This is a genomic window from Haloarcula onubensis, from assembly GCF_031624605.1.
GTDB lineage: Archaea > Halobacteriota > Halobacteria > Halobacteriales > Haloarculaceae > Haloarcula > Haloarcula onubensis.
The window spans coordinates 332,317-441,046 of the sequence record NZ_JAMQOS010000001.1 but is presented as its reverse complement, the minus strand read 5'-3'; the positions used below and the strand labels follow the sequence as shown (position 1 = coordinate 441,046).

General features: G+C 67.3%; 116 protein-coding genes, 1 tRNA gene and 1 pseudogene (1 of these 118 cut by a window edge). 60 read left to right on the top strand and 58 right to left on the bottom strand.

What is annotated here, in order from left to right; genetic code table 11:
* The first annotated feature begins 889 nt into the window (after positions 1–889).
* The 3 genes from NDI86_RS02290 to NDI86_RS02280 all read left to right on the top strand — a co-directional run bounded on the left by NDI86_RS02290 (position 890) and on the right by NDI86_RS02280 (position 4,406).
* Positions 890–1,906, top strand: coding sequence for a tyrosine-type recombinase/integrase (locus NDI86_RS02290; protein WP_310898773.1), 1,017 nt, complete (start codon positions 890–892; stop codon positions 1,904–1,906).
* Positions 1,907–2,124: 218 nt separating this feature from the next.
* Positions 2,125–2,970 carry a hypothetical protein gene (locus tag NDI86_RS02285; protein WP_310898772.1) on the top strand — a complete coding sequence of 282 codons (846 nt, stop codon included), beginning with the start codon at positions 2,125–2,127 and terminating at the stop codon, positions 2,968–2,970.
* A 62-nt stretch (positions 2,971–3,032) separates the two neighbouring features.
* A complete protein-coding gene (locus NDI86_RS02280) occupies positions 3,033–4,406 on the top strand; it encodes an Eco57I restriction-modification methylase domain-containing protein (protein ID WP_310898771.1) in 1,374 nt (457 codons plus the stop codon).
* A 122-nt stretch (positions 4,407–4,528) separates the two neighbouring features.
* Here NDI86_RS02280 and NDI86_RS02275 read toward each other — a convergent pair whose 3' ends face one another.
* The 3 genes from NDI86_RS02275 to NDI86_RS02265 all read right to left on the bottom strand — a co-directional run bounded on the left by NDI86_RS02275 (position 4,529) and on the right by NDI86_RS02265 (position 6,820).
* On the bottom strand, positions 4,529–5,047 hold the full coding sequence (locus NDI86_RS02275; RefSeq protein ID WP_310898770.1) for an HNH endonuclease family protein: 519 nt from the start codon (positions 5,045–5,047) through the stop codon (positions 4,529–4,531).
* Complete coding sequence (locus tag NDI86_RS02270) at positions 5,044–6,474, bottom strand: hypothetical protein (protein WP_310898769.1); 1,431 nt, start codon at positions 6,472–6,474, stop codon at positions 5,044–5,046. The genes NDI86_RS02275 and NDI86_RS02270 overlap by 4 nt, the downstream gene beginning before the upstream one ends.
* An 88-nt stretch (positions 6,475–6,562) precedes the next feature.
* On the bottom strand, positions 6,563–6,820 hold the full coding sequence (locus NDI86_RS02265; protein WP_310898768.1) for a hypothetical protein: 258 nt from the start codon (positions 6,818–6,820) through the stop codon (positions 6,563–6,565).
* A gap of 554 nt (positions 6,821–7,374) precedes the next feature.
* Here NDI86_RS02265 and NDI86_RS02260 point away from each other — a divergent pair.
* The 3 genes from NDI86_RS02260 to NDI86_RS02250 all read left to right on the top strand — a co-directional run bounded on the left by NDI86_RS02260 (position 7,375) and on the right by NDI86_RS02250 (position 8,783).
* Complete coding sequence (locus tag NDI86_RS02260; RefSeq protein ID WP_310898767.1) at positions 7,375–7,800, top strand: hypothetical protein; 426 nt, start codon at positions 7,375–7,377, stop codon at positions 7,798–7,800.
* Positions 7,793–7,990 (top strand): hypothetical protein, encoded by a 198-nt coding sequence (locus NDI86_RS02255; RefSeq protein WP_310898766.1) that lies wholly within the window; start codon positions 7,793–7,795, stop codon positions 7,988–7,990. The genes NDI86_RS02260 and NDI86_RS02255 overlap by 8 nt, the downstream gene beginning before the upstream one ends.
* A gap of 151 nt (positions 7,991–8,141) precedes the next feature.
* Complete coding sequence (locus tag NDI86_RS02250) at positions 8,142–8,783, top strand: hypothetical protein (RefSeq protein ID WP_310898765.1); 642 nt, start codon at positions 8,142–8,144, stop codon at positions 8,781–8,783.
* Between the two features lie 405 nt (positions 8,784–9,188).
* On the opposite strand, the gene NDI86_RS02245 is transcribed toward NDI86_RS02250, so the two are convergent.
* Positions 9,189–9,262: transfer RNA gene (locus tag NDI86_RS02245), tRNA-Tyr, on the bottom strand.
* Between the two features lie 123 nt (positions 9,263–9,385).
* On the opposite strand from NDI86_RS02245, the gene NDI86_RS02240 reads away from it, so the two are divergent.
* The 4 genes from NDI86_RS02240 (at position 9,386) to ftsZ (ending at position 11,982) form a co-directional block, all read left to right on the top strand.
* Positions 9,386–9,601 carry a hypothetical protein gene (locus NDI86_RS02240; protein WP_310898764.1) on the top strand — a complete coding sequence of 72 codons (216 nt, stop codon included), beginning with the start codon at positions 9,386–9,388 and terminating at the stop codon, positions 9,599–9,601.
* 152 nt (positions 9,602–9,753) lie between these two features.
* Entirely contained in the window at positions 9,754–10,374 is a 621-nt protein-coding gene (locus NDI86_RS02235) for a double zinc ribbon domain-containing protein (protein WP_310899639.1), read from the top strand.
* Positions 10,375–10,588: 214 nt separating this feature from the next.
* Positions 10,589–10,768: a ribbon-helix-helix domain-containing protein gene (locus NDI86_RS02230; RefSeq protein ID WP_310898763.1), complete on the top strand. Its 180-nt coding sequence runs from the start codon at positions 10,589–10,591 to the stop codon at positions 10,766–10,768.
* Positions 10,769–10,770: 2 nt separating this feature from the next.
* Positions 10,771–11,982 carry a cell division protein FtsZ gene (gene ftsZ / locus NDI86_RS02225; RefSeq protein WP_310898762.1) on the top strand — a complete coding sequence of 404 codons (1,212 nt, stop codon included), beginning with the start codon at positions 10,771–10,773 and terminating at the stop codon, positions 11,980–11,982.
* Between the two features lie 235 nt (positions 11,983–12,217).
* On the opposite strand, the gene ncsA is transcribed toward ftsZ, so the two are convergent.
* Genes ncsA through NDI86_RS02200 form a run of 5 tightly spaced genes read right to left on the bottom strand, consistent with a single transcriptional unit; the run spans position 12,218 to position 17,638 of the window.
* On the bottom strand, positions 12,218–13,204 hold the full coding sequence (gene ncsA / locus NDI86_RS02220; RefSeq protein WP_310898761.1) for a tRNA 2-thiolation protein NcsA: 987 nt from the start codon (positions 13,202–13,204) through the stop codon (positions 12,218–12,220).
* Between the two features lie 45 nt (positions 13,205–13,249).
* A complete protein-coding gene (locus NDI86_RS02215; protein WP_310898760.1) occupies positions 13,250–13,852 on the bottom strand; it encodes a DUF7344 domain-containing protein in 603 nt (200 codons plus the stop codon).
* Positions 13,853–13,912: 60 nt separating this feature from the next.
* Positions 13,913–15,736 carry a bacterio-opsin activator domain-containing protein gene (locus NDI86_RS02210; protein WP_310898759.1) on the bottom strand — a complete coding sequence of 608 codons (1,824 nt, stop codon included), beginning with the start codon at positions 15,734–15,736 and terminating at the stop codon, positions 13,913–13,915.
* A gap of 60 nt (positions 15,737–15,796) precedes the next feature.
* Positions 15,797–16,561: an alpha/beta hydrolase gene (locus NDI86_RS02205; RefSeq protein WP_310898758.1), complete on the bottom strand. Its 765-nt coding sequence runs from the start codon at positions 16,559–16,561 to the stop codon at positions 15,797–15,799.
* A 51-nt stretch (positions 16,562–16,612) separates the two neighbouring features.
* Positions 16,613–17,638 carry a DUF2332 domain-containing protein gene (locus NDI86_RS02200; protein ID WP_310898757.1) on the bottom strand — a complete coding sequence of 342 codons (1,026 nt, stop codon included), beginning with the start codon at positions 17,636–17,638 and terminating at the stop codon, positions 16,613–16,615.
* Between the two features lie 117 nt (positions 17,639–17,755).
* Here NDI86_RS02200 and NDI86_RS02195 point away from each other — a divergent pair, with 117 nt between their 5' ends.
* From NDI86_RS02195 to NDI86_RS02185, 3 genes are all read left to right on the top strand, one after another.
* Positions 17,756–18,406 carry a DUF7095 family protein gene (locus NDI86_RS02195; RefSeq protein WP_417936244.1) on the top strand — a complete coding sequence of 217 codons (651 nt, stop codon included), beginning with the start codon at positions 17,756–17,758 and terminating at the stop codon, positions 18,404–18,406.
* 105 nt (positions 18,407–18,511) lie between these two features.
* On the top strand, positions 18,512–18,949 hold the full coding sequence (locus tag NDI86_RS02190) for a CopD family protein (protein WP_310898755.1): 438 nt from the start codon (positions 18,512–18,514) through the stop codon (positions 18,947–18,949).
* Positions 18,942–19,475 (top strand): DUF7965 family protein, encoded by a 534-nt coding sequence (locus NDI86_RS02185; RefSeq protein ID WP_310898754.1) that lies wholly within the window; start codon positions 18,942–18,944, stop codon positions 19,473–19,475. Before NDI86_RS02190 ends, NDI86_RS02185 begins: the two co-directional genes overlap by 8 nt.
* On the opposite strand, the gene NDI86_RS02180 is transcribed toward NDI86_RS02185, so the two are convergent.
* Both NDI86_RS02180 and NDI86_RS02175 read right to left on the bottom strand, forming a co-directional pair.
* The gene (locus NDI86_RS02180) at positions 19,456–20,199 is read right to left on the bottom strand and encodes a class I SAM-dependent methyltransferase (RefSeq protein WP_310899638.1); all 744 of its coding nucleotides are present in this window, start codon (positions 20,197–20,199) and stop codon (positions 19,456–19,458) included. The genes NDI86_RS02185 and NDI86_RS02180 overlap by 20 nt on opposite strands.
* A gap of 87 nt (positions 20,200–20,286) precedes the next feature.
* On the bottom strand, positions 20,287–21,042 hold the full coding sequence (locus NDI86_RS02175) for a TrmB family transcriptional regulator sugar-binding domain-containing protein (RefSeq protein ID WP_310898753.1): 756 nt from the start codon (positions 21,040–21,042) through the stop codon (positions 20,287–20,289).
* A gap of 71 nt (positions 21,043–21,113) precedes the next feature.
* Between NDI86_RS02175 and NDI86_RS02170 the strand changes: the two genes are divergently transcribed.
* A complete protein-coding gene (locus NDI86_RS02170) occupies positions 21,114–22,574 on the top strand; it encodes an ATP-binding response regulator (RefSeq protein ID WP_310898752.1) in 1,461 nt (486 codons plus the stop codon).
* On the opposite strand, the gene NDI86_RS02165 is transcribed toward NDI86_RS02170, so the two are convergent.
* The 3 genes from NDI86_RS02165 to NDI86_RS02155 form a co-directional block, all read right to left on the bottom strand.
* Positions 22,571–23,404: a deoxyribonuclease IV gene (locus NDI86_RS02165; protein ID WP_310898751.1), complete on the bottom strand. Its 834-nt coding sequence runs from the start codon at positions 23,402–23,404 to the stop codon at positions 22,571–22,573. The two genes, NDI86_RS02170 and NDI86_RS02165, sit on opposite strands and share 4 nt — an antisense overlap.
* Positions 23,405–23,473: 69 nt before the next feature.
* On the bottom strand, positions 23,474–24,268 hold the full coding sequence (locus tag NDI86_RS02160; RefSeq protein ID WP_310898750.1) for a lipoate--protein ligase family protein: 795 nt from the start codon (positions 24,266–24,268) through the stop codon (positions 23,474–23,476).
* Positions 24,269–24,321: 53 nt separating this feature from the next.
* The gene (locus NDI86_RS02155) at positions 24,322–24,996 is read right to left on the bottom strand and encodes a helix-turn-helix domain-containing protein (RefSeq protein WP_310898749.1); all 675 of its coding nucleotides are present in this window, start codon (positions 24,994–24,996) and stop codon (positions 24,322–24,324) included.
* Between the two features lie 83 nt (positions 24,997–25,079).
* Between NDI86_RS02155 and NDI86_RS02150 the strand changes: the two genes are divergently transcribed.
* Positions 25,080–26,720 (top strand): NADH-quinone oxidoreductase subunit D, encoded by a 1,641-nt coding sequence (locus tag NDI86_RS02150; RefSeq protein ID WP_310898748.1) that lies wholly within the window; start codon positions 25,080–25,082, stop codon positions 26,718–26,720.
* Between the two features lie 80 nt (positions 26,721–26,800).
* Here NDI86_RS02150 and NDI86_RS02145 read toward each other — a convergent pair whose 3' ends face one another.
* The 4 genes from NDI86_RS02145 to NDI86_RS02130 are packed head-to-tail and all read right to left on the bottom strand — an operon-like array spanning position 26,801 to position 30,750.
* Positions 26,801–27,340, bottom strand: a complete 540-nt coding sequence (locus NDI86_RS02145) for a hypothetical protein (protein WP_310898747.1) — start codon at positions 27,338–27,340, stop codon at positions 26,801–26,803.
* Entirely contained in the window at positions 27,340–29,028 is a 1,689-nt protein-coding gene (locus NDI86_RS02140; protein WP_310898746.1) for a b(o/a)3-type cytochrome-c oxidase subunit 1, read from the bottom strand. The genes NDI86_RS02145 and NDI86_RS02140 overlap by 1 nt, the downstream gene beginning before the upstream one ends.
* Complete coding sequence (locus tag NDI86_RS02135) at positions 29,028–29,561, bottom strand: cytochrome c oxidase subunit II (protein WP_310898745.1); 534 nt, start codon at positions 29,559–29,561, stop codon at positions 29,028–29,030. Before NDI86_RS02135 ends, NDI86_RS02140 begins: the two co-directional genes overlap by 1 nt.
* Before the next feature lie 4 nt (positions 29,562–29,565).
* On the bottom strand, positions 29,566–30,750 hold the full coding sequence (locus NDI86_RS02130; RefSeq protein ID WP_310898744.1) for a halocyanin domain-containing protein: 1,185 nt from the start codon (positions 30,748–30,750) through the stop codon (positions 29,566–29,568).
* A 157-nt stretch (positions 30,751–30,907) separates the two neighbouring features.
* Between NDI86_RS02130 and NDI86_RS02125 the strand changes: the two genes are divergently transcribed.
* From NDI86_RS02125 to NDI86_RS02075, 11 genes are all read left to right on the top strand, one after another.
* Positions 30,908–31,084: a DUF8131 family protein gene (locus NDI86_RS02125; RefSeq protein WP_310898743.1), complete on the top strand. Its 177-nt coding sequence runs from the start codon at positions 30,908–30,910 to the stop codon at positions 31,082–31,084.
* Position 31,085: 1 nt separating this feature from the next.
* Complete coding sequence (locus tag NDI86_RS02120; protein ID WP_310898742.1) at positions 31,086–31,856, top strand: sulfite exporter TauE/SafE family protein; 771 nt, start codon at positions 31,086–31,088, stop codon at positions 31,854–31,856.
* Positions 31,853–34,615: a heavy metal translocating P-type ATPase gene (locus tag NDI86_RS02115; RefSeq protein ID WP_310898741.1), complete on the top strand. Its 2,763-nt coding sequence runs from the start codon at positions 31,853–31,855 to the stop codon at positions 34,613–34,615. The genes NDI86_RS02120 and NDI86_RS02115 overlap by 4 nt, the downstream gene beginning before the upstream one ends.
* 109 nt (positions 34,616–34,724) lie before the next feature.
* Entirely contained in the window at positions 34,725–35,249 is a 525-nt protein-coding gene (gene msrA, locus NDI86_RS02110; protein WP_310898740.1) for a peptide-methionine (S)-S-oxide reductase MsrA, read from the top strand.
* Positions 35,246–35,659, top strand: coding sequence for an acyl-CoA thioesterase (locus tag NDI86_RS02105; RefSeq protein WP_310898739.1), 414 nt, complete (start codon positions 35,246–35,248; stop codon positions 35,657–35,659). Before msrA ends, NDI86_RS02105 begins: the two co-directional genes overlap by 4 nt.
* Positions 35,660–35,777: 118 nt before the next feature.
* On the top strand, positions 35,778–36,242 hold the full coding sequence (locus NDI86_RS02100) for an Lrp/AsnC family transcriptional regulator (RefSeq protein ID WP_310898738.1): 465 nt from the start codon (positions 35,778–35,780) through the stop codon (positions 36,240–36,242).
* A 231-nt stretch (positions 36,243–36,473) separates the two neighbouring features.
* Positions 36,474–37,952, top strand: a complete 1,479-nt coding sequence (locus tag NDI86_RS02095) for a proton-conducting transporter transmembrane domain-containing protein (protein WP_310899637.1) — start codon at positions 36,474–36,476, stop codon at positions 37,950–37,952.
* Positions 37,942–40,296 carry a DUF2309 domain-containing protein gene (locus NDI86_RS02090; RefSeq protein ID WP_310898737.1) on the top strand — a complete coding sequence of 785 codons (2,355 nt, stop codon included), beginning with the start codon at positions 37,942–37,944 and terminating at the stop codon, positions 40,294–40,296. Before NDI86_RS02095 ends, NDI86_RS02090 begins: the two co-directional genes overlap by 11 nt.
* Before the next feature lie 315 nt (positions 40,297–40,611).
* Positions 40,612–41,877 carry a putative manganese transporter gene (locus tag NDI86_RS02085; protein WP_310898736.1) on the top strand — a complete coding sequence of 422 codons (1,266 nt, stop codon included), beginning with the start codon at positions 40,612–40,614 and terminating at the stop codon, positions 41,875–41,877.
* A 267-nt stretch (positions 41,878–42,144) separates the two neighbouring features.
* On the top strand, positions 42,145–43,053 hold the full coding sequence (locus tag NDI86_RS02080; protein WP_310898735.1) for a serine/threonine-protein kinase RIO2: 909 nt from the start codon (positions 42,145–42,147) through the stop codon (positions 43,051–43,053).
* 206 nt (positions 43,054–43,259) lie between these two features.
* On the top strand, positions 43,260–43,694 hold the full coding sequence (locus NDI86_RS02075) for a cupredoxin domain-containing protein (protein ID WP_310898734.1): 435 nt from the start codon (positions 43,260–43,262) through the stop codon (positions 43,692–43,694).
* Here the strand turns inward: NDI86_RS02075 and NDI86_RS02070 are convergent.
* The 3 genes from NDI86_RS02070 to NDI86_RS02060 all read right to left on the bottom strand — a co-directional run bounded on the left by NDI86_RS02070 (position 43,691) and on the right by NDI86_RS02060 (position 46,590).
* Positions 43,691–44,605, bottom strand: coding sequence for an NAD-dependent epimerase/dehydratase family protein (locus NDI86_RS02070; protein WP_310898733.1), 915 nt, complete (start codon positions 44,603–44,605; stop codon positions 43,691–43,693). The two genes, NDI86_RS02075 and NDI86_RS02070, sit on opposite strands and share 4 nt — an antisense overlap.
* A gap of 100 nt (positions 44,606–44,705) precedes the next feature.
* Positions 44,706–45,704 carry a transcription initiation factor IIB gene (locus tag NDI86_RS02065; protein WP_310898732.1) on the bottom strand — a complete coding sequence of 333 codons (999 nt, stop codon included), beginning with the start codon at positions 45,702–45,704 and terminating at the stop codon, positions 44,706–44,708.
* 100 nt (positions 45,705–45,804) lie between these two features.
* The gene (locus tag NDI86_RS02060) at positions 45,805–46,590 is read right to left on the bottom strand and encodes a helix-turn-helix domain-containing protein (RefSeq protein ID WP_310898731.1); all 786 of its coding nucleotides are present in this window, start codon (positions 46,588–46,590) and stop codon (positions 45,805–45,807) included.
* Positions 46,591–46,683: 93 nt separating this feature from the next.
* On the opposite strand from NDI86_RS02060, the gene NDI86_RS02055 reads away from it, so the two are divergent.
* The gene (locus NDI86_RS02055; protein ID WP_310898730.1) at positions 46,684–47,022 is read left to right on the top strand and encodes a hypothetical protein; all 339 of its coding nucleotides are present in this window, start codon (positions 46,684–46,686) and stop codon (positions 47,020–47,022) included.
* Between the two features lie 9 nt (positions 47,023–47,031).
* Here the strand turns inward: NDI86_RS02055 and NDI86_RS02050 are convergent, their stop codons facing one another.
* Together NDI86_RS02050 and NDI86_RS02045 are read right to left on the bottom strand one after the other, a co-directional pair.
* A complete protein-coding gene (locus NDI86_RS02050) occupies positions 47,032–47,889 on the bottom strand; it encodes a DUF7537 family lipoprotein (RefSeq protein WP_310898729.1) in 858 nt (285 codons plus the stop codon).
* Positions 47,890–48,015: 126 nt separating this feature from the next.
* On the bottom strand, positions 48,016–48,975 hold the full coding sequence (locus NDI86_RS02045; RefSeq protein ID WP_310898728.1) for a C-terminal binding protein: 960 nt from the start codon (positions 48,973–48,975) through the stop codon (positions 48,016–48,018).
* A 232-nt stretch (positions 48,976–49,207) separates the two neighbouring features.
* Between NDI86_RS02045 and NDI86_RS02040 the strand changes: the two genes are divergently transcribed.
* Positions 49,208–49,798, top strand: a complete 591-nt coding sequence (locus NDI86_RS02040; RefSeq protein WP_310898727.1) for a 50S ribosomal protein L15e — start codon at positions 49,208–49,210, stop codon at positions 49,796–49,798.
* Positions 49,799–50,260: 462 nt separating this feature from the next.
* Here NDI86_RS02040 and NDI86_RS02035 read toward each other — a convergent pair whose 3' ends face one another.
* The 4 genes from NDI86_RS02035 to NDI86_RS02020 all read right to left on the bottom strand — a co-directional run bounded on the left by NDI86_RS02035 (position 50,261) and on the right by NDI86_RS02020 (position 54,879).
* The gene (locus tag NDI86_RS02035) at positions 50,261–51,292 is read right to left on the bottom strand and encodes a Brp/Blh family beta-carotene 15,15'-dioxygenase (RefSeq protein WP_310898726.1); all 1,032 of its coding nucleotides are present in this window, start codon (positions 51,290–51,292) and stop codon (positions 50,261–50,263) included.
* A gap of 2 nt (positions 51,293–51,294) precedes the next feature.
* Positions 51,295–52,071 (bottom strand): lycopene cyclase domain-containing protein, encoded by a 777-nt coding sequence (locus tag NDI86_RS02030; protein WP_310898725.1) that lies wholly within the window; start codon positions 52,069–52,071, stop codon positions 51,295–51,297.
* A gap of 13 nt (positions 52,072–52,084) precedes the next feature.
* On the bottom strand, positions 52,085–53,056 hold the full coding sequence (locus tag NDI86_RS02025; protein ID WP_310898724.1) for a phytoene/squalene synthase family protein: 972 nt from the start codon (positions 53,054–53,056) through the stop codon (positions 52,085–52,087).
* 245 nt (positions 53,057–53,301) lie between these two features.
* On the bottom strand, positions 53,302–54,879 hold the full coding sequence (locus tag NDI86_RS02020; RefSeq protein WP_310898723.1) for a bacterio-opsin activator domain-containing protein: 1,578 nt from the start codon (positions 54,877–54,879) through the stop codon (positions 53,302–53,304).
* Positions 54,880–55,095: 216 nt separating this feature from the next.
* Between NDI86_RS02020 and NDI86_RS02015 the strand changes: the two genes are divergently transcribed.
* Positions 55,096–55,380 carry a DUF7562 family protein gene (locus tag NDI86_RS02015; RefSeq protein ID WP_310898722.1) on the top strand — a complete coding sequence of 95 codons (285 nt, stop codon included), beginning with the start codon at positions 55,096–55,098 and terminating at the stop codon, positions 55,378–55,380.
* A 244-nt stretch (positions 55,381–55,624) separates the two neighbouring features.
* Here NDI86_RS02015 and NDI86_RS02010 read toward each other — a convergent pair whose 3' ends face one another.
* The gene (locus NDI86_RS02010) at positions 55,625–56,194 is read right to left on the bottom strand and encodes a hypothetical protein (protein WP_310898721.1); all 570 of its coding nucleotides are present in this window, start codon (positions 56,192–56,194) and stop codon (positions 55,625–55,627) included.
* Between the two features lie 145 nt (positions 56,195–56,339).
* On the opposite strand from NDI86_RS02010, the gene NDI86_RS02005 reads away from it, so the two are divergent.
* Entirely contained in the window at positions 56,340–57,653 is a 1,314-nt protein-coding gene (locus NDI86_RS02005; protein ID WP_310898720.1) for an RNB domain-containing ribonuclease, read from the top strand.
* A 19-nt stretch (positions 57,654–57,672) separates the two neighbouring features.
* On the opposite strand, the gene NDI86_RS02000 is transcribed toward NDI86_RS02005, so the two are convergent.
* The gene (locus NDI86_RS02000) at positions 57,673–58,017 is read right to left on the bottom strand and encodes a winged helix-turn-helix transcriptional regulator (RefSeq protein ID WP_310898719.1); all 345 of its coding nucleotides are present in this window, start codon (positions 58,015–58,017) and stop codon (positions 57,673–57,675) included.
* A gap of 104 nt (positions 58,018–58,121) precedes the next feature.
* Between NDI86_RS02000 and NDI86_RS01995 the strand changes: the two genes are divergently transcribed.
* Entirely contained in the window at positions 58,122–58,853 is a 732-nt protein-coding gene (locus tag NDI86_RS01995; protein WP_310898718.1) for an ABC transporter ATP-binding protein, read from the top strand.
* A complete protein-coding gene (locus tag NDI86_RS01990) occupies positions 58,850–60,463 on the top strand; it encodes a hypothetical protein (RefSeq protein ID WP_310898717.1) in 1,614 nt (537 codons plus the stop codon). The genes NDI86_RS01995 and NDI86_RS01990 overlap by 4 nt, the downstream gene beginning before the upstream one ends.
* Before the next feature lies 1 nt (position 60,464).
* On the opposite strand, the gene NDI86_RS01985 is transcribed toward NDI86_RS01990, so the two are convergent.
* Positions 60,465–61,079 (bottom strand): transcription antitermination protein, encoded by a 615-nt coding sequence (locus NDI86_RS01985; RefSeq protein ID WP_310898716.1) that lies wholly within the window; start codon positions 61,077–61,079, stop codon positions 60,465–60,467.
* A 70-nt stretch (positions 61,080–61,149) separates the two neighbouring features.
* On the opposite strand from NDI86_RS01985, the gene NDI86_RS01980 reads away from it, so the two are divergent.
* On the top strand, positions 61,150–62,322 hold the full coding sequence (locus NDI86_RS01980; RefSeq protein ID WP_310898715.1) for an MBL fold metallo-hydrolase: 1,173 nt from the start codon (positions 61,150–61,152) through the stop codon (positions 62,320–62,322).
* Here NDI86_RS01980 and NDI86_RS01975 read toward each other — a convergent pair.
* The 3 genes from NDI86_RS01975 to NDI86_RS01965 form a co-directional block, all read right to left on the bottom strand.
* Positions 62,319–62,612 carry a DUF6432 family protein gene (locus NDI86_RS01975; RefSeq protein WP_310898714.1) on the bottom strand — a complete coding sequence of 98 codons (294 nt, stop codon included), beginning with the start codon at positions 62,610–62,612 and terminating at the stop codon, positions 62,319–62,321. The genes NDI86_RS01980 and NDI86_RS01975 overlap by 4 nt on opposite strands.
* Before the next feature lie 69 nt (positions 62,613–62,681).
* A complete protein-coding gene (locus tag NDI86_RS01970; protein ID WP_310898713.1) occupies positions 62,682–63,323 on the bottom strand; it encodes a hypothetical protein in 642 nt (213 codons plus the stop codon).
* Between the two features lie 4 nt (positions 63,324–63,327).
* A complete protein-coding gene (locus NDI86_RS01965; RefSeq protein ID WP_310898712.1) occupies positions 63,328–64,272 on the bottom strand; it encodes a PKD domain-containing protein in 945 nt (314 codons plus the stop codon).
* Between the two features lie 144 nt (positions 64,273–64,416).
* Between NDI86_RS01965 and NDI86_RS01960 the strand changes: the two genes are divergently transcribed.
* The gene (locus NDI86_RS01960; protein WP_310898711.1) at positions 64,417–65,268 is read left to right on the top strand and encodes a DUF7093 family protein; all 852 of its coding nucleotides are present in this window, start codon (positions 64,417–64,419) and stop codon (positions 65,266–65,268) included.
* A 38-nt stretch (positions 65,269–65,306) separates the two neighbouring features.
* Positions 65,307–65,699, top strand: coding sequence for a DUF5611 family protein (locus NDI86_RS01955; RefSeq protein WP_310898710.1), 393 nt, complete (start codon positions 65,307–65,309; stop codon positions 65,697–65,699).
* Positions 65,700–65,930: 231 nt separating this feature from the next.
* Here the strand turns inward: NDI86_RS01955 and NDI86_RS01950 are convergent, their stop codons facing one another.
* From NDI86_RS01950 to NDI86_RS01935, 4 genes are all read right to left on the bottom strand, one after another.
* A complete protein-coding gene (locus NDI86_RS01950) occupies positions 65,931–66,704 on the bottom strand; it encodes an ABC transporter permease (RefSeq protein WP_310899636.1) in 774 nt (257 codons plus the stop codon).
* 122 nt (positions 66,705–66,826) lie between these two features.
* On the bottom strand, positions 66,827–67,771 hold the full coding sequence (locus NDI86_RS01945) for an ABC transporter ATP-binding protein (protein WP_310898709.1): 945 nt from the start codon (positions 67,769–67,771) through the stop codon (positions 66,827–66,829).
* 81 nt (positions 67,772–67,852) lie between these two features.
* On the bottom strand, positions 67,853–68,212 hold the full coding sequence (locus NDI86_RS01940) for a cell division protein SepF (protein WP_310898708.1): 360 nt from the start codon (positions 68,210–68,212) through the stop codon (positions 67,853–67,855).
* A gap of 91 nt (positions 68,213–68,303) precedes the next feature.
* Positions 68,304–68,786 (bottom strand): RNA-binding protein, encoded by a 483-nt coding sequence (locus NDI86_RS01935; RefSeq protein ID WP_310898707.1) that lies wholly within the window; start codon positions 68,784–68,786, stop codon positions 68,304–68,306.
* A gap of 91 nt (positions 68,787–68,877) precedes the next feature.
* Here NDI86_RS01935 and NDI86_RS01930 point away from each other — a divergent pair, with 91 nt between their 5' ends.
* A complete protein-coding gene (locus NDI86_RS01930; RefSeq protein WP_310898706.1) occupies positions 68,878–69,789 on the top strand; it encodes an ABC transporter substrate-binding protein in 912 nt (303 codons plus the stop codon).
* 19 nt (positions 69,790–69,808) lie between these two features.
* Here NDI86_RS01930 and NDI86_RS01925 read toward each other — a convergent pair whose 3' ends face one another.
* A complete protein-coding gene (locus NDI86_RS01925; protein WP_310898705.1) occupies positions 69,809–70,174 on the bottom strand; it encodes a DUF5658 family protein in 366 nt (121 codons plus the stop codon).
* Positions 70,175–70,249: 75 nt separating this feature from the next.
* A complete protein-coding gene (ubaA, locus tag NDI86_RS01920) occupies positions 70,250–71,056 on the bottom strand; it encodes an SAMP-activating enzyme E1 (RefSeq protein WP_310898704.1) in 807 nt (268 codons plus the stop codon).
* Between the two features lie 143 nt (positions 71,057–71,199).
* On the opposite strand from ubaA, the gene NDI86_RS01915 reads away from it, so the two are divergent.
* Positions 71,200–71,751 (top strand): DUF3592 domain-containing protein, encoded by a 552-nt coding sequence (locus NDI86_RS01915; RefSeq protein WP_310898703.1) that lies wholly within the window; start codon positions 71,200–71,202, stop codon positions 71,749–71,751.
* Between the two features lie 37 nt (positions 71,752–71,788).
* On the opposite strand, the gene NDI86_RS01910 is transcribed toward NDI86_RS01915, so the two are convergent.
* The 3 genes from NDI86_RS01910 to NDI86_RS01900 form a co-directional block, all read right to left on the bottom strand.
* Positions 71,789–72,775: a methyl-accepting chemotaxis protein gene (locus NDI86_RS01910; RefSeq protein WP_310898702.1), complete on the bottom strand. Its 987-nt coding sequence runs from the start codon at positions 72,773–72,775 to the stop codon at positions 71,789–71,791.
* Between the two features lie 82 nt (positions 72,776–72,857).
* Positions 72,858–74,408: a carboxypeptidase M32 gene (locus NDI86_RS01905; RefSeq protein WP_310898701.1), complete on the bottom strand. Its 1,551-nt coding sequence runs from the start codon at positions 74,406–74,408 to the stop codon at positions 72,858–72,860.
* A gap of 84 nt (positions 74,409–74,492) precedes the next feature.
* Positions 74,493–75,755, bottom strand: coding sequence for a PQQ-binding-like beta-propeller repeat protein (locus NDI86_RS01900; protein ID WP_310898700.1), 1,263 nt, complete (start codon positions 75,753–75,755; stop codon positions 74,493–74,495).
* A gap of 361 nt (positions 75,756–76,116) precedes the next feature.
* Here NDI86_RS01900 and NDI86_RS01895 point away from each other — a divergent pair, with 361 nt between their 5' ends.
* The gene (locus NDI86_RS01895) at positions 76,117–76,371 is read left to right on the top strand and encodes an Ig-like domain-containing protein (protein WP_310898699.1); all 255 of its coding nucleotides are present in this window, start codon (positions 76,117–76,119) and stop codon (positions 76,369–76,371) included.
* 17 nt (positions 76,372–76,388) lie between these two features.
* Here the strand turns inward: NDI86_RS01895 and NDI86_RS01890 are convergent, their stop codons facing one another.
* The 3 genes and pseudogenes from NDI86_RS01890 to NDI86_RS01880 form a co-directional block, all read right to left on the bottom strand.
* Complete coding sequence (locus NDI86_RS01890) at positions 76,389–77,684, bottom strand: endonuclease/exonuclease/phosphatase family protein (RefSeq protein ID WP_310898698.1); 1,296 nt, start codon at positions 77,682–77,684, stop codon at positions 76,389–76,391.
* Between the two features lie 118 nt (positions 77,685–77,802).
* Positions 77,803–78,933, bottom strand: coding sequence for a M20 family metallopeptidase (locus NDI86_RS01885; RefSeq protein ID WP_310898697.1), 1,131 nt, complete (start codon positions 78,931–78,933; stop codon positions 77,803–77,805).
* 36 nt (positions 78,934–78,969) lie between these two features.
* Positions 78,970–79,430, bottom strand: a pseudogene (locus tag NDI86_RS01880) (histidine kinase).
* 232 nt (positions 79,431–79,662) lie between these two features.
* Here NDI86_RS01880 and NDI86_RS01875 point away from each other — a divergent pair.
* The 3 genes from NDI86_RS01875 (at position 79,663) to NDI86_RS01865 (ending at position 82,878) form a co-directional block, all read left to right on the top strand.
* The gene (locus NDI86_RS01875; protein WP_310898696.1) at positions 79,663–80,376 is read left to right on the top strand and encodes a HoxN/HupN/NixA family nickel/cobalt transporter; all 714 of its coding nucleotides are present in this window, start codon (positions 79,663–79,665) and stop codon (positions 80,374–80,376) included.
* A gap of 59 nt (positions 80,377–80,435) precedes the next feature.
* Complete coding sequence (locus NDI86_RS01870) at positions 80,436–82,313, top strand: PINc/VapC family ATPase (RefSeq protein ID WP_310898695.1); 1,878 nt, start codon at positions 80,436–80,438, stop codon at positions 82,311–82,313.
* A 397-nt stretch (positions 82,314–82,710) separates the two neighbouring features.
* Positions 82,711–82,878 (top strand): hypothetical protein, encoded by a 168-nt coding sequence (locus NDI86_RS01865; RefSeq protein WP_310898694.1) that lies wholly within the window; start codon positions 82,711–82,713, stop codon positions 82,876–82,878.
* Between the two features lie 129 nt (positions 82,879–83,007).
* Here the strand turns inward: NDI86_RS01865 and NDI86_RS01860 are convergent, their stop codons facing one another.
* Positions 83,008–83,274 (bottom strand): ArsR family transcriptional regulator, encoded by a 267-nt coding sequence (locus NDI86_RS01860; RefSeq protein WP_310898693.1) that lies wholly within the window; start codon positions 83,272–83,274, stop codon positions 83,008–83,010.
* Positions 83,275–83,395: 121 nt separating this feature from the next.
* Here NDI86_RS01860 and NDI86_RS01855 point away from each other — a divergent pair, with 121 nt between their 5' ends.
* From NDI86_RS01855 to NDI86_RS01845, 3 genes are read left to right on the top strand one after another with little or no spacing between them, the layout of a single operon-like run.
* On the top strand, positions 83,396–83,692 hold the full coding sequence (locus NDI86_RS01855) for an EMC6-like membrane protein (RefSeq protein ID WP_310898692.1): 297 nt from the start codon (positions 83,396–83,398) through the stop codon (positions 83,690–83,692).
* A 1-nt stretch (position 83,693) separates the two neighbouring features.
* On the top strand, positions 83,694–85,532 hold the full coding sequence (locus tag NDI86_RS01850) for a ribosome biogenesis/translation initiation ATPase RLI (RefSeq protein ID WP_310898691.1): 1,839 nt from the start codon (positions 83,694–83,696) through the stop codon (positions 85,530–85,532).
* Positions 85,533–85,563: 31 nt separating this feature from the next.
* Entirely contained in the window at positions 85,564–85,938 is a 375-nt protein-coding gene (locus NDI86_RS01845; protein WP_310898690.1) for a hypothetical protein, read from the top strand.
* A 65-nt stretch (positions 85,939–86,003) separates the two neighbouring features.
* Here NDI86_RS01845 and NDI86_RS01840 read toward each other — a convergent pair whose 3' ends face one another.
* Positions 86,004–86,249: a hypothetical protein gene (locus NDI86_RS01840; RefSeq protein WP_310898689.1), complete on the bottom strand. Its 246-nt coding sequence runs from the start codon at positions 86,247–86,249 to the stop codon at positions 86,004–86,006.
* Positions 86,250–86,291: 42 nt separating this feature from the next.
* Positions 86,292–86,813, bottom strand: coding sequence for an archaemetzincin family Zn-dependent metalloprotease (locus NDI86_RS01835; RefSeq protein ID WP_310898688.1), 522 nt, complete (start codon positions 86,811–86,813; stop codon positions 86,292–86,294).
* 39 nt (positions 86,814–86,852) lie between these two features.
* On the opposite strand from NDI86_RS01835, the gene NDI86_RS01830 reads away from it, so the two are divergent.
* Positions 86,853–87,248: a UPF0146 family protein gene (locus tag NDI86_RS01830; RefSeq protein ID WP_310898687.1), complete on the top strand. Its 396-nt coding sequence runs from the start codon at positions 86,853–86,855 to the stop codon at positions 87,246–87,248.
* A gap of 34 nt (positions 87,249–87,282) precedes the next feature.
* Positions 87,283–88,143, top strand: coding sequence for a TIGR01548 family HAD-type hydrolase (locus NDI86_RS01825; RefSeq protein ID WP_310898686.1), 861 nt, complete (start codon positions 87,283–87,285; stop codon positions 88,141–88,143).
* A gap of 29 nt (positions 88,144–88,172) precedes the next feature.
* Here the strand turns inward: NDI86_RS01825 and NDI86_RS01820 are convergent, their stop codons facing one another.
* On the bottom strand, positions 88,173–88,937 hold the full coding sequence (locus tag NDI86_RS01820; RefSeq protein ID WP_310898685.1) for a hypothetical protein: 765 nt from the start codon (positions 88,935–88,937) through the stop codon (positions 88,173–88,175).
* A gap of 208 nt (positions 88,938–89,145) precedes the next feature.
* On the opposite strand from NDI86_RS01820, the gene npdG reads away from it, so the two are divergent.
* A complete protein-coding gene (gene npdG, locus NDI86_RS01815; protein ID WP_310898684.1) occupies positions 89,146–89,811 on the top strand; it encodes an NADPH-dependent F420 reductase in 666 nt (221 codons plus the stop codon).
* A gap of 444 nt (positions 89,812–90,255) precedes the next feature.
* A complete protein-coding gene (fer, locus tag NDI86_RS01810; RefSeq protein ID WP_310898683.1) occupies positions 90,256–90,933 on the top strand; it encodes a ferredoxin Fer in 678 nt (225 codons plus the stop codon).
* Between the two features lie 44 nt (positions 90,934–90,977).
* On the opposite strand, the gene NDI86_RS01805 is transcribed toward fer, so the two are convergent.
* Entirely contained in the window at positions 90,978–91,244 is a 267-nt protein-coding gene (locus NDI86_RS01805) for a thioredoxin family protein (RefSeq protein WP_262175185.1), read from the bottom strand.
* Positions 91,245–91,348: 104 nt separating this feature from the next.
* Between NDI86_RS01805 and NDI86_RS01800 the strand changes: the two genes are divergently transcribed.
* The 3 genes from NDI86_RS01800 (at position 91,349) to NDI86_RS01790 (ending at position 93,605) form a co-directional block, all read left to right on the top strand.
* Positions 91,349–91,519 carry a preprotein translocase subunit Sec61beta gene (locus NDI86_RS01800; protein ID WP_310898682.1) on the top strand — a complete coding sequence of 57 codons (171 nt, stop codon included), beginning with the start codon at positions 91,349–91,351 and terminating at the stop codon, positions 91,517–91,519.
* 311 nt (positions 91,520–91,830) lie between these two features.
* Positions 91,831–92,205: a DUF7532 family protein gene (locus NDI86_RS01795; RefSeq protein WP_310898681.1), complete on the top strand. Its 375-nt coding sequence runs from the start codon at positions 91,831–91,833 to the stop codon at positions 92,203–92,205.
* Entirely contained in the window at positions 92,202–93,605 is a 1,404-nt protein-coding gene (locus NDI86_RS01790; protein WP_310898680.1) for a ribonuclease FAU-1 family protein, read from the top strand. The genes NDI86_RS01795 and NDI86_RS01790 overlap by 4 nt, the downstream gene beginning before the upstream one ends.
* 72 nt (positions 93,606–93,677) lie before the next feature.
* Here the strand turns inward: NDI86_RS01790 and NDI86_RS01785 are convergent, their stop codons facing one another.
* From NDI86_RS01785 to NDI86_RS01775, 3 genes are all read right to left on the bottom strand, one after another.
* On the bottom strand, positions 93,678–94,280 hold the full coding sequence (locus NDI86_RS01785) for an FxLYD domain-containing protein (protein ID WP_310898679.1): 603 nt from the start codon (positions 94,278–94,280) through the stop codon (positions 93,678–93,680).
* A gap of 300 nt (positions 94,281–94,580) precedes the next feature.
* A complete protein-coding gene (locus NDI86_RS01780) occupies positions 94,581–95,963 on the bottom strand; it encodes an LVIVD repeat-containing protein (RefSeq protein ID WP_310898678.1) in 1,383 nt (460 codons plus the stop codon).
* Positions 95,964–96,020: 57 nt separating this feature from the next.
* Positions 96,021–96,605 carry an LURP-one-related/scramblase family protein gene (locus tag NDI86_RS01775; protein ID WP_310898677.1) on the bottom strand — a complete coding sequence of 195 codons (585 nt, stop codon included), beginning with the start codon at positions 96,603–96,605 and terminating at the stop codon, positions 96,021–96,023.
* A gap of 119 nt (positions 96,606–96,724) precedes the next feature.
* On the opposite strand from NDI86_RS01775, the gene uvrA reads away from it, so the two are divergent.
* Entirely contained in the window at positions 96,725–99,691 is a 2,967-nt protein-coding gene (gene uvrA / locus NDI86_RS01770) for an excinuclease ABC subunit UvrA (RefSeq protein ID WP_310898676.1), read from the top strand.
* Here the strand turns inward: uvrA and NDI86_RS01765 are convergent.
* A complete protein-coding gene (locus tag NDI86_RS01765; protein WP_310898675.1) occupies positions 99,688–100,263 on the bottom strand; it encodes a PIN domain-containing protein in 576 nt (191 codons plus the stop codon). The genes uvrA and NDI86_RS01765 overlap by 4 nt on opposite strands.
* Positions 100,260–100,556, bottom strand: coding sequence for a UPF0175 family protein (locus tag NDI86_RS01760; RefSeq protein WP_310898674.1), 297 nt, complete (start codon positions 100,554–100,556; stop codon positions 100,260–100,262). Before NDI86_RS01760 ends, NDI86_RS01765 begins: the two co-directional genes overlap by 4 nt.
* 90 nt (positions 100,557–100,646) lie before the next feature.
* Here NDI86_RS01760 and NDI86_RS01755 point away from each other — a divergent pair, with 90 nt between their 5' ends.
* The 5 genes from NDI86_RS01755 (at position 100,647) to NDI86_RS01735 (ending at position 105,733) form a co-directional block, all read left to right on the top strand.
* Positions 100,647–101,600, top strand: coding sequence for a WD40/YVTN/BNR-like repeat-containing protein (locus NDI86_RS01755; protein ID WP_310898673.1), 954 nt, complete (start codon positions 100,647–100,649; stop codon positions 101,598–101,600).
* Positions 101,601–101,674: 74 nt separating this feature from the next.
* Positions 101,675–102,655: an AAA family ATPase gene (locus NDI86_RS01750; protein WP_310898672.1), complete on the top strand. Its 981-nt coding sequence runs from the start codon at positions 101,675–101,677 to the stop codon at positions 102,653–102,655.
* A gap of 57 nt (positions 102,656–102,712) precedes the next feature.
* Positions 102,713–103,363: a DUF4129 domain-containing protein gene (locus NDI86_RS01745; protein ID WP_310898671.1), complete on the top strand. Its 651-nt coding sequence runs from the start codon at positions 102,713–102,715 to the stop codon at positions 103,361–103,363.
* The gene (locus NDI86_RS01740) at positions 103,360–105,255 is read left to right on the top strand and encodes a DUF58 domain-containing protein (RefSeq protein WP_310898670.1); all 1,896 of its coding nucleotides are present in this window, start codon (positions 103,360–103,362) and stop codon (positions 105,253–105,255) included. Before NDI86_RS01745 ends, NDI86_RS01740 begins: the two co-directional genes overlap by 4 nt.
* On the top strand, positions 105,242–105,733 hold the full coding sequence (locus NDI86_RS01735) for a DUF7519 family protein (protein ID WP_310898669.1): 492 nt from the start codon (positions 105,242–105,244) through the stop codon (positions 105,731–105,733). Before NDI86_RS01740 ends, NDI86_RS01735 begins: the two co-directional genes overlap by 14 nt.
* On the opposite strand, the gene NDI86_RS01730 is transcribed toward NDI86_RS01735, so the two are convergent.
* Entirely contained in the window at positions 105,730–106,116 is a 387-nt protein-coding gene (locus NDI86_RS01730; RefSeq protein ID WP_310898668.1) for a hypothetical protein, read from the bottom strand. The two genes, NDI86_RS01735 and NDI86_RS01730, sit on opposite strands and share 4 nt — an antisense overlap.
* Positions 106,117–106,211: 95 nt before the next feature.
* On the opposite strand from NDI86_RS01730, the gene NDI86_RS01725 reads away from it, so the two are divergent.
* The gene (locus NDI86_RS01725) at positions 106,212–106,649 is read left to right on the top strand and encodes a DUF5518 domain-containing protein (RefSeq protein ID WP_310898667.1); all 438 of its coding nucleotides are present in this window, start codon (positions 106,212–106,214) and stop codon (positions 106,647–106,649) included.
* A gap of 54 nt (positions 106,650–106,703) precedes the next feature.
* Entirely contained in the window at positions 106,704–107,789 is a 1,086-nt protein-coding gene (locus NDI86_RS01720) for a geranylgeranyl reductase family protein (protein ID WP_310898666.1), read from the top strand.
* 3 nt (positions 107,790–107,792) lie between these two features.
* Here the strand turns inward: NDI86_RS01720 and NDI86_RS01715 are convergent, their stop codons facing one another.
* Positions 107,793–108,059: a DUF8151 family protein gene (locus NDI86_RS01715; protein ID WP_310898665.1), complete on the bottom strand. Its 267-nt coding sequence runs from the start codon at positions 108,057–108,059 to the stop codon at positions 107,793–107,795.
* A gap of 54 nt (positions 108,060–108,113) precedes the next feature.
* Between NDI86_RS01715 and NDI86_RS01710 the strand changes: the two genes are divergently transcribed.
* A complete protein-coding gene (locus NDI86_RS01710; protein WP_310898664.1) occupies positions 108,114–108,341 on the top strand; it encodes a DUF7860 family protein in 228 nt (75 codons plus the stop codon).
* 38 nt (positions 108,342–108,379) lie between these two features.
* Here the strand turns inward: NDI86_RS01710 and NDI86_RS01705 are convergent, their stop codons facing one another.
* Positions 108,380–108,730 carry the end of a YhjD/YihY/BrkB family envelope integrity protein gene (locus tag NDI86_RS01705; RefSeq protein WP_310898663.1) on the bottom strand. The gene runs 420 nt beyond the window's last position, so the window shows 351 of its 771 coding nt (coding positions 421–771); its start codon lies off the right edge, out of view; it ends in the stop codon at positions 108,380–108,382.

The window sequence follows — 108,730 nt, the reverse complement described above, 5'->3', positions numbered from 1 at the left end:
TGGTACTGGAGGTCGAACGACTCCTCACATGCTAGACATATGTACGGGCGTCCCGTTGGCTCCCCGAGGTGGGAAACGCTGCGTGCTTTGTCAAAGACTCCCATCGACGACCACAACCAGTAATCGACCTATACTACCAAAAAGAGGGCTGATAGTTCATGTCATTTTACGCGGCGCCGTCCTGCGGTTTCTCTGTGGGGACTCGAAGCCGCTCGGGTGGCTGACCCCGCAAAGCGTTCGAACAGTCGAGCCACCGTTCTGCACACAGTAGACGGTCGGCGCCCGGTGATACGTCAGACATGTGTGATATATTCGAGAGGCGGTCACCCGCGTTCGACACACCACGGGTACCCGCGTGGCCGGGACACTCGTCTCGCGTAGCATCCTGTTACTGCCGGTACGATGTTCATACTGGGCGTTCCGGTGTACAGACCGCGGCCTCACCGCCCCGCTCGGTCCGACAGACACGGGCCACGGCTACAGCTGTCTCCGACCGTTGCTCGCGTATCGGCCGGCAGGACCCACGTGACGTGGCTCAGACGCGATGTCGAGACACTCGCTGTCGGCCACAGGTGTCTCCCGGGGCCGACTGACCGCCCTACCCGCGACCCGCGTCGGCGTGAGCGGCCCTCGCTCGACGACCGTCGAGAACGCCGCAGGACGTGTTCGCCCTCCCCGATTTGAACAGATGAGAGACGTTCCTGCTCGCTTCGCTCGCGGGCGTGCGACTCTCGTGTTCAAATCGTTTCGCGGGAAACTCGACAGACGCCGCTGGCTCACTACGTTCACAGTCGGCGTCAGAACGAGTCCGCCCTCCCCGATTTGAACGGGGGACAAGTCTCTGAAATAAAGGGACAATCCTCACGCTTTCTGGTGGTTCGAGGCAATCATGACGAAGGAACTCGAACCCCTCACGCCCTCGGAAGCCAAGGAGATGTTCTTGGCCGACCGGCGTGGACAAGTCTCAGAACGAACAGTACAGGCAGACGATTATCGGCTCCGGCATCTCATTCGCTGGGCCGAGGATAACGGACTCGACAATCTGAACGAACTCGATGGTCGGACTCTCCACAAGTTCCGGCTCTGGCGTAAGGAGGATGGGGACCTGAACAAGGTCAGTCTCCGGACGCAACTGAAATCGCTCCGAGTCTTCATCAAATGGTGCGAATCCATCGATGCAGTCGAGGAGGGGCTTCACGAGAAGATTCTCCTCCCGACGCCATCGAAGGAAGAGGAGCGCCGAGAGGAGACGCTTCGCTCCGGACAGGCCGAGAACGTGCTGGAATATCTCCGCCGATTTGAGTATGCCTCTCGCTCCCATACGCTGGTCGAACTTCTCTGGCATACTGGACTCCGAATCGGAGCGGTCTATTCGCTGGATATCGAGGATTTCGATTCCGAGGAGCAACGGCTCAGTCTCACCCATCGACCAGATACCGAGACTCCCCTCAAGAACAAATCTGAGGGGGAGCGGATGGTCGCTCTGAGCCAGTACCTCTGCGAAGTTCTCGAAGACTGGATTGACCACAATCGCCCGGAGGTCACCGATGAGAACGACCGAGAACCTCTCTTCGCTTCGGAGCAAGGCCGATTGACGATATCGACCATGCGCGAGCGAGTCTATACAGTCACTCGCCCCTGCTACTACGGAGACCATTGCCCGCATGACCGACGAGAACGGGACTGCGAGGCGACGAAGTACGGATATCGTAGCAAGTGCCCTTCGAGCGTCAGCCCCCACTCAATCCGGAGAGGGGCCATCACTCACTTCCTGACCGAGGACGTTCCCGAGAAGGTCGTCTCTGACCGAATGGATGTGGGGCAGGACGTTCTCGATAAGCACTACGACCGGAGAACTGAGGAGGTGAAAGTCGAGCAGAGACGCGGCTATCTCGACGGAATCTAACGCCTGAATCCTCCCTTTCTGATTGAGCATCGAACTCTGACCTTCTACCGAGGATGGATTTGCTCAGAGACGAGCGAGAAGCGGCCTCTCATCAATCCCCCTCAGGTTAGCAACAGGAAATATCACAGATAGATTCCCCACGCTCATAGTGGCGCTGAGAAGCCAAGAGAGAAGCCGAGTCCGGTAGAGATACAGTCCTTCAGTATGCAGTCAGTCGCATGGAATTTCCGAAGGCTTCTGAGGGTATTCTACCGGGAGTCTATGACTTGCTGGATGACCATATTGAACGGGTCGAGGAGGTACTTCGAAACCAGTTTGAAATCGAAGAGCGTGGAGATGCCGAGGTAATACTCTGGGGAGAGGCGTCTGAGCAGGACTTTCTGGAAGCAATGCACGAGGATGCATTAGTCATGGTACCCTTCTTTCAGAAAATCACCGGCCTTCCAACTAGGGAATTTGAGCGGGTATACGGAATTGATGGAGTTGACCGAATCAAAGGCTGGTCCCGGAAGGACCTCCGAAAGAGTGAACGTGGGCAGGAATTAGCAGATGCAGTTGACGACCTCCTACCTGCTGAGATGTATCTTGAGACTGCTCTATACTCATTCTATATGCTATGGGAGAATGACCAGCGCAGACATGAGCGGAGCGACTACGAAATCACGGTCAGAGAGTATCTTGAAGACCAAGGTATCTCCGTGAAGAAAGATGAGAGTATTCCGGGGCAACCTGACTTGGTAATCCCGAAATCATCGCCCTATAAGGTCATCGGAGAGGTCCGCGCACTCCATAGGAATGATTTCAGAAAGAGGAACAAGAACTTCGACAGCGAAGCGACTAAGGCAAAAGCAAACTGGCCTAATGCGAAGTTTGTCGTAGTGGCGAAGTTCCCTCAAAATCAGGTAGACAATAGCCGGGAAGAACTGCGAGGAGAAGTAGAGGCGATAAACTCGCAGATTGATGCAGTATTCTTCCCTGACGAGATGGATGATTTCATCGAACAACTGGAGGATTGGGACGTTAACCGAAGTGAGCCGACAGAACAAGCTGAATTATCTGAGTGACGGGCTCTCGTACTCGAGTGGTATATAGTTTTAAATATCATCGGTTGCTCATTCCTGAGTAGATGAAAGGGCACGTCCCGACCCCGCGAGAAATCACCGAGCGGATGGTTGAGGAACTGTTTGATGAGCATCCACCCGAAGAAGATGACCGAATTCTCTATCCGGGTGTCGGAGATGGCCCGTTTGTTTCGGCAGTAAAACGGTACTGCCTCAAACGTGACCTTCCCACTCCCGAAGGTACTGCTATCGAACTCGACCCTGAACTTCTTGCCAAAGCCCGTGAACAAAATGGAGATACGCCCGTCGATTTTCTTGAAGAGGATTTCCTCAATATATCCGAAGAGGACATTGGCCAATTTGACTACGTGATTGGTAATCCTCCATATGTACCCATCGAAGGACTGAGTGAGGAAGAGAAGGAGAGGTACAAAAATAATTTCAGAACCGCTGAGCAGAGATTCGACCTCTACATCCTGTTTTTCGAGCAGGCACTCAACCTACTAGCTGACCAGGGCCGACTGGTATTCATTACGCCCGAAAAATTCGAGTATACGCATACGACCAGCGAATTACGCCGCCTGATGGCATCTTACCATGTTGAGCGAATCGAACATGTGCGTGAAGATACCTTCGACGGTCATGTGACGTATCCGACTATAACCACGATACATGACCGAGATGCAGATGAAACTCGAATTATCCGACGCGATGGTACTGAGGATACCGTAGAATTGCCACGGGATGGGGCAAGTTGGGCATCCTATATCCGGTCAGGAGAGACAGACGCCTACGACTATGATAGCGGGGTCACTCTCGGGGACGTGACCAAGCGTATCTCTTGTGGGCTGGCTACTGGTCGGGATACTATCTTCGTTCAGAGCGAGGAGGAGGTACCAGAACAACTCGTAGAGGAGGGTTGGACCTATCCAACGACCTCGGGAAAACAACTCACGGTCAATGATGGACCAGATAGTAATGACCTCATCATTTGCCCCTATGACGAAAATGGTAATCTCACCACCGAGGATGAACTCGGAGTCTATGGTGACTGGGCTGAACTTCACCGAGATGAACTGGAATCCCGAAGTTGCGTCAAGAAAGGGAAAGTGTGGTACAGTTGGCACGAGAACCCACCGATGGACGACCTCTATGGAGTAGAGAAAATATTGTGCAAAGACGTATGTGACCCACCGGAATTTTGGGCCGACCGCGAAGGCGATATTGTCCCACGACATAGTGTCTATTACATTATTCCCGACGATGGAGTGGACCTCGAAGACCTCCTCGATTATCTGAATAGTCCGAAAGCAAGAGCGTGGATTGAAGAGAATGCACAGAAGGCCGCGAATGACTACTACCGGATGCAATCGAAGGTGCTTAGGAAGCTCCCTGTACCCGAGGAATTCGGGAAAACAAAGCAAACCAAGCTCATCTGATTCAGATATCCCTATTCGCTCCTCCTCGCCACTCAGAGGCGATTCGTCTTTGCTGGCAACGGGAATCATCGAATTTGTATAAGCGCCGTAGAGGATGGCGCTGAGAAGCAGGAGATAATCGGTTATGATTCGTCTCGGGGATTAAGCAATACAGGGAAGCCATCCTCTTCGGTCCATTCGTCGGTCATGTGAGCCGTGGTATGTTCTCCCCGGTCCATCACCTCGATATTCTCCGGTCGATTATCCCGCCGATGACCACTCCGATGATGGGCCACGGTTCCTTCCCTGAAAACCTCGTGAGGGTCAACCCCGTTAGCGATTGCGAGGAGTTGGTGGACGCTCACATCATTCCCAGTCTTAGAATCTCGCCAAATCTCATAGCCGTTCGAGATAGTGTATGGAACCCACGCGACTCTCCTCGCTTCTCGGGCGGCCTCAAGACAGCCCGCGGCGTGGGCCGCCTCAAGTCGATTCCTACGAGAGATATCGTGCTTGTCCATCCAGCGGAGGACAGCCCCATCTGAGCATCCTAATTCATCTCCAATATCCTTCGTTGAGAGTCCTTCCTCCCAGTACATTCGTCGGAGCGTTTCCTCATCTCGCCATGGTGCATCCGAATCTTGGTCGTTGGTCGTACTCATGATTGTATCACCTCACTCTCTGGAACTCCGGGACCCCACAGGTCATCTGGCTCATATATCGATTCTCGCCGCCCATCGCCATCCTCAGGGAGTTGTGGCCCCCACTCCGCGTGATATCCCTCCTCATCAAATTCGATTTTAAGCGCGTCATTCAGACTTCTATGGCGATGGCTCTCCTTGCCGGATTGCCGGACATGACTCCGGAGGGCATCAGGGGAGCCGATGACCGTTCGGGAGCATCCCTCGATGGGGCAGGTGAAAGTTTCCGGAGAGTCAGTCGTTTCGTCACTACCTTCGCGGGCTTTCCGGATTCGTTCGAGGTCTTGCTTCGCTTCGGGGGCGTCCATGCTCACACCGCCATCAGTCATTATCTTCGGCTCAGGCTCCTCCTCAGTCGGTTCAGGCTCAGTTTCGGGGACGTAGCTCTCGCCCTCGAACCAGACTTTCTCGGCTTCCGGAGGGTCATCGAGCGAAGCAGGGTAAATTCGATAATCTTCGCCCACCTTGATTTGCGCGAGCTTGACCATCCCCGCATCTCGGAGATTCTTGAGGGTCTTCTTGTATGTCTCCTCACCCCGAGAATCGATTTCCAATAGAACCTCTTCGACTACTTTTCGAGGGATGTAGCGATGAACCCCGGAATCGCTCTCCCTCTCGGAGTCCCCCACCGGGGTAATCTTATGTTGTGAAGGAGAAGTCCCATTATAGAGACTAGTGATTACTTCAGAGGATTCAGGGATATCTACCTCATAGAGTTGAGAGGCGTACTCTGGTTCCCATAGACCACATCCGATATCGATGATAGCCAGAGCAAGGTCATGGCAGATATCGGATGGTTCGTTCGTCCAGTTTTTCCAGTCGTCCGAATCGAAGTCGGAATTGTTCCGACGAACCCATCGAAGCCAGTCACCCATCTCGAACTCTTCGATGGCGTCTCTGAGTCGGTCCTGACGATATCTCTCCGGGGATGTGGAGAACTTCCGAGCTTCCTCATCGTTTTCGCAGTGATGATAGTAGTAGCTGTATGCGAGTTTAGCGGCCTCCTCGTCGGACTCTCCGGCGTATTTCATCGCCCCGAAGAGCATCCAAATCGCTTCGGAATCGATTTTGAACTCCTGAACCTCTCCGTCCTCGTCCTCTAATTTGTCGAGACTCCCGACTTCTCCATCCAGCACCGATTCGAGGTCGTTCTGCGCCAGAGCTTCACAGTTCGACTCGAAGTCTCGGAGATTCGCTTCGGTTTTTGCAATGACGTCTTCGGGAAAACTCGTTTCCTTCCCGTTGACCTCTCGTCGAACTGGCTCCTCCGCAAGATAGCGGATGAGACATCCACTAAGAACGTCCTCGGGGCTTCTCTCGGCGGAACTATTTTCTTCGTTCGAGTCAGATTTTCTCATGGAATTCGACCTCACTCGGATTCCGGTCATGTCGAAGGTCCTCCCCTTCGGCGTCGCCTTCGTTACCCAACGTTCGGGGGTCCTCGCCCCCGGATTCAATCTCTCTCATCGTTCTGACCTACTTAGCGAGGAAGTCGTCTAACGCCTCATCGACCAGCTCCTCGCACTCTTCCTCGAATTCGTCCCGGACTGATTCTGAGATTAGTTCGTTAAGCCGCTCTTCCTGTCCATCCGTGAACGCCTTATCTGAATCGAGGGAATTGACGGCTCGTTTCAGGAAGCGGGACCAAGTTTCTCCCTCGGGCTTGACTTCCTTGATTTCTCGATGCGTGTCTTTCTGTATGGGAACTGTCGTGACCTCTTCTTTGCTCGCCATGTATCCCTATACCGATTCAAGGGAAATATCAATTCTGTGTCGAAAAATCCGACACCGAGCTTACTTCCCCGGAGCCATCCCTCTCATATCCCGAGTTTCCTCTCGGAGGTAGTTCTCGCTAATCTCCGCCGCAGAGAGTGAATCTGAGGACTTGGGCAACGGAAAGGGCCATCTCTTCGACAAATCCATTTGAGCGCGTCTCTCGCTCCTCTCAGAGCATGGACTGTTTATCTCGCCCCGGAGTCGAAATTTCGGATATGCCCTGCGAGATATGGCCCTGTCCATCCTGTGAGAAGGTTTTCCTCGAAGAGGACTCCCTCCGGACTCATTCGACTCAGGTTCATGGTCAGCGGTTGTATCGAGGGGACGCCGACTCCGAGGAAATATCGTCCGATGATGGGCAGGCTCCATCTCCGAGGATGCAGAAGTACAGTCTCAGTGGGCAGGCTTCTTCGGATTGAAATAATCTCTATTCGAGGTTAGACGCCTTCTCACGCCCGATTGTGGCCATCTCCGGCGGAATCTTGTTTAAGTCGATTGCCATAATCCCGGATATGAGCAAAGCAATGCCCAGTGGTGCGATGAAGCAGGCCGCTCGTGAGGAGGTCAAGAAGGTACTACAGGAGCGATTCAACGAGGAGGTCGTCGCGGAACTCTTCGACTCTGACAAATCTCGGACGAACGACAGCCGAGGGTCGGGGCCAAATACCGTGACTGAAGAAGTCGAAATCCCGGTGTCTGGTTTCACCGAAAGCGATTCCCCTCACACCTCGACGGTCGAGCGAGAACGAGTCGAACCAGGTAGAGACCCACGGCTCAACGATGACATGAGCGCGGCTGAAATCTCTCGGGCGGCTCGCGAGGGTATGACCGTGGAGGAGGAACTCGAGATTCAGGGAGGTCGTCGGACGAACAGCAAAGACGCCAATCCCGAGGAAGTTCCCGTCGGTGGCTGGGACCACGGGGGCAACGATGAGTGAATCTCAGGAAGTGACGCCTGAGGACGCAGATACAGTCGTGAAGATGGAGAAGTCCGTCACCAATCCCGCGGTCTCGACCGAGGAAGTCGCCGAAGAACTCGGAGTCAGTACCGAAGAGGCGTTCGAGCTACTGGATGAGTCCCCACGCCCCTCAGGGAAGCCAGTCGGAGATACCCATATCTGGTGGTAGAGGAATCCCCCATGTTTCTGATGGAGAATAGTCGGGACGATTTGATTCGTAGATTCCCCGTAGCCATCCCCCTCCCGAAAGGTAGGGAAGGGATGCTCAACGCTCTAACGCCCTCCCTCACCCCTCACGTCTTACATCAACTCCATAGACCATGACCATCGAGCAAGAAGAGCAGTACCTCGGCAACGAGCCTGACGAGGTTCCGAGAATCGAGCCAGACGAGCAATGCAACGGGAAGAAAGTCGAACGCGACGACGAGAGTGAGGAGACAATCTTCGCTGGATACTGCAACGCCACCGCCGGGAAGGGAACGGACCATCTCGGTGAAGGGCGTTGTAAGTACCATGGAGGGGCTTCGACTGGAGCGCCCAACGGGAACCAGAACGCTCAGACTCACGCCCTGAACGCCGACCCCCATCACTACTTCCAGTCACTCCCGCGAGAGCAAAAGGAGTATGTCCGGGATGTCTCCGCTTCAATTCAGGACTGGATTCGAGCGCGTTCGGGAGACGTCGATTATCTGGATAGAGTGATGGCCCGGCGAATCGCCATCGAACTCCACATCGTCAGCAAGGCCAGCGACTACGTCGAGAACGTCTCCGGCCTGACCGAGACTATCTTCACCGAACACGGGAGCCACAAGAAGGAAGCCGCCCTCCTCGATGAGATTCGCAAACGCGACAAGACGATATTTAGGATGCTCAAGGAAGTCGGCGTTCTGGATGACCCGGAGAGTCAGAAAGCGGATGCGCTCGAATCGTGGAGAGCCTTCGTCGAGGATGGGAATTCCTGAGATTCACTGAGCGCGGCGAGAAAGCGATTCAATAGCGAGCAATCGTCTTCTGCTCGATAGTTCTCGAATCGCCTGAGAGGAGCGAAGGGGAGCGAGATGGAGAACTGGATAATGACTCCCATCTCGGAGAGGGAGTGAGCCATCAAACCCTGCGGGGGTCTCTCGTACCTGAGCCGTCGTCGCTGAATTCCCATATTCCGAGTTTCAGACGAACCCCGATTTTGGAACCACGACACGACTCTTCTACTACGCTAAGGTCTAAGCGCGTTCCCCTCTTCGGCCACGATGAACCACCAGATGGCTACGACCGGACTTGATGACCAAGTGAACCCCGAGGCGCTTTCGGAGCAGTATAGCGCCGAATCGGGGCGCTATCCTGTGAATCTGGAAAGCAGGGTTAGGAAGTCCGCCCTCCCCGATTTGAACGGGGGACAAGTCGATCTACAGTCGACTGCTCTACCAGTCTGAGCTAAGGGCGGTCTGCACCCGAAAATAGCCCGCGGTCTGGACTTAAGGATTGTTATTCGTGGAGGGTGCGGGGCCACCTGACATATGTGGAATCGCACACAATATGTAAATCACAGGTAATCGTAGGGAGTGGTGTGCTCGGAGACTGTGACTACTGTGGTGACCCGCTCACCAACGAACTTCAGTCGGTGACCTGTGACCACTGTGGGGAGGGGTTCCACGTGGAGTGTGCCCGCGACGCGGGCGAGTTCTCGGTCACAGTCGAATCGAAATTGCTCGGGTCGGACAACTACCGCATCGTGTGCCCGTTCTGTGAACTCTCCTGGACCACCAGCTACGACCCCCGCTGAGTAAGCAGCCAGTGAAATTCGATGGACACCCGACTGCACCGTAGTCGTGGGGTCGGTGTGTCCTCGTTTCAATCGCTGCGATAGCGGCTGACGGCCGTCAGACACAGCGGGAAGATTGAAATACCCGGGAGACAACCTGTATGACGAGTCGGATGAGCAAGATAACGTTCCGCGCCGACGACGACCTCGTCGACCGCCTCGAGGAGTTCGACGCCTCGAAGAGCCAGGTCATGCGCGAGGCGCTGCGTGCGTATCTCGACGGCGAGACGGAGACGGCGTCGGACGCGGACGAACCGGTCACCGACACGGAGAGCATCGACGCGCTCATCGCCGACCGGGTCGACGCGCTCATCGCCGACCGGCTGGGGCCCCAGACGCCGACCCGCCAGCCCCGGGACGTAAATGTAAACATCACGCTCGACGCCGACAGCGGGTCTGTAACCGAGGAACAGGCCGACGACACACGTGCGTCAGACACGGCGTCGGCGGGTGAGGCGACGGGTGTATCACACGACCACGAGGGGCGTAAGACAGCGCCCGAGGGCCGTGAAAACACGGACGCCGGGAGTCAGTCCGCGTGTGCCCAATGTGGCGAAAACCTGGCTTCCTCCCACGTTTACTGCCCGAACTGCGGGGAGAAAGCCTCCCGACGCGTGTTCTGTGACTGCGGTGACGAACTCCGGTCGGACTGGGGTTTCTGCCCCGGTTGCGGGCGACGGACCCCCGCAGCCGACGTCCTCGAACAATCCAGAAGTGGCGCAAACAGGGAGTAGGAGCGTCTTACCGGCGTAAACGCGCCTTTGTCATACACTCGGCGGAAGTTTTATTATCCCATAGTCTGTGGTACATCTTGCGTAAGACGGTCGTCTTACACAGTCGGGGTCGCGGTGGCGTACCAGCCGCCGTCGGTCGATTTCGCTGTGTATAACAGACAGGCGGGCCGTAAACACGGCCGGTTTGGATCGTCTTACCCAAAGGGAAAAAACCATGGAGCGTGTGACACTACGGATTCCGAAGCAGCAGATAGAAGAGGTCGAACAGATGGTCGAGACGGGGGAGTACCCCAACCGGAGTGAGGCTATCCGGTCGGCCGTCCGGGAGATGCTGTCCGAGCAGGAGGGCTCGGAACGTGCCTCCGAGAAGAAGCGGACCTGGGCGAGGGTGTGACGATGCAGGATATCGTCAACGAAGCCCTCGAACGCGACGAGCAGGAACAGCAGAAGCTGTCCGACGACGACGTCGACGGGTTCGGTGACCCCCGCATCGTCATCGTCGGCTGCGGCGGCGCCGGCAACAACACCGTCAATCGGCTCTACAACATCGGCGTCGAGGGCGCCGACACCGTGGCCATCAACACGGACAAACAGCACCTCAAGATGATAGAGGCCGACACGAAGATTCTGGTCGGCAAGTCCCTCACCAACGGTCTGGGCGCGGGCGGCGACCCCTCGATGGGCGAGCGCGCGACCGAGATGGCACAGGGGACTATCAAGGAAGTGCTGGGCGATGCGGACCTCGTCTTCGTCACCGCCGGGATGGGTGGCGGGACCGGGACCGGCGCCGCGCCGGTCGTCTCGAAGATAGCCAAAGAGCAGGGCGCCATCGTCGTCGGCATGGTGTCGACGCCGTTCAACGTCGAGCGCGCCCGCACGGTGAAAGCCGAAGAAGGCCTGGAGAAGCTCCGCAACGAGGCCGACTCCATCATCGTGCTGGACAACAACCGCCTGCTGGACTACGTCCCGAACCTGCCCATCGGCAAGGCCTTCTCGGTGATGGACCAGATCATCGCCGAGACGGTCAAGGGCATCTCGGAGACTATCACCCAGCCCAGCCTCATCAACCTCGACTACGCCGACATGACGAGCATCATGAACCAGGGCGGCGTCGCGGTGATGCTGGTCGGCGAGACCCAGGACAAGAACAAGACCCAGGAAGTGGTCAAGGACGCGATGAACCACCCCCTGCTGGACGTGGACTACCGCGGCGCGAGCGGCGGACTCGTCCACATCACCGGCGGCCCGGACCTCACGCTGAAGGAGGCCGAGGGCATCGCTCAGAACATCACCGAGCGACTGGAGGCCTCGGCGAACGTCATCTGGGGCGCCCGTATCCAGGAGGAGTACAAGGGCAAGGTCCGCGTCATGGCCATCATGACCGGCGTCCAGTCCGCACAGGTGCTTGGCCCGTCGACCCAGAAGCAGGCCAACAAGTCCCGCGAGGCGATTCAGGAGGTCGGCGACGACACCTCCTTCGACGCCTCCGAGAACTTCGAGAGCGCCGGCGGCGCCGGCGGCAACAGCGCCGGCTACGGCGAGACCGACGGCGGCCGCGACACCCGCGAGAAGAACAACGGACTCGACGTCATCAGGACGAACGAGTAACGTTCGACCTCGTTCTCCGTTACCCGAGGGACAGGACCCCCTCATTTTTCTGCGTACCGAGACGTGCGTGACTGCTACGCCAGCGAGTGACAACCGGCCAGAGGGGGACGGCCACGTGGCGTCGACGCCGCCACGTGTAACGACGGCGGCGCAGCCGACCTCGCTTGCGACACTCGGGAGCGACCCGGACGTTCCCGCTCGCTGTATGGTCTACAGCTAAAACAGAAACAACGACTCAAACTGCGTCGAGCGCGTCGAGCAGGTTGCACTTCCGACAGATGTCGCGGGCGGTCGGGGCGCCGCAGTTGTCGCATTCACCGAAGTCAGTGTCGCCGTCCTCGCCGCCGAAGGCGTCGGCGGCCAGCGCGGCGAGTTTCTCGTAGCCGGCCATGATGGAGTGGCGGGTCCCGGGATGGTTCTCCTCAAGGCCGAGCATGAGTTCCTGAATCTCACCGCGGTAGGCCTCCGAGGCGTGGGGACACTCCGTGATGTGGGCCGGGAGGTCACGGAAGCGAGCGTAGAGGGCTATCTCCTTCTCGGGCACGTCGCGCAGGGGTTTGGCCCTGGGGACGTGGTGGTCCTGTGTCTCGCGGGTCTTGTCAGCGTCGCCGCCCTCGAACGGGCCCAGCGAAGCGTCGAAGTGCTTGGCAATCTGGTCGACGTCGCCCTCGAGGAAGTTCATCAGCGCCGTCTCGGCCTCGTCGTCGAGATTGTGGCCGGTCAGGAGTTTGTCCGCGCCGAGCTGTTCGGCGTACCGGGAGAGGATGTCCCGGCGGAAGACGCCACAGTAGGCACAGGCGGCCATCCCCTCGGGGTCGTCCTCGACCACGTCGTCCATCTGCACCCCGAACTCGGACTCGTAGGAGACCACCTCGTGGCGGATGCCCAACTCGGCGGTCAGTTCTTCACAGGCGTCGAGGCTCTTGTCGCGGTACCCCTCGATGCCCTCGTGAATCGAGAGCGCGACGAGTTCGATTCGGGGGTCCCGCTCGAAGATGTCGTACAGGATGTGTGTGAGGACGACGCTGTCCTTGCCACCGGAGAGTCCGATGACCCACGTCTCGGGCTCGTCGGGCGTCGCCTCGTCGGGGACGAGGCCGTCTTCGCGCACCCGCCGGCGCAGGCGTTTCTCGACGGCCCGACAGAGGTGGTCCTCACAGAGATAGAGTCCCGAATAGGCCGCGTGCAACACCGCGTCGGACCCGCACTTGTCACACTCCATTACCACAGGGTACGTCCGGGCCGCCCTGAGAGTTTCGTCTCGCGCCTACAGCACCGTCTCGGTGTCGGCGGTACGCGTCGCGGTTCGCGACTCGTAGTCGTAGTTCAGCAGGCCGACAGCGGCCAGTTTCGGGAGGTCGACGTGGTGGAGAGTTATGGCGAGTTCGCGCGGCCGCTGGCCGGGCGTTCCGTCGGCACCAGCCAGCTGGTCGGTGAGCTGGGACAGCGACGCCGAGCCCACCTCGGCGACAAGCGAGACCAGCGAGTGGCGGTACGCACGCCCGAGCACTGCCGCGGCGGCCGGCCACGACGGGTCGGTCGGCTCCGCCAGGGACGGGAACTCGACCTCGAAACCGTCCAGAACCGTCGGCACGTACTCGACGAACCCGTCGGGGGACCGGGTGACTAATCCCACGTCGTTCAGACGCGGGAGGTAGCGGTGGTCGAGCTGCTGGTGGTACTGCCGCCGGTCCGTAGCCGTCACGGCCGAGCGTGCACAGTCGAGGTCCGACGCCGCGAGGGCGACGGCCAAGTCCCGGACGGTCGCAGGGCCGTCCTGGAGACAACTGAGAAGCTGCCGCGACCGCTGGTCGGCCAGCGCAGTGGACAGCTGGAAGCGGTCGTGCCGCGAACACTGGGCAGTCTTCATTACTGACAACACGTTCCAATTGATGGATACGTGTCCTGCCGGAAATATGTGACACGGCAGTTACTGGAAGACTGCGTCCAGCAGCTTCGCCTCGGCCTTGCGGAGGTGCTGGTGGAACGTAGAGGAGCTGACGCCGAGACTGTCTGCCACCTCCGGACCGGCGCTCTCGCGGGGCCAGTCGAAGTAGCCCATGAAGTACGCCGCCTCCAGCACCGCCCGCTGGCGGTCGGTCAGCGAGTCGGGGAGCCGCTGGAGGAGCTGGCCGAGCGACTTGGCGGGGCGAGTCATCTGTCGGCGCCGGAGCATCTCTACGTCCGGTTCGACGCTCGTGATGCGGTCGATGGCCCCCGAGACGTCCCGGTCGGCCGCGAGGTGGACGGTCATCGTGGTGCTAGCGTCGGTGATAGTCACGTTCGAGACGTAGCCGCCGAGGCTCGCGACGGTCGAGAGAATCGGCGGGTCGACCATCTCGACCGCGAGTTCGCACCCGTCGTTCGTCCGCCCGAGAACGGTTACCTCTTCGATGTACTGGAGTTGCCTCAGTTCGGCGAGTGACTCTATCCCCGCCCGGTCGACCTCCGTCGCCGTACAGTACACGAGGAAGGCCCCGTCGCCGAGCGACAGCGTGGTGTCGAAGTCGAAGGATGCCTCGAACGAGGCCGGGATGCCGACGCGGCCGTCGGTGTCGTCGATTCGGAAGGCGAGTTCGACGACCTCGTCGGAGAGCAGCGCCTGTTTGCGCTCGACGGCGGCGATGGCGTGGCCGACTATCTCGCCGATGCCTTCGAGCACCTCGCGCTCGGCCCGCCCGAAGGCGCCGACTCGTTCCGAGTAGATGCCCAGGGCGCCGTACAGCGTCTCCTCGAAGACGATGGGGATGGCGGCCATCGAGCGGTAGCCGTAGCGGTCGGCCAGGTCCAGCCAGTCCTCGAAGTACGGGTCCTCGTAGACGTCGCGCACGAGCTGCATCTCCTGTGTCCTGACCGCCCGGCCGGCCGGTCCTTTCCCGCCGGGCTCGGTGGGGTTCGACGTGAGTTCGGCGTCCTCCAGATAGCCCTCACAGCCGTGTTCCACGGACGGGACGAGAGAGAGCGTGACCGGGTCTATCGTGGCTATCCACGCGAATCGATAGGGCTCCGCGCCGCCCAGTTGCGCACACGTCGCCGCCTCTATCTCGCTCCGCGTCGACTGGTCGATGACGGCGTCGGTGAGCCGCCGGACGACGGCGTTGAGGCTGTTCAACACCTCCAGGTCCGCCCGCTGGCTCTCGAGGAGTCGCTCGTGTTGCTTCTGGGCGGTGATGTCTTGCAGGTAGCCACGGACCAACGCGTGGCCGGCCTCGGAGATGGCCTCCCCGGAGATGCGCACCCAGCGCACCTCGTCGGCCGCCGTAATCAGGCGAATCTCCACGTCGTACGGTGCCCCCGTCTCGACGCAGGCCTCGAACAGCCGACGCATCGTCGGTCGGTCCTCGGGGTGGTAGAACGACAGCGCCGCTTCGAGTTCCGGTTCGTAGTCGCTGTCGACGCCGTGTATCCGGCGGGCGCCGTCGGTCCAGAACACCTCGTCCTCGTCGATATCGTACTCCCAGGCCCCGACGTCGCCCAGGCGTTCGGCGTTGGTCAGTAGCTCCCTGAGACGGCGCTGGTCCGGCGGGTCGACCTCGACCGGCCGCCACCAGACGCGAGCGCCCGCGCCGACCTTCTTCGTGCGGAGCTCCCCCGTGTCGACGAGTTGCTGCAGGCGTTTGTGGGTCGCGCGGCGGCCACAGTCGAGTTCCGCGGCCACCTCCGGTGTCGTCCGGGGGGCCGTCGGCTCGTCGCTGTCGGTGAACACCGCCAGCGTCTCGGCGTAGATGTCTTCGAGCGCCGGCCGGTTCTCCATGTGATGTCAACGGTGCTGAACTACATAGTAGTTCCGCCGGCGGAACCGGCGAGGCGAGCGCTACGGAGCCGACGCCGACCCGGCGTCACGGAGTGGGGCGGGGCCCCGTTCGAGCGTGTCGAGGACGGTTTCGGTGAGGGTCGTCCGGGCGGGCGAGGAGAACAGTTCGTGGCCGCCGTCGTACAGCCGGACTCGGTCGGCGGGGAGCCGGCGTCCGACCGCCCGCGGGTCGACGATGGCGTCGGTGAGGGTACAGAACGCCACGGCCTCCTCGCGGGCCGGCGGGAGCCGTCGCTGTGTGCGGTCGACGGTCCCGAGGAAGGCTGGCGAGGCGGCCGTCGGGCTGTCCGCGAGTTGCCGGTCGGTGGCGAGCGACCCCAGCGCCTCGGCCTCGAGGTCGCTGAACGGGAGGAGCGGTCTCGCTATCGGGAGCGAGGTGAGCGACCGGAAGACGGCGTCGGGCACCGGGAAGTCGCTGCCCCACCACGGGCTGAGGTAGACGCGGTTGTTCAGAGCAGGCGCGTCGAGGTGGGCGACCGCCAGCCCGCCGGCGCTGTGACTCAGGACGTCGGCGCGGTCGAGGTCGGCCACGTAGGATTCGAGTGGGGCGACCCACTCGCGCTCGACGTCGGTGATGTGTGTCGGCAACTCGGCGACGTGGACGCGATAGCGCTCGGCGAGCCGGTCGACGAGCCACCCGACGTTCTCGTGGCGACAGCGGTTCCCCCAGCCTAGAACGAACAGACAGTCCCGCACGTCGTCGGTGCCGCCGTCGGAACTGGGTGCCCCCTGGCCCGCGCCGTCGTCGTAGATACGTATCCGCATAGCCGGACTTCGCCGGAACGCGGGAAAACTCCACGGCTCCGTGCTGTCCGGTCAGCCGTGCCAGTCGAGCCACGCGCCGTGGGGGGCGTGCGAGACGAGGCGGTCCCGGCGGACCTCGCCACCCTCGCGGCGGACCCAGTCGAGGTCGACCGACTCGCCGCCCGAGAGGTCGGGCGCGCCGGTGAACCAGTGGAGCGGTCGCTCGGCCATCCGGGCGGCGAGCGCGGCCTCGAGTTCGCGACAGACCGTGTCGGGGACCTGGTACAGGACGAGCGTGTTGACCACGCAGACCGGGGCGTCGTCGGGGATTGCGGCGAGTACTCCGGGGAGGTCCTCGAGGAGGTCCCCCTCGACGAGCCGCGGCGGCTCGTCGGCTGCCACCTGGAGCGCGCCGTCCAGCAGGTCGCGACGGTCGGTGTGGGCCGGCCAGACGAGCGCGCGGAGCCAGTCCGCGTCGTCCCGGTCAGTGGGGTCGAGCGGCTGGCGGTCGATGCCCACGCGCGAGTGGACCTCCGGCGGCGACTCGGGCAGCGGCGGGTCACCGCTGCGGACCTCGCTCTCGATGGTGACTGGCGAGTCGGGCGTGCCGACGGCCCGGCCGCCGTAGTCGTAGCGGTAGCGGTCGAAGCGGAGGTTCAGGCCGGCGCTCGGACCCAGTTCCACCAGCGCCAGGGGGCCGTCGGTCCGGGCTGCGACGTGAGCGATGGCGGGGTACAGCACGGCCGACCGGCGCACCGAGTTGGTCTGTGTCCGGCGCGTCCGCAGGATGGGGCCGAGCGCGTCGGCGTTGTCGAGACAGAACTCGCGAAAGGCCGGGTAACAGGAGTCGTCGAGGTCCCGCGGGTCCGCGGTCAGACTCGAGTAGTAGCGGGCCAGCCGGTGGTCGCCGTCGCGGGCGAGGCGACACTGCACCGCCGCGAGCAGGAGGTGTGGGGCCTGCCGGCCTTCGGGGGCTACCTCGGCCAGCGCCAGCACGTCGGGGTCGGCGGCGGCGCGCCGACAGAGGTGGGCGTACAGCGGGTCTGAGCCGTCGGCCCACGCCGCGAGTTCGCGGAACTGGTCGGCGAGTCCGTCCATACGACCGTCGACTGCCGTCGGAAGGAAAAGCGTGCTGTCGGTGTGGGCCTCGGTACCACACGTGAGCCGCGGAGAGTCAGCGTTTTGCCCGCCGACCCACTACGGCGGGCAATGAGTATGGACCGTGCGGCCGCCGTGTCCCGCGTCGAGGATATCGTCGAGACGGTCGGCTCCGAGACCATGCCGGTTCCGGTCCGGGAGGTGTGGGTGTACGGCGACGTGGCCCTGGGGCTCGACCCTATCGAGCGACTGGACGTCTACGTCACCAAGGACATCCTGTTCAAGGACGCTCCCGAGCGCAGCGAGGAGTTCACGAAGCGCCACGGCGTCGACGGTGTCGGCAAGACGGTCCGGGCCGAGTGGGCCGACGAACACCCCGACTATCTGCGGGCGAACGCCAGCGGCCACGCCGCCCCCGAGAAGTGTCTGGCCGCCCACCTCCTGCCCGACGACGCGGACGAGCCCATCCACCTGGAGGTGTGCAACGCCTCCTTCGACGACAACGTCACCCAGCGGCTGAAGGGCGCGATGGCCCGCGAGGACTACGAGCAGATTCTGGACCCCCGCGGCGCGTGTCTGTGGGTCGAAGGCCAGCGCTCCGAGGAGGCGTTCCGAAAGCTCCGCGAGGGCGAGTTCGTCCTGCCGACGCTGTCGGGCGCCCTGGAGATGCTGGGGATGGACGAAGAGGAGGCCGAGACGGCCGCCGACGCTGTTCGCGCGTATCGGGACCGACAGGAGGGGGCGACGGTTCGGGGCGACGTGGTGTAGGAGACACCGAGCGAAGCGAGGTGTCTCCGAACGAGCGAGCGGTGAGAGCCGTGAGTACAGCGAGGCCGACCCAGTCTTTTTGCAACGGCCGTCGTAGGAACACCGATGGCCTCCCTGGTCTCGCTCGCGGTCCGGACCATCCACGTCCTCGCGATAACGGTCGTCGTCGGCAGTACCGTCGCCCTCTGGTACGGCTACCGGAGCGGTGGGACAGCGGCCCTCACAGTCGCCCGGCAGTACGAGTGGTTCTTCTGGGGCGCGCTCGGCGCCGTCGCGCTCACCGGCGTCGGCAACCTCGGCGCGCTCGGCCCGCCCGGGCCGGCCACCGACTGGGGACGGCTCCTGCTGGTGAAACTCGGCGTCGTCCTCGCTCTCGCCGTCGGGTCGGCGGTCCGGACGCTCGTGGTCGTCCGCGCCGCCGACGGCGGGGGAAAGGGGTCCGTCACCCCGGGGCTGCGCGGGACGCTGGAGCGTGCCTACGGCCTGACGGCCGGGACGCTGGTCGTCCTCGTCGTCCTCGCGGAGGTGCTGGCGCATGGCTGAGTCGGACGGCGCCGACGAGCAGTCGGCGCAGTCGCGCTCCCTCTCGGTGTGGGCCTTCGCGGCGTTCGACACCGTGCTGTTCGTCCTCGTGGCACTCGTCCCGGTCCACGCGGCCGGCGCGCTCGCGGACCTGCTGTCGGGGCTGAGCACCCTGCTGGGATTCGCGCTGTTCGGGTACCTGTGGCTACTGGGCGGCCTCGCGGTTCGATGGGTGCTGTCCGGGGCGACGCTGGACGACGCGGTCACGACGCTGGCCCGCCGCGGCGCCGCCGCCGGCGGTGTCGCCGGCGTCGCCTTCCTGCTCGGCGTCCTCGTGGTCGCCGTGGGTCCGGGACTCGTCGCCGGGACCATCCAGCCGCTGTCGGTGCTCCTCGTCGGGGGTATCGGGAGCGCAGTCGCGGCGGTGGTCGGGAGCGTCGTCGGCCTCCTGCTGGGCGCGGCCGACCTCGCCGTCTACCGAGTGGCGGGCTACGCGCTCACTGGCACCGGCGACAGTTCGGCGGCCGCTACACCCGGCCGACGGTGACGAAGAAGGGAGTCGTCTCGCGGCGCTCGTAGTCGTCGGTCTGCATCTGGGCGACGACGTCCCGGCCCATCTCGCGCCAGGCCTCACGCAGGGCGTCGTACTCCTCGGCCGTGGTGTCGCCGGCCAGGATTGTCTCGCGGTCGGTCGCCAACCCCTCGCCGGTGGCCTTCCGGCGGGCGGCCCGCACGGCCCGCTCGCCGTAGGGTGGCTCGACGGTGAGCTCCTGGTCGTAGCGCCGAGTCGAGACCACGTCGAGGCCGGCCGCCTCGAAGACGTCGGTGGCGTCGGCGCCCAGTTCCACGTCCGTGTCGACCCCGTCGAGGAACAGGCCCCGAGCGCGCCGGGCCAGCCGCGGCTCGCTGTCGACGGTCGACCGGACCGTGACCGCGCCGTTGTTCGGTTCGACGGCCGCGACGCGCTCGCGCGCGACCCGGGCGAACTCCCGGACGGCGGCGACCGGGTCGGGGAGGTTGATGAGCAGGGCCTGACACACCACGAGGTCGAACGTGTCGTCCGCGAACGGGAGCCGCGTGGCGTCGCCCCTGACCGTCGGCCCCGGCACCGACGAGAGGAGGTCCGCGTCGGCGTCGAGCCCCACCACCTCGGCGTCGCTCTCCTCGCGGCAGATGCGGGTGAGTTCGCCGGTGCCACAGCCGACGTCGAGGACGCTGTCACACGCCGCCAGGTCGAGGTCCGCGAGCGCCTCGCGGGAGTCGGCCCACATCCCCGTGCGGGTGGCGTCGAGGTAGTCCGCTGAGAACCTGCGCACGGTGTCGGGTGGGTGCCGGACGGTAAAAATCGTGTCTACTCGCTACGCGTGCTCCAGCGTCACCGACTCGGCCGCGTAGTCCTCGACGTAGGCGCCGACGCCGCCGACCGTGACCCGCTCGCCGTCGACGCGCAACACCATCCCGTTCTCCGAGGGGAAGCGGTTGGTCATGGGATAAACCAGCCCCTGGCGCACGTCGAGGATGAGTCCGGTAAGCTCCGTCTCGGGGAGCGCCGTCTCGCCGCTCGCCGCTATCTTGCACGTCGTCTCTATCTTCGAGCCCTGCCGGAGATGCAGCGTCGCGCCGAGGACGCCGCCGCGGAAGGTCGGGTAGTGCCGGGGCAGGGCGGGCGGGTCGGCGACGTGAATCTCCCGACCCATCGACCAGTAGTTGCCGACGAACTCCCCGAACAGGCCGAGCGTGACGTGGCTGCTGTCGACGAACGTCGCGAGCGTGTCGTCCGAGGAGTCCGAGAGCACCCACGGCCAGCCAAGCAGCGTCAGCCACTGGTCGACCAGACAGGTCAGTGGTACCCGGCCTGGCAGGCGCCTGACGACCGTCGCCAGCCGGTCGATGTCCGCCGGGAGGTCGCCGTCGCCGTACAGCAACAGCAACACCGCCACGTCGTTGTCGATGGCCGTCTCCAGGCGGTCGCGCACGAGCGGGACCGCTTCGACCGGGACGGACAGTAACACTTCTCGGCGGGCCTCGGCTAGCAGCGCCCTGAGCCGACTTCGAATCCGGGTCGAACCGTCGACGGCCCGGATGCAGGGGTCGTGGAACTCGATGCCGGCCATTCATCACGGATAGTATTAATTCTCATGGCAATCGGGGACAGCTACAAACCCTTCCGTGACAGACGGTGTCTATGGAACGGCCAGACCGGGTCGCGCTGGTCGACAACGGGATAGCCGAGCCCGGCATCGAGTCGGCGCTGACCCGCGAAGCGTTCGACGTGCGCACAGTGCCGGATATCGAGCGTCTGGAGGCGCTGCTGGAGACGGTGACGATGGACTGTGTCGTCAGCACCTATCAGGTCCCGCGCCGGGACGGGCTGGAGTATATGGGCGGGCTGCACGCCTTGGAGACGGTCGCCACGCTGCAGCCAGACGTTCCCCGGATACTGTACACGGACATCGTCAACCAGGACATCGCCCGCGAGGCGGTGGCCCTGGGGCTGTTCGACTACATCCCGACGAACACGGAGGCGAGCCTCGACCGACTGGTGACGCGGGTCGTCGACGCGACCGCCAAGCACCGCGCCGAGCGCCGCGTCGACGAGCTCTCGCGAGTCAACGAGGTCATCCGCGAAGTGCTGACGGTGCTCGTCCGGGCCGAGAGCCACGAGCGGGTGTACGAGAGCGTGACGACCACCCTCGTCGCGACCGAGGCCTACGACGGCGCGCTGTTTGGCCGACTGGAGGGCGGTGGTGTCGAGCGACTGGCGACCGCAGGGACGGTCACGGACCCGGCGGTAGAACGGTGCCTCGAGAGCGGCGAGGCCGTGACCGCCGTCGACGGCGGGACCCGCCACAGCGTCGTCGTCCCCGTCACCGACGACGGCCTGGCGCTCGTCCTCTTCGCCGACCGCCCGGAGGCGTTCGGGTCGACAGAGCGAGACGTCCTCACACAGCTCGGCGGGGCGATTCGGTACAGTCTCGACGCCATCACGGCCTACGAGACCCTCGAACGGCGCGAGGCGACGCTGGCCGAGAAGACCGACCGCCTCTCCACGTTCGCCAGCGTCGTGGGTCACGACCTCCGGAACCCGCTGTCGGTCGCGATGGGGAACCTCGAACTCGCACGGGCGGGCGACCTTGACCGGCTCGACGACGTCGAGTCGGCCCTGGAGCGGATGGCCGAGATGATAGACGAGGTGCTCGCGCTCGCCCAGGAGGGCGAGCACAGCATCGCCACCGAGCCGGTCGACCTCGCCGCGACGGTCGAGGCGGCCTGGGGGACCGTCGACACCGGCGACGCGACGCTCGATGGCCCCGACGGCGGCGTCGTCACCGCCGACGCGGGCCAGCTCCAGCGTCTCTTCGAGAACCTCTTTCGCAACAGTGTCGAACACGGCGGTCCCGAGGTGACCGTCACGGTCGAGCGAACCGAGGACGGCGTCGCCGTCGCCGACGACGGCCCCGGCTTCGACCAGCCCGACCCCGCGTCGGCGTTCGAACTCGGCGTGACGGGGTCGGAGTCGGGGACGGGCCTCGGACTGGCCGTCGTCGAGAACGTCGCCGAGGCCCACGGCTGGTCGGTACGTGCCGGAGAGAGCGAGGTCGGCGGCGCGCGGTTCGAGCTATCGGGCGTCGCCTTCGAGGACTAGTTCTCGCGCAACTCGCGCACGCGCTCGATGTTCCACGCGAAGGACTTGCCGTCCTCCGTCGGGGTTTCGAGCACGAACGGCACGTCCGCGACGGCGTCGTGGTTGACGAACGCCGCCATACCCTCGACGCCGATCTCGCCCTCGCCGATGTGGGCGTGTTCGTCCTTGTTCGTCCCACAGGCGTGTTTCGAGTCGTTGAGGTGAACGCAGGCCAGGTCCTCGAACCCGACCACGTCGTCGAACTCCGCGAACGTCTCCGCGACCCCCTCGGGCGTCGAGAGGTCGTAGCCGGCCGCGAACATGTGGGCGGTGTCCAGACAGAACTCGACGTCGAGACTGGTGCGCTCGCGGACCGTCGCCAGGTGTTCGAACTGACCGCCGAGTTTCGTCCCGCTGCCGGCGTCGGACTCGATGAGTACCGTCACGCCGTCGGGGACGTCCAGTTCGTCCAGCACGCCCGCGGCGTTGTCGAGTCCCCCGTCGACGCCCGCGCCGGTGTGAGCGCCCAGGTGGACGTTGACGTACTCGACGTCGAGTTTGGCGGCCGCGTCGACCTCCTTTTGCATCGAGTCCAGGGACTTCTCGCGGAGGTCGTCTTTCGGCGTACAGAGGTTGACGAGATACGAGGAGTGGATGACCCACGGACCGACGCCGTTGTCCGCGCTCAGCTCGCGGAACTTCGCGGCCTCGTCGTCCTCGATGTTGGGGTCCTGCCAGACCTGCGGGGAGTGGGAGAATATCTGGCCGCAGTTGCCGCCGTACTCGACCTGCTCGTCGACGGCGTTGTACGCGCCGCCGGCGATGGAGGTGTGTGCACCGACTCGTACCATGGACAGCGGTGAGAGTCGCCGGATAAAATGGGTTCCGACATCCCGCGAGCCACACGGAGAGTGTGACTCTCAGGGCGACCGGCGCACCCACTCGTCGGTCGCGTACTTCGAGTCCGCGCGCTCGCGTGCGCGAGCGCGCTCGTCGTCGGTCCAGCTACCTTCGTCGGCACCGACCCACTCGGCGAGCGTCGCCCGGAGGGTCTCGACCACGTCGCTTCGCTCCGCGTCGACGTACTCGTCGACGGCGCCGACCCGCTCGCGGAAGGCGTCGGTGTCTGGCTTGCCGGTGAAACAGCCGCAGTGGCGCTCGGGCCGCAGCGACACCGACAGCGAGCCATGCTGGACGACGGCGTCCTTCCGGCGGTACTGGGCGTTACCGCCTATCTTCCGGCCGTCCGGCCCGACGATGTCGTGGGCGGGGTGGAGCGCCCGGAGGTAACAGGCGGGCCGGTGAATCGCCTCGTACTCGCTGTCCACGAAACGGGCGTCGACGCCGATACCTTCGAAGGCATCGAGGATGGGGTCACAGAACAGTCGGTAACACTCCATCAGGTCCCCCGGGACTGCGTCGGCCGGCGCGACGATGCTGTAGGAGAGGTCGGCGGTGCGGTCGTGGTAGATGGCGCCGCCGCCCGTGGGCCGGCGTGTGACGCCGATGCCCTCGCGCTCGCAGAAGGCCCAGTCGACGCTGTCGGGGTCCTGGTTGTACCCCAGCGAGAGCACGTCCGGCCAGGTGTAGACGCGGACGGTCGCCGGGCCGCCCGCCGCTGCGGTCTCGGCCGCTATCTCCTCTAAGGCCATCGTCGTCGGGCCGTCGTCGGTGGCCTCGCCGATGACCCGCCACTCTAAGTCCGCGAGTGTCATTGACCCGGGTAGGAGGCGGGCGGGGTTAGGGGTTGCGAACGGCGCCGTCGGCGTCAGACCGGACCGCCGCCGCCCTCGACCAGCCGCCCCATCACCCTGGCCTCGGCCTTCCGGAGGTGTTCGGCGGCGGTACCGGGCGAACAGTCCAGTGCCTCGGCCACGTCGGCGGTCGACCCCTCGCGGGGCTCGTCGTAGTAGCCACAGTCGACGGCGGCGGCGACGGCCTCGAACTGGCGGTCGGTCAAGGCGGCGCCCGACTCGAAGCGGTGGCTGGCGTACTCGCCGACCTCGCGCACGTCGACGCCGATACCGTCGGGGACGGCGTCGAGGGCTCGCTGGACGGTCCCCCCGGGGCCGACGAGCGTGAGTTGCATCGTCCCGTCGGCGCGGAACGCGACCGGCGAGACGCCCACCAGCCCGGCGGCCGTGACCGCGTCGACGATGCCCCGGCCCGTCTCGGAGAACCGGTCCCGAACGTAGAGGTAAAACGAGTCGTCCGGACACGTCGAGATGGCGTACTCGACGACGTTCTCGGTCGCCTCCAGCGCCTCGCGGTAGGGCGCTATCGGGTGGCCGTCGACGTAGAACAGCATCGTGTGGAGGTCGTCGTCTGATATATTCCCTCGAAGGAGATACGACGCCTCGTAGCCCTCGTGGTCGACGACGAACTGGTGCATCGGGTTTCGCGCGTCGGGCGGCAGCGACAGCGAGAGCCTGACGTACTTCACACCGGCCATGCGGCCGCCGAATATAAAGGTGCCTCGCCGCTGGGGCACCACTGCGAGGGTGGCCCGGGGCCGATTTTCGGCGTATGTCCCAGTCCGTCGCCACTCCGGCCCGCGCGACCCCCGACCCGGTCGAGCCGATTCGCGAGCACGTCGTCCGCGAGGAGACCCACGAGAACGCGCCGGCGGTCGTGGTCCGCGCCGACGAGGTCCAGCAGGTGCTCTCGACGCTGCGAACCGAGGCCGGACTGGACCACTGTGCCTGTGTCACCGCCCAGGAGTACGCCGACCGCTTCGAGACCGTCTACCACCTGCGAAGCTACGACGACCCGACCCGCGAACTGTCCGTCGTCGTGCCGACGGCCCGCGACGACCCCCGCAGTGAATCCGCGGCAGCGGCGTATCCGACGGCCGAGTGGCACGAGCGAGAGGCCTACGACCTGCTCGGCATCACGTACGACGACCACCCGGACCTCCGCCGACTGCTCCTGCCCGAGACCTGGCAGGGCCACCCGCTGCGCCGGGCGTACGACCAGAGCCAGCCCCAGATAGTCACCTTCCGCGAACACCAGAAGCTGCTGGAAGACGAGCGCGTCGGCCCCGACACGATGCATCTCAACGTCGGCCCACACCACCCCTCGACCCACGGCGTCCTCCACCTGAACGTCGAACTCGACGGGGAGACGGTCGCGGCCGTCGACCCCGACATCGGCTACATCCACCGCTGCGAGGAGCAGATGTGCCAGTCCAAGACCTACCGCCACCAGATAATGCCGTACCCGGACCGCTGGGACTGGTCCGGCGCCGGACTGTTGAACGAGTGGGCCTACGCCCGCACCGCCGAGGACCTCTGTGACATCGACGTGCCGGAGTACGCACAGGTCGTCCGGACGATGTGTGGCGAACTCTCCCGGGTCCTCTCGCACATGCTCGCCATCGCGACCTACGCGCTCGACGTCATCGGGGAGTTCACCGCCGTCTTCCAGTGGGGGATTCGCGACCGGGAACGCGTCCAGGAGATACTCGAGGACCTCACCGGCCAGCGGCTGATGTTCAACTACTTCCGGCTGGGCGGGGTCGCGTGGGACCTCCCGGAACCGCGGGCGGCCTTCTTCGAGAAGATTCACGCGCTCGTCGACGACATGCCCGGCCACCTCGCGGAGTACCACGACATGCTGACGAGCAACGAGTTCTTCCAGCTACGCACCGTCGACACCGGCCACCTCCCGGCCGAGACGGCGAAGGCCTACGGCTGTACCGGCCCCGTCGCCCGCGGGTCGGGCGTCGACTACGACCTGCGACGGGACGACCCCTACGGCTACTACGACGAACTCGACTGGTCGGTCGTCACGGAGGACGAGGGGGACAACTTCGCCCGCGTGCTCGTGCGCCTGCGGGAGGTCGAGGAGTCGATGAAGATAGTCGAACAGTGTGCCGACCTGCTCGAACAGTGGCCCGAGAGCGACCGCGAGATTCAGGCCAACGTCCCCCGGACGCTCCGGCCCGAGCCCGACACCGAGATATACCGCAGCGTCGAGTCCGCCAAGGGCGAACTCGGCATCTACATCCGCTCGGACGGCACTGACACGCCCGCGCGGTTCAAGATTCGCGGCCCCTCCTTCTCCCACGTCCAGACGCTCCCCGAGATGGCCCGCGGCGAGTACGTCGCCGACCTCGTGGCGACGCTCGGGAGTCTCGACCCCATCATGGGCGACGTCGACCGGTAGTCAGACGGAGTGTTGGAGCTGTGTCCCGGTGAACGCCTCCCGGGCCCGGTGATACCGGTAAGAGACTACGACAGGCCGTGTCAGTTTCCGGAGACGGGGACGTCCCCTATCTCGACGGTGTACCCGCGGGCGCTCGCGGTGCCGTTTGCCGGCGTCGTCACGACCGTCGCTCGCAGGGTGTCGGGACGCTGGCCGGCCGGCAGGCGCCACGTGCCGGTGACGGCCCCCGACTGGCCGGGTGACAGCGCGCCCGTCGTCGCGCCGCTTCCGTCGACGGTCCGCCCGTCCCGGGTCGTCACCGAATCGAGGCGGAGCTCGTAGCCGTCGGCGGCGTCGGTGACGTTCACCGTGAGGACGAACCGCCAGCTGTCCTCGCGAGCGACCACCGTCGCCTCGGTGACGCGCTCGGTGGCCGTCGTCTCGGGCAGTATCTCGTCGCCGACGGCCGCACCGTCGACCTCGGGTGTCGCGGTCGGCGTCGCCGCCCCCTGCCCGCCGCCGACGTAGTGGCCGACGAGCCCGCCGAAGGTCACCACCTCGATGGCGATGGGGAGGCCGATAGCGAGCACGAGCAACACCCGCACCATGCTCACCTCCGGCGGGTCGACGTCCTCGAACATCAGACCGGGATGGGCGGACTGCCCGGGGCGGTGATACCGTCGGCGACCATGCTGGCAAGCGGCGGGCCGTAGGCGATGACGATGAGCACCAGCGCGATGGCCGTCCAGAGCTTGTAGTTGTCGAGTATCCGCGGGCTGTGGTGCGCCCCCGAGAGCGGCTCCGGAATCGTGCTGTTGACCGACAGGGTCCCGCCGCGGTGGGCCAGCCACGTCTCGGCCATCACGAACAGGAACATCGCCGCGCCGACGAACAGCAGCGTCCCGCCGATGGCAATCTGGAGGCGCATCTCGCCGACCGTCCCGGCGACACCGCTGAAGCTGAACTCGCTGTAGGTCGGCTCGGCGGTCCGGCGCGGGATGCCCGCCAGCCCCGCCCGGTGCATCGCGTTGGACATCAGCGCCATCCCGATGAACCAGACGTACGGCTGGGCGACCGCGACGGAGCGCCGGCGCAGTTTCTTGCCCGTTATCTGCGGGACCAGCCAGTAGCTGATGGCCATCGCCGTCAGCGCAAAGGCGGTGCCGACGGTGAGGTGGAAGTGACCCGGCACCCACAGCGTGTTGTGGATGAGGTAGTTGATGTTCATCCCGGCGTTTATCATCCCCGAGAAGCCGCCGGCGGCGAACATCAGGCCGGCCAGCATACAGCCCGTGAACGCGGGGTTGTCCCACGGCAGTTCACGCAGCCAGCTGACGTAGCCCGTCGCGCCGCGCTGGCGGGCGCCGTGTTCGACGCTGGCGACGACGGTGAAGGCCGTCAGCAGCGACGGCAGCAACAGGAACATCGTGTTCGTCATCGCGATGGCCTTGAACCCTTCCGGGATGCCGGGGTCGACGTACTGGTGGTGGAACCCGACCGGCGTCGACAGCAGCAAGAAGAGGACGAACACGACGCGGGCGAGCGGGTCGCTGAACAGCCGCCCGCCGGCGAGTTTCGGCAGGATGGTGTACCAGACCAGGTAGGCCGGCATCAGCCAGAAGTACACCACCGGGTGGCCGAAGTACCAGAACAGCGTCCGCGTCAGCAGCGGGTCGACCTGGTCGATGAGCCCGAGCGACCACGGGATGAGGAAGGCGACCACCTCGACGGCGACGCCGATGGTACTGATGTACCACATCAGCATCGTCGTCAACACCATGAACGTCTGCAGTGGGATGCGCTCGTCGGGGTTGTCCTCTCGCCAGGCCCACAGCGACTTGAAGTAGGCGAAGCCGGCTATCCACGAGCCGACGATGAGCAGGGCCGCACCGACGTAGAACAGCGGGTGGGCCTGCATCGGCGCGTAGAACGTGAACAGGACGTCCGCGCTGAGGTCCTGGCCGAACACCGAAGGCGCGCCCATGACCCCGCCGAGGATTGCCACCGTCGCCAGCACCGTCCCGACGAGCATCAGCCAGAACGCCGCCCAGGAGACCCGCTGGGGGAGCTCCCGCTCCAAGGTGTTAGACACCGCCCAGCCGAACAGGCCGGCGATGAAGAAGGTCGTAAACACCAGCGCCAGCAGGACCCCGTGGCCCGTCAGGATGGTGTAGTAGTCCGCGGAGCTGACGAATCCGCGGAACATACCCGTGCGATGGAGCGCCTGGACGATGCCAAAGAGCGCGCCGATACCGAGCGCGACGAACGAGACGATGAACTGGCTGCGAACGAGTTTCGACGTTTTTGGGTAGCTATCGACGTAGACCATCAGTTTTGCACCTCCGTGCTGTTGTGTTCGTATTCCGATTTCGGGACCACCTCGACGGACCCACCCATCGTGTGATGTCCGGAGCCGCAGTACTCGTGACAGACCAGGCCGTAGGTCCCCGGCTCGTCGAACTCGGCGGTGACCTCCGACACCTGGCCGGGGATGACCATCGTGTTGATGTTCGTCTCGACGATGGAGAACCCGTGGACCACGTCCGCGCTGGTCACGCGGAACGTGACCCGCGTGTCGGCGGGGACGCGGATGGGGTTGTCACCGGTTCCGGGGGCGAACTGGAACTGCTGGGCGACGACGTAGACGACGTAGTGGCTGTCGTTTTGCCTGACGACGCCGGGGTCGTCGAAGCCGGTCCCGGTGTTGCTCTGCTGGACCGCCTGTGGATCTATTTCGCCGCCCGAGTCGTCGACCATCTGGATGCCGACACCGACCGTGCCGTAGGCGATGGTTGCGATGAAGCCGACGATGAGCAGGAGCGCTGCGCCGAGCCAGACCTTCTCGAAGTTGTGAACCTGCATTGTATCACCCGATGACCGAGACGCGACCGAGGAACTCCACGAAGTACATGAACACCCACAGCAGGACGATGAGGACGAAGTAGGCCGCCACCAGCGAGGCCGTCCCCCACGGGTCGAACTCGTCGTGACCGACTTCGACGGCGGGCTCGGCTTCCTCGGCCTCCGCGACCGGCGTCGGACCGCTCGCCAGTTCGAGGTCCGCGTCGTCCGGCACCGGCGGCTGCTCCCGGTAGCGACGGCGCATCACCGCGGCGAACAGCAGCGGCGAGAAGAAGGCCGTCAGCACCGACCCGGCGAGCAGCCAGCCCGGTCCCGACAGCTCGATGTCCGCGCCGCCCTCGCCGCCGCTACCGCCCTGTAGCGGGCCGCCGACGACGACGGCACCTTTCATCCCGAGCCCCTTGTGGGGCTCACAGAGGTACTTGTAGATGCCGTAGTCCTCGAAGGTGTGGCTGTAGGTCGTTCCCTCCGAGGAGGCGAGTTCCCCGGAGTCCAGCGGCCCGTCGCCGTCCGAGACGACGTTGTGGCCGCCGCCATTGCCAGTCCATTTCCAGGTGACTTCCGTGCCGGGCGTAACTCGGACCGCCGGCGGGTCGAAGGCGTACGCGCCGTTGTTCCCCTCCGCGCCGACGGCTATCTCGACGCTGTCGGAACCGGTCTTGTCCACGGTCGTGCCCTCGAAGTTCGAGACGTCGCCGAACCAGCCGCCGTAGTCGGGCTCGGCGGGCGGCCCCTTCGGCCCGGGCGTCCCTTCCTCGACGACGACGGCGCCTTTCATCCCGAGTCCCGCGTGGGGCTCACAGACGTACTTGTAGATGCCCGTCTCCTCGAAGGAGTGGCTGTAGGTGGCACCTTGCTCCGAGACGGGGTCGCCCGAGTCCAGCGGCCCGTCGCCGTCCGAGACCACGTTGTGGCCGGCGCCCTCGCCGGTCCACGTCCAGACGACCTCCGCCCCGGGGTTGACCTTCACCGCAGGCGGATCGAAGGCGTACGCGCCACCGTTGCCCTCCGCGCCGACCCGTATCTCGACGCGGTCCTGGCCACGCTTGTCGACGGTCTCCTCGTAGTTCGAGACGTCGCTGAACCAGCCGCCGTAGTCGGGTTCGCTCTGTGCGCTCGCGCGACCGGCCACGCCGAGGGCGGCCGCCCCGGCGGTCGCCGTCAGGAACTGCCGGCGGCCGACCGTCATCGGCCACCTCCCGGCGCGGCGGCCCAACACTCGTTGTCGATGCTGAACGGCTCCATAGTCGACGGAAGAGACTGGCGTCGCAAAAAGGGGGACCGGCGTTCTTACGCGCTTGGAATACGCCAACCGTTTTTATATTGTACCCCACATACCCTCGGTCATGTCAACGTCCAGCCCGCGACTCGTCACGCTACTCGCACTGCTGGGTCTGGCACCGGTCGCCTACTACATCCAGGGGACGGGGCGGACCGTCGTCGCCCTCTCGCTGGTCAGCGTCGTGGTCATCGCGGCGAGCCTCTTCCTGATGACGGGCGACCACGAGGGCCAGGCCAGCTGAGATGGCCCCCGTGACCGGGCTGTCGGCGGGCGAGACGACCGGACTCGCCGCGATGGTCGGGCTCGGCCTCGTCGGGAGCGTCCACTGTCTGGGGATGTGTGGCCCGCTCGTGACCACCTACGCCGACCGCCTCGACGACGGCGGACCGCTGTCGCTGGCCGAGATTCGCCAGCAGACGCTGTTCAACGTCGGCCGCACCGGTAGCTACACGCTGCTTGGCGGCCTCTTCGGCGCGGCGGGCGCGCTCGTCTACGACCTGGCGGCGCTCGCACGCGTGGGCGACGTAGTCAGGGGCGGCGTCGGCGTCGCCGTCGGCCTGTGCATCCTCGCCGTCGGCGTGGGCTATCTGACCCGTGGCCGGGCCGTCGACCTGGGCCGGTCGCTGCCGCTGGTCGGCGACCTGTTCGCGCGTCTCTCCTCGGCGATGGTCGCCCGGCTGGACCGCCTGGTCGACGGGCCGGGGATGGTCGCGCTGGGAGCCATGCACGGCCTGCTCCCCTGTCCGCTGCTGTACCCGGCCTTCCTCTACGCCGCGACCACCGGCTCGGCGGTGACCGGCGCGCTCTCGCTGGCCGCGCTGGGACTTGGAACCGTCCCGCTGGTCTTCGCCGCCGGGACCGCCTTCGGGAGCCTCTCGACCCGCCGGCGCGCCACCCTGCACCGGGTCATGGGCGCGGTCTTCCTCCTGCTCGCGCTGGTACCGCTCGCGAACGGGCTGGCGGCCTTCGGCGTCGCCCTCCCGAAGCCGCCGCTGCCGATGCCCTGGACATGACCGACTGCACGCTCTGTGGACTGCCGGCCGACTCGCCGGTCACCGACAGCGACGTGACCGGCGCGTTCTGCTGTCGCGGCTGCCTCGAAGTCGCCCGCACGCTGGACGACCCGGCGGGCGCCGACCCCGACGCCGTCGACACCGCAGACCCCGACGACGGCGCGGGCGAGACGGCGTTTCTCTCCGTCTCTGGGATGCACTGTGCGACCTGCGAACTGTTCCTCGAACGGCGCGCTACTTCCCGCGACGGTGTCACCGGCGCGTCGGCCAGTTACGCCACCGGGACGATGAAGCTCACCTACGACCCCGACGTGGTCGACGCCGACACGCTGCCCGAGGCCGTCTCGGGGACGGGCTACGAGGTCGACCGCCGGGAGCCCGACGACGAGGACGACACCGAGCAGGTGGGGCGCCTGCTCGTCGGCGGCTTCTTCGGGATGATGACCATGCTGTGGTACGTCCTCTTCCTGTATCCCGAGTACCTGGGGCTGTCGTTCGGGCTGGTCGACCTCGGGGGGTCCGCGGGCTCGTATCTGCTCTGGAACATGGCCGTGATGACCGCCGTCGTGGTCGGCTACACGGGCTGGCCGCTCCTTCGCGGCGCCGCCGTCAGCCTGCGGACCGGCCGCCCGAACATGGACCTGCTGGTGGCGATGGCCGCGACGACCGCCTTCGCGTACAGCCTGCTGGCGGTCCTGCTGGGCCGGACCGAGGTGTACTTCGACGTCGCGACGGTCATCGTGCTCGCGGTCTCGGTGGGCGACTACTACCGCGAGCGGGTCCGCCGGGCCGCCGCCGGCCGGCTCGCCGACCTGACCGCCCAGCGGGTCGAGCGGGCGCGCCGACGGACCGAGTCGGGCACCGAGCGGGTCGACCGGGAGGACCTGACCGCGGGCGACGAGGTGGTCGTCAGGCCGGGCGAGCGGGTCCCCGTCGACGGCACCGTCGTCGAGGGGACCGCGGGCGTCGACGAGTCGCTGGTGACCGGCGAGTCCCTGCCGGTCCGAAAGACGCCCGGCGACGAGGTAGTCGGCGGGGCGACGGTGACCAGCGGCGGTGAGCTAAACGAGTCCGACGGCAGTGAGCCCGACAAAGCGCGGCGAGCCCCGTCGGACTCCGTCGGCGGCGGCCTCGTGGTGGCAGTCGGGCCGGGCGCGGAGAGCACCATCTCCCGGCTGACGGAACTGCTCTGGAGCGTCCAGAGCGAACGCGGCGGCGTCGGACGGCTCGTCGACCGCGTCGCGGCGGTCTTTGTCCCCCTCGTGGTCGGGCTGGCACTCCTCGCGACCGCCGTCCACCTGTGGCTGGGCGCGGCTCCGACCGACGCCCTGCTGACCGGACTGGCGGTGCTGGTCGTCTCCTGCCCCTGCGCGCTGGGGCTTGCGACGCCGCTGGCGACCGCCGCCGGCGTCCGCGCGGCGCTGGCCGACGGCATCGTCGTCACGGACGGGTCGGCCTTCGAGACGGCCAGCGAGGTGGACGTGGTCGCCTTCGACAAGACCGGGACGCTCACCACCGGCGAACTGCGGCTGGTCGAACGGCCCGGCGGCGAGGCGCTCCGTCGGGCCGCCGCCGTCGAACAGTTCGCCGACCACCCGCTGGCCGGGGCGATAGTCGACGCCGCGCAGCAGTCCGACGCGGCGATAGTCGACGCCGCGCAGCAGTCCGACGCGGCGATAGTCGACGCCGCGCAGCGGTCCGACGTGCGCGTCACGGAGGTAGAACACTACCCCGGGCGCGGCGTTAGCGGGGTGGTCGTAGCGGCCCCGCAGGCGGACGACGGGGGCGTCGAAGCGGCCCCGCAAGCGGACGACGGGGGCGTCGAAGCGGCCCCGCAAGCGGACGACGGGGGCGTCGAAGCGGCCCCGCAGGCGGACGACGGGGGCGTCGAAGCGGCCCCGCAGGCGGACGACGGGGGCGTCGAAGCGGCCCCGCAAGCGGACGACGGGGGCGTCGAAGCGGCCCCGCAAGCGGACGACGGGGGCGTCGAAGCGGCCCCGCAGGCGGACGACGGGGCCGTCGACGGCGAGCGCGTCGCCGTCGGGACGCCCGACCTGCTCGCCGACCTGGGGCTGTCGGTGCCCGACGGACTCGCGGACCGCTGCGAGCGGGCCCGTGCCGAGGGCCACCTCCCCGCGCTGGTCGGCTGGGACGGCCGCGCCCGGGACATCGTCGTGGGCGGGGACCGCCCGCGCGAGAACTGGGAAGCGGTCGTCGAGTCCCTGTCGCCCCGGGAGGTCGTGGTCGTCACCGGCGACGGGCCCGCCGCGGCCGCGCGGTTCGAGCGTCACCCGGCGGTCGACGAGGTGTTCGCCGGCGTCCCGCCCGAGGCGAAAGCCGAGGTGGTCGAGCGGCTCCGAGAGCGGGGCACCGTCGCGATGGTGGGCGACGGCACGAACGACGCCCCGGCGCTGGGGACGGCCGACCTCGGCATCTCGCTGGCCTCGGGGACGGCGCTGGCCGCCGACGCCGCCGACGCCGTCGTGACCACGGACGACCTCGCCGCCATCCCCCGGGTGTTCGACCTGACGACCCGGACCCGCCGGCGCATCCGCGAGAACCTCGCGTGGGCGTTCTGTTACAACGGCGTCGCCCTGCCGCTCGCGCTCGTCGGCCTGCTGAACCCGCTCTTTGCCGCGCTGGCGATGACCGCCTCCAGTCTGCTCGTGGTCGGAAACTCCGCCCGGTCGCTCGGTGACACCGGTGTCTCGACCGGACGGGCGGACGCAGCGCCTGCGGTGCCGGCGAACGCGGACTGAGACGAGCGGGCGACGGGACGTTGCTCTCGGGTGTCCGTGCTGCGAACCCGGGACCGGCGGGACGACGCCGACCGGCCGCTTTTGTACGTCCCACGCCTACTAGCGCCCGATGACCGAGCAAGCGACGTTCGCGGGTGGGTGTTTCTGGTGTACCGAGTCCGTCTTCAAGCAGGTCGACGGCGTCGAGGACGTCGTCTCGGGCTACGCCGGGGGCCACGTCGAGGACCCGAGCTACAAGGCCGTCTGCCGGGAGGAGACGGGCCACGCCGAGTGTGTCCAGCTAACGTACGACCCCGGCGTGGTGAGCTACGAGGACCTGCTGGCGGTCTTTTTCACGACCCACAACCCGACCACGCTGAACCGGCAGGGCAACGACGTGGGCACGCAGTACCGCTCGGCGGTGTTCTACCACGACGAGGGCCAGCGCGAGGCCGTCGAGTCCTTCATCGAGGAGATTCAGCCTGGCTACGACGACGACATCGTCACCGAAGTCGAGCCCCTGGAGGCGTTCTACCCCGCCGAGGCGTACCACCAGGACTATTTCGAGAAGAACCCAAACCAGGCGTACTGTCAGATGACCATCCCACCGAAACTGGAGAAGTTGCGCGAGAAGCACGCGGAGCTGCTGGCATGAACTTCGAGACGGAGGTCCCGCTGCGCTACGACGACCTGGACACCTACGGCCACGTCAACAACGTCCGCTACGGCACCTATATCGAGGAGGCCCGCATCGACTATCTGGCCGCGGTGGTCGGCGACGGGAGCCGGTCGTTTCTCTCCGACGACGAGACGGGCATCGTCGTCAAGACCCTGGAAATCGAGTTCGAGCAGCCGGTCACCCCCACCGACAGCGTCACCGTCAGCGTGCGGATACCCAGCCTCGGGACGACGAGTTTCCCGATGGAGTACGAGGTCCGTGACGACGGCGCCGTCGCCGCGACCGGCGAGTCCGTCGTGGTCACCTACGACCGCGAGACGGGCGAACCCCAGCCGATTCCCGAACGCTGGCGCGACGCCATCAGCCAGTTCGAGTTCGGGCAGTAGGGGTTTTCGAGCGGTTCGCAGTCCGACCCGGGCGAGCAACGGCCCCGAAGCGTGAACCCGCAGCTATCGCTCCCGCGACAGGCGAAGTTCCTTTGACGGTGACGGCGCAAGGCGGTGTATGGGAGACGATGCCATCGACGAGGTTGACGAGGCTATCCTCCACGCCCTCCAGGAGGACGCACGGAACATCTCGTCGGGCGATATCGCGGAGCGAACCGGTACCTCGGGCAGCACCGTCCGGAAACGAATCCAGCGACTGGAGTCCGACGAGGTAATCAAGGGGTACAGCGCCGAAATCGACTACCAGAAGTCGGGCTACCCGCTGCGAATGCTGTTGTTCTGTACGGCGCCGATTCCCGAACGCGGCGAGCAGATTCCGGCCATCCTCGACATCGACGGCGTCGTCTCGGTCCAGGAACTGGTCACCGGCGAACGGAACCTGCTGGTGACGGCCGTCGGTGAGACGGACAGCGACATCACCCCGGTCGCACAGGCGCTGCTGGACCTGGGACTGACCGTCGTCGACGAGGTGCTGGTCCGGAGCCACGAGACGACGCCGTTCGGCGAGTTCAGCAACGAGTAGGAGCCACTTGCGGCATCGGGAGACGCCGATCGGCGCGAGCGAGTCTGAGCGCCCACTGTCGACGGTGGCGCCCGACAGTGAGAAACCATAATGTTCTATAATTCCCAATTCTGCGAACAGACTGGTAAGATAGAAGGGTTTAATAACCAGTCTGTTCGTTATGTGAGTGAACGACGGCCGGCACCGCTCGCGACGAGGCTCCGGGCGGTGCCGGTCGACGAACACGCTATCATGTCAGACGAAACACAGCGCACGACGGTCAGACCGCTTCCAAGCGGCATAGGGCAGCAAGCACCGAACACGCCGAAGGCCCTGACCCGAGCCGTCTGGCTGCTGTGGGGGCTGAGTCTGGTCGCACTGGTGGGCTACGCGGTGGACGGCTGGTCGCCCGCCGTCGGCGGCCTGGTCGCCGTCGACGGGCTGACCGTCCTGATGTGGACGGTCGTGACGTTCTTCTCGGGCATCGTCCACAGCTACTCGCGCCGCTACATGGCCGGCAGCGCCCACGAGACGCGCTTTTTCGCCGCCGTGTTCGGCTTCACGCTGGTCGTGATGGGGCTGGTAGCGGCGAACCACGTCGCCCTGTTCGGGCTGTTGTGGCTGGCGATGGGGCTGCTGATGGCACGGCTCATCGGCGTCATCAGCGGGTGGAAACAGGCGGGTGCGGCCGCCTCGGTCGCCCGCAACTACTTCCTCGCCAGTAGCGCGTTGCTTTCCGTCGCGCTGTCGGCGCTGTGGTGGGTGACCGGCGCGACGACGATTTCGGGCATCGCCGCCGCCTCGGAGACGCTCGGCGGCCCGGTGTGGCTCGCGGCCGCCGGCGCGCTCGTCCTCGCGGCGATGATTCAGTCCGCGCTCATCCCCTTCCAGGGCTGGCTGCTCTCCTCGATGACCGCGCCGACGCCGGCGTCGGCGCTGATGCACGCCGGCTTCGTCAACGCTGGCGGCATCCTGCTGACCCGCTTCGCCCCGGTCATCACCGTCGACCCCACGCTCATGCTCGCCGTGGTCGGCGTCGGTGCGGCCAGCGCCCTCGGGGGCAAACTCCTGAAGATGGTCCAGACAGACGTCAAGAGCAAGCTCGGGTGTTCGACCATCGGACAGATGGGGTTCATGATAATGCAGGCCGGACTCGGCTTCTTCGGGGCCGCAATCACCCACCTCATCCTGCACGGCTTCTACAAGGCCTACCAGTTCCTCTCCTCCGGTGACGGCGTCGAGCACACCAGTCCGACCGACGAGATAGGGATGCGAGAGAGCCTCGCCGGCATCGCCGTGACGCTCCTGACCGCCCTGGCCGGCGGCATGTTGTTCGCGACGCTGACCGGGAAGGGAGCGAAGGTCGACAGCGGCCTCCTGCTGACCTTCTTCGTCGTGTTCACCACGCTGCACGCGGCGCGCAACGCGGTCACGCACACCGAGCTCCCGGCGAGGGCCCGCTACGGGGCCGTCCCGCTGGTCTTCTTCCCCGCCATCGTCCTCTATGCCGTGGTCTACGAGGCCATCTCGGGACTCCTGGCGGTGAGCACGGCGACGACCGAGTTGACGCTGCTCCACGGCGCCGTCGCCGTGTTCTTCGTCGGTGTCTACCTCGCAATCGAGACCGGCGTCCACAAACACAGCCAGCGCCTCTACGTGGCGCTGTTGAACGCCAGCCAGCCGCCGACCGGCACCCTGGTGACCGACACGGAGGACTACAATGAGTACTGAATCCACCATCCGCGACAGCATCGACGACGCAGCAGCGACCGTCGGCTCGGTCTGGCCCATCCACTCGTTCGTGACGGCCAACCCCCTCTCGGGGTTCGAGGACCAGCCATTCGCCGAGGCGGTCGCACAGGCTACCGACATCCTGGGCGGACGGGGCTACCCCAGCCCGGAGACGTTCCGCGAGGCACTTTCGCGCGACCAGATAGACCGCGCCGTCCTCGCGGACGAGCTCAGCGAGGCCGGCTACGAGGCCGACCCGGAGACGCTGCTCGACCGCATGGACACCGCCGTCGATGACGCCACAGAGGAGCCCGATACGGGCGAGGACCGCGTCGACCACGTGTTGACGAAGTGGCTGTCGGCGTTCCTCGACGAGGGCCGCGCCCACTGGCCGCTGCCGGACCGCGACCTCGGCTTCTACGGCGTCTTCCGCCAGATGGCCGCGTACGACGGCCAGATTCCGGACTCGGGGGTCGTCGCGGACCTGCCGGCGACGCCGACCGAGGCCATCGAGACGGTGCTCGAACCGCATCCCGAACACCAGTGGGACGCCATCTTCGAGGAGCAACTGGCCGCGCTCCCGGGCTGGACCGGGTTCGTCAAACAGCGCGCTGCCGACGGTGGCGAGTGGCAAGAGCGGTATCGCATAACGCTGACCGGCTATCTCGCGGTGCGTCTCGCGTTGCTCGACGCCGTCGACGCCGACCTCACGCCCTCGCCGGGGACCGACGAGCACGAGGTCGACGAGCTCAGCGAGGCGTTCCTGTGCGCGTGGGAGGCGACCTACCGCGAGGAGCTCGTCGAGAGCGTCAGCGCCGAGAGCGAGGCGCTGGCCGACAGCGAGCCGTCTGGCCGCCCGGACGCCCAGCTGGTCTTCTGTATCGACACCCGCTCGGAGGTCCTGCGCCGCCATTTAGAGGCAACGGGCGACTACGAGACCCACGGCTACGCCGGCTTCTTCGGCATCCCGATGGAGTACGAGGGGTACGACTCGGAGGTCAGCGTCGAGGCCTGCCCGCCCATCGCCGACGCACAGCACCACGTTCGCGACGAGCCGACCGACGCCGAGACGAAAGAAGAGTACGACCACCTGACGGGCATCCGCAAGGGGGCAGCCGAAATCGTCGAGTCCATCGAGACCAACGCCGCGACGGCCTACGGCTTCGTCGAGAGCGCCGGGAGCGGCTACGGGCTCGCGCTGGCGGCACGCACCCTCGTGCCGGGCCGCGTCCACGACTTCTTCGACGGCGTCGACGAGCGCGTGCCACACGAGCACGAGTTCTGTCGCCCGTCGCTCGACGGCCTCAGCCTGGAAGAACAGGTCGGCTACGCCGAGACCGCCTTCGACCTGATGGGCTGGGACCGCTTCGCCCGCCTGGTCGTGTTCACCGGCCACGCCGGGGAGACGGCGAACAACCCGTTCGATTCGAGCCTGGACTGCGGGGCCTGTGCCGGCAACCCCGGCGGTCCCAGCGCCCGCGTGCTCGCAGAGATATGCAACCAGGACGCCGTGCAGGCCGAACTGCGCGAGCGCGGCTTCGAGATTCCCGACGACACCGTCTTCCTCGCCGGCCAGCACAACACCACGACCGACGAGGTCGACCTCTACGACGGAGCGGTCCCCGAGAGCCACGCCGAGGAACTCGAGACGCTGCGTGCGGACCTGGAGACGGCCCGCGAGGCGACGGCCCAGGAGCGCATCGACTCGACCGACGCCGTCCGCGAGACCGAGCGCAAGGCGGCCGACTGGGCCGAGACCCGTCCCGAGTGGGGGCTGGCCGGCAACGCCGGCTTCGTCGTCGGGCCGAGCGAACTGGCCGCCGGCCTCGACCTCGACGGTCGCGCCTTCCTGCACTCCTACGACTGGTCGACCGACCCCGACGGCGACGCGCTCGAGGCCATCATGACGGCGCCGATGGTCGTCACGCAGTGGATAAACTGCCAGTACTACTTCTCGACGGTCGACACCGCCGTCTACGGGAGCGGGTCGAAGATAACCCACAATCCCGTGGGTAACGTCGGCGTCTACCAGGGCAACGGCGGCGACCTGATGACCGGCCTCCCGCTGCAGTCGCTGCTGGCGGCCGACGACGAGCCGTACCACCAGCCGCTGCGCCTCTCGACGGTCGTCCACGCGCCGGTCGACACCGTCACCGATATCCTCGCCGACCACGAGAACGTCGCGCAGCTACTCGACAACGGCTGGCTCTCGCTGACCGTCGTCGACCCGACCCGCGACCACGCCGCCTTCCACTACGCCGGCGAGCTGTCCTGGCAGCCGGCAGACGGGGCGGCGACCGTCGAACCGACGGCCGAGGCCACGCCGGCCGTCGCCGACGACTGAGTCCGCCCGCGACCGGTTGCGCCGTCACGAACCGCCGGCACGACCGTTCGACGGAGCCGGTATCGAGCGCCCCTTTCTGAACGGACCCACCACAGACCAGCGGGTATCGCGGTCGACGAGAATTATTAGACTAGTCTAAATCAGATATTAGCTAGAAACACTTTTCTGGTTAGAAAATGCAGAATCAAATGTTCAAGGACTCATGACGAGACACGACGACATATCTCTTCGTCCGGTAGACGCTCGACATCGGCTCCGGCGTGGCAGCGCGAGCGGCCGTGACGCCCGCGACAGCGGGAGCGCGGAGACGGGCAGATGACGGCGCTACAGCTCCCCGCGGGGGCGTTCGACCCCGCGGTACGGGAACTTCTCAACGTACTCATCGGCTCCTGGCGCGAGGGGTTCGTGCAGGTCTCCTGTTTCGTCGGGGCGACGATTCTCCTCTTTAGCCTGGTCCAGTACCGGTTCGACGGCAGACTCACCGAACTGCTCGAAGCGAACGAACGCACCCAGCCGCTCGTCGGCGCCCTGCTCGGCATCACGCCGGGCTGTGGTGGGGCGATTATCGCGATGCCGCTGTACATCCGCGGGACGGTCAGCTTCGGCACCGTCGTCGCCGCGCTCGCGGCGACCGCCGGTGACTCCGCTTTCATCATCCTCGCGCTCGCCCCCGAGGCGGCCGTCTACGCCTACGGCCTCGCCTTCGTCGCCGCCATCCTCTTTGGCTACGCAATCGACCTCTGGGGACTCGGTGTGGGACGGGTCGACGCGGCCGTCGACCGCATCGGCCGGCCGATGACCGACGGCGGGTTCGCCACCACGAGTGTCGCTGACGGCGGCCCGAGCGTCCCCGGCTACGACGGGCCCGACTATCACGACCACGGAAACGGGTTGCCGAGCTACCTGCCCCAGTCTACCCTCATGAAGCGGGTCAGCCACGCCGCCCACGTCCTCTGGTGGGTCGTCCTCGCGGGGGCGCTGGTCGCCGGCGTCATGTACCTCGCACAGGGGGCCAAAGAGCCCATCTGGGAGGTCACACTCACCTACGACGGGCTGTTCACGGTCGCCGGCCTCGTGGGGACGACGCTCTCCTTTTATCTCTACTTCGTCGGGAAACACTACATCGGCGAGGGAGAGACCGGTCGGGTAAAGGACTCCTTCAGGAGTCTCTATGCGACTTTCCAGCACGCCGCCATGGAGACGGCGATGGTCACGGTCTGGGTCATCGCCGGCTACCTTCTCTACGAGTACGGCCTGCTGCTGAGCGGGCTGGACATCCAGGGGCTCGGGGCCGGGGCGGGCGTGCTCGCCCCCGTCGCCGGAGCCCTCATCGGGCTGATTCCCGGCTGTGCGGCCCACATCGTCTTCGCGCAACTGTACGCCGTCGAGGAGGCCATCCCGTTCTCGGCGCTCGTCGCGAACGCCGTTAGCCAGGACGGTGACGCCCTGTTCCCACTGATGGCCATCGACCTGAAGGCGGCCATCGTCGCGACCATCTATACCACGGTGCCGGGCATCGCTGTCGGCGTCGCGGTACACTACCTTTGGCCGTACGCGCAGTTCGGCTTCGGCGTGCTCTGAGACGAGCACCGGCGCTCTCGTCGGCCCACTCACGCGACGCTTCGTCTTGGGCCACGACAGTGCCCGCGTCGGTGGTGACTGTCGCCTTCAGGTCGGCGATTACACCGTTGCAGACCGCGTGAAGCGGGTTTTGCGACTGGTATCGGCACGGCCCGGCGGCGGGCGGCGACCCGGCGACGCCGATATTCTGTATAGCGCTCTCTGGTTTACGGCGGCGAGCGCGCCGACGCGTCGAACTTTTACGAGTCGGGCGATTAGGCGCCGCTAATGGTCCAGAACGTGGCTCCCGTGATGGGAGAGCTGGAGCCGGAGGATTTCCACCTCCTGTCGGGGGTCGAACAGGGGATGCGCTTCTCGGAGTACGTCGACCGCGGGAAGCTCACCGACTTCTCCCGGTTGAGCGAGGAGAACGTCGACTACCGCCTGGACCGGTGTGAGGACCGCGGGCTGGTCGAGCGCAAGACCATCCAGTACGAGGGGTTCAAGCTCACCTTCGAGGGGTACGACGCGCTGGCGCTGCACACCTTCGTCGAGCGGGACACGCTGGAGGGCTTTGGCGCCCCACTCGGCGTCGGCAAGGAGAGCGACGTCTACGAGGTCCAGTCGTACAAACCGCTGGCGCTGAAGTACCACCGCGAGGGGTACACCAACTTCCGCGAGGTGATGCGCGAGCGCGAGTACACGGCCGACCGCGACCACGTCTCCTGGCTCTACACCGCCCGCAAAGCCGCCGAGCGGGAGTACGAGGCCCTGGAGACGCTGTATCCCGACGTCTCGGTCCCCCAGCCCATCGACACGAACCGCCACGCCATCGTCATGGAGAAAGTCGACGGCGTCGAGCTCTCCCGGACCGGACTCGAACCCGAGCAGGTCGTCCCCGTGCTGGACCTCGTCCTCGACGAGATGCAGACCGCCTACGACGAAGGCTTCGTCCACGCCGACATGAGCGAGTACAACGTCTTCGTGACGACCCAGGGGGTCGTCGTCTTCGACTGGCCCCAGGCGATACCGACCGACCACGAGAACGCGGAGGAACTGCTGGCGCGTGACGTCGAGAACATCGTGAACTACTTCCGGCGGAAATATCCCGCCCACGTCGAGGCGGTCGACACCGACGCCCTGGCGACGGCGCTGACCGATGGCAGCTTCGAGAGCGTCGCCGAATACAGCGTCTGAGGCCGCTCGGACCCGTTTTCAGGCAGCAGAGTCGTCGTTAGCACCGCAGCCCGGTCGCCTGCAGCCGCACTAATAAACTATATAACGCTATATCAAATTCCGCCGGGCGAGGAACCCCACAGCGAACGCCGACGGAGAGGCCCGGCACCGGGACCGCTGCCGGGCGAAACCGTGGAAAGTAAACCGGTCGGAACCGAACCGCTGGTATGGACAGACGGACCATACTGCGGGTGAGTGGCGTGACACTGGCAGCGGGACTCGCCGGCTGTGGTGGCTCCTCGTCGGCGGATACGCCCGCCGGGAGTGGGACGGAAAACGACACGCTGGTCGAGATGACCGACGACCTCGCGTTCGAACCGTCGGAACTCACCGTGAGCGTCGGCGACACCGTCACGTGGGAGAACACGGGCTCGGTCCCCCACAGCGTCACCGCCTACGAGGACGAGTTGCCCGACGGGGCGACGTACTTCGCCTCTGGCGGCTTCGACAGCGAGTCGGCCGCCAGGGACAACTACCCGACGGAGGGGGCCGTCGGCGCCGACGAGACCTACGAACACACCTTCGAGACGGCGGGGGAGTTCCCTTACTTCTGTATCCCCCACGAGTCGGGGATGAAAGGGACCATCGTCGTCGAGAGCTAGTTCAGGTAGTCGTGCAGGCCGTCGGCGAGGCCGATTGTGGGTTCGAAGCCCAGCCGCTCGCGGGCCTTCGAGATGTCGGCGGCCGAGTGGCGGATATCTCCCTCGCGGGCGTCGACGTGGGTTATCTCGGCGGAGGGGTCGACCTCGTCTCTGATTATCTCGGCGAGCTCCCGGACCGAGGTGCGCGAGCCGGTGCCGACGTTGAACGCCTCGCCGGTGGCGTCGGTGGTGGCGGCGCGCAGGTTGGCCTGCACCACGTCGGCGACGTTGACGAAGTCGCGGGTCTGCTCACCGTCGCCGTGGACGGTCAGCGGGCCGCCGTCGGCGGCCTGTTCGCTGAAGGCCTTGATGACGCCGGCGTAGTCGCCGCCGGACTGACGGGGCCCGTAGATGTTGAAGTAGCGCAAGGCGACCGTCGGGAGGTCGTAGAGGTCGGCGTAGAGCCGGCAGTAGTGGTCGCTCGCCAGTTTCTCCAGGCCGTAGGGCGAGGAGGGGTCCTTCGGCTCGGCCTCCGTGACGGGCAGGGCGTCGGGCGCGCCGTAGATGGCGGCGCTGGAGGCGAAGACGACGCGGGCGTCCTGGCGTCGGGCCGCCTCCAGGACGGCCAGCGTGCCGGTGGCGTTGACCGCGTTGCTCGTCGTCGGTTCCTCGACCGACCGGGCGACGCTGACGATGGCCGCCTGGTGGAAGACGACGTCGACGCCGTCCATCGCTTCGGACAGGGCCGCGTCGTCGCGGATATCCCCTTCTATCAGCGTCGCGTCCTCGGGGACGTTCTCGCGCTTGCCGCTGGAGAAGTTGTCCAGAATCCGGACGTCGTTGTCGGGGAGGTGGGCGTCCGCGATGTGGCTGCCGACGAAGCCGGCGCCGCCGGTGACGAGGACCGTCTTGTCGCTCACAGTAGCCGTCATACCCGGGAGTGGGCGACACGGGACCAAATAGGTCGGGGCGGTCCAACAATTAAGTAGCGTGAGCGATTCGGCCGCCGAACGGCAGTCGCCGGCGACCCGTTCAGGCGCTGGCGTTCGAGCCGCCAGTCGGGGCCGCCGCGGTGTCGCGGGCGGACTCGGCTTCGAGCAGTTCGCGGTAGCGGTCCCGGATGGTGACCGTGCTCACGTCGGTGGCCTCGCTGACCGTCTCCTGGGTGAGTTCCTCGTTGACCAGCAGGCCGGCGGCGTAGATGGCCGCGGCGGCCAGGCCGACGGGGCTCTTGCCGCTGTGAACGTTCTCGGCCTTGCCCGTCTCCAGTAGCTCGCGGGCCCGCCGCATCAGTTCGTCGCTGGCGTCGACGGCGGAGGCGAACTTGGTGAGGTAGTCGGCCGGGTCCGGCGGGCCGATTTCCAGCGCCAGTTCGCGGTTGATGTACCGGTAGGCACGCGTGAACTCCTGCTCGTCGACGCGGCTCACGAGTACCATGTCGTCGATGGTCTGGGGGAGGTTCGCCTGCCGGATGGCGGCATAGAGGGACGCCGTGGCGATGCCCTCGATGGAGCGGCCCGGCAACAGCCCCTCGTCCAGCGCCCGTCGGTAGACGACGCTCGCGGTCTCGCGGGCGCTCTCGGGGACGCCCAGCGCGGAACCCATCCGGTCGATTTCGCCCAGCGCCTGCTTGAGGTTGCGCTCGCTGTGGTCGCGGGTGCGAAAGCGCTCGTTCCAGGTGCGCAGCCGCTGCATCTTCTCGCGCTGGCTCGCCGACAGCTGGTTGCCGTTGGCGTCCTTGTTCTGCCAGCCGATGTTGGTCGAGAGCCCCTCGTCGTGCATCATCTTGGTCGTCGGCGCGCCGACGCGGGACTTCTGGTCGCGCTCGGCCGAGTCGAACGCGCGCCACTCGGGCCCGTGGTCTATCTCGTCTTCCTCGACGACGAGCCCGCAGTCCCCACAGACCGTCTCACCGCGGGACGCGTCGCTCGTGAGGGAACCGCCACAGTCCGGACAGCGGTGGTCGTCAGCGACCGCTTCTTCCTCGTCGTCAGCGCGTTCGTGGGCGTCGTAGGTGCTGAGTGTAGTCATAATGGGGGGTGCGAGGAAACCGTGGCTCGCTTGTCTATCTAGAAGAGGTCGACGGGTATCAGGGCTCGGTTGGCATATGCCGAACTGCCGTGACAGCGACTCACACGCCCGAGCGGCCGACCCGGAGCCGGCTCCCCTCGGCGACGGCCTCGTCGGCCTCGACGGGGCCCATCGAGCGAGTGACGAACGAGCGGACTATCCAGGCCTCGGCGCGCTGGAGGCGGTACTGCAGCGTCGACCGCGAGACGTCGAGCCGGTCGGCGAGGTCGGTCAGCGAGACGTCCCGCGGCGTGCGGTAGTAGCCGTAGTCGACGGCGGCCTCGACGGCGGCCTGCTGTTCCGGGGGGAGCTCCGCGAGGGTGACGGCCTCGTCGGCCCAGTAGGCCGGCTCGCCGAGCTGGCGGAACTCGACGGTGAGACCGGGGCGAAGCTCGGATTCCAGGGCCGAGAAGAGTTCGTCGACGCCGTCGTCCGAACAGAGCAGGAGCCGCCACTCACAGCGGCTCCCGCGGCGTTCGGTCTCACAGAGCAGTCCCTCGCCGACGTGTTCGATGGCGAGCCGGGGGATGGAGTGGCAGTCACCGGCCTCGGAGCGGTAGCTGTACACCGTTCGTCGGCCCGCCTCGCTCGCGATGACCTCGTAGTGCCACTCGGTCGCGCAGTCCCGGGTCCCGATACACTCGGTACACTGGACCGGGCTGTCGAAGACGGTGTCCAGTCGTTCCAGCGCCGACGCCGGACCGGCGACCCGTTCGAGCCGCCACATCCCGTCCTCGGTCACGTTGCAGGCGATAGAGCGAGAGTGGGCCTCCGGATGGTCGATGAACACGTCCATCAGGGGGTCTACGTTCCGGTCGTAGTCGATAGTGAAGATGAACTCGCGCACAGCCGTGGTACGCGGGCGGGGGATTTATAACCCAGCCCGAATTTCGGCGCATGCCGAACGGTTGGTGATGCCGCTGGCGGTCGTGGTTCGGGTATGTCGTGTCCGCAGACGGACGAAGACACCGCGTCGGCGTCCCCGGCCGTCGCCCGGCCGGGGCACAACTGGCGGCCCACGGTGGTCCAGGGCGCCCTCCTGTGGCTGGTGGTCGGGACCGCCTGGCTGTTGCCCCTCGCCGGGCCGCTCTCGCTCGGAACCGCCGCCGTCTCCGTCTTCGTCGCGCCGGTGTTGCCCGTCGCGCTGTGTTGTGACTACCGCCAGGCGAGAGCCAACGGCGAATGCGGCGCCGGCGTCGGCGCCTACCTCAGAAATCTCGCGGCCGACGTCCTGACCACGGTCCGGGACCGCGAGCCGCTGGGCAGCGCGCGGTGGTGAACCGCCCGCTCAGGTCTGGGCCCGCGCCTCGTCGAGCCAGCCGGGGTCCTCGACGGCGGTCGAGCCGACGCCGGTCAGCGAGTAGCGCCACTCGGCCGAGACGGCCTGTCCGCTCTCGGTCTCGCCGGCGAGCGTCCACGTCGTCAGGCGGGCGACGCCGTCGTCGTCGACGAGCGTGGCGATTTCGAACTCCGTGATGGTCACCTCCTCGTCCGTGTCGAAGGTGCCGGCCGCGACGCCCTGGTTGTAGGTCTGCCAGGCCTCGCGGTCGGTGTACTCGTAGCGGGAGACGGAGACGCCGTCGAAGGTCTCTCGGCCGGCGAACTGCGCGTCCTCCTCGAGGTAGGTGTAGAACGACGACGCGCGGCCGGTCGCGGACTCGAAGACGCTCGGGGCCTGGTCGGTGCTCGTGTAGTAGGCCTCGCCGTCGCTGCCGCCGTAGCGGGTGTAGCTCACGCCGTCGGCGATGAATATCTGGTAGTCCAGTCCGGTCTCGGAACCGCTCACCGACGAGTAGCGTTCGAGCGACCGGTTCGTCTCGAGGTCGACCTCGTAGCGGTCGCTGAAGGTACTGGTCGTGCCGTCGGCCGTGGTCAGCGTGTAGGACCACTCGGTGGTGAAACTCCCCGCGTCGCGGAGGCGCGTGTCGGCGTCGGACAGCGAGAGGCCGTCCGTCCCCGTCATCGCTCCGCCCGTCCCGCCCGACTCCGCGTCGGCCGCGGTCGGTTCGCCGGCGGTCGGCGTCGCTGTCGAGTCGTCGCTGTCCGGGGCCGTGTCCCCGCCGTCGTCGGTGACGCCGCCGCCGAAACAGCCGGCGAGGACGACCGTCAACACGACGAGTAGTGTGGCTAATCGTGGATACGTCATCACCACAAACACACCGGCAGAGGATATAAACTAGTATCTTTGATACGAGAGATAAATACGTAGACGAACGCTACGACCATCTAAATCTCGATGCGAGGAGAGCGATAGGTACTCTGATACGTCTCGTTACAGCCAGTCAGTCTCCGGGTCGATAGCGTCCGGCGGCCGCTCCCCCGCCAGGGCCGCCCGGACGTTCTCGGCGACGGTGCCGTTGAGGTCCGCGCGGGCCTCCGCGGAGTACCACGCCGCGTGGGGTGTGACGACACAGTTGTCGAGTTCCAGCAGCGGATGGTCGGCGTCCGGGGGCTCTTCCCGGAGCACGTCGAGGCCCGCGGCGGCGATGGCGCCCTCGCGGAGCGCCGCGGCCAGCGCGGCCTCGTCGACGAGCGCGCCGCGGCCGGTGTTGACGAGGACGGTCCCCTCGCCCATCGCGTCGAGCGCGTCGGCGTCGACCATCCCGCGGGTGTCCTCGGTCACCGGCGCGTGCAGGGAGACGTGGTCGGCCCGCGCGTACAGTTCGTCGAGGCCGACCTTCTCCACCCCGGCGTCGGCCATCGCGTCGGCGTCGACGTAGGGGTCGTAGGCCACCACGTCGACCTCGAAGCCCCGGAGTTGCTCGCGGACACGGCGGGCGATTGGGCCGAAAGAGACCAGGCCGAGCGTGGTCCCGCGCAGGCGGTGCAGTTCCCGCCCGCGCTCCCAGCCCCACTCGCCCGCCCGAGTGTCGCGGTCGTAGGCGGCGACGCCGCGGACGCAGTCGAGCAGGAGCGTGACGGTGTGGGTCGCCACCTCGCGGGTGCAGTAGTCGGGGGCGTTGGTGACGGCGACGCCGTGGTCGGCGGCCGCGGCCACGTCGACGTTCTCGATGCCGACGCCGGCCCGGGCGACGACGCGCAGGTCCTCGAGCGCGTCGAACACCGCGGGGCCGACGGGGGTGTTCACGTCGACGACGACGGCGTCCGCGCTCCCCTCGGCGGCGTCCAGCAGCGTCTTCGCCCCGTCGGCGACGACGACGTCGGCGTCGAGGCGGTCGCGGAGCAGGTCGGCGTCTATCATCGGGTCATCGCTGGCGACGACGCGGTCCATATCTGGGTAGTAGGGACCAGTGGATATAATGGACCGACCGCGTTCCCGAGGGCCGGGAACGGCGTATGGGCCGCCCTCACACGGTCGAGCGGCTTCGAACCGTTTAAGGCCGCGAGTACGGAACTGTCGACAACTCGCTGGACGACGGGCGCCAGCGGGCACCTGCGTGTGCAGGTCGGGATGTGAGTCCCCGGACGGGACTTGAACCACGCAACGCCCGTGGTGAAACACAATGGCACGAAGTGCATACTCGTACATCCGAGACGCATGGCAGACCCCCAAAGAGGGGAAACTGGCGGAACTGCAGTGGCAGCGCCAGCAGGAGTGGCGCACCGAGGGCGCCGTCGAGCGCATCGAGCGCCCGACCCGCCTCGACAAGGCCCGCTCGCAGGGCTACAAGGCGAAACAGGGCGTCGTCGTCGCCCGCGTCTCCGTCCGCAAGGGGAGCGCGCGCAAGCAGCGCCACACGGCCGGTCGGCGCTCGAAGCGCCAGGGCGTCACCCGCATCACCCGCCGGAAGAACCTCCAGCGCGTCGCCGAGGAGCGCGCCGCGCGGGTCTACCCGAACCTCCGGGTGCTGAACAGCTACTCCGTCGGCCAGGACGGCCGACAGAAGTGGCACGAGGTTATCCTCGTGGACCCCGAACACCCGGCCATCCAGAACGACGACGACCTCAACTGGATCTGTGAACCGGACCAGGCCGACCGCGTCTTCCGGGGCCTGACCGGCGCCGGCCGCCGGAACCGCGGGCTGAGCAAGAAGGGCAAGGGCACGGAGAAGACCCGCCCGTCCATCCGCTCGAACCAGGGCAAAGGCAAGTAAGACGAGGCGTCGAACGACTGACGCCTCGGGCGGAGCGGACTCGCCGACTTCTCGCGGTTTCGTGTGGCTATATAGCGCACCCGTGAGTGACATGAACAAATATGACAGACATATGAGAGATTTAATATACGCAGGTTCTGAACTACATTTGTGACCAAAGAAAACCGTGCGACCGATATGACGTGTCCTGAATGTGCGAACAACCCGATTCTCGAAGCAGACGACAGCGCCTTCTGCGACATCTGCAACCGGTATCTGGAGACGGCGACGCTCGTTAGCTGATTCACACGAACGAAATCAAGACGTATCGTCTCAGTAACGCCACAGTCCGACCGCGTCGTCACGCGTCGGCTACGCCCTGAGCTCCTGTCCTCGTGCGCCCTGTCGGCTACGCCCAGATGCCTTGCCCCTGTGCGCCCTGTCGGCTACGCCCAGATGCCTTGCCCCTGTGCGCCCTGTCGGCTACGCCCAGATGCCTTGCACCTCGTCCATGAGCGTCACCACCACGACGTGGGGGAGCGTGACGACGGCGATGAACACCAGATACAGCCCCACCCACTCGGGGACGGTCTCGGGCGGGTTCGGGACTGCGAACGCGAGGCCGCCCAGCAGACCGAGCGAGACGAGCGTCAGGGGAAACGCGTCGCGAGCGAAGCGGGCGAAGGCCGCGGTCACGGCCCCGCCGCCCAGCGCCGCCGTCGCCCCGTCGTCGACGAGCAGGAGGCGAGCGATGTGGCGCAGCGAGTGCCACAGACAGAAGTAGAGGCCGATGGCGAGCACGGGCGGGACGAGCGCGAAGTACGCGACGAGTCCGAGCGTCTCGGCGGCGTCGAGCCGCCACGACCCGCGGTCGTCGGCCCGGACGTATCCCAGCGCGAGCGTCGCGACGACGACGGCGCCGTAGGCCAGCCCCAGACCGAGGCGGACGTCCGGGCGGAAGGCGGGCGAGAGCGCAGCCACGGCGTCGGGAGCGAACCGACCCACGAGGGTCGTCGCGACCCGCCGGTACCACGCCGGGAACGCGAGCAGCGGGACGAGCATCGGCAGTCCGCCGCGGACGACGACGGTGCCCACCCGCTGGGCGCGAGAGCGGAGGTGTTCGGCGTCGGCCAGCGCAACGAGCGCGTAGAGGTCCCCCTGCCCCCAGTGGAACCACGTGACGACGATAAAGAGGGCGAACGCGGCGGCGGGCGCGAGGAACCAGCCGACGGCGTACGCCCCGCCGACGGCGGCGTAGAGGGCGACGACACGCGCGATGGCCCGCCGGTCCGGTCGCCGGCCGCGAGTCCGGGCCACGGCGAGGTGGTCGACGGCGCCGTGGGGCAGCCCCAGCAACAGGACGCTCGCGGCCAGCGGCGCGTACTGGAGGCCCGGCGGGAGTCGGAGTCCGACCGCGAAGGGCACGACGGCGACGGCCAGCGCGGCCCACCCGGGGGCGAACGCGACCGGCCGGAGCGTCTCGCGAGCGGCCGTCTGTGGCGCCGGGACACCCATGCTCACTGCCTCCGAAACACCGCGCCCAGCCGCGCCGTCGCCGGCCGGTCGGCCGCCGCCCAGCGTTCGACGACCCAGACGTACAGCACGAGTCCCTGAACGACGAACAGCGAGGTCAGCAGGAAGAAGGCGGCCTCCTCGATTGGGAGTCCCAGCAGCGGGACGACGGCGCCGGTGGTGTAGCGCGCGGAGATGGTCCAGAGCCCGACGCCGATGGCGATGCGGTCGACGACCCAGAGATACAGCGTCGGCACGAGCGTCCCCGCCAGGACGACGCGCCACTCGGCGGCCAGGAACGGCCAGCCGAAGGCCCACTGGATGGCCAGGATGGGGGCGCTCCAGACCAGGAGCGAACCCAGATACAGGCCGCTGTCCGACCCGAGCAGCGCGAGCCCCGCCGCGGCGACCACGCCGGCGCCGCCCAGTCCCAGCGCCCGTTCTGGCAGCGGAATCGACAGCGGCCGCGCCGTCTCGACCGGAAAGCGGGCGGCCCACAGCGCGACCCCCAGTGGCTGGAGGACGAAGAAGAGATACTCGCCAAGCGGCGCGGCCCCGAGTCGAACGAGGACGGCGCCCTCGCCGTACCACCAGACGCCGCGGCTGATGAGGTAGTTGTCCCAGGGTGTCGTGTAGACCAGCGCCAGCCCGGCGAGTAGGAGCGTCCCCGTGAGCACGTCGCGCCGGGACCCCAGGCGGTAGCGAGCGAGGACTGCCAGGACGGTGAGGACAGGGAGGACAGCCACGGCGTGAAAGACGAGGTAGCCGACGCCGGCAGTCATCGCCGGGTCTCTCTCAGCCCCGCCACGTCGGCTGGCCGTGGCTGGTCCGTCCGGTCGGCGCGGCACCGGGGGCGCGCTCGGAGACGGCGCTGACGGCGTAGAAGGTCGCCTCCGGGTCGCCGTTGCGCCGCCAGTGCCACCACGTCCGGGCGAGCAGCCAGAGCCGACGCCGCCGGGTCAGGTCCGGCGTCTCAGTCAGCACGTCGTAGCCCCGCGAGCGGATGAGTCGGTGGTGTTCGGCGTACAGCACGGCCGACAGTAAGACGGCAAACTGGCAGTCATCGGGGAGATAGCGGATACCGGCGACGCCCTCGCGGTAGAGGTCCTCCGTCCGGGCGAGTTCCTCCTGCATCACCGCGCGAAAGCCCTCGTCGACCTCGGCCCTGGCGAGTTGCTCCTCGGTGACGCCGTGGCGCTCCAGGGTCTCCTGCGGGAGATACACCCGGCCGTAGTCGTGGATGTCCTCGCGGACGTCACGGAGGAAGTTCGATAGCTGGAACGCCTCGGCCAGCGCCTGGGCGTGGGGGAGGGCGGTGTCGGCCTGGGGCGGGTCCATCACCATCGTCATCATGTTGCCGACGGCGACGGCGGAGCCCCGCATGTACTCCCGCAAGTCCTCGAACGTCTCGTAGCGGGCCTGGGCGATGTCCATCTCCATCGCGTCGACGAAGACGTTCACCTCCTCGTCCTGGATGTCGTGGGCCTCACGGAGCTGCTGGAACGCCGCGAGCACTTCGCCGTCGGGCAGTTCCGCCGGGTCGCGGTTCCCGAGGGCGGCCTCGCGAATCTCCTCCAGCCGTTCGTGTTTGACGTTCGGCGGGGGGCCGTCGGGCTGGTCGACGACCTCGTCGGCGACCCGGAAGAAGGCGTACATCACGTACGTCGGGTGTCGAATCCGCTCGGGCAGGAGGCGGGTCGCGAGGTGGAAGGTCCGACCGGTCTGCTGTTGAATCGACTTGCTGGTTCGGATGTTGTCAGATTGCATTATGGCGACAGGGTGGTCTGCGTAGTGGTTTTCGACGCGCTGTGACGGTCACGCCGCCGGGGAGCGTGCAGGGAGCGGGGGTACGAGCCCCGACGCGTGGCTCGGAGGCACGACGACGCCGGCCGGCTCGTGAGACCCAATTGGGACATCGTATGGTCGGTATAAGCACAGGACGGGTTTAAATTACCTGCCAAACTGGGTCGGATAGGGGCCTGACGGCGGCTCCTCGGCGTTCGAAGACGGCCCTACCACGTCTCGAAAATCGCTTCGAGCAGCTTGCGCTCGCCGGCCCGGAGGTGCTGGTGGAAGGTAGAGGGACAGATACCCATCGACTCGGCCAGTTCCTCGCCGGAGACGTCCCGCGGCCAGTCGAAAAAGCCCCCGAGATACCCCTTCCGGAGCGCCGTGAGCTGTCGGTTCGTCAGACGCTCTTCGAGCGTCCCGAGGAACGCCTGCCGCGAGACCGGCGGCTCGTCGCGCTCGCGGACCGAGAGGAGGTCGGTGCTCGGGTAGTGGTCCCGGACCTGCTCGACGATGCTGCGGGTCTCCGTCGTCGACGGGAGCGTGACGGTAAAGCGGGCGTGCTCGGGCGTGACGACGATTTCACGCGTCTCGGCCCCGCGGTCGGCCAGCAGCGAGACGACCGGCGGCTCGGTGACGGTGAACTCGAACAGCGCCGTCGACTCGGCGGTCGAGACGTGGGTGGCGGCGGTGACGTGGGGGTGGTCGCCGGCCACGGCACACACCGTCGAGGGGTCGTCGCTCTCGACGAGGAAGAACATCACCGTCTCCTCGTCGCCGGCGACGCTGCCGCCGTACTCCAACCGACAGCCCAGTTCGCGGGCCAGCGAGACGAAGAAGATGTCGTCGTCCCGTATCTGGAGTTCGAGTTCGGTGACGTTGTCCGCGGTCAGCAGGCGGCTGGTCTCTGTGGCGTCGATGGCGGTGGCGACGGCCTGGCCCACCGCGCCCAGGACGGCCCGCTCGCGGGGGTCGAACACGTCCGCGACGTCGGCGTAGACGGTGAGGACGCCGTACAGCGACTCCCCGGCGACCAGCGGCACCGCCGCGAGGCTCGCGACGTCGGCGCCGGCCAGCGTGGCGTGGGTCTCGCCGACGTCGTCCGTGAACTGTATCTCCTCGGTCCGAGCGGCCAGGGCGACGGGGTCGTCGGCGTCCAGTGAGACGGCCAGGTCAGCCTCGCGGTCGTCCGACAGCGCCGCCGGCCGAATCGTCTCGTCCCGCAGGTCGAACTCGCCGACCCAGGCGAACCGATAGGAGTCGACGGTCGCCAGTCGGTCGACGACGGTCTGTTGAATCGCGGCCCGCGAGTCCGCGCCCATCACGTCGTCCATCACCGCGGTGATGAGCCCCTCGACGCGGTCGACGAGGTGCTGGAGGTTCGAGCGCTCGGCCTTGAGCTGCTCGCTCCGTCGCTCGGCGGCCAGCTCGGCCAATTTCCGTTGTGTAATGTCGATGTGGGCCACGACGGCGCTGCCGTCTTCCTCCGGCGGGAGCGGCGCGACGCGCATCAGGAACCACTGCTTCTCGTCCGGCGAGTGACAGGGGTACTCGAGCGTGAAGAGGTCGCGTTCGCCGGCGATGACGGCCTCGATTCCCTCGACGGCCTGCCCGGCGTACTCGTCGGCGTCGACGTCCGTCGTCCCGAAGTAGTTCACCCCGCGCATCTCGCCCTCGTCGGCGCTCGCGAACTCGCGCCAGGCGCGGTTCGTGAACAGAATCGTCCCCTCGTCGTCGAGGACGGCGATGTTGATGGGAAGCGTGTCGAGCGTCGAGTGGACGAGCGTCTGAGGTGGTTGCATGGTCGAACCGGCGCCGTGTGACAGCCGATAGGAAGAGTAGTCATGGCAGTTTCATAAACGTATGGCCGCCCCCGGGGAGTGGTCGAGTCGGCGGGAACCGGCCCGCCGACCCACCGAGTCTCCGACCGGTCGTGTGGCCCGATTCGCTGCCAAGTAGACGCCGACTCGCTTGCCCGCTCGGAAAACGATTTATCCTGTCAGTCACTACTACGGTCTATGTTCGGGTCCCGGCGCGGCGGGGAGACGGTGACCTGCATCGCCTGTGGGGCGGAGTGTCCCCGGTCGGACGCCCGCGAGTACGACAAGCACGGCGACCGCTGGGACCGCCAGGACAAGAGCTTCGAGTATCTCTGCAAGGCGTGTTTCACCGAGACCTGCCGCCAGCCACGCGACGGACTGGAGGCGACGCTGGCGGCGGCCGAGGCCGGTGAGACCGACCGGGAGACCTTCCTGCGGCAGTTCCGGGAGCTGGCGGGCGACCGGAACGTAGAGCGGGAGTGAACGGTCGTTTCGTGGCGGCCGTCGGCCGGAGTGAGCGCCCCCTGGCCCGCGACGGGCCCGCCCGAACTGCTTTCCGGGGCCGGCGGGCGTCCGATGTGGTGACCGTGCGCCGTCGACCGTACCGAGACCCGCGAAATCGGTGTTCTGAGACCATTTATCGTCTACGAGAGGAGTCCTCGGCTATCGGTGGACGGAACACCGATAAATCATATAACGCGATATATAATCGTCATGGCCGTGACCGCTAGCCCGACTCCCGTCGCTGCTTGTCAGTGTCCGGTCGCGTCCGCCGGCTCTCGCGGTAGACGTCGCCGGGAGACTCGCTGGCGGCGACGAAGGTGCCGAGTGTCACGCCGTAGATGGCGTGGCCGACGTGGAACACCAGCGCGTCCTCGGACTGGAGCTCGCGGCCGAGGAGGCGGACGAAGACGACGCGCGAACCGAACGCCGAGAGACAGAGCCCGTACACGAGCCCGCGCAGGACGCTCACACGCTCCGACTCGGTGTGGTCGTCCACGGTCGGGACACTGGCCAGCAGCCCGTAGGCGGCACCGCCGACGATACCGTAGAGGATGTGCAACACCAGCCCGGGCACGAAGTGCTGGTCGACGTCGCCGCCGCCGACGTACCGCGCCCAGAACTCGGCTGTCGGGGGGAGCCCCCGGAAGACGGGGAGGCGATAGACGGTCATGACTGCCGTCGCGGCGAGCCCCCCGAGAGCGCCCCGGGCGACCGCCCGAACGAGTCGCGCACGCGCCGGGAGCCGCGTCTCCGTTCGTCGCTCCCGATGTGCTGGTCGGTGACTGGAAGACATTGTCTCCAGTCGACAGACACTCGACAGCGGCTTCTAACTGTGGCTGGCCGTCGCAAGCCGCGGCGGCGCCGGAAAGCGCCACAGAGAGACGCGTCGCGTCGGTCACCCCGACAGCCCTAACTACACCCTGGGCGTAGCCGGGGGCATGACTGCAGAAGACGCCCAGTCGGCGGCCGGCACCGCCGAAGGGCAAGGCCCCGTCGAGATAGACGAGGAGATGGCCCGCCACCTCGCGAACAAGCGCGAGGAGCTGTTCGAGAAGTTCGGCATCCGCGACGAGTTCCCGCCCGAAGTGCTAGAAGAGGCCGAGGCGCGAACCGAGGACGTCCACGCCGAGATACAGGCGGAGAGAGACGAACGCCGTGACCTCCGCGAGATGACCACGTGGACGACCGACCCCATCGACGCCCAGGACTTCGACGACGCCATCTCCGTCGAGGAGCGCGAGGAGGAGTACGTCCTCTGGGTCCACATCGCCGACGTGACCCACTACGTCAACCCGGAGACGGCGATGTGGGACGAGGCCGTCGAGCGGGGCAACACCGTCTATCTCCCGGCCTACACCATCCACATGCTCCCGCCCGTGCTGGCCGAGACCGTCTGCTCGCTCGTGCCCAACGAGGAGCGACTGGCCCACACGGTCGAGATGCACCTCGACAAGGAGAACCTGGGCTACGAGTCCATCGACATCTACAAGTCCGTCATCGAGAGCGACGCCCGCCTGACCTACACGGAGGCCGAGCGACTGCTGGACGACCCCGACAGCGCCGACGACCTGCTCGAAGACCCCGACGTCGACCTCGCGGAGAAGACCGAACTGGTCTGGGAGCTTGCCGACCGGATGCACGAACAGCGAAAGGAGGAGGGGTCGCTCGTCCTGAACCCCGCTCGTGACCGCGCCCACACCATCATCGAGGAGTGCATGCTGAAAGCGAACAAGGCCGTCACGCACGAGCTGATGTGGTCCCGCGGCGTCGAGGCGATGTACCGGGTCCACCCCCAGCCAAGCCCCGACGAGTGGGACGAGGCGCTCGTCGAGATTCAGGAACTGGACGGCGTCTCCATCCCGGGGTCGGCGTGGGACGACCCGCGCAAGGCCGTCAACGCCACGCTCGAAGACGCCCCCAAGCGCCAGCTCGACAAGATTCAGTGGGCCGTGATGAAGGTGATGCCCCGCGCGAAGTACATGAACGACCCGTTCGGCGGCCACCACGCGCTGAACTTCGAGATATACGGCCACTTCACCTCGCCCATCCGGCGCCTCTCCGACCTCATCAACCACTGGATAGTCTACACGAACGACGTGCCGGAGGACCTCGTCGCGCTGTGTGACCGCGCCAGCGACCGCCAGAAGGACGCCGAGCAGTGCGAACGCGAGTACAAGCAGTTCCTCGAAGAGGTCGGCCTGGACCCGTCGGCAGTGAACAACCGCGGGCTGGAAGTCGTCGACGAGGAGTGAGCCGCGGTCGTCGACTCCGTTAGCCGTCCTCGCCGAGGTGTTCGTGGCTCCACTCTAGCAGCCCCTCGATGATGGGTTCGAGGTCCTCGCCGGCGGCGGTCAGCGAGTAGTTCACCCGGACGGGTTTGTCCTCGACCACGTCGCGGACGACCAGCCCGGCGTCCTGCAGGTCCTCGAGCGCGTCCGACAGCACCTTGTCCGAGATGCCGTCGACGCGGCTCTTCATGTCGTTGAACCCCTGTGGGCCCTCCGTCAGCAACGTGTAGAGCAACAGCGGATGCCACTTTTTCCCCAGTATGGCGGTCGCCCGCTGGAGCGACTCACCGCGCGCGTAGAGACTCGTCGGATTCCCCTTCCCAGTCATGGCGGGTTCCCGTGCCCGTTCATGTTCCCGCGTTCCAGTCGGCAAGTAATATAGCTACGGGCCGATGGACAAACGCTTTGGCCCGCACGGCCGCGTGTGGGGACGTGAGCCCTCCAACCCCCGCGATTCGAACGGACGGTTTACGGAAACGATACGGCGACGCCGTCGCCGTCGCCGGTCTCGACCTCGCCGTCGACGCCGGCAGCGTCTTCGGCTTCCTGGGGCCCAACGGCGCCGGAAAGACCTCCACCATCCGCATCCTGACGACGCTGACCACGCCGACGGCCGGCACCGCACACGTCGCCGGCCAGCCGGTCAGCGACCGGGGGGCGGTCGTCGAACACATCGGTTTCCTCCCCGAGGAGCCGCCGCTGTACGACGAACTCACCGGCCGCGAGCAACTGGAGTACATCGCCGGGCTGCGCGGCCACGAGGACTGGGACCGGGTGGAGTCGCTGCTCGAGCGGTTCGACCTCGCCGAGGACGCCGACCGCCGGGTCGAGACCTACTCGAAGGGGATGAAACAGAAGCTCGGCCTGGTCCAGGCGCTGGTTCACGAGCCCGACGTCCTCTTTCTGGACGAGCCGACGAGCGGGCTCGACCCGCGGGCGGCCCGCACCGTCCGGGCGACCATCGACGAGGTCGCCGCCGCCGACACCACCGTCTTCCTCTCGACGCACATCCTCCCGGTCGTCGAGGAACTGGCCGACACCGTCGGCGTTCTCTACGACGGCGAACTCGTCGCCGAGGGGTCGCCCGCCGAACTGACCGAGGGCGTCGCGACAGGGTCGACCCTGGAGGACGTGTTCCTCGAAGTGACGAGCGAGCCACGATGAACTGGCCAGACCGCGACCGGGCCGGCCGTATCGCCCGGGTCGAACTGCGTCGGACGTGGCGCTCGCTTCGGGCCAGCAACAGAGGAATCCTCCTGGTTCTCGGCGGGCTGGTGATGGTGCCGCTGTACAGCCTCGCTATCGGCGCGATGGCCTACCTCGGCGGCGGCGAAATCCGCACCGCAGCCCCCGGCGACGTCAGGCTCGCGACGACGGGCATCGTGGTCGGGCTCCTGGGACTGACCGGCTTCGTCGTCCTCCAGCGGACCGTCAAACGGACCGGCGAGCCCGACGCCGCCGACGGGCTGTTGACGACCGTCCGCTACGAGGACGCCCTCGCGGGGCTGCTGGCCGCCGAATTCGGCCGCCTGCTCGCGGTCGCCGCGCTCCCGCTGACCGCGCTCACCGTCGGCGTGACCGTCGGGAGTGGGCTGCCCCTGCTGGGACTCGCGGTGATGGCGACGAGCGTGCTGGTCGTCCTGTTCGGGCTGCTCGCGAGCTACGCTGTCGGACTGAGCCTCAAGCTGGTCGTCGCCCGCTCGGCCTTCGTCGCCCGCCACCGGGCCGTCCTCGGCGGCCTCGCCTCACTGGGAATCGTGCTCGCCTGGCTGGTGGCCTGGGGGACCGACAGCGTCCAACTGGCGCTGCTGCGGGCCGCGACGAACTCGCCGCTGTCGTGGCTGGGCGAACTCGTCTTGCTCGCGGTCCCGTCGGTCGGGGCCGCGCCGCTGGCCGCCGCTGTCGCCGCCGCCGTCGTGCTCGGGGGCCTCCCGGTCGCCGGGCTCGCCTGTCTCTGGCTGGCCGAGCGGGTGTGGTACGGCGACGCGGTCCAGCCCGACCACGAGTTCGACGCCGACGGCCGGTCGCTGTCGGACCGACTGCTCGCGGGGCGGGTGTCGACGGCCACCCGCGTCGTCGCGGGGAAGTCCTGGCGCCGGGCGAGACGCGCCCCCCTGACCGTCCAGTTCGCCGTCGCGCCGGCGTTCCTGCTGGTCGTCCAGCTCCAGACGCTCCTGCTGGAGCGGACCGTCCCGCCGACGTTACCCCTGACCGCCGGGCTGGCGACCGCCGCGGCCGCCGGCGCAGCCTTCACCCTCAATCCGCTGGGCGGCGAGGAGCGGGTCCTGCCGCTGACGCTGACGGCCGACGTCTCCGGGCGACAGTTCGTCACCGGGCTCGCGCTGGCCGGTTTGCTCCCCGGCGTCGGGCTGGCGACGCTGTTCGTCGTCGGGTTCGGACTGGCCGCCGGGACGCCACCGGCGACCCTCGCGGCCGCAGTGACGACCGCGCTGGTGGCGACGCTCGCGGCCCCGTGGGTCGCCGCCGCGGCGGGCGTCATCTTCCCGAAGTTCGAGGCGTCGACGGTCCGTGGCAAGTCGGTGACCGTCCCGAGCGGCTTCGCCTTCGGGTTCTACCTCGCCGTCCTCGGTACCGTCGCGGCCCCCGGCGCCGGCGCCGTCGCCGTGTCGACACTCGCCCCCTCGCTGGTGCCGGTCGGAACGGCCGCGCTGCTGGTCGGGGGCGTCACCGCGACGCTCCTGCTCGCCGCCGTCGCCGCGCCGATGGGGTACCTCTACGCCGCCAACCGCGTGGGCACGTATCGGCTGGAGTAACTCAGCAGACCGGCTTCGGGTCCAGCCCCATCGATTCGAGCGCGTCGGCGTACTCCCGGTAGGCGACGCCGACCGCCTCGACGGCCGCGTCGCGTGCCCGCTCGCGGCCGGACTCGTCGAGCGCCGCGAGCGCGTCACGGGCCGGGCCGAGGTCGCTCGCCCCGCTGCGTAAGTCCCGGACCACGTCGGCGCTGCCCTCCTCGGCCTCGTTGACGAAGAAGCTGACGACCTGCAGGTAGAACCGGTCGAGCACCAGCGCCGGGGCGACGAGTCCGGCGCCGACGCGCTCCGAAGTACCGTCGACGGTATCGAGGTGGGCCGAGAGGGCGTCGGCGTCCCCCGGCGCGGCGTCGATACGTTCGGCCCGGTCGCCCGCGGCCGACGTGGCACGGTCGAACGCGTCGGCGACAGCGTCCAGGTCGCTCTCACGAGCGTCGCCCGCCCAGCCCTCGAGCCCGTCGCGCAGGCCGGCCTCCCGCGTCGCCGCCGCCGTCCAGATAGCGTCGGCCTCCAGGTTCGCGCCCGTCGCGGCGATGAGTGCCTTGTCCGAGCCGATGCGGCTTCGCTCGGTGGTCGTCGCCTCCTCGACAGCCTCGATGGTGTCAGCGGCGTCCATACCCCAAGCAGGGGCGCTCGGGCCATACATCCTCCGCCCGATTTATCGGCGCCGAGCGCCTCTCGCCGATATGGTCGAGAATCCACCCGAGCCGCCGACGGAGCATCCCTCGCTCTCGGCGGCGACGCTGAAAGAACGGCTCGACGCGGGCGACTCCGTCCGACTGCTCGACGTCCGCGACCGCGACGAGTTCGAGGCGTGGCACATCGACGGGCCGACCGTTTCGGCGACCCAGCTCCCGTTCGCGAAGTTCCTGCAGGCGAAGGTGACCGGCGACGTCGAGGGCCTCCTCGACGACATCGACGGCGACGGCCCCATCACCGCCGTCTGTGCCCGCGGCGAGGCCAGCGCATTCGTCGCCGGGCTACTGGTCGAGCACGGCGTCGACGCGCGCAATCTCGCCGACGGGATGGAGGGGTGGGCGCGACTCTACGAGGCCCACCGACTCCCGACCGACTCGGTGACCGTCCTGCAGTACGAGCGTCCGGCCTCCGGCTGCCTCTCCTATCTGGTCGTCAGCGGCGACGAGGCCGCCGTCGTCGACCCGTTGCGGGCCTTTACCGACCGCTACGTCGAGGACGCCGCCGACCACGGCGCGACGCTGCGCTACGCCGTCGACACCCACGTCCACGCCGACCACGTGAGCGGGGTCGCCCACCTCGCGGCCGACCACGGCGTCGAACCGGTCGTCCCCGCCCGCGCCGTCGACCGCGGCGTCTCGTTCGACGTGACCGAACTCCCCGCCGACGGCTCGCTGTCGGTCGGGTCGACGACGCTCGACGCCGTTCCCCTGCCGGGCCACACCACCGGCATGACGGGATTCCGCGTCGGCGAGACGCTGCTGGCTGGCGATAGCGTCTTTCTGGAGAGCGTCGCCCGCCCGGACCTCGAAGCCGGCGACGACGGCGCGCCGGAACTGGCGCGAGAGCTCTACGAGACGCTCACCGAACGCCTCGCCGCCCTCCCCGAGGACACGCTCGTCGCGCCGGGCCACCGCGCCGAGACGACCGAACCCGCGGCCGACGGGACCTACACCGCCCGGCTCGGCGAGCTACGGGACCGCCTCCCTGCGCTCGCCCTCGACCGCGAGACGTTCGTCGAGCGCATCTGTGGCGACATCCCGCCCCGACCCGCCAACTTCGAGCGCATCGTCGCCATCAACCTCGGCACCGACGCCGCCGACGACGACACCGCGTTCGAACTCGAACTCGGCCCGAACAACTGCGCGGCGGCGCCGCTCTAGAACGGCAGTCGCCGGCGGAGCTGCTCCAGCAGCGACACGTCGTCCTCGCTCGTCTCCGGCCCCACCACGTCCTCGTCGGGGAGGATGAGTGTCCGCTCGTCGTCCCGCTCGACGACGATGAGGTCGTCGTCTTTGAGCGCGGCCAGCGCGTCCTCTATCTGGTCGATGGTGACGTCGGCTCGCGAGCGAATCTCGAACACCGTCATCCCCTCCTGGTGACGGTCCGCGAGCGCGTCGAGCACCACAACCTCCGTCTCGTCCCGGTTGCGGTACTCCGGCTTCGCTCTCATACCACTCCCTAAACCCGGCTGGCTCTTGGCTTTGTCCCTCGAATGATCCTAATTGAACATACTGTACCGCTATTCAATCCGTTCCACTGAGGAATTAGCTGCTGGACCGTATGTAACAGTATCATAAAATGACAGCACATATTGAGTTTTATTCCATTTATTTTGTCGATAGTTATCTACCATACTTTTGTTGATATATCTATAAGAATAGACTTCTTGTTTCGATTTAAGCACCCCAACATAATTAATTCTCTGTGGTATGAAGCTATCAGTGACTGAAGCAAATGTGTCACCGCTGTAATCGTTAGCATGCGCTACATAAGATAATGCTAACCGGATATCTTCTGCTACTGGCCAGCTATTATTAATGAAATATCTGATAGTGACACTATTATTATCATCACTTATTGAGTAAGTGATTATATTAACACCTTGGCTATTATTTATGTATTCTTGATAAGTATTCGCGAATACGCTAATTTTTTCCGTTTTATTCAGATTCGTACTATTATTTCCATTGGCTGATCTCTCAGGCAAATTATCTGATGGGTCTCGAGAATCAGTTCCCGTTGTTATTTTACTCTCATAGTCAGTCTGTACAGATGGAGTGGAAGGTCCGTCGTTTTGAGAAATCGAGCTACATCCCGATAGGACTATTATTAAACAGACAAGTATTTTTAATAACGAATTGGTGTTTATTTTTTTAGTCATAGCTTTAAATAGTATTACCTAAAACATCAGCAGGTTCAAATTCTTGGCTTGATGAGGTAGTTTCGAAATTTTCTTCTGTAGTAGTATCAACCACAGCTGTGAGAATTTCAATTGAGTTAGGGGTGTTTTTGTCGTCTTCTGCAGTAACACTCTGTTTGTTGATACCGCCTAAGTAGCCTGCAAGACGACCACTACTCGTTTGAAGGCCGTCTTGTCCATTAGTCTCGACAATTGTAACTTTCCCATCTCTACTATATGTTTTGTCCGAGCCATTTCCACAGAACCCGTCGAAACATCGGTGGGGAGTGTAGCGGTCACGATCTATCGACATCTGATGGCTGGCACTTCCGCGTTCCCCAATAGTATCGTAGACGACCGCGCGGACGGTGACCTCACCGGAATTGTCGAACGAGTGGGTGAGCGAGACGTTCGCCGTCGCGCCGTCGAGGGATTTCCGCTCGACCACGCTGCCGTTGACGAGCCACGTGAGCGTCTGCAGCGACGCGTCGTCGTGGCTCACGTTCGCGGTGAAGGTCGTGTCGGTCTCTGGCGCCGTCGAACTCGGCCCGGACAGCGAGACGTCGGGACCGCCCGGGGTCGAAGCGGTGACGTACAGCGTGTCCGAGCGGGTGGCGCCGTCGTCGTCGGTGACGGTGAGTGTGACCGTGTACTGGCCGACGGCGGTGGCGTCGAACTCGGTCCGGCGGCAGTCCGCACACGCGGGCGAGACCGTCCCGCCGCCGGGCGTCTCGATAGCCCAAGCGACGCTCGCAATCTGGCCGTCGGGGTCGACCGAGCCGTTGGCGTCGAGATAGACGGTCGAGTTGACCGCGACGGTCTGGTCGACGCCGGCGTCGGCCAGCGGCGCGGTGTTGTCCGCCGCCGCGGCGCTGCCCGTCGTGACCAGCACGAGCGTGACCGCGACCAGCAGCCAAGTACCCGGACGCATTGGTGGCCACTTGGGGCGGTATCCACTATAAAATTACGGGACGAGCTATCGGAAAGGAACGTCGTGGAACCGGCGGAAAGGGCGGCGTCACCGCCGGCAACCGACGGGCAGGGTTTAAGTATGACACGGCAACATTGAGTGACAATGGGTCTCAAATGCTCCGTCATCGGGCACAAGTACGGTGCGGCGGAAGTCGAACGCGAGCGGGAGGAACAGGGTAGCGAGGTCGTCATCACGATTCAGGAACGCGAGACCTGCGAGCGCTGCGGGAAGACGCGTGTCGTCTCCGAGAACAAGGAGGTGACGGCCATCGAGACGCCGTCGGATATCGCCGGGGACATGCTCGAAGACGGTGACGCGACGGCCGACGAGCCAGTTGACGATGGGGCGCCAGCCGACGACGGGGCGGCGACCGAGGCGACGGTGGACGAGAGCGCGGACCCGGCAAAAACGGGTGGCACGGAGGCGGACAAAGCGGAGTCGGCGACGGCCGGAAGCGACGAGGTGGACGACGGCGCCGCCGGCGCCGTGGACCCCGACGCCGACGACGCGGAGATTATCGACGACGATGACGGCGTTCCGGCGGGGGCCGACAGCGAACTGGAGAACCCGTCGACCGAGGTGTCGATAGCGGAGGCCGAGGAGAACGAGCCGCCGCTGGACGCCGAGGAGGCGGCGGTCGCGAGCGACCCGGAGTCAGACGACGGCGTCATCATCGACGACGAGGACGAGGACCCGACCGACGACCGGTTGCCGGGCGAGTGGCCCGAGGAGCCGGACGACGACGGTGACGACTGGGCGCCCGAGACGGGCGGAGCGGACGACGAGGACGCCTCGGAGGTCGAACCGTTCGGCGGGACCGCCGTGACGGTCCCGAACGGTGAGTTCCGCTGTCCGGAGTGTGACTTCTCGACCGAGGTGGCCTCGAGTTCGCTGCGGGCGGGCGATTTCTGCCCCGAGTGTCACAAGGGCGCGCTGGTCAACAGCGCCGAGTGAACGCAAAGGGTAAGACGGCGCCTTGCAAAACGACGCCCATGCGAGAGTACAAGATGCGACGCGGGGAGCACCTCGAAGACCGCGTCCCTGACATGGAAGCGTTCGTCGAGGAGTACTTCGGTTCGATAACTGGGACGGAGGAACACAACGGGAGTGACCTCTTCGTCGTCGACGAACCCGACAACCCGGTCTTCGAGCGCGTCGTCGCCGGTACCGTCTCGTACGGGAGCAAGAAGGACAAACTCGCACTGCACATCGACGAGCGCCCGGCCGAGGAGGTCATCGCCGAGGGCCACGTCGATGCCGCCGAAGACGCCGTCAGCAAGAAGAACAACTTCCTGGAGGAGGCGACCGGCCGCGACGCCAAGGCCCGCCGCGACTCGCTGAAACGTGACGTCGAGGACGACGCCGACGCGCCCGACAACGTTTAGCCGACGCGTTCCTCGCTATCTTCGACGATACGCTGCCGACATTCATAAGTAGCGTCGTGACATACGTTCACACACGCCCCGCCGGAGGCGAACGGAAGTATCCGGACCACCGACGAACCCGCGCCCCTGCGGGGTCGTCCCCCTGTCATAGTTTGTCCGCTCCGCCGGAAGCGGCCCCAATCCGGCAACCGTTGGCACGTCCACTTCTCTTTTCGCCGGCGTCGTGAGCCGTCAGTCCACCAGCCCGTAGCCGCGCTTGACAAGCGCGATATCGACGGCGACGACCACGACGGTCAACCCGGTGAGGACGGCCAGCGAGCGGTTCGGCGAGAGAGCCGTCGCCTGGGGGATGACGCCGTAGCGGACGCCGTTGACCATGTACACCATCGGATTCAGCAGCGTCACGTCCCGCCAGATGCCAGACAGGGCCGACAGCGGGTAGAAGACGGCGCCGAAGAAGACGAGCGGGCGGATGATGAACTGGTTCATCACCGTCAGGTAGTCGAAGTCCCGCGCCCAGAGGCCCCCGATGACGCCGAAGGCGGCAAACAGCGTCGGGATGACGAGCATGAAGGCGGCGAGATAGAACGGGTTGGCGACGGTGACGGGGGTAAAGACGAGGCCGACGCCCCAGATGATACAGCCGACGACGATGCCCCGCAGGGAGGAGGCGGCGACGTAGGCAAGCACCATCTCCGTGTGCGAGAGCGGTGACGTGAGCACCTCGTGGATATACTCGTTCCAGCGCCCGTGGAAGATGGAGAAGGAGGCGTTCTCGAAGGCGTTCGATATCATCCCCAGCACGACCAGGCCGGGGAGGATAAAGAGGATGTAGCCCGCGCCGCCGAAGGCGTTGGGGTCGCTGCCGCTGATGCGCTCCCCGAGGACGACGCCGAAGACGGTGAAGTACAGCACGTTCGTTATCATCGGCGGGAGGAAGGTGTTGCGCGGCCGGCGGACGTACCGGAGAATCTCGCGGTGCAGCAGCGTCCAGAGACCGACCAGCCGGGCGCGAAGGCCGGAGGGCGCGCCGCGCTGGTCGGTCGAGGCGGGACTGGTCGTCGTGGTCGCCCCCGTGCCGCCGTCGGCGAGTGGCTCGGTACTGGCGTCCGAGGAGCCGTCGCGGCTCACGCCGACACCTCCGCGAACTCGCGGTCGTCGCGCGTCAGGTTCACGAACACCTCTTCGAGGGAGGCCCGGCGGATGTCCAGCGAGGTGACGGTGTGGCCCTGCCGTTCGAGGGCGCGCATGAGCGCTGGGGCGGTCTGGCTCCCCCCGGCCGCGGTGACGGAGAGGCCGTCGTCGGTGACGGCCACCTCGGTGACGCCGTCGACGTCGAGACGCGGCGCGGTCCGTGGCGGGTCGGCCAGCCCGATGTCGATGGTGTCCGTCCCTCTGGCCATCAGGTCGTCGGGGGCGGCGACTTCGACCTTTCGCCCGCTGTCCATGATGGCGACGCGGTCACAGAGCCGTTCGGCCTCCTCGATGTAGTGGGTGGTCAGCAAGATGGTGGTGCCCGCGTCGTTCATCCGGTTGATTATATCCCACAGGTCGTGGCGGAGCTGGACGTCGACGCCGGCCGTGGGTTCGTCCAGAATCAGCAGGTCCGGGTTCGAGACGAGGGCGCGTGCGAGGACGAAGCGGCGTTTCATCCCGCCGGAGAGCCAGTCAAAGCGGGTGTCGCGTTTGTCCCAGATGCCCACCGTCTTCAGCGCCTCCTCGGCCCGTCGGCGGGCCTCCTCGCCGCCGATACCGTGGTAGCCGGCCTTATGTTCCAAGACCTCCGAGATGGGAAAGAATCTATCGACGTTAAATTCCTGTGGCGCGAGGCCGATGCGGTCCCGCGCCTCCCGGTAGTCGTCCTCGACGTCGAAGCCGAAGACCTCGGCCGTGCCGCCGTCCTTGTGGACGAGGCCGACGAGGGTGTTGATGAAGGTGGTCTTGCCCGCGCCGTTGGGACCGAGCAGCCCGAAGAACTCGCCGCGGTCGACGGTCAGGTCCAGTCCGTCCAGGGCCTGTACGTCGCCGTAGTTCTTGCGTAACTCGCGTGTTCGAATCGCCGGGTCGGTCATCACCACAGCTACCGGGCCGACACCGAAAAGGACGTTGAACCGCCTCGCCCGTAACCCCCGTGTCAGCCGGTGACGCGCGTGTTACTGGCCGAGGCGGTCCCGCGAGACGGTGACCCCGGCGGGCGTGATGATGAGCTGGTCGTCGTCCTTCTGGACGATGTCGCCGCCGACCTCGTCGGCGACCTGCTTGAGTTCGTCGCTGATGTGTTCCATCGTCCGGTCCTGGGTGGAGTGGCGCGTGATGTCGGCCACGACGATATCGCCGTCGTAGACGGCGTCCTTGATGTCGATGACGTCGGCGGAGCCACTGATGCGGGCGATGCGCACCTGGCGCTCCGACTCGACGCTCGACGTGTCGAAGTCGTCCGCGTTCAGTTCGACGTAGTCCTCGGTCTTCCGGGACGGCCCCGACTCGCCGAGAATCTTGCTCATGAGTCCCATATCACGCAGAGCGGGCGCTACCGGTTTCAAGTTTACGTCAGACATGATACTCTGGCGGGAAATCCGACCGACAGCTACGTCGGTGAGTCACCTACACCGAGAACTCGAAGAGGTCGTCTCCGACGTGGTGGATTGACGTGACGACTTTCCCCGAGTCGCCGACCATGTCGCCGCCGTCGGCCATCGCCCGGCCGATGGCGAGGAACTTCCCGTGGGCCTCCTCGTTGATGGCGACGAGGTCGCCCTCGGCGATGTCGTCGTCGGCATCGGTGATGCCAGGGCGCATGATGTCGGCGCCGTCGGAGACGAAGGAGATGGCACCGGTGTCGACGGTGACGACGTGTTTCTCGGGCGGGTGGGCGTTGGCGCCCTGGACCGTCAGGAACGGCTCGTCGTCTGCTACGTATAGCACATAGGGCTCCCCGTCGACGAGGACGACGTCCCAGTCGCTGTCCTCGAACTCGACTTTCTCGAAGCTGTCGGCGGCCAGTTCGACGCCGAGGTTGTCCGCGAGCGCGTCGGCGATGTCGTCGACCGCGTCGGAACGGAGGTGGTGGCGGGATTTGACGTTCATACGACCGACTGGGCGGCCGTAGGGGGTAAGCGTAACGAACGATGGCTGACCGGACGCGGAGTCTTTAGGTCCGGGCGGCCGTAGCGAGCGCATGCGCGTCGTCACTCTGCTACCGTCCGCCACGGAAATCGTCTACGCGCTCGGGGTCGAACCGGTCGGGGTCTCACACGAGTGTGACTACCCGCCGGCGGCCCGCGAGCAGCCCTCGGTCAACCGCTCGCGGGTGGACCCCGAGGCGTCGAGCAGCGAGATAGACGAACAGGTCGCCGAGGCCGAGGACGGCGACGGCGTCTACGCCGTCGACCGCGAGGCCCTCGCCGCCGTCGACCCCGACGTAATCGTCACCCAGGGGGTCTGTGACGTCTGTGCCGTCGACCACGTGCTGGTCGAGGCGGCCGTCGCGGAACTCGGACTGGACGCCGAGGTACTCACCCTGGACGTCCACAGCCTCGAGGACCTCTTCGAGAGCGCCCACCGCGTCGGCGCGGCCGTCGACCGCGACGAGCGGGCGACCGAACTCGTCGCGACTCTCCGCGAGCGCGTGGCGGCCGTCGAGACGACCGCCGCGCGGGCGAGCGAGACGCCCAGCGTCGCCGTGCTGGACTGGCTGGACCCGGTGATGGTCGCCGGCCACTGGGTACCCGAGATGGTCGAACTGGCGGGCGGGGCGTACGGGATGGCCGAGCGCGGCGCGCACTCCCGGCCCCGCGAGTGGGCCGAGGTGACGGCGTACGACCCCGACGTGCTCGTGGCCGCGCCGTGTGGCTTCGACATCGACCAGACCCGCGAGAACCTCGCGGACCTGACCGAGCGGCCCGGCTTCGACGACCTCCGGGCAGTGCGCGAGGGGCAAGCGTACGTCGTCGACGGCCACCACTACGTGAACCGGTCGGGGCCGCGGCTGGTCGACACGCTGGAGTATCTGGCTGCGCTGTGTCACCCCGACCTGTTCGACGCGCCGCCCCGCGACGCGGTGGTCGAACTGGCGCCGCTGCGGGCGTGAGAAGGGCGTCGGAACGCGCTCAGACCTGCGCGGCCGCGAGTGCCACGTAGAGATTCACGACGACGATGCCCGTGCCTGCTCCGACGAGCCCGCCGAGCACGAGCCGCCACCGCGGCAGTCGCTCGACGGCCGTCCGGTATCTGAACAGGGTGAGTCCCACGACCAGCATGACGGCGCCTTTCAGTGCGACGACCAACAGTGGGTCCTGAACCAGCAGCGCCCGAATCAGCGGGTTCGCCTCGGCCCAGACGCCGGTGAAGTGCAACGCGGCGAGGGTCGAAAACAGGTCGCCCGTCCCCCAGACGAACACGACGGCGAAGACGAGTTCGACGTAGCCGGGGCGTCGCAGCCGCGCCAGCAGACCGGGTGGTGACGAAGTGGACATTGAGAAGGCTCTGACTGGAACCTGCATCCTCTCCGATGTAAACGTCCGCCACCAGTTATCGGCGGTGAGAATCGGCTACAGTTCGCAGCGGCCCTCGTAGCTCGCCGCGGCGACGCTGTCGATTGCGGGGTCGTCGCCACACACCGGGCAGTCCGGGTTCGGCGCGACGGGCACCTCGTCGACCGACATCGACCCGGCGTCGAACGCGAGCAGTCGACCGTCCAGCGTCTCGCCGTAGCCCATCGCGAGCTTGCAGACTTCGGTGGCCTGCAGACAGCCGATAGTTCCCGGGAGCACCCCGAGCACGCCGGCCGTCGAGCAGTCCGGGACGGTGCCCGCGGGCGGGGCCTTCGGGAACAGACACCGGTAGCAGGGCCCTTCGCCGGTGAACGTCGTCACCTGCCCCTCGAACCGGAAGACGGCGCCGTGGGAGAACGGCACCCCGGCGAGCGTGCAGGCGTCGTTGGCCAGGAACCGGGTGGCGAAGTTGTCGGAGGCGTCGACCACGACGTCGTAGTCGGCCACGAGGGCGGCGGCGTTGTCGGCGGCGAGTCGCAGTTCGTGCGTGTCGACGCGCACGTCGGGGTTGAGGTCGGTGACGAAGTCGCGGGCGCTCTCGACTTTCGGCCGGCCCACGTCGCTGTCGGCGTGGACGACCTGCCGCTGGAGGTTCGACCGCTCGACGCGGTCGTCGTCGACGATACCGAGGCGGCCGATACCGGCGGCGGCGAGATACTGCAGGACCGGCGACCCGAGCCCACCCGCGCCCACGACGAGCACGTCGGTGTCCAGCAGCGCCGCCTGTCCCCCCGGGCCCACGTCGTCCATGATGATGTGACGGGAGTAGCGGTCGAGCTGTTCCGGGTCCAGGTCCGGTCGCATAGCGCCGTGTTGGCTACCGCCGGATATAAACGACGGGATGCGGCCACGGCGGCCGACGACGGACGGCGGTATCAGCCGCCGCACTCGCGTGTCGCACCTGTCGAGGGGCCGAGGCTTATTCCCCTGGGCCACCAAGTCGGGATATGAGTAGTGGTGGGGAGCGCGACCGTGGGCGACGGAGCGGCATGGGCTTGCCCGTCCAGCCGCCGAAGCCGGGGACGGCGATGAGCGCCTTCGTCCTGCTGGTCGGTCTCGGTATCGTCGGCGTCGGGGCCTACTCGTACGTGACGGACTCCGCCGCCCTGGACGGGAGAGTCCAGGTAACCGCCGAAGTCACCGAAACCGGTGTCGAAGAGGTGACGGCGTCGCGGGGCAGGGACGCGTACGTCCCGGTCGTGACGTTCCGGTACGAGTACCAGGGGACCACCTACACGTCGAACAGACTGTATCCGGGGCAGTCGCAACCGCAGTACCAGGACAGAGCGACCGCACAGGAGCGCGTGTCGGCGTACGCGGTCGGCCAGCGCGTGCCCGCGTACGTCGACCCGGACGCGCCGGGGGCGGCGTTCCTCGAAGATTCCCGGTCCGGGCAGCCCACCGGCGCCTTCTTCGTCGGGCTCGCCGTGTCGCTGGTCGGGGCCGTCGGCCTGTATCAGGCGCGGGCGGAGGCGCGTGCCCGGGAACTGCTGCCCTGACCGCGCGGCCGGTGAACGCGACCGCCGGACGGCCGTCTCAGCCGTCGGCCTGAAGGTCCGCGACGAGGTCGTCCATCTTCCGGTTGATACCGGCTATCTGGTCGGTCTGGCCCTCGGCCTCGTCGGCGATGTCGGCCGTCGAGTCGGCGATAACCTCGGCGGCGTCGGTCGCCTGGTCGACCATGCTGGCGACCTCCTCGGTCGAAGCCGCCTGCTGGTCGGTGGCGGTGGCGACCTCCTCGATGCCGTGGTTGACCTCGCGGACGGCCTCGCCGATGTCCGAGAGAATCTCAGTCGACTCCTCGACGGTCTCGATACCGTCGTCTATCTCCGCGTTGCTCGTTTCGAGGCTCGCGACGGCGTTCTCCGTGTCGTCCTGGATGCCGTCTATCATCCCCTCGATGGTCGTCGCCTGCTGCTGGGACTCCTCGGCGAGCGATTTGACCTCGTCGGCGACGACGGCGAACCCCTCGCCGGCCTCGCCCGCGCGGGCGGCCTCGATGGAGGCGTTCAGCGCGAGCATGTTGGTCTGGTCGGCGATGTCGTTGATGACGTCGACGATTTCGTCTATCTCCTGGACGCTCTGCTGTATCGTCCGGACGTCCTGTGCGACGCTGTCCGCGGCCCGCTGGATGGCCTCCATCGCCTCGTGGACGTCTTCGGCGTTGTCCTGCCCGCGCTCGGCGAGTTCAGTCGCCTCGCGCGAGGCCGCCGACACCTCCTCCGAGGAGGAGGCTATCTCCTCGACCGACGCCGAGAGGTTCGACACCTCGCTGGCGACCTCGGCCATCCCCTCGTACTGTTCGGCCGTCCGCTCGCGTATCTCGGCCGTCTCCTGGGCGATGTCGACCGACGAATCTTCGAGGTCGGCCAGCAGCGTCTGAATCTCGCTCGCGGCCTCGTGGTCGTAGCCGGCCTGCCTGTCGATGTCCTCGGCGATGTCGTCCTCTATGTCGGCGTCGATATCGTCCTCTATGTCGGCGCTGGCAGCGACGTCCGTGGTCCCGAGTTCGGATTCGGCCATGACATGACCTGCAAAGGAGTGATGCATAAAAAGCGATATGCCTAGTGGTATCAGCGATGAAAATCGCACCGCCGAATTCACATCAGCAGTCGTAGAGGTCGCGGTACTTCTCGTCGACGTAGTCGAGGAAGTAGTCGGCGGTGAAGGACTCGCCGGTGGCCGCCCGGACGAGGTCGTCGGTCTCGTAGCGGGCGCCGTGGCGGTGGACGTTCTCGGTGAGCCAGTCGTGAATCGGGTCGAACTCGCCGTCGCGGACGAGCCCGTCCACGTCGCCCACGTCGGCCCGGAGGTGGTGGTCCAGCTGGGCGGCAAGCACCGACCCGAGCGTATAGGTCGGGAAGTAGCCGATGGCGCCGTTGGTCCAGTGGATATCCTGCAGGCACCCCTCGGCGTCGGTGTCGGGCCGCACGCCAAGGTACTCTTCCATCTTCTCGTTCCAGACCTGCGGGACGTCCTCGACGGCGAGGTCACCCCGAATCAGGTCGCGCTCGATTTCGAAGCGGAGGACGATGTGCATGTGATAGGTGAGCTCGTCCGCCTCGACGCGAATCAGGTTGTCCGAGTGGACGGTGTTTGCCGCCTCGTAGAACTCTCCGGGCGTCGCGTCGGTCCCCAGGTGGTCGTTTGCCGTCTTGGTAAAGAGGTCCCAGAACGGCCGGGAGCGGCCGACGTGGTTCTCCCAGAAGCGCGACTGTGACTCGTGGACCGAGAGGTCCCGGTTGTCCCCGAGCGGCGTGCCGTACTGCTCCTGTGGGAGCCCGAGCGTGTAGGTGGCGTGGCCGAACTCGTGGATGGTCGAGCCGACGGCGTCCATCGGGTCGTCCGGTTTGAAGCGGGTGGTGACGCGGGCGTCGAACTGCGTCCCCGTCGAGAACGGGTGGGGCGCGGTGTCGAGGCGGCCGTGGTCCCAGTCGTAGCCGAGCGTGTCCAGTGCGGCCTCGACGAGTTCGTGCTGGGTGTCGTCGTCGTAGGTCCCACCGGAAGACCGTCGGTCTTCCGAGCCTCCGCTCGCGTCGCTCGCGGAGACCTCGAAGGGGTCGGCGAGCGTCACGTCGCTGTCGTCGATGTCGTCGATGAGCGGGACCAGTTCCTCCCGCAGGCGGGTGAGGACCCGCTCGGCGGTGTCGATGCCCAGGTACGGCTCGTACTCCTCGAACAGCACCTCGTAGGGGTCCCGGTCGGGGTCGATTGCGGCGGCGTACTCCCGGCGGAGTTCGACCATCTCTTCGAGCGTGTCGGCGAACAGCTCGAAGTCGTCCTCGGCCTTGGCCTCTTCCCAGACGGGCAAGGCGTTCGAGGAGGCCTCGGAGATGCGCTCGACGAGGTCGGAGGGGACCCGTACCGCGCGTTCGTGGTCACGACGGACCTCGCGGACGACCGCTTCCTGTTCGTCGTCGAGGTCCGCATCGTCGAGTTCGTCCAGCCACTCGCCCAGCTGGTCGTCGGTCAGCAGGTCGTGGTGCAGCGTCGAGAGCGCGGAGGACTGCTTCGCGCGGGCCGGGGTGCCGCCGCTCGGCATCATCACCTGCTGGTCCCACTGGAGGACGCTGCCGGCGTCGCCGACGTAGTGGAGCTGTCGGACGTGCTCCAGGAACTGCTCGTAGGTCTCGCTTTCCTCGGTCGTCGTTGCCATGGCAGGGGGTTAGACCGGAGCGCCTAAAGACGCGTTGCCGCCGGAAAGGCTCCCGGCACCGACGGCGGGTCGGAGTTCGCGGCGTCAGCGGCCGAACGCGCGTATCCCGTCGGCAGCGACGACGTACAGACCACCCTCGACCGGGGTCGGCGGGCCACGGACGCCCGCCTGGATGGTGTCCGAGACCTGCTTTTCGTCGGTGGTGTACCTCCACAGCTCGCTCCCGTCCGCACGAGCGACCGCGTACACCGTTCGATTGCGGAACCCACGTTCGCCGACGTACACGGCGTCCGTATCGACGGTCGGCGTCGTCGCCTCGGCGAGGTCGAACTCCCAGCGCGTCTCGCCGGTCGCCGTGAACGAATACAGCCCCGATTTCGTTCCGACGTAGACCTCGCCGTCGGCGATGGCGGCCGCCGTACCGGGCTCCGGTTCGCCGACGACAGCGGTCCAGCGCTCGCTGCCGTCTGCCGTCCTGACCGCGTGCAGCGTACCACCGCTGTCGGTGACGTACACCGTGTCGTCGGTGACGGTCGGCGTGGTCTCGGCGGGGGCGTCCAGCTCCGTTCGCCATGTCTCACGCCCGTCGGTCGTGTCGAACGCGACGATATCGCCGGCGACGACGAAGACGTAGTCGTCGCCGACCGCCACGGAGCCGTCCAGACGTAGCTCGTCGGTTTCGAGCGTCGTTCGCCACTGTCGTGTGCCCGTCGAGACGTCGTACGCGAAGATTTCAGTCGACCACTCGCTGAACGCCCCGTTGGCGAGGTAGGCCACGTCGTCGACGACGACGGGACAGCCCGGCGGTCCACGGCCGATGGACCGCTGCCACAGCTGGTCGCCGCTCCGACGGTCGAAGCCGGAGAGGTGCCCGTAGCTCTGGACGAGAACCGTCTCGCCCGAGACACACGGCATCCCCGTGGCGCCACCGTCGACGGCGGTCGTCCACTGGAGTTCGCCGGTAGCCGCGTCGCGAGCGACGACTGTGCGCCCTTCCCTGGACTCGGTCATGTAGAGGCTGCCGTCGGCGACGACTGGCGGGGAGGAGGAGACGTAGAACGCCCAGTAGACATCGGGCTCCCCGGTGACGGCCGTCACGTCCGACAGGTGACCCGTGTTGCCCCTGTCGGCCTGCAACCGCGTCCACTCCGTTTCCGTCGGCATCGGTTCCGGGTTCTGTGGGCTACCCGGCGTCGGTTCGGGCGGCGGGAACTGTTCGGGGGTCGCCGCCGGTGGTTCGGTCGAGGGCGGGGTCGACCGCCCGCTATCGCCAGAACACCCGGCGAGGAGGCCGCCGAGGGTGAGGGCACTGGCCCGGAGGAGGGCTCTACGGCTTCGGGGAGGCATCTCCGGAGACTCCCGATGACAGTATAATATGTCTTCTGGGGGACACCCCGGGAATCGAGACAGTTCACCCGTGTCGCGGCGGTCTCGAAACGGGGCGCTGTCCAGCGGGCGACCGCCGGCGTCACGCCGACCCACGGGTGACTACGTCGGGATTGTTAGCGATGTCAAACGGCATGTGGTCGACAGCCATATCGGATAATGCGAGCCAGTTCACCGACGGACGTGCGACGACGGCGTTTCGTGGCGACGCTGGCGGCGGCCACGGGTCTCGCAGGCATCTCGGAGGGGGGGTACCGCGCTTTGGGACCAGACCGGGGCGACGGACGTCAACGCCCACAACGCGGCCGAGAAGCCGATGACAGTGTCGGTCACTATCACGCCGGACGGCGCCGAAGAACCGCACACGGACAGAACGCTACAGATTGCGCCGGGCGACACCGTCAGTCCAGTGAATCGCTCGAAACTACCGACGAACGACGGATACACCGTCGACGTGACCGTCGAAGACGGCCCGGCGGAGACGTACGAGTGGGCGGACCCGACCGTGGAACTCGCCCCGCTGTGGGTGCTCGTCGACGGCTCCGAGAACATCAAATTCCTCCTCCAGAGCGGCTGACGTAGGTTCGACGCCCGTCACTGCGTCCGGCGGTGCAGCCACGCCCCGGCGCCCGCCAGTACCCCGAGGATGGCCGAGCCGGCAGTGAAACCGGACCCGGACGCACCCGTCGCGGTCGACGGGGACGACGGCGGGCCGGCCGACGGCGTTCCGGGCCGCGTCGTGGCAGTGCCCGGCGCGGTCCGAGACGCTGTCGCCGGAGACGGCCCCGACCCCGAGAGGTCGAACGTGCCGACGACGCCGGCGTGGTCCGAGGGCCAGACGCGGACCGTCTCCCCGCCGACCTCGACCGGGGTCCGGTCGCTGGGCTGGTAGCCGACCCTGCGGATGGCCGTCGGCGTGACCGGGCCGCGGTACAGCAGCGTGTCGATGCGCCGGTCGAGCAGCGACTCCTCGTTGCGCAGGTCCTTGGCCTGACAGCAGGTGGCGCCGTTCGCGTCGGGCCGGAGTTCGGCGTACGGGTCGGTCAGCGAGCGGGTCAACACGTCGTGGGCCGCTTCCCCGGGCGCGCTGTTGAGGTCACCACAGACGACCACCGGCCGCCCCGCGGGCAGCGCGTCGAGCAGCTCTCGCGCCTGCCGGCGTCGGAACTGCGGTGCGGCCGACTCCAGATGGGTCGAGACGGCCCGGAGGTCGACGCCGCCGACGGTCACGTCGACCGCCCCGTAACCGCGGGTGATGGGCAGCGTCCGGTCGCTCTCGGGTATCGGGAGTTCGAGGCTGGCGTCGTAGGTCGCCGTCACCGGCTCGCCGGTGTCGAGGTCGCTCCGGACGAGGAGCACGTCCCGGTCGGTGATACGGAGGTCGACCGGCCCGTCGTCGGTCTCGGCGGGCAGCTCGAAGTCGTTGGCCACCGACTCGGCGGCGACGGCGTAGTCCAGCCCCCGCTCGGTCAGTGCCGTCCGGACCCGGTCGAGGAGGTCGACCACCACGTCGGCGGCCGCCGCGCTCGAATCGGTGGCGTAGTCCCCCGGCTGCTGGCGTCGAAGCAGCACCGCTTCCTGCAGGGCGACCACGTCCGCGTCGCTGTTCTCGACCGCCGCGGCGATGCTGTCGGCGCGGGCCGCGTACAGCGCGGGCTCGATGCCGTCGAGGAACCCGCCGGTAATCGACCGTACCTCGGCCAGTGACTCCGCCCGTAGCAGTTCGGCGACGTCGAAGCCGAGATACGCGTTCTGTGTCATGACCGTCGCGGTCGGGGACTGGGCGGCCGCTGTTCCGGTCGTGCCGACGACTCCGGCGGCGACGCCGGCCGTGCTGGCGAGCAGGGCCCGACGAGTGACCGGCGACTGTTTCGTGTCCGGCGAACGCATACAGGGGAGACTGCGGCGGGCCGACGGAAATAATGTTGGTCGCCATACCATTCTTGACGGCGTGTCGCCGCGGTCCAGCACCGCGGGTTCCGGGGCGGCGGTCACCGCGGCACTCCGCTCAGCCCAGCCACTCGGTAACGACGCCGTCGTAGATACGCCGGCAGCGGTCCAGCACGTCGACGGAGACGCTCTCGTCGTCGGTGTGAGCCTCGCCGGGTTCGGCGGCGCCGACGACGACGCAGTCGGTGCCCGCGGCGGCGAGCCACCCGGCGTCGGTCGCGTGGGGCTTGACGACGTGTTCGGGCGTCGCGTCTTGGGCCGCGGCCGCGGCGTCCAGCACCGTGTCGGCGAAGTCGGCGTCGCCACAGGCCATCGGCGGGAGGTCCTGGTCGACCCGCAGCGTGACGCCCTCGACGTCTTCGACCCGCTCCAGCGGCGCTCGCTCCCCCGGGACGGTGCGCTCGTCGACGGTCGCCTCGCAGTGCTCCGGGACGACGTTCCAGGCCGAACCGCCCTCGATTTCGGTGACTGCGACGCTGCCCCGGAGGTCGTGCCCCAGCACCTCGGTCGTCGGCACGTCGAGGTCGCGGACGATATCGACCGCGTCGGTCGCCCGGTAGATGGCGTTCTCGCCGGCGTCGACCTCGCTGGCGTGGGCCGCCTCGCCCTCGGCGACGACTGTCGAGCCCCGCCGGCCCTTGTGAGCGACGGCCACGTCGGTAGTCCCGGGCGCGGAGTAGCCCGTCGACCCCTCGACCACGACGGCGTAGTCGGTCTCGAACCCGTCGTCGATGGCGGCTTGACACCCCTCTCCGCCCCGTTCCTCGCCGGCGAAGGAGGCGAAGACGAGTTCGCCGTCCGTCGGTGCCGCGTCGGCGAAAGCGAGCATGGCGGCCGCCAGACACCCCTTCATGTCGGCGGTGCCGCGGCCGTACAGGCGCTCGCGTGTCGTTTCACTCCCGCTCGCACGATTCGAGTCCGCACTGCGTTCGGACTCGCGGCGCTCGATGACGTACCCGCCGTCGTCGTCGACCTGTGACTCGTCCGGCGGCACCACGTCGTGGTGGCCGACCAGCGCGAGCGACGCCTCTCCCGACCCCTTGCGGGCGATAACGTTGCCGTGTGTGTCGTTGTGGACCGCCGCGTCGGTGTGTTCGCGGAGCCACGCCGTGACGAAGTTGCCGGCGACCGTCTCGTCCTCGTGGCTCGGAATCGCCACCAGTTCCTCGGTGAGAGAGACGACGTCCATACCCGAGGGAGGGCCCCCGCGGGTTTGGGTCTTGGCTTACCGCAGGCCGGCGTAGGCCACGCCGAGGACGCCGCCGTAGGCGAGGTGCCACAGCAGGCTCGGGGGCGCGACGTTCGGGAACGGCGGCGCCATCGGGAAGCCGACGGCCGAGAGCCACAGGGGCATCACCAGCGCCGCGAGTCCGACCCAGTGACGACGCCCCAGAGCAGCCCCAGGCCCACGATTGTCGCGGCCGAGCGCTCGCCCGGGTAGACCATCTCGACGAGCGCCGCGAAGACGACCCCCAGTATCGCGCCGTGTGAGAGGTGGACGACCCAGCCGGCGACCCCGCCCGAGAGGCCGTACAGCGCGGGAATCGCCCCAGCCAGCACCGCCGCGTTCATAATCGAGACGAGGACGGCCATCACGGCCGCCCCGGCGATACCACCGACGACACCGGCCTGCCAGTCTGGCAGGGCGAGGCCGGTGTCGGTCACAGACTGCGTGTCGGTTGCCATTGCAGTCGGAGATAGCGCGAGGAGGTGTCAAGTAGCCAACCTGAAACCGCGAGCGGACCGCACGAGCACGGTAGCTTGAAGTATAGAACAGAACGACGCCTTCCCAGTCAGGGGTATTCGAGTCGGCCAGCAGGTATTGCCGAGCAGGTGGTTTCTGCCCGGCATGTTCCCGTGGGTGGGTTCGGTCACCGGAACGGAAAGCTTCAGGGCGGTCACCGTCGACCTGGGGGTAATGACCGCTACCGTCGCCGCCGCGGTGACCACCGCGGGGCTGCTCGGCGTGACCCACGCCGTCGAGCCAGACCACGTCGCCGGCATCGCGTCGCTGACCGGCGAGTACGGCGACTCGCGGCTCTCGGCGCTGGCCGGCGCGTGTTTCAGCCTCGGCCATATCGCCCTGGTCGTCGCGTGGCTCGCCGTCGCCTGGGTCCTGCTCGGGCGGACCTCGTTCCCGGCCGTCGTCGACGCTGCCGGGACCGTCGGGGTCGGCCTCGTGCTCGGCCTGCTCGGCGCGGCGATGGCACTGGGCGGGTTGCGGAGCGTGGTCCGGACCGACGCACACGACCACGGCGACCGGCGCCACAGCCACCCGTACGTTCGCCTCACCGGGTTCGACGCCACCGACCACGGCCACGACGCTGCGTCCTATCTCAGGACCGGCCTCGTCGGCGCGCTGTTTACCCTCTCGCCGCCGGTGTCGATGATGGTGTTCGCGGCGACCCTGTTTCCCGACTACGGCGGGGGCGTCGTCGCGCTGGCGGTACTCACCTACGCCGTGGCAATCACCGCGACGATGAGCGCCGTCGGGGCGGGTGCGGGCGCGGCCTTCGGGGCGACGAGGGGATGGGACAGCCGAGCCCACGCCGTCGCGAAACTCGTCGCCGGCGTCGCCGTCACCGCCCTGGCCGGGTCGCTCCTGCTCGACGGCGTCACCGTGCTTGCCTGAGGTGCTGACAGCCGAACGAACTCCACACCCTTTTGCCCGCCTGTGACAAACCTCCGGGTATGGAAATCGTCCCGGACACGAGCGTGGTCATCGACGGCCGCGTGTCCACACAGGTTACCGCCGACGCCGACCCCGACACCGACGGTGAGGGGATGGGCTTTGCGGGCGCGACGGTCGTCGTCCCCGAGGCCGTCGTCGGCGAACTCGAAGCACAGGCCAACGACGGCCGCGAGACCGGCTGGGAGGGGCTCGAAGAGCTCCAGGCGTTGGTCGAACTGGCCGACGACGGCACCATCGACGTGGAGTACGTCGGTCGCCGGCCCGACGCCGTCGAGAAGCGCGACGCCGGCGAGGGCGAAATCGACGCGCTCATCCGGGACATCGCCGACGACCGCGGGGCGACGCTGGTGACGAGCGACGACGTGCAGGCGGAGGTCGCCCGCGCGAAGGGGCTGGACGTGGAGTACATCGAACCCCGCGGGCGGGCGGTCGACCGGCTGGAGATAGAGAACTTCTTCGACGAGGGGACGATGAGCGTCCACCTCAAGGTGGGCGTCAAACCCTACGCCAAGAAGGGCTCTATCGGCGACATGCACTACCAGCCCATCCGCGACCGGCCGGCCACGGAGGACGAACTCCGCGGGTACGCCGAGGACATCATCGACGCGGCTCGGGACTCCCCAGACGGCTTCCTCGAACTCGACGAACCGGGGATGAGCATCGTCCAGTTCCGGGACATGCGTATCGCCATCGCGCGACCGCCGTTCTCCGACGCCCGCGAGATAACCGCGGTGCGGCCAATCGTCAAGACCGACCTCGACGACTACGAACACGCCGACGAACTCCGGAATCGGTTCACCGAACACCAGCGGGGCGTCCTCATCGCGGGGTCGCCCGGCGCCGGGAAGTCCACGTTCGCACAGGCCGTCGGTGAGTTCCTCGTCGATTCGGACTACTCCGTCAAGACGATGGAGAAACCGCGGGACCTCCAGGTCGGACCCGAAATCACCCAGTACACCGAACTCGGCGGCTCGATGGCAAAGACCGCCGACTCGCTGCTGATGGTCCGGCCCGACTACACCATCTACGACGAGGTCCGCAAGACCGACGACTTCGAAGTGTTCGCCGACATGCGTCTCGCCGGCGTCGGGATGGTCGGGGTCGTCCACGCGACCCGCGCCGTCGACGCCCTCCAGCGGCTCATCGGCCGCGTCGAACTGGGCCTCATCCCGCAAATCGTCGACACCGTCGTCTACATCGAGGCCGGTGAGGTCCACACCGTCTACGACGTGAAGACGGAGGTCAAGGTCCCCCACGGCCTGATGGAGGAGGACCTCGCCCGCCCGGTCATCGTGGTGCGTGACTTCGAGACCGGCCAGCCAGAGTACGAGATTTACACGTTCAACCGTCAGGTCGTCACCGTCCCGCTCAACGAGGACGACGACGATTCGGACTCGGGCGTCGACCGCCTCGCGAAACAGGAGGTCGAACGCGAGATTCGCTCCATCGCGCGGGGTCACGTCGACGTGGAGCTTCGCGGCCCCAACAACGCTGTCGTCTGGGTCGAAGAGGACGACATCCCGCAGGTCATCGGGAAGGGGGGCGGCCGCATCACCGACGTGGAGAACCGCTTGGGCATCGACATCGACGTGCGTACGTTAGACGAGAAACCCACGGGCCCCTCGGGCGGCCCGCAGAAATCCAGCGGCGGCCAGCAGGGCGAAATCGTCCAGCCCGAAGTCACCTCCCGGCACGTGATGATTCCGCTCAACGGGCATTCGGGCGACACGGTCGAGGTGCAGGCCGACGGGGAGTATCTGTTCACCGCGACGGTCTCTCGCGGCGGCGAGATACAGGTCTCGCGAGGGTCGGGCATCGCGGAAGAGCTGGAGCGAGCCATCGACCGCGGCAGTACCATAACAGTAGTCCCCTCGTAAGTACGCGAGCGAGGAACGAGCGAGTACGTTTTCATCGCCGGGGGGAGCCCCTCTCCCGTGCTCGCACTCGCGAGGCGACCCGACGCAGAAAAAGGTCGGGTAGTACGATTACCGTGGTGCCGTCGTCGCGAGGCGGCTTCGCCGCCGGTTCACCGACCCCGACCGAAGGGAGGAGTCGGCTCGTTTCATCGACGTTTCGCGTGCGACCGCAGCTTCACCGGCGCCGACACGCGGACAACCCCTGTGTTTCGACTCGAAAAATACGTCCACAATCGCGTGACTATGTAGACCATTCGAGTCAAAGTTCGAGCCATATCCATAGATAGCTATAGAATATAAGGGGTTTCCAAGACGTATGTCCACAGCGCTTTTGTACGTGTCTGTGGTTAGCGTTCACATGGCAGTGAACGAATCACGCGCCGTCGAATCGACCGCCCTTGCGACCGGCCACGAGGCCCCCACGATGACGAGCGACCGCTACTGTCGCCACTGTTCCGAGATCGCGCTGGCGTACGACCCGTCGGCGAGTCGGGCGCGCTGTCGCGCCTGCGGGGAGCTATCGTGAGCGTCCGCAGGGGCATCCGGGCGTCGCTACGTGACCGCTCGGGGCGGGGCTGTGGGTTCTGTGGACAGCGCCAGGGCGGTCGGCGAAGCTGTCCGGCCTGTAGCGAGACAGAGAATAGCGGTCGGTGATTCAGTCCGAGATGGCGGGGTCGGCCTGCTCTGCGGGCAGGTCGTTCAGTTCGTAGAGGTTCTGTCGCGCGTCCGCGAAGTAGACGTCCTCCTCGATAACGCCGACCTCGTCGAGTCGTTCGAGCGCATAGCGGACCGTGCGTGCCGACAGCATCGACTCCTCGACGATGCCCTTCTGGGTCAGCGGCCCGTCGTACTCCAGTACCTTGTAGACGAGCTTCGCGCTGGGGGGTAGGTCCGTGATACCCTCGCCATCGGTTTCCGTCATTAGCTGCTACGAATGTCGCCGGATGCATAAAGATTGAGGAGTGGGGTCGACAGACGGGCGCTCGCGTGGGTTCTGTCCCGGAACCGCGCCCCTTTTGGTGGCGGGTCGGGAAACTGTGGGTATGGCTACGGAATCGGCGGACGGAATGAGTTCCCATATGCGGGGGCTCACTGTCACGACGATAACGGCGGTCGCCGGTATCGGCGCGGCGTTCGTCTCGAACGCCGTCGCGAGCGGCGCGACCGACACGCTCGCCTTGCTCGTCGTCCTCGCCGCCATCTTCGTGCAGCTCCCGCTGTTGCGGGGTATCGGCATCCTTGACGACGACTTCTCGGGGAAGGACTACCTCTACATCTCCTTCATGACGTTCGCGCTCTGGTTCGTGTCGTGGGGTATCCTGCTGACGGCGGGGGCCTGAGATGGCCGACGACAGCATCGCGGTCGTGGACCTAGAGCGGTGCCAGCCCGACCGCTGTAACTACGAGTGTATGAACTACTGCCCGCCCAACCGGAGCGGGAAAGAGTGCATCGTCAAGCGCGGGGACGCCTACGAGGAAGACGAGGAGTTCGAGGGCAAGCCCGACCAGGTTCGCATCAGTGAGGAGATATGTCTGGGCGAGAGCTGTGGTATCTGTGTCAACAAGTGCCCGTTCGACGCCATCGAGATTATCAACCTCCCACAGGAGCTGACCGAGGAGCCGGTCCACCGCTACGGCGAGAACGCCTTCGCCCTCTACGGCCTGCCGACGCCACAGGAGGGGCAGGTGACGGGGATTCTCGGGCCGAACGGTATCGGGAAGACGACCGCGGTCCGCATCCTCGCCGACGAGATGGCCCCGAATCTGGGCCAGTACGGCACGGAGCCGGGCTGGGAGGAGATTTTAGAGGAGTACCGCGGGACGGCCCTGCAGGACTACCTCGAACAGATGCGCGACGGCGACCTGAGCGTCGCTCGCAAACCGCAGTACGTCGACCGCATCCCGGACCAGTTCGACGGGACGGCGATGGAGTTGCTCTCCCGGACCGACGAACGCGGCGCGCTCGACGACCTCATCGACCGCACCGGCATCCGCCCGGTCGTCGACAGCCACATCGACGACCTCTCGGGCGGGGAGCTACAGCGGGTCGCCCTCGTCGCGACGCTCGCCCGGGACGCCGACTTCTACTTCCTCGACGAGATTACGCCGTATCTGGACATCGGCCAGCGGATGACCGCCGCACGCCTGATTCGGGAACTCGCCGAGGAGGGCGACCGCTCGATGCTCGTCGTCGAGCACGACCTCGCCATCCTCGACCTGCTGGCGGACAACATCAACGTCGCCTACGGGTCGTCGGGCGCGTTCGGTATCATGACCTCGCCCAAGTCGACGAAGAAGGGCATCAACGAGTACCTCTCGGGCTACTTAGAGACCGAGAACATGCGCATCCGCCAGACGGAAATCGAGTTCGAGGAACACGCCCCCCGCACCGAGTCGACCGGCGACGTGGTCATCGAGTACCCCGAACTCACCAAGTCCTACGGCGACGGGGAGTTCTCGCTGGAGGTCGAGTCGGGCACCATCCGCCAGAGCGAGGTGCTGGGCGTCGTGGGCCCGAACGGCATCGGGAAGTCCACGTTCGCGAAGATGCTCGCGGGCCGGCTCGAACCGACCAGCGGCGAGGTCGACACGCGCCTCGACATCGCCTACAAGCCCCAGTACATCGAAATCGACCAGCCGATGCGGGTCGACGCCTTCCTCGCCTCTATCACGGACGACTTCGGCAGTTCCTACTGGACGACAGAAATCGCCCAGCCGCTGCAACTCGACGCGGTGATGGAACAGCAACTCACCGACCTCTCGGGCGGGGAGCGCCAGCGGGTCGCCATCGCGGCCTGCCTCTCGAAGGACGCCGACCTCTACCTGCTGGACGAGCCCTCGGCCCACCTCGACGTCGAGCAGCGGGTGCTCGCTACCTCCGCGATTCGGCGCTACGCCGAGAACCACGACGCGACGGCGCTGGTCATCGACCACGACATCTACATGATAGACCTGCTCGCGGACAGACTGCTCGTCTTCGACGGCGAGCCCGCGAAATCGGGCCACGCCGCCCCGCCACAGGGGATGCGCGAGGGGATGAACGAGTTCCTCGCGAACCTCGACATCACGTTCCGCCGGGACGAGCGCACCTCCCGGCCCCGCATCAACAAGCCGGAGTCACAGCTCGACCGGAAACAGAAGTCGGCGGGCGAGTACTACTACGCGCCCGACGAGAGCTGAGTCGGACGGCTGGCTACCAGCACACTACAGCATGGCACGGAGTAAACGCACGGTCGTCGCCCGAGACCTGTTCGTCGGCACGTCGAGCGTCGTGACATCCATACTGCTGGCGTATTCGCTCGACGGACCGACGGCGTGGCCGCTTGGTGTCGGCGTCGCCGCGGTCGGGATTGCGCTCTTCGCGGCCGTCGACCGGAGTACAGCAGTCTACGGGCTTGCAGTCGGAGTAACGGGGAGCGTCCTCACGCTGGCCGCGGTGCTGTGGTGGCTCATCCCCGGCCCACCCTTCGCGGTGTTTCCACCGCTGCTGTTCGGGCTCGGCGTCGGAACAGCCACGAACCGACTGCTGTTCGGCGTCGTCTATCCGCTTCCCGATGCACGACGGAAGCGCGAGAACGTGGCGTAGCCACTCGGCGGCGTTTCGAAGGGGGGTGGAGAACACATGGAGCCGCGCCGGTGCGCGGAGTCGGCCTACGCCGCGGGGTCGCTCGTGTCGCCGGTCTCGGAACCGGCGACGGCATCGTCGAGTCCGTCCGCGACCTCGTCGGGGTCGAACTCCTCGTCGGCCCGCAGCTCCCGGTCAGGGGAATCCCCCGCCTGTGTTTCGGTGACCGATTCGCCGCCAGTGACAGCGACGAAGATGTCACCGAGCTCATCGACTCGGTCGCGTGACTGACCCGTGCTCATCGCAGTTGTGAGAAGAAGCCACAGAACCATACCAGCAACGCCTAACAAGTTAGGCCCGTCGCAGTCGTGCGGTTAGAGCACCGAGCGCTGGCAGGAGCCACACAGCGACGGCTCCTTGACGTCGACCTGTCGCACCGTCGGTGAGAAGTTCATCACGCAGCGTTTGTTATCGCAGTGTTCCAGCCCGAGCGTGTGGCCGATTTCGTGGACGACCTCTTTTCGCACTCGGGCGGAGAAGATATCGCTTGCCGACTGGTTAGAGAAACCGCCGTCAGAGGAGGTCTGGAGCCGGTACGTAGAGATGACGCTCCCGGAGCCGCTGAGGTAGGCGAGCCCGAAGACGTAGTTCCGACGGCGGTAGAAGAGGTCTTTCGGCGTGATGGCGATGTTCTTATCGCCCGAGCCGACCCGCCGCGCGAGGTCGATGAACTCCTCGGCACGGTACTGGTCGCGGTCGCTGTGGTACGCACCGGAGGGGACCGACTGCGCCTCGTGCATGGAGACCTCGCAGTCGTACGTCTCCCGGAGGCCCTCGGAAGCCTCGCGCTTGACGAGGCTCGAGACCTCGCCCACCGGTACGATGTCGACGTGCATGAGAACCTCTAAACGCCACCGGGCCATAAGTTTCCCGCCGTGGGAACGTCGAAGAACGCACTCGTAAACAGACTAGCGGACGTCGATTCCGTCGTCGAAGTGGGCGTCGGGAACCGCCCCAACGTCGCCGCCGGGCTGGCAGCGCGCGGCGTCGACGTGACGGCGACCGACATCCGCGAGCGGAGGGTCCCGACGGCTGTCAAGTTCGTCCGCGACGACGTGACCGACCCGACGCTGTCGGTGTACGAAAGTGCCGATATCGTCTTCGCTCGCAACTGCCCGCCGGAGCTCCAGCGCCCCGTTCGGGACGTGGCGCGCCGGGTCGGCGCCGCGTGCTGGTTCACGACGCTGGGCGGCGACCCGGCGGTGGTACCCGTCGAAACCGAGCAACTGGCCGGCGGCGTGACCCTGTACCGCACCGTCGGGCGTGGATAGCAAGCGGCTTGTCGGAGCGCGCGGAGGTCCGGGTATGCAAGTCGACGCTGTCGTGCTCGACATCGACGGGGTGCTGGTGGACGTGGCCGACTCCTACCGCCGGGCTATCGTCGAGTCCGTCGAACGGGTGTACGGCGACAGTATCGTAAAGGCCGACATCCAGCAGTTCAAGAACGCGAGCGGGTTCAACAACGACTGGGAACTGACCGACGCGGCGGCGCTGTTCGTGCTGACCGCCCGCGAGACCGACGTGGACATCGCCGGGTTCACCGACGCCATCGCCGACCGGGGCGGCGGGCTGGACGCGGCGAAAGCCGTCGTCCGGGAGCTGCTTGCGGCGGGGAGCGAAGACGTCTTCGACGCCTGGGACGCCGAGCAGCTACGGGCGGTGTTCCAGACGCTGTATCTGGGCAGCGAGCTGTACCGCGACATCGAGGGCGGCGAGCCGGCGTTCGACGCGCCGGGCTATATCAACGACGAGCCGAAGCTGGTCAGCGAGGCGACGCTGGAGCGTCTCCAGCGGCGCTACCAGGTCGGCGTCGTCACCGGCCGGCCCGCCGCGGAGGCCGACATCGCGATGGACCGCGTCGGCCTGGAGCTCCCCGACGAACACCGCTTTACGATGGACGACTGGGAACAGGGGAAGCCCCATCCCCGCGCGCTCGTGACGCTGGCCGAACGCTTCGACGCCCGGCGGGTGGCCTTCGCCGGGGACACGCTGGACGACATCCAGACCGCCGTCAACGCCGACGACGAGGACCCCGACCGCGTCTACTACGGCGTCGGCGTGCTGACCGGCGGCCTCACCGGCGAAGACGGCCGGGCGACCTACGCCGGCGCGGGGGCCAGCGCCGTCGTCGAGAGCGTCGAAGACCTGCCGGAACTGCTGGAGTGAGCAAGGCGCGGACTGATTTCTCGCAACGGTCACTCGACCGCGAGAGTGGCTATTTCGCTGCCGCCGGTCCAGTCGAGTTCGTAGCGCAGCGCGTTCCCCTGTCCGTATCCGGGCGTGGGCGTCCCCACGGCGTCGACGGTCGCTTCGAGTGTGACGCTCGCCCCGGCCTCGACGGAGCGGGAGGCGAGTTGCCCGGTCGTGTACGACCCCTCCGGCGGTCGGAGGACGCCGAGGAACCGACCGTCGGTGTCGCTCTCGTTGCTGACCGTGACGGTGAACGTCGGGCTATCGCCCGCTGGCACTGCGGACGGCCCCTCGAACTCGGTCACGTCGAGGGACGGTACCGGCGCGGCAAGACGCTCCCTGAGAGTGTCGTTGGGCCGCCACTCGCCGTCCGGACCGACCAGCGCTGCATCGCTGCCGTCGCCAGTTTCGGGCAGTTCGAAGACGACCCAGTCGTCGACCTCTGTGGGGGCGCCGAACGTCGACGGGGCCCGGACCAGGTCGTAGCTCGTGTCCACGCCTGGGTCGTATTCCGACCCGTCGAACCGGAACCGGCGGTCCGGGCCCGTCGCGTCCGCGCCCGACAGGAAGAGGTACTGCGAATCGGCTGCAGCCTCGAACTCGTAGGCGTCGACGAAGAGCTCGACGACGGCCGGCTGGAGGGCGTCGAACGCGACCGCGAGCGAGCCGGTCCCGGCAGGTGACTGGTTCCGTTCGGTCGATAGCGAGGCGCAGCCGGCGACTCCGGCGAGGGCAGTTCCGGCGAGGGAGAGGGCGGTACGGCGGCGCATACCCTTCCATATCAACCATCTGCAAAGTGCTTTCTGGAGCCAGCGAGCGTAGCGCACGAGTCGTCGAGCGCACGACGCCTCGTTTGACCGTGGCTCTCGGACGGTGGTGAGCGACCCGGAGTCGTGAGCCACGGCAGGCCCGTAGCCTGACGGTGGCAAGCACGTCCGGTCGCACAACGCTTATTCGCGGTTCGCCCCACCGCAGAGTATGGACATCGCCTTACTCGGCGGCACCGGCGACATCGGCGAAGGGCTCGCCCTGCGGTGGGCTGACGACACCAACCACACCGTCATCGTCGGCTCGCGGGACGCCGACAGGGCCGCGGCGAAGGCCGAGGAGTACGAGGCCGAACTCGACAGCCGCGGCCGCGAGGTCGACATCGCGGGGCTGTCGAACGAGGGCGCCGCCGCCCGCGCCGACGTGGTCGTCACCGCGGTCCCGGCGTACCACCTCACGGACACCGTCGAAGCCGTGGCCGACGAACTGGACGACGCCATCCTCGTCTCCCCCGCCGTCGGGATGAAACGCGACGAAGACGGGTTTCATTATAACCGCCCCGGCGCCGGCAGCGTGACCGAACTGGCCGCCAAGGCCGCCCCCGATGGAACGCCCGTCGTCGGCGCCTTCCACAACCTCGCGGCCGGCCGCCTGGCCGACCTCGAAGCCGAACTGGACTGGGACACCATCGTCGTCGGCGACGACAGGGACGCGAAAGCGACGGTTTCGGAACTCGCCGAGGGTATCGAAGGTCTGCGGGCGCTGGACGGCGGCCCGCTCGCCAACGCCGCCGAAGTCGAGGGGCTGACCCCGCTGCTCATCAACGTCGCCCGCCACAACGACGGCCTGCACGACCTGGGCGTGCAGTTTCGCTAGATAACTCGGTCGTCTTTGCTGACGGGGACTCGACTTCTGACGGCCAGAAAGCACCGCTAGCTACTGCTGCTCGATAGACCGCAAACAGCCAGAAAGCCCCGGCTGGCTCCGGTCGAGGGCCTCGTTGCGCTCCTCGGCCTCCGGCCTGCGGTGCTTACGTCGGCCGTCTTCCCGGAGCCAGCCGCCCCTTTCAGTCCCGCCCCAGCGCTGTTTGGCCAACCGTCTCCGGGCGGACTGAAAGGGGCCGACCGCTCGGCGTACGAGACGAAGCAAGCACCGCAGCAACGCGAGGAGCGCAGCGAGTCGGAGTAGTCGAGCGACTGGGGGCTTTCTGGCTCTGCGGAGTCGCGGTGGCAGCACTCACAACGTCAATTGCATCGTTTCCTAGCCGCAAGTTGCGAGGGATTGCACACCGTTTTTGACGGCAGGGTCCTACGGATGGGTGTGGCGTCCCCATACGAGATACTGGGCGTCGACCCGGACGCGGACGAGGCCGAGATAGTCGACGCCTACCGGGAGCGTGTCAAGGAGACCCACCCCGACCAGGGTGGGTCGACGGAGGCGTTCCTCGCGGTCAAAACTGCCTTCGAGCGCATCGAGAACGGCTGGGAGCCCGGCGACGCCGTTCCCGAGAGCGACGTGCCGGGCGAACCGGACGTAGCGGGAGCGGACGAACCGGCCGGGGAGCCGCCACAGCCGGAGGGCGTCAAGGTGGAGTATCTCAACTACGAGGTTATGGCCGACCGGCTGTGGGAGTTGAGCGACGACGACCTCTTCGAGAAGGCGGCCGACGGCGGGCTGGCACCGGAAGACTACGGCGAGTTCTACGTCAGAGAGAGCGAGTCGCTGCTGGAAGCGGCCGAACGGCAGGGGTACGCCTGGCCCTTCGCCTGTCGCGGCGGGGCCTGTACGAACTGTGCCGTCGCCGTCGTCGAGGGGGAGATGCCCTCGCCGTCGAGTCACGTCCTCCCGAAGGAGCTACACGACCGCGGCATCAGGCTGTCGTGTATCGTCGCCCCGGAGACGGACGCCAGAATCGTCTACAACGTCAAGCACCTGCCCGCCGTGCAGGACCTCCTGTTGCCGGCGAGTCGGTTCGAGGCGTCCTCGTCGACGGACTGAGCGATGGCTGTCGAGGGGAGTGGCGATGAGAAGTGCGGGTGCAGTTAGGCCGACGCCTGCGTCAGCGCGTCCTCGATGTCGTCGGCCTGCGTGACGCCGACGAAGCGCTCGACGATGCCGTCGTCGTTCTCGACGATGAGCGTCGGGAGCGAGCGGACCTGGTACTCGTTGGCCACGTCCTGTTCCTCGTCGACGTCTATCTTCTCGAACTCGACGTCGGTCCACTCCTCTTCGAGGTCCTCGAGGATCGGGTCCTGGGTCTTGCAGGGGCCGCACCAATCGGCGTAGAAGTCCTTGAGCGTGACAGCCATGGTTCCTCTCAGCCTAGATTGTGGGGTCAGATAAGGGTTGTCCATACGGGTACGGCACGAGCGAAGCCGAAAGGCTTACTCCGGGTGAGAGACGACCAGCAGGCATGAGCAGCGACAGCGGCGGACTGATGTCCAGTGCCGGCCTCGTCCGGTACTTCGACGCCGAAGACAGCAACACCATCCGCATCGACCCGCGAACCATCGTCGCCTTCGGCGTCCTCTTTGGCGCACTCGTGCTGGTCCTGAACGCGATGATTCAGACCGGCGGCCTCTAGACAACGGCAGTTTTCTTTCTGCAGTGGTGTTTCACGATAGCGATTGAGCAGTGGCCCCTGAGAGCCAGAAAGTCCCACCCGTAGCCGGTTGGCCAAACAGCGCTGGGTGGGACTGAAAGGGGCCGCGCTCTCAGCGAACCCGGACGACGCAAGCACCGGAGGCCGAATGCCGAGGAGCGCAGCGAGTCCCGGGAGCTGAGAGCGCGGGGGCTTTCTGGCTGTTTGCGGTTCGTCGAGCCCCAGCAGTACAGGCCTCTCCTAGCCGCTCGAACTCCGCGTGTCTTAATTTACCACGAAACAATTGAGCGCGTATGCACTTCACGCAGCGCGAACAGGCCGCGCTCCGCGACGTGGGACTGGACCAGGACGCCATCGAAGCCGCCTCGGACGCGGTGGTCGAGGCCACGACGGAAGCCGCCGAGGACCTCGAAGCGTTCTTCGCCGACCGGGACACCATCTACTCGGACATGGATATCGCCCACAGCAGTAGCAATATCCAGGAACACACGCTGGAGTACGTCGACCTGTACACGCACGCCGACGACATCCGGGGGTACGTCCGCTTCGACTCGTGGGGTGTCCCCGTCGAGGGCGGGCGCGTCCTCACCGACGGGAAAGTCGAGTTGACGCTGGGCCCGACAGTCGACGGGCGGGTCCGCTTTGCCGGCGACGAGGACGCCCTATGAGCGTCCGGGTCAGGGGCATCTACACGACGGCGCTGACACGGCTGCTTTCGGACGCCGGTATCGACGTGGTGCAGGCCTCCGGCCCCATCGAGGCCCGTTTCGACGCCGACTTCGCGGTCGAACGCGCCGGTGCCGCCGTCGAAACCACCGGCGACCGGCAGGGCGTGGGCGTCAGCGGGGACCGCGAGACCGTCGAGCGGGTCGTCGACGAGCTCCGAGAGCTCGGTCGGGACACGCTGGCGTGGGCCGACCCGCTCCCAGTTCGAGCCGTCTACGCCGGCGAGGTGACCGAGACGCTTTCCAGCGGGGCCGTCGTCGACTGTGGCGACGGCGAGGGCTTTCTCCCGTACTCGAACAGCGACGAGCGCGTCGAGACCGGCGACCGGGTTCGCGTGCAGGTCGTCGAGGGCACGGCGCCGTGGACCGACGGCCGCGCGGTGCTGGACACCGATATCGCCGTCCGGGGCGACCTGTTGACCCTGGTCCGGGGCGGCTCGACGAGCACGACAGCGGCGGGCCCGGCGATGCTCGACGTGATCGCGGCCGACCCCCGCGAGGGGTGGGGTGTCTCCTGGGAAGCGGCCAGCGACGACGCGGGCTTCGATGCAATCGCCGACGCGCTGGCGGCCGCCAACGAGCGCGCGGCGGCCATCGACGACGCGCTCGCGGGCGCCGGCGACCCCGAGTCGGTCGCGCCCCACGCGTACTACGACGGCGGCGCGACGACGTGGGTGTGGTTCGGCCGGGAGAGCCGCTTCGCGCTTGACGAGCAGCGCCGAGCGGTGACGACGACGATGGCGGGCCACCACCGCGTGAAGGCGGGCTCGAACAGCGCGAGCGCGGCGGTCGACTACGTCGAGGCGCTGTGTGAGGACCCCGGAAGCGACGACGAGACGGACTTCCCCTTCGCCGTCACGGCACAGCAGTTCGGCCCCCAATCGGGCGACACGCTGACGCTGGGCCACGGGAAACCGGACGGGCGGCTCATCACGCTGGGCCGGGCGGACGTGCAGTCGGTCGAGGACGGCGGGACCGTCACCGTCGAGCGGACGATGTCCGCTGGCGGCGAGTACGACGGTCTGGGGGTCCCCAAGGAAGCGGGCGACGTCGCGGAGACGAAACTCAAGGAGGGGCGGTGGTGGTATCCGACGGTGTACCGCGACAGCGAGGGGCGGAGCAAGGGGACGTACGTCAATATCTGCACGCCCGTCGAGATATTCCCGGACACCGCCCGCTACGTCGACCTCCACGTCGACGTGCTGAAACACGCCGACGGTAGGGTCGAGCGCGTCGACGACGACGAACTCGACGCCGCCGTCGATGCGGGTCACGTCCCCGAGGACCTGGCCGACCGGGCGCGCAGCGTGGCCGCCGCGGTGGCGAGCGCGCTGGGCGACTGAGGCGGGGAACGACGCGGGAGGGCGCGGTCGCTCGGGAGCCTGTCACGAAGCGGCAGACGGTGGACGGACCCCTCAGGCGTCCCGCACGCCGCTTGTGTTGCCGGTGCTGGTACCGTCGCTATCGGCCAGGTCGCCGTCGGCCTTCACCGTGTAGCGGGTCGCCTTGTCGACGTCGGCGTCCTCGAAGACGATGGTGAACTGCCACTGCTTGTCCTCCCGGAGGTAGTCCTTGTTCCTGGCCTCGGTGCTGTCGAAGAACTGCCCGATGGGGTCGTTCTGGTCGTACAGTGTCGCGGTGACCTGCACGTCCTCGAAGGGCTGGTTCGCGGTGTTCTCGAGAGTGCCCGTGACGGCGGCGACGGCGTTACCGCTCCCGAAGACACCGTCGTCAGTGCCGGTGCCACTGGTTGCGGTGCCGGTGGTACCGCCGTCCCCCCCGGCGACCTGCGCGAGGTCGACGCGGGTGAACCGCAACTGGTCGTTGCTGTCGTTCGCAACCTCGCCCTTGAGGTTGAACCAGGAGTCCTGGTCGGGGCCGCCCTGCGCGACCTCGTCGTCGCCGTCGTCGGTGGGTTCGCCGCCGCCACCGCTGCCCTGGTCGTCGCCGATACACCCGGCAAGCGAGACGCCGGCAACGGCCGCGCCGGTCGTCTGCAGAAGCTTCCGTCGTTCCATTGCGTCGTAAGGGAGGGTCCAGAGCCCGATGACCGGGCGGGCTTCGTGAGAAAGGCGAGTCGGCGCCGCCAGCGAGACTGTAGCGAGCGTATCGCCCCGCTCCAGACAGAAACCCGGGGTAGCTGGGGATATCCGGGCAGTATCGGCCGTTTCGGGCTGGCTTGTATGTGCTGTGTGGTCCGGCCGTCAGTGGTATCCTTTCGGGAGGACCTGCCAAACAGTGACAGTCGGTGTGGCAGTCGCTGGTGAACAACTGTCACGCGAGTGCGCCGTGAGCCGTCGGCCGCCGGTCGCGACAGGTTACCGGCCCGACCGGCCCAGTATCCACGCCGCGAGACCGGTGCCACCGAGGAACGCGACCGCCGCCGCGATACCGACGAGGTCGTCGTCGGGGGAGCGGAGGCTATCGTCTTCGAGGGGGCGTTCGGTCGGCGCGTCCATGGCCGGGTCGGGGAACGTGTAGACGCCGGGCGTGACGCCCTCGCCGCCGAGTGCGGTCGTGTTCGCGGCCGCGAAACAGCCCGCACCGCGCTGGGCGGTCCAGAACGACGTCGTCGCCGAGTCGCGCCAGTGAAATATCTCGCGGGGTCTGCTCGGGTCGCGCACGTCGTGGACTTTGACGCCGCCGTTGTACCACGCCGAGTAGAGTCGCCCCTCGGTGAGTTCGAAGTTGTGTGCGGTCGTCAACACGCCGCCGGGGGTCGGGTCACTCGACGGCGGCGGGTCGATGGTGGCGAGTGATTCGGGTGACTGGGGGTCGCCAATATCGAACAGTTCGATACCGCTGGGGCCGCCGCTGCCGTCGTCGCCGCGGTCCCAGGACTCCCCGCCGACGGCGAGCAGTTCGGCGTCCTCGTCGACCGTGACGAAGTGGTCGTTGCCCGGCGGTTCGGTGCGCTCGGTCGACGGGTCGTCGACGGCCGCGAGCGTCGCGCGGTCGCGGCCCCGGACGCGGGAGACCAGCGAGATGTCGGACGGGTCCGAGACGTCGAGTATCCACGTCCCGGCGTCCCAGTAGGCCAGATAGGCGCGGTCGTCCCGCACGGTGACGTCGTGGAGCGGGCGAAGCGCGGGATGGACCGCCGCCCACCGCTCGTCGGCGTCTAACAGCGACCACGCGCCGGCCGCCGCGCCGGTCTCCGTGTCGAGGACCACCAGCGGGTTCGCCTCGCGGCCGTTCGCGGTGACGTAGGCGTAGCGGCCGTCGAAATCGCAGTTGTGGATGCGCGTGTCGAGTTCGACCGCGGTGACGCGCTCGGGGTTCCCGCGGTCGCTGACGTCGAAGACGACGACGCCGTGGGCGCCCTCGGCGGGGTTTGCGGGCCCGGCCACGAGCAGTCGGTCCCCGACGACGGCGAGGTCCTGGACGACCCGCATCGGCCCGTCGACGCTGTCGGCCAGCAGGTCGGTCCGCTCGGCCAGCAGGCGCGGCTCGCTCGGCGAGACGAGGTCGACCAGCGCGACACCCGCGCCGGTCGCGACGTAGGCGGTGTGGCCGTCGGCGCTGGTGACGAGTTCCCGCGCCCCGTCGAGGCCGAGAGTGCCCAGCGGCTCGCCCCCCGTCGGCGTGCTCGCGGGGGTCGAGTCGCCGTCGGCCCTCGGGAGCGGGTGGGCGCTCGCGGTACCGGCACCGGTGGCGGCACCGGCGAGCGCGAACGAGCGCAGGAGGGTGCGGCGGCGCATACCGGCCGGTGGGGAGCGACGGCAAGAAGGGTTCCGGTGCGGTCAGGCGGCTGTCGGTCAGTTCCCCTGGATGGCGTCGATGACCATCGCGGCGGCGACGATCGCCTCCTTCGGCACGTTGCCGGCGTCGTCGATGGTGATTTCGTAGCGGTCCTTCAGGGAGAACTGGCCGTCGATTCGGCCGACGTGGCGGCCGTCGGCGTCGGTTATCTCGTACTTGTGGGGAATCCAGCCGCCGAAGGGGACGACGTTGCGGGCGACGGTGACGGCCGCGCCCTGGGAGTTGATTTCTGCGAGTTTGGCCTCGGTCCGGGCGTCACGAATCTTCCAGGTGTCCTGGAAGATGGAGTAGTCGTTGTCGAGGATGACCAGTTCCTCGCCCGTCTGGGCGTCGGTCAGCACGTAGTTACCCGCGATGTCCACGATACCGCCAGCCTCGACGGTGAACACCTCCTCTCCCTGGGCGTCGACGAAGGGGAACTCCTCCTTGAGTTTGAACAGCTTCTGTTTCCCCCGGATGACGACGTCGTCGGCCGCGTCCATCGCCTTGTACTTGTTTCGAATCAGGCTCTGTTCGACGACGTAGCGGTCGTCGGTCAGTTCGATACCGCTGATGTCGTAGGACCCCTGTTGCTGGCTCATAGGAGCGCATCATCCGGAAAGTAACTTGAAAGTTTTCACTCGGGAAGTCGCGGTATAAACCCCGGCGGGGACGGCCAACCGACAGGGTTTCACGCCTCCATTCCTTGGAGACGGCATAGATGAGCAAGGACGTCATCGAGGTCACTGGTGCAGAGGAACACAACCTCAAGGACGTCGACGTGGAGATTCCACGGGAGGAACTCACCGTCGTCACGGGACTGTCGGGGTCGGGGAAGTCGTCGCTGGCCTTCGAGACGGTCTACGCCGAAGGGCAACGGCGCTACATCGAGTCGCTGTCGGCGTACGCCCGGAACTTCCTCGGGCAGATGGACAAACCCCAGGTCGAGAACGTCGAGGGGCTCTCGCCGGCCATCTCCATCGACCAGAAGAACGCCGCGAACAACCCCCGTTCGACCGTGGGCACAGTGACGGAACTGCACGACTACCTCCGCCTGCTGTACGCGCGGGTCGGCGTCCCGCACTGTCCCGAGTGTGGCCGCGAGGTCGGCGAGCAGTCCGCCCAGAACATGGTCACTCGCTTGCTGGAACTGCCCGAGGGCACCCGCGCGAAGCTGTGTGCCCCCGTCGTCCGAGACCAGAAGGGCGCCTTCGAGGACCTCTTCGACGACCTCGTGAGCGAGGGGTATTCACGAGTGGAGGTCGACGGCGAACCGTACGACCTCGCGATGGACCGACCCGAACTGGACGAGAACTACGACCACACTATCGACGTCGTGGTCGACCGCGTGAAGATATCGACGGCAGCCCGCTCCCGGATTACGGATTCGGTCGAGACTGCCCTCGGCGAGGCCGACGGCACGCTCAAGGTCGTCCTGCCGGACCCGCCCGAGGGCGCCGCCGACGCGCTGGGCGGGGCCACGGCGAGAGCGACCGGGGACCTGGCCGAAGCCGCGGAGTCCACCGACGAGCGCCTCGTCGTCGAACTCTCCGAAGACCTCGCCTGTACCCACTGTGGCATCGACATCTCCGAGGTCGAGACCCGCTCCTTTTCCTTCAACTCACCCCATGGCGCCTGTCCCGAGTGCGAAGGGCTCGGCGAGACCAAGGAGGTCAGCGAGGACCTCGTAATTCGGGACCCATCGAAGCCGCTGAAACACGTCTTCGAGCCCTGGAGCTACGACCGGACCTACTACTCCCGGCAACTGGACAACGTCGCCGAGCATTTCGGCGTCTCGCTGTCGACGCCGTTCGAGGAACTCGACGAGTCGATTCGGCGCCAGTTCCTGTATGGCACCGACGACTTCGTCCACTTCGAGTGGCGCACCAAGAACGGTACCCGCGAGAAGACCGAGCGGTTCGAGGGCGTCATCCCGAACCTCGAACGGCGCCACGTCGAGACGGACTCGGACCGCGCCCGCGAGCATATCGAGGACTTCATGGCCACGACGGAGTGTCCGGCCTGTGAGGGGACGCGACTGAAAGCCGAGTCCCGCGCCGTCCTCGTCGACGGCACCGCCATCACCGAGGTCAACGAGCTCTCCATCGGCGACGCGCTGGCCCACTTCGAGGGACTGGAGGGGGAGCTCTCGGCCCGCGACAAGAAAATCGCCGAGGAGATTCTGAAGGAGATTCGCGCCCGCCTCGGATTTATGGAAGAGGTCGGCCTGGAGTATCTGACGCTGGACCGCGAGGCCGCTACGCTGTCGGGCGGGGAGAGCCAGCGCATCCGACTCGCCACGCAAATCGGCTCCGGCCTCGTCGGGGTGCTGTACGTGCTTGACGAACCCTCCATCGGCCTCCATCAGCGGGACAACGACAAACTGCTGAACACCCTCGAAGAGCTGCGGGATCTGGGTAACACGCTCATCGTCGTCGAACACGACACCGAGACGATGCGGCGGGCCGATACGGTCATCGACATGGGCCCCGGTCCGGGCAAACGCGGCGGCGAGGTCGTCGTCAACGGTCCCCAGGAAGTGCTGATGGAGACCGACGAATCGGTGACGGGCAAGTACCTCTCGGGCGAGCGGTCGATTCCGGTCCCCGACGAGCGCCGCGACGGCGACGGGACGACCCTCACGGTCCGGGGCGCCCGCCAGCACAACCTGCGTGACCTCGACGTGGAGTTCCCGCTTGGCACCTTCACCGCCATCACCGGTGTCTCGGGGTCGGGCAAATCGACGCTGATGCACGATATCCTCTACAAGGGGCTCGTGCGCCGGATGAACGACACCGACGTGAATCCCGGCGAGCACGACGACATCGACGGTATCGAGAACATCGAGACCGTTCGTCTCATAGACCAGTCGCCCATCGGCCGCACGCCCCGCTCGAACCCCGCGACCTACACCAACGTCTTCGACCACATCCGAGAGCTGTTCGCCGAGACCAGCCTCTCCAAACAGCGCGGCTACGAGAAAGGCCGGTTCTCCTTCAACGTCAAGGGCGGCCGGTGTGAGGCCTGTGGCGGCCAGGGCACCGTGACCATCGACATGAACTTCCTCTCCGACGTGCAGGTCCCCTGCGAGGAGTGTGACGGCGCCCGCTACAACGACGAGACGCTGGATGTCACCTACAAAGGCAAGACAATCGCCGACGTCCTCGCGATGAGCGTCGAGGAGGCCTACGACTTCTTCGAGAGCCACACCGGTATCCGCCGCCGGCTCCAGCTCCTGAAAGACGTCGGGCTGGACTACATGCGACTCGGTCAGCCCTCGACCACGCTCTCGGGCGGGGAGGCCCAGCGCGTGAAACTCGCGGAGGAACTGGGCAAGAAGGACAAAGGCGACACGCTCTATCTGCTCGACGAGCCCACGACCGGGCTCCACCCGGAGGACGAGCGCAAACTCATCGACGTGCTCCACCGGCTCACCGACGACGGCAACACGGTGGTCGTCATCGAGCACGAACTCGACCTCGTGAAAAACGCCGACCACGTCATCGACCTCGGACCGGAGGGCGGCGAAGGCGGCGGCGACCTCGTCGCCGAGGGCGCCCCGGAGTCGGTCGCGCGGACCGACGACTCCTACACGGGCCAGTATCTGCGGGACCACCTGCCCGCCGTCGAACTGGAGGGGCCCCGCTCGGAGCGGGACGTGGCGACGCCGACGGCCGACGACGACTAGTCGGCTGCGTCGTCGATTAGTTTTTCAGCGCGTTTGACCAGACTCGCACTGAGACGAGCGCCGACTTCGTCCATCGCGTAGAGTTTGTTCTTGGATTGTGTGGCGGTGTATTGCCCGCTTTCGACTGCCCGAACGAGCACTGCGATGCTCCCCGAGACTGGAATCGAGAGTGACTTACACGTCTTTTTGAGTGGTTTGTCGTCAGTTAGCACGACTATGCCCTCTATATGTCTCCCAAAACACAGGAGTGCAACATCACCATCGGCCAGTCGCGCCGGACTATCCTTGGTATCGACTGCTACCTCGGGGTCAGTTCCGAGGTGAGTCGCCGCGACGGGCTCACCCGAGACCCCTTTTTCATCTGACCATTGGAACCAATCCAGTTCGGTGATGGTACCAGCGACAACCAGACGCTCCAGCTGGGTCTTAGCTGGGTCGTTGTTGACCTCCCGTCTTACCGCCGAAGGAACTACCAGAGTGCCGTCCAGCGATTCCAAACAGCTGAGAGCGTCGATTTCGGCCAAAGTTATGAAAACGCTTGCGTCGACGAGTAGCTGGCGCTGGTCACTCATCGAAGCGCGTCCACGTCATCTGAGAGGTCCGCCTCGTCGTAGTTCGACATGATACCACGCTCGTTAGCCTCGGCCATCATCTCAGCGATAGTGAGTCCAGCAATATCTGCCGCACCGCGCATCCCGACCTCGCCGTCCTGATAGCGCTGGAGTGCGACGCGAATCAGTTCCTCCCGTGCACCTCGGCGAATCGCCTGCCGGACCGCATCGCTTCGGCTCTCCCCTTTTGCGCCGGCGAGCCGTTCGATGAGGTCCAACTCGTCATCACTCATCCGCGTGGTGACGTTCTCCATGTGTAATGCATTGCAGTGCATCGTATTAAAAAGTGCGCGGGAACCCGTATCGACGACACACTTCTCCCGCGCCGGCCCGTATCGTGAGCCATGCCAACGTACTACGCCGCGCTCTCGGACCGCCTGCTCGTCGGCGACGGCGAGTGGACGGAGCGGCTGGCGGGCCACAGCCTGCGATGCGTCGCGGCCGACGGGCGCACCCCCGACCGAGCGTTCGTCGGGACCGTCGACGCGGGGCTTCAGCGGACGACCGACGGCGGTGAGACCTGGGAGCGGGTGCTGGACGCGGGTGACAGAGTGACGAGCGTCACCGTCGGCCCGCACGACCCCGAGGTGGTGTGGGCCGGCACCGAACCCAGCGCCGTCTATCGGTCGACGGACGGCGGAGATAGCTGGGCCGCATGCGAAGGGCTCACCGACCTCGACTCGGCCTCGCGATGGTCGTTCCCGCCCCGGCCACAGACCCACCACGTCCGCTGGATGACCGTGGCGCCCGACGACCCCGACCTGCTGTACGTCACCGTCGAGGCCGGCGCCTTCCTGCGGAGCCCGGACGGTGGCGACACCTGGCTGGACCACCCCGGCGGCGCTCGGCGGGACAGCCACACGCTGGCCGTCCATCCCGACGCCCCCGACCGGGTCTATGCCGCCGCCGGCGACGGCTACGCGCTGTCGACGGACCGCGGCGAGACGTGGAGCTATCCACAGTCGGGGCTCGACCACCGATACGTCTGGAGCGTGGCGGTCCACCCAGACGACCCGGACACCGTCGTCGTCTCGGCGGCCAGAGGGGCGTGGTCGGCCCACTCGACGAGCGGCGAGAGCTACGTCTACCGGACGACGGGCGGCGAGTGGAAGCGAGCGATGGACGGACTGCCGGGCCCCGAGGGACTGGCCCGAGCGGAGCTTGTGGTCGACGGCGACGGGTTCGCGGCGCTGACGAACCGCGGGCTCTTTCGCTCGTCGGCGGGGACGGCCTGGGAACGGGCCGGCTCGTGGGCCGACGCCTACGACCAGTTGCCCCACGGGCTGGCGGTCGTCTAGAGAGCCGGAGCGGGACGCTGCGCCTTCGAACTGTCGTCAGCTATTTTACACGGCAGCCAGAAGGCCGCGGTGGCATGGACGTCCCCGAAGCCCGCACTACCTGCGACGAGGTCCTCCAGACCGTCGCCGACGTCGTCGTCGCTGACGACGCCTTCCTCCAGACCGTACTGACAGCGGTGCTCGCCGAGGGACACGTCCTCATCGAGGACGTGCCCGGCACCGGCAAGACACTCACCGCCCGGAGCTTCGCCGACGCGCTCGGGCTCTCCTTTTCGCGTATCCAGTTCACCCCGGACCTCCTTCCGGCGGACATCACCGGCACGACGATCTACCGTGAGGCCGAGGAGACCTTCGAGTTCACCGCGGGGCCGGTGTTCGCGAACTTCGTGCTGGCCGACGAGATAAACCGCGCGCCGCCGAAGACCCAGGCCGCGCTGCTGGAGGCGATGGCAGAGGGCCAGGTGACCGTCGACGGCGAGACCCACGCTCTGCCGGACCCGTTCGTCGTCGTCGCGACCCAGAACCCCGTCGAGAGCGAGGGCGTCTTTCCGCTCCCGGCGGCCCAGACGGACCGATTTCTCGTCAAGACCGCGATGGGGTACCCCGACCCAGCCGACGAGCAGGGGTTGCTACGGGCCCGCACGCGGCGGGACACCGCCACGCCGTCGGCCGACACCGCGCTCGGCCCCGACGGGGTCCGTGCGCTCCGGGCTGTCCCCGAGAGCGTCACAGTCGACGACGACGTGGTGGGCTACATCGTCGACGTCGTCGGGCGGACCCGCGACGACCCCCGGGTCGAGGTGGGCATCTCGCCGCGGGGCGCACAGCGACTGCTCGAAGCGGCCCGCGCCCGCGCCGTCATCGAGGGGCGAGACTACGTCCGGCCGGTCGACGTGACGGCGATGGCCGACCCCGTGCTTTCCCACCGCCTCGTCAGAACGACGGACGCGACGGTGGACGGGACCGCGGCCGCCGACGTCGTCGCGGACGTCGTCGACGCCGTCCCGGTCCCCACGGTGTCGGTCGAGGACGGCGAGACATCGGCCGAGGGGTGACGCGACGGTGGTCTCGGAGCCACGACCGGTGACGGCGCGCCGGGGGGTGGTGTGACCGTGGAGCGACTCGTGGCGCTCGTGCTGGCCGGCCTCGCGGTGTTCGCCCTGGCGACGGTCGCCGCCTCGCTGGACACCGTGTCGACGGAGCCCACCGTCGGGACCGAAGAGCCGACCCTGGTGCCGAAAAACGAGTCCGGCGGCGGTGGCGGGGGCGGCGGGGGCGGCGGTACCCGGGAGGGCCAGCGGGACACCGCGGCGGCGGCGACGACGCCGGCGAGCGGGCCCGCGAGCGGCCCGCCGCTGTGGCAGGTCGCCGCGGGCCTCGGCCTCTTTCTCGTGGGGAGTGTCGCCGCCCTCTACGGGCTGACGCGAGGCACCGACGAGGACGGGTCGGCCGAGGGGCCGCCCGAGCCACAGCCGACGGCCCCGGCGGCCGACCGCGCGACGCTGGCCGAGGGCGTGCCGGCCACCAACGACGTCTACCGCGCGTGGGGGGCGCTCTGTCGGGCGGTCCCGCTCGACCCGGCGGGGCAGACGCCGGCGGCGGTGGCCGAGGCGGCGGTCGCGGCCGGCTACGGGGCAGAACCCGTCGCGGAGCTGACCGACACCTTCTGTGCGATACGCTACGGCGACGCCGCACCGACCGGCGAACGCGAGCGACGGGCCAGGGCGCTCGCCGCCGAACTGTCCCTGGAGGGGGCGCCGTGACCGACCGTCGCGTCGTCGCGGTGGGCCTGCTGGCCAGCGTCGGCGGCGTTTTGCTCGTCGCCGTCCCGAGCCTGGCCGCCGCGGCGGCCCCGACCGTCGCGGCGGTCGCGCTGACCGTCGCCGTCGGCCTCGTCGCCGTCGGCCTGGCCGTGCGAGCGCTGCTGGCCCGGGAGGCCCCGGTCGACCTGCCGGCGCCGGAGCGGCGCCCGACGTACCGCAGTGCCGGCGGGGCGTTCGCCGCGTTGCTCGACGACGTGGGGCTGGCGGGCCGCCGCCGGCTCGACGAGGACGAGGAGACCGCCCGGGAACGGCTCCGCGGCGTCCTGGAGACGCTGGCCGTCGACGTCCTGGGCCGACGCGAGGGGATGACCCCCGAGACAGCCCGCGAACGGCTGGCCGACGGGGCGTGGACCGACGACCCGAAGGCGGCCGCCTTCTTCGCCGACGGGTATCGCCCGCCCGTCTCGCGACTGGCCTACCTCCCCTGGGCTCGCCCGGCCCTCCCGTTCGCGCGGCGGGGCCGCCACGTCGTGGCGGCGCTGGCCGAGCGCGTCGGGGTCGCAGTCCCGGACCCCGACGAGCGCGACGCGGGGCCACCGACACCGACCGACCAGTACTGGCCGAGTGCCGGTCTGTCGCGAGAGCGGGCGACCGGGCTGACGGCGGCGGTCATCGCGGGCGCCCTGGCGGTGAGCGCGGTCGGCGTCGGCTTCGGTCAGCCCGCCGTCGTCGTGACCGCGGCGCTGGGCATCGCTCTCGTCGCCGCCGCTCGGCTGTGGCCGCCCGAGCCGACCGTGGCGCTGACCCGGTCGCTGTCGACCCGGCGGCCGGCGCCGGGCGGCGAGGTGACGGTGACCGTCACCGTCAGGAACACCGGCGACCGGACCCTCCCGGACGTTCGCCTGATCGACGGCGTGCCGCCGGGACTGTGCGTCGTGGCGGGCAGTCCCAGGCTGGCGACCGCGCTCCGGCCGGGCAAGGCGGCCACGGCGGAGTACACCGTCGAAGCCGTCGGCGGCCGGCACACCTTCGAGCCGGGCGTGGTCGTCGTGGGCGACCCCGTGGGCGCGGCGGAGACGGTCACCACGGTGTCGCCCGACGGCGGGCCGACGACGCTGGACTGTGGCTTCGACCGGGGCACGACCGAGGCGACGCCCCGGCCACAGGTGGAGGCGACCCCGGGCCAGCACGTCGGGGCGGAGAGCGGCGCCGGCGTCGAGTTCGACACGCTGCGGGAGTACCGGCCGGGCGACCCGCCGGCCCGCATCGACTGGTACCACCGGGCCAAGACCGGCGACCTCGTCACCGTCGAGTTCCGTGAGCCGCGGCTGACGAGAGTCGCGGTCGTCGTCGACACCCGCCCGGCGGCCTACGTCGCGCGGGCGGGCGGTGTGCCGGCGCCGCGCCACGGCGCTCTCGCCGCCCTCACCCTCGCGAAGCAGTTGCTCGCCGAGGGGGTCCCGGTCGGTTTCGGCACCGTCCCGGCCGGCGACACCTGGACTCCCCCGGGAACGGGCCCACAGCAGCGGGCGACGCTGCGCGAGCGACTGGCCGGCGACGGCGCCGTGCCGTGGTTGTCCCCGACCGACTCGCCGCCGCCGGCCGACGCCGCGGGCGCGCTCACCGACCGCCTCGCAGCCGACGTGCAGGTACTCTTCGTCTCGCCGCTGTGTGACGACGGGAGCGTCACCATCGCCAGGACGCTCGACGCGGCGGGCCACAGCGTCACCGTCGTGAGCCCGGACGTGACAGGGTCGGGGACCGTCGCCGCCGCGTACGGCAGTCTCGACCGCTGGCGGCGGCTGTCGAGACTGCGGGCGGCCGACGTCCCGGTGACGGACTGGGACCCGGCCAACGGCATCGAGGGGGTGGGTCGCAGTGTCCAGCACTGACGCGGACCTGCCCCGTGTTAGCCTCGCCGTCACCGGCCTCTCGGTGGCGACGGTGGCGGGCCTGCTCGTCGCCGCGCCGGGGCCGCTGGGGGTAGCGCTCGCGGGCGCCGGCTTGCTCGCTGGCGGGCTCTGGTCGCGCCGCGAGCGCCCGCTGGCGCTCGGGGGCGGGGCCCTGTTCGGGGCGGTCGTGCTTGCGGGCGTCGACGGCCGCTCGACCGGGTGGCTGCTCGGCGCCTCGGTCCCGGCGCTGCTCGCGTGGACGAGTTCGCGCCACGCCCTCGTGCTGGCCCGACAGATGCGCGGGGCTGGGACGCGCCGGGTCGAACTCGTCCGGACGGTCTCGACACTGACCGCGCTGGTGGCCGGCGGCGGCGTCGGCTACCTGCTCACCCGGACGGTGACCGGCGGGGAGTCGCCGCTCGCGCTCGCGCTGTTGCTGGTCGCCGCCGTCGCCTTCACCGTCGCGCTGCGGGACTAGACCGCCCCGCCCACCAGCACGACTGGGACCGTCGTCACCGCCGTCAGAACCGTCGCCGCGGCCAGTATCCGTAGCGCCCGCTTGCGGTCGGCGGCGGCGGCCTCGGCCTCGACCACCGACCCCGAGGTCCCGCCCGACCCGGAGAGGTCGTAGCGGGCTACCGCGGCGAAGGCCACACAGAAGCCGTAGTAGTCCTGGACGAGGCCGACCCAGCCGCCGAAGACGAACGGGACGGTCGCCCACAGCGTCGTCGCCGGGAGCACGCCGAGGCCGACCGCGAGCACGACGCCGAGGGCGATACCGAACGACCCGACGCCCGACAGCCGTCGGGCGCGGCGCTGCTCGGCGCCGATGTTGCAGACGCCGGGCTGGTACTCTGCCATGAGCGCCCGTTTGGGCCCGCAGCGACAAAGCGACGGGGGTTCACGGGACGTCGCCGTCGTCGGGATTTATATCGGACGGGCGATACGTTGGGGCTATGGCCCTCTCTGGTCTCCGCCGACGGCTGTCGGCGCGGTGGCGCTACGCCCTCCTCGGCGGGCTGGTCGCGCTACCGTTTACGGCACTCAGCTACGCACAGAGCGGTGAAGAACTCAAACTCGGCGCGGTGTTCTGGGCCGCCTTGCTCGTGGGCTATCTCGCCAGACGCCGGGGGCTGTCGGGGACGCCGGTCGGCGCCCGTGCCGGGCTGGTCGGCGCACTGCCGGTGCTGTGGCAGGTCGGCGACATCGCGACGTTCGTCGTCGGGCTGGGCGGCCCCGCGTGGTTCCGCACCGTACAACTGGCCGTCGTCGCGGTGGTGGTACCGCTCGCGTTCGGGCTGGCGGCCGTCGCCGGTGCGCTGGGCGGCCGGCTTGGCGGCTGGCTCGCCGAGCGAAACGGGCACCCACGCCGACCCGCCGGGAGCGGCGCGTAGTCGGGCCCGTTCGAATCGAGAAGGTATTTGCCGCCTGACACCCACAGCCCGGATATGCACGATGTCGTCGTGGTCGGCGCCGGCCCCGCGGGCTCGCGGTACGCCCGCCGAGCCGCCGAAAACGGTCTGGACGTACTCGCCTTCGAGCAGGGCGAGGTCGGCGAGCCGCTGGCCTGTTCGGGCCACGTCAGCACCGACCTCTGGGAGTTCACCGAGGACGCCCGCGAGGAGTTGTTCCAGAACGAGATTTCGGGGGCGCGATTCCACACCGGCGGGCCCGGCAGCGACGACCACCCGTTCTACAAGGACGAGGTCATCTCGAACGTCATCGACCGCGTCGGGCTGGACCGGCATCTGGCCGACCTGGCCCGCGAGGCCGGGGCGGACCTGCGGGAACACCACACCGTCGTCGCCGTCGCGGAACACCGCGACCACGTCACCGTCGAGGCCCGCGGGCCCGACGGCGACGTCGAGACCCACCGCGCGAAACTCGTCGCCGGCTGTGACGGCCCCAAGAGCCGCGTCCGCCGGGAACTGGGCCTGCCGGAACCCGACGAACTGCTCCACGGCGTGCTGGGCTTCGACGAGACGCCCGACCACCAGGACTTCGTCGACGTCCACCTCACCGTTCCCAGATTCTTCGCCTGGCGCATCCCGCGGGGCGAGGCCGGTGTCGAGTACGGGCTGGCAGTGCCGCCGGGCGACGACGCCCGCGAGCGCTTCGAGGACTTCGTCGCGGGCTACGACGCCGACGTGACCCGGCGCTGCTCCGGGCTCATCCCCATCGGCCCGCCCAAACGCGTCACCGGCTCGCGGTCGTTCCTCATCGGCGACGCCGCCGCCCAGACCAAGCCCTTCACCGGCGGCGGCATCCTGTATGGCATGACCGCGGCCGACCACGCGGCCCGGGAGATAGACCCATCGGACCCGGCGACGCTGGGCGAGTACGAGCGGGCCTGGCGCGACGATTTGCGGGGAGACATCCGCCTGGGTCACGCCGTGCGGGCGGGCTACTCGGTGCCGAAGGCGGTACAGAAAGCCGGGATGAAGGCGTTCGAGGGCGAAATCGGCGTCCACATGGACCGCCCCTCGACGCTGTTCTCCCGGGAGCAGTTGAAGGCGCTGCTGTCGCGGTCCTGAGCGCTACTCGGACATCGCGGCCCGCAGCCCGAACCAGACCTGCCTGTAACCGAGCATGTAGACGCCGACGTACAGCAACAGCGCGCCCATCCCGACTTCCCAGAGGCCGAAGACGGACTGGCCGGCGAGCAGGTCCGCGATACCGGCGTTCTCCGTCAGCGCACCGACGACCGTCAGGAGGGCGCCCGCCGCGGCCGCAAGCAGTAGTCCGAGCAGGTCGGCCAGTGAGCCAAAGCCGTTCATCGGCGTCCCTAACCCGACGCCGGACATAGGCCTTCCGCTCGAAGCGAAAGGGGTTAGTTCCGGGCTGGTAATCTCACGCGTATGGCACAGTACCGAAACATGGACCACGCGACGCTCGCAAAGCGGGGGTTCCTGCTGGGCGTCGGACTGTTCGCGCTCGGCGCGCTGGGCGAACTCGCCGGCCCCGCGGTGGTCGGCCCGCTGCCGGGCTGGGGGAGTACGCTGTTGACCGACATGGAAGCGCTGGGCATTCTGCTGGGACTGTTCTCGCCGCTCGTCTTCGGCATCGTCATGCCGCTCGTCGAGTGAGCGGCCGGCGGCTGTTTGCTGCGTAACTGTAGAGCCCGCTACTCGGCGGGCGCGACGACGCTCGACAGCGTGGCGTTGACCACGTGGCCGGCCACGAGCAGGAACGCCGCGGCGTAGAGGCTGGTGAGGATGAGGAGCAACCCGCTGAGGACGCCGAAGATGGCGTAGGCCCCGGCGTTCTCGGCGTAGAACCGGATGCCGGCGAGCATCCCCGTCCAGCCGACTGCGCTGGTGACCGCGCCCGGGGCGGCGGTTCGGACCGTCTCGATATCGCGGGAGAGGAGGTAGTACAGCGGGAGAAAGGAGACGGTGAGCGCGACGGGCAAGGCGACGAGTCCCCCAGTGAGCGCGAAGGGAGCGTCGGGCAACAGGACAAACAGCGCGCTCAC

Coding starts and splice junctions, on each gene's coding strand:
- NDI86_RS02020 (WP_310898723.1), bottom strand. CDS start 54,879: ATGCAACCACCTCAGACGCTCGTCCACTCGACGCTCGACACGCTTCCC.
- NDI86_RS02120 (WP_310898742.1), top strand. CDS start 31,086: ATGGCCCCCGTGACCGGGCTGTCGGCGGGCGAGACGACCGGACTCGCC.
- NDI86_RS01935 (WP_310898707.1), bottom strand. CDS start 68,786: ATGAACGTCAAATCCCGCCACCACCTCCGTTCCGACGCGGTCGACGAC.
- NDI86_RS01710 (WP_310898664.1), top strand. CDS start 108,114: ATGGCACAGTACCGAAACATGGACCACGCGACGCTCGCAAAGCGGGGG.
- npdG (WP_310898684.1), top strand. CDS start 89,146: ATGGACATCGCCTTACTCGGCGGCACCGGCGACATCGGCGAAGGGCTC.
- NDI86_RS02190 (WP_310898755.1), top strand. CDS start 18,512: ATGGCCTCCCTGGTCTCGCTCGCGGTCCGGACCATCCACGTCCTCGCG.
- NDI86_RS01780 (WP_310898678.1), bottom strand. CDS start 95,963: ATGCGCCGCCGCACCCTCCTGCGCTCGTTCGCGCTCGCCGGTGCCGCC.
- NDI86_RS01975 (WP_310898714.1), bottom strand. CDS start 62,612: ATGAGAGCGAAGCCGGAGTACCGCAACCGGGACGAGACGGAGGTTGTG.
- NDI86_RS01985 (WP_310898716.1), bottom strand. CDS start 61,079: ATGGACGCCGCTGACACCATCGAGGCTGTCGAGGAGGCGACGACCACC.
- NDI86_RS02080 (WP_310898735.1), top strand. CDS start 42,145: ATGGTCCAGAACGTGGCTCCCGTGATGGGAGAGCTGGAGCCGGAGGAT.
- NDI86_RS01725 (WP_310898667.1), top strand. CDS start 106,212: ATGGCCCTCTCTGGTCTCCGCCGACGGCTGTCGGCGCGGTGGCGCTAC.
- NDI86_RS01915 (WP_310898703.1), top strand. CDS start 71,200: ATGAGTAGTGGTGGGGAGCGCGACCGTGGGCGACGGAGCGGCATGGGC.
- NDI86_RS02105 (WP_310898739.1), top strand. CDS start 35,246: ATGAACTTCGAGACGGAGGTCCCGCTGCGCTACGACGACCTGGACACC.
- NDI86_RS02140 (WP_310898746.1), bottom strand. CDS start 29,028: ATGGTCTACGTCGATAGCTACCCAAAAACGTCGAAACTCGTTCGCAGC.
- NDI86_RS02265 (WP_310898768.1), bottom strand. CDS start 6,820: ATGGCGAGCAAAGAAGAGGTCACGACAGTTCCCATACAGAAAGACACG.
- NDI86_RS02165 (WP_310898751.1), bottom strand. CDS start 23,404: ATGGTACGAGTCGGTGCACACACCTCCATCGCCGGCGGCGCGTACAAC.
- NDI86_RS02000 (WP_310898719.1), bottom strand. CDS start 58,017: ATGACTGGGAAGGGGAATCCGACGAGTCTCTACGCGCGCGGTGAGTCG.
- NDI86_RS02075 (WP_310898734.1), top strand. CDS start 43,260: ATGGACAGACGGACCATACTGCGGGTGAGTGGCGTGACACTGGCAGCG.
- NDI86_RS01860 (WP_310898693.1), bottom strand. CDS start 83,274: ATGACGGAAACCGATGGCGAGGGTATCACGGACCTACCCCCCAGCGCG.
- NDI86_RS01800 (WP_310898682.1), top strand. CDS start 91,349: ATGAGCAGCGACAGCGGCGGACTGATGTCCAGTGCCGGCCTCGTCCGG.
- NDI86_RS02090 (WP_310898737.1), top strand. CDS start 37,942: ATGAGTACTGAATCCACCATCCGCGACAGCATCGACGACGCAGCAGCG.
- NDI86_RS02035 (WP_310898726.1), bottom strand. CDS start 51,292: ATGGGTGTCCCGGCGCCACAGACGGCCGCTCGCGAGACGCTCCGGCCG.
- NDI86_RS01970 (WP_310898713.1), bottom strand. CDS start 63,323: ATGACTAAAAAAATAAACACCAATTCGTTATTAAAAATACTTGTCTGT.
- NDI86_RS01750 (WP_310898672.1), top strand. CDS start 101,675: ATGGACGTCCCCGAAGCCCGCACTACCTGCGACGAGGTCCTCCAGACC.
- NDI86_RS01990 (WP_310898717.1), top strand. CDS start 58,850: ATGAACTGGCCAGACCGCGACCGGGCCGGCCGTATCGCCCGGGTCGAA.
- NDI86_RS02095 (WP_310899637.1), top strand. CDS start 36,474: ATGTCAGACGAAACACAGCGCACGACGGTCAGACCGCTTCCAAGCGGC.
- NDI86_RS01890 (WP_310898698.1), bottom strand. CDS start 77,684: ATGCGTTCGCCGGACACGAAACAGTCGCCGGTCACTCGTCGGGCCCTG.
- NDI86_RS01905 (WP_310898701.1), bottom strand. CDS start 74,408: ATGGCAACGACGACCGAGGAAAGCGAGACCTACGAGCAGTTCCTGGAG.
- NDI86_RS02015 (WP_310898722.1), top strand. CDS start 55,096: ATGTTCGGGTCCCGGCGCGGCGGGGAGACGGTGACCTGCATCGCCTGT.
- NDI86_RS02055 (WP_310898730.1), top strand. CDS start 46,684: ATGTCGTGTCCGCAGACGGACGAAGACACCGCGTCGGCGTCCCCGGCC.
- NDI86_RS02215 (WP_310898760.1), bottom strand. CDS start 13,852: ATGAAGACTGCCCAGTGTTCGCGGCACGACCGCTTCCAGCTGTCCACT.
- NDI86_RS01820 (WP_310898685.1), bottom strand. CDS start 88,937: ATGCGCCGCCGTACCGCCCTCTCCCTCGCCGGAACTGCCCTCGCCGGA.
- NDI86_RS01720 (WP_310898666.1), top strand. CDS start 106,704: ATGCACGATGTCGTCGTGGTCGGCGCCGGCCCCGCGGGCTCGCGGTAC.
- NDI86_RS02260 (WP_310898767.1), top strand. CDS start 7,375: ATGAGCAAAGCAATGCCCAGTGGTGCGATGAAGCAGGCCGCTCGTGAG.
- NDI86_RS02130 (WP_310898744.1), bottom strand. CDS start 30,750: ATGACGGTCGGCCGCCGGCAGTTCCTGACGGCGACCGCCGGGGCGGCC.
- NDI86_RS01925 (WP_310898705.1), bottom strand. CDS start 70,174: ATGTCCACTTCGTCACCACCCGGTCTGCTGGCGCGGCTGCGACGCCCC.
- NDI86_RS02040 (WP_310898727.1), top strand. CDS start 49,208: ATGGCACGAAGTGCATACTCGTACATCCGAGACGCATGGCAGACCCCC.
- NDI86_RS01785 (WP_310898679.1), bottom strand. CDS start 94,280: ATGGAACGACGGAAGCTTCTGCAGACGACCGGCGCGGCCGTTGCCGGC.
- NDI86_RS01845 (WP_310898690.1), top strand. CDS start 85,564: ATGGCACGGAGTAAACGCACGGTCGTCGCCCGAGACCTGTTCGTCGGC.
- NDI86_RS01835 (WP_310898688.1), bottom strand. CDS start 86,813: ATGCACGTCGACATCGTACCGGTGGGCGAGGTCTCGAGCCTCGTCAAG.
- NDI86_RS02010 (WP_310898721.1), bottom strand. CDS start 56,194: ATGTCTTCCAGTCACCGACCAGCACATCGGGAGCGACGAACGGAGACG.
- NDI86_RS02195 (WP_417936244.1), top strand. CDS start 17,756: ATGGACCGTGCGGCCGCCGTGTCCCGCGTCGAGGATATCGTCGAGACG.
- NDI86_RS01850 (WP_310898691.1), top strand. CDS start 83,694: ATGGCCGACGACAGCATCGCGGTCGTGGACCTAGAGCGGTGCCAGCCC.
- NDI86_RS01855 (WP_310898692.1), top strand. CDS start 83,396: ATGGCTACGGAATCGGCGGACGGAATGAGTTCCCATATGCGGGGGCTC.
- NDI86_RS01960 (WP_310898711.1), top strand. CDS start 64,417: ATGGGTCTCAAATGCTCCGTCATCGGGCACAAGTACGGTGCGGCGGAA.
- NDI86_RS01755 (WP_310898673.1), top strand. CDS start 100,647: ATGCCAACGTACTACGCCGCGCTCTCGGACCGCCTGCTCGTCGGCGAC.
- NDI86_RS01760 (WP_310898674.1), bottom strand. CDS start 100,556: ATGGAGAACGTCACCACGCGGATGAGTGATGACGAGTTGGACCTCATC.
- NDI86_RS02210 (WP_310898759.1), bottom strand. CDS start 15,736: ATGGAGAACCGGCCGGCGCTCGAAGACATCTACGCCGAGACGCTGGCG.
- NDI86_RS02045 (WP_310898728.1), bottom strand. CDS start 48,975: ATGGACCGCGTCGTCGCCAGCGATGACCCGATGATAGACGCCGACCTG.
- NDI86_RS02180 (WP_310899638.1), bottom strand. CDS start 20,199: ATGTGGGCCGACTCCCGCGAGGCGCTCGCGGACCTCGACCTGGCGGCG.
- NDI86_RS02160 (WP_310898750.1), bottom strand. CDS start 24,268: ATGACACTCGCGGACTTAGAGTGGCGGGTCATCGGCGAGGCCACCGAC.
- NDI86_RS02025 (WP_310898724.1), bottom strand. CDS start 53,056: ATGCAATCTGACAACATCCGAACCAGCAAGTCGATTCAACAGCAGACC.
- NDI86_RS01930 (WP_310898706.1), top strand. CDS start 68,878: ATGCGCGTCGTCACTCTGCTACCGTCCGCCACGGAAATCGTCTACGCG.
- NDI86_RS02135 (WP_310898745.1), bottom strand. CDS start 29,561: ATGCAGGTTCACAACTTCGAGAAGGTCTGGCTCGGCGCAGCGCTCCTG.
- NDI86_RS02280 (WP_310898771.1), top strand. CDS start 3,033: ATGAAAGGGCACGTCCCGACCCCGCGAGAAATCACCGAGCGGATGGTT.
- NDI86_RS02250 (WP_310898765.1), top strand. CDS start 8,142: ATGACCATCGAGCAAGAAGAGCAGTACCTCGGCAACGAGCCTGACGAG.
- NDI86_RS01825 (WP_310898686.1), top strand. CDS start 87,283: ATGCAAGTCGACGCTGTCGTGCTCGACATCGACGGGGTGCTGGTGGAC.
- ubaA (WP_310898704.1), bottom strand. CDS start 71,056: ATGCGACCGGACCTGGACCCGGAACAGCTCGACCGCTACTCCCGTCAC.
- NDI86_RS02050 (WP_310898729.1), bottom strand. CDS start 47,889: ATGACGTATCCACGATTAGCCACACTACTCGTCGTGTTGACGGTCGTC.
- NDI86_RS01875 (WP_310898696.1), top strand. CDS start 79,663: ATGACCGCTACCGTCGCCGCCGCGGTGACCACCGCGGGGCTGCTCGGC.
- NDI86_RS02255 (WP_310898766.1), top strand. CDS start 7,793: ATGAGTGAATCTCAGGAAGTGACGCCTGAGGACGCAGATACAGTCGTG.
- NDI86_RS01940 (WP_310898708.1), bottom strand. CDS start 68,212: ATGGGACTCATGAGCAAGATTCTCGGCGAGTCGGGGCCGTCCCGGAAG.
- NDI86_RS01910 (WP_310898702.1), bottom strand. CDS start 72,775: ATGGCCGAATCCGAACTCGGGACCACGGACGTCGCTGCCAGCGCCGAC.
- NDI86_RS02145 (WP_310898747.1), bottom strand. CDS start 27,340: ATGTTCGAGGACGTCGACCCGCCGGAGGTGAGCATGGTGCGGGTGTTG.
- NDI86_RS02270 (WP_310898769.1), bottom strand. CDS start 6,474: ATGACCGGAATCCGAGTGAGGTCGAATTCCATGAGAAAATCTGACTCG.
- NDI86_RS01955 (WP_310898710.1), top strand. CDS start 65,307: ATGCGAGAGTACAAGATGCGACGCGGGGAGCACCTCGAAGACCGCGTC.
- NDI86_RS01765 (WP_310898675.1), bottom strand. CDS start 100,263: ATGAGTGACCAGCGCCAGCTACTCGTCGACGCAAGCGTTTTCATAACT.
- NDI86_RS02150 (WP_310898748.1), top strand. CDS start 25,080: ATGTCCCAGTCCGTCGCCACTCCGGCCCGCGCGACCCCCGACCCGGTC.
- NDI86_RS02200 (WP_310898757.1), bottom strand. CDS start 17,638: ATGGACGGACTCGCCGACCAGTTCCGCGAACTCGCGGCGTGGGCCGAC.
- NDI86_RS02100 (WP_310898738.1), top strand. CDS start 35,778: ATGGGAGACGATGCCATCGACGAGGTTGACGAGGCTATCCTCCACGCC.
- NDI86_RS01840 (WP_310898689.1), bottom strand. CDS start 86,249: ATGGTTCTGTGGCTTCTTCTCACAACTGCGATGAGCACGGGTCAGTCA.
- NDI86_RS02275 (WP_310898770.1), bottom strand. CDS start 5,047: ATGAGTACGACCAACGACCAAGATTCGGATGCACCATGGCGAGATGAG.
- NDI86_RS02285 (WP_310898772.1), top strand. CDS start 2,125: ATGGAATTTCCGAAGGCTTCTGAGGGTATTCTACCGGGAGTCTATGAC.
- NDI86_RS02125 (WP_310898743.1), top strand. CDS start 30,908: ATGTCAACGTCCAGCCCGCGACTCGTCACGCTACTCGCACTGCTGGGT.
- NDI86_RS01795 (WP_310898681.1), top strand. CDS start 91,831: ATGCACTTCACGCAGCGCGAACAGGCCGCGCTCCGCGACGTGGGACTG.
- NDI86_RS02230 (WP_310898763.1), top strand. CDS start 10,589: ATGGAGCGTGTGACACTACGGATTCCGAAGCAGCAGATAGAAGAGGTC.
- ncsA (WP_310898761.1), bottom strand. CDS start 13,204: ATGGAGTGTGACAAGTGCGGGTCCGACGCGGTGTTGCACGCGGCCTAT.
- NDI86_RS01885 (WP_310898697.1), bottom strand. CDS start 78,933: ATGGACGTCGTCTCTCTCACCGAGGAACTGGTGGCGATTCCGAGCCAC.
- NDI86_RS01790 (WP_310898680.1), top strand. CDS start 92,202: ATGAGCGTCCGGGTCAGGGGCATCTACACGACGGCGCTGACACGGCTG.
- NDI86_RS01900 (WP_310898700.1), bottom strand. CDS start 75,755: ATGCCTCCCCGAAGCCGTAGAGCCCTCCTCCGGGCCAGTGCCCTCACC.
- NDI86_RS01730 (WP_310898668.1), bottom strand. CDS start 106,116: ATGGCAGAGTACCAGCCCGGCGTCTGCAACATCGGCGCCGAGCAGCGC.
- NDI86_RS01805 (WP_262175185.1), bottom strand. CDS start 91,244: ATGGCTGTCACGCTCAAGGACTTCTACGCCGATTGGTGCGGCCCCTGC.
- NDI86_RS01965 (WP_310898712.1), bottom strand. CDS start 64,272: ATGCGTCCGGGTACTTGGCTGCTGGTCGCGGTCACGCTCGTGCTGGTC.
- NDI86_RS01945 (WP_310898709.1), bottom strand. CDS start 67,771: ATGACCGACCCGGCGATTCGAACACGCGAGTTACGCAAGAACTACGGC.
- NDI86_RS02115 (WP_310898741.1), top strand. CDS start 31,853: ATGACCGACTGCACGCTCTGTGGACTGCCGGCCGACTCGCCGGTCACC.
- NDI86_RS01870 (WP_310898695.1), top strand. CDS start 80,436: ATGGAAATCGTCCCGGACACGAGCGTGGTCATCGACGGCCGCGTGTCC.
- NDI86_RS02290 (WP_310898773.1), top strand. CDS start 890: ATGACGAAGGAACTCGAACCCCTCACGCCCTCGGAAGCCAAGGAGATG.
- NDI86_RS02205 (WP_310898758.1), bottom strand. CDS start 16,561: ATGCGGATACGTATCTACGACGACGGCGCGGGCCAGGGGGCACCCAGT.
- NDI86_RS02175 (WP_310898753.1), bottom strand. CDS start 21,042: ATGGCCGGCATCGAGTTCCACGACCCCTGCATCCGGGCCGTCGACGGT.
- NDI86_RS02170 (WP_310898752.1), top strand. CDS start 21,114: ATGGAACGGCCAGACCGGGTCGCGCTGGTCGACAACGGGATAGCCGAG.
- NDI86_RS01865 (WP_310898694.1), top strand. CDS start 82,711: ATGGCAGTGAACGAATCACGCGCCGTCGAATCGACCGCCCTTGCGACC.
- uvrA (WP_310898676.1), top strand. CDS start 96,725: ATGAGCAAGGACGTCATCGAGGTCACTGGTGCAGAGGAACACAACCTC.
- NDI86_RS01775 (WP_310898677.1), bottom strand. CDS start 96,605: ATGAGCCAGCAACAGGGGTCCTACGACATCAGCGGTATCGAACTGACC.
- ftsZ (WP_310898762.1), top strand. CDS start 10,771: ATGCAGGATATCGTCAACGAAGCCCTCGAACGCGACGAGCAGGAACAG.
- NDI86_RS02085 (WP_310898736.1), top strand. CDS start 40,612: ATGACGGCGCTACAGCTCCCCGCGGGGGCGTTCGACCCCGCGGTACGG.
- NDI86_RS01715 (WP_310898665.1), bottom strand. CDS start 108,059: ATGTCCGGCGTCGGGTTAGGGACGCCGATGAACGGCTTTGGCTCACTG.
- NDI86_RS02185 (WP_310898754.1), top strand. CDS start 18,942: ATGGCTGAGTCGGACGGCGCCGACGAGCAGTCGGCGCAGTCGCGCTCC.
- NDI86_RS02005 (WP_310898720.1), top strand. CDS start 56,340: ATGACTGCAGAAGACGCCCAGTCGGCGGCCGGCACCGCCGAAGGGCAA.
- NDI86_RS01980 (WP_310898715.1), top strand. CDS start 61,150: ATGGTCGAGAATCCACCCGAGCCGCCGACGGAGCATCCCTCGCTCTCG.
- NDI86_RS02070 (WP_310898733.1), bottom strand. CDS start 44,605: ATGACGGCTACTGTGAGCGACAAGACGGTCCTCGTCACCGGCGGCGCC.
- NDI86_RS02065 (WP_310898732.1), bottom strand. CDS start 45,704: ATGACTACACTCAGCACCTACGACGCCCACGAACGCGCTGACGACGAG.
- NDI86_RS02030 (WP_310898725.1), bottom strand. CDS start 52,071: ATGACTGCCGGCGTCGGCTACCTCGTCTTTCACGCCGTGGCTGTCCTC.
- NDI86_RS02235 (WP_310899639.1), top strand. CDS start 9,754: ATGAGCAAGATAACGTTCCGCGCCGACGACGACCTCGTCGACCGCCTC.
- msrA (WP_310898740.1), top strand. CDS start 34,725: ATGACCGAGCAAGCGACGTTCGCGGGTGGGTGTTTCTGGTGTACCGAG.